The organism is Streptomyces sp. NPDC039465 (assembly GCF_055639315.1).
Map to the genome: position 1 here is coordinate 194,647 of NZ_JBVKAP010000001.1, position 113,602 is coordinate 308,248.

Annotated in this window: 100 protein-coding genes, 1 tRNA gene and 2 pseudogenes (2 of these 103 running past the window's edge); 43 read left to right on the top strand and 60 right to left on the bottom strand. The window is 71.9% G+C overall.

Features of this window, described 5'->3' with window-relative positions; genetic code table 11:
* From ACZ7LT_RS00940 to rpsA, 4 genes are all read right to left on the bottom strand, one after another.
* Positions 1–308: the 5' portion of a tetratricopeptide repeat protein gene (locus ACZ7LT_RS00940; RefSeq protein WP_471232585.1), read on the bottom strand. 61 nt of this gene lie to the left of the window's left edge; only the first 308 of its 369 coding nucleotides appear in the window; the start codon lies at positions 306–308; its stop codon lies beyond the left edge, outside the window.
* Positions 309–359: 51 nt separating this feature from the next.
* Positions 360–971, bottom strand: a complete 612-nt coding sequence (gene coaE / locus ACZ7LT_RS00945) for a dephospho-CoA kinase (RefSeq protein ID WP_471232587.1) — start codon at positions 969–971, stop codon at positions 360–362.
* Between the two features lie 135 nt (positions 972–1,106).
* Positions 1,107–2,048 carry a PAC2 family protein gene (locus tag ACZ7LT_RS00950; RefSeq protein ID WP_471232588.1) on the bottom strand — a complete coding sequence of 314 codons (942 nt, stop codon included), beginning with the start codon at positions 2,046–2,048 and terminating at the stop codon, positions 1,107–1,109.
* Positions 2,049–2,262: 214 nt separating this feature from the next.
* Positions 2,263–3,765: a 30S ribosomal protein S1 gene (gene rpsA / locus ACZ7LT_RS00955; protein WP_019885395.1), complete on the bottom strand. Its 1,503-nt coding sequence runs from the start codon at positions 3,763–3,765 to the stop codon at positions 2,263–2,265.
* A gap of 388 nt (positions 3,766–4,153) precedes the next feature.
* On the opposite strand from rpsA, the gene ACZ7LT_RS00960 reads away from it, so the two are divergent.
* Complete coding sequence (locus tag ACZ7LT_RS00960; protein WP_471232589.1) at positions 4,154–4,948, top strand: class I SAM-dependent methyltransferase; 795 nt, start codon at positions 4,154–4,156, stop codon at positions 4,946–4,948.
* A complete protein-coding gene (locus tag ACZ7LT_RS00965; RefSeq protein ID WP_471232591.1) occupies positions 4,945–7,584 on the top strand; it encodes an ATP-dependent RNA helicase in 2,640 nt (879 codons plus the stop codon). Before ACZ7LT_RS00960 ends, ACZ7LT_RS00965 begins: the two co-directional genes overlap by 4 nt.
* 198 nt (positions 7,585–7,782) lie before the next feature.
* Here ACZ7LT_RS00965 and pgfA read toward each other — a convergent pair whose 3' ends face one another.
* From pgfA to ACZ7LT_RS00980, 3 genes are all read right to left on the bottom strand, one after another.
* On the bottom strand, positions 7,783–8,772 hold the full coding sequence (gene pgfA / locus ACZ7LT_RS00970; RefSeq protein WP_471232593.1) for a cell envelope lipid trafficking protein PgfA: 990 nt from the start codon (positions 8,770–8,772) through the stop codon (positions 7,783–7,785).
* 32 nt (positions 8,773–8,804) lie between these two features.
* Positions 8,805–8,942: an SPW_0924 family protein gene (locus ACZ7LT_RS00975; protein ID WP_471232594.1), complete on the bottom strand. Its 138-nt coding sequence runs from the start codon at positions 8,940–8,942 to the stop codon at positions 8,805–8,807.
* 148 nt (positions 8,943–9,090) lie between these two features.
* Positions 9,091–10,854, bottom strand: a complete 1,764-nt coding sequence (locus ACZ7LT_RS00980) for a lytic transglycosylase domain-containing protein (protein WP_471232595.1) — start codon at positions 10,852–10,854, stop codon at positions 9,091–9,093.
* Between the two features lie 255 nt (positions 10,855–11,109).
* Here ACZ7LT_RS00980 and ACZ7LT_RS00985 point away from each other — a divergent pair, with 255 nt between their 5' ends.
* Positions 11,110–11,955: a DUF4184 family protein gene (locus ACZ7LT_RS00985; RefSeq protein WP_471232597.1), complete on the top strand. Its 846-nt coding sequence runs from the start codon at positions 11,110–11,112 to the stop codon at positions 11,953–11,955.
* Between the two features lie 27 nt (positions 11,956–11,982).
* Here ACZ7LT_RS00985 and polA read toward each other — a convergent pair whose 3' ends face one another.
* On the bottom strand, positions 11,983–14,637 hold the full coding sequence (gene polA / locus ACZ7LT_RS00990) for a DNA polymerase I (protein ID WP_471234749.1): 2,655 nt from the start codon (positions 14,635–14,637) through the stop codon (positions 11,983–11,985).
* Between the two features lie 181 nt (positions 14,638–14,818).
* On the opposite strand from polA, the gene ACZ7LT_RS00995 reads away from it, so the two are divergent.
* Complete coding sequence (locus ACZ7LT_RS00995) at positions 14,819–17,101, top strand: FdhF/YdeP family oxidoreductase (protein ID WP_471232598.1); 2,283 nt, start codon at positions 14,819–14,821, stop codon at positions 17,099–17,101.
* 79 nt (positions 17,102–17,180) lie between these two features.
* A complete protein-coding gene (locus ACZ7LT_RS01000; RefSeq protein ID WP_471232600.1) occupies positions 17,181–17,675 on the top strand; it encodes a PaaI family thioesterase in 495 nt (164 codons plus the stop codon).
* 23 nt (positions 17,676–17,698) lie between these two features.
* Here ACZ7LT_RS01000 and ACZ7LT_RS01005 read toward each other — a convergent pair whose 3' ends face one another.
* On the bottom strand, positions 17,699–19,660 hold the full coding sequence (locus ACZ7LT_RS01005) for a Xaa-Pro dipeptidyl-peptidase (protein ID WP_471232602.1): 1,962 nt from the start codon (positions 19,658–19,660) through the stop codon (positions 17,699–17,701).
* Between the two features lie 201 nt (positions 19,661–19,861).
* Between ACZ7LT_RS01005 and ACZ7LT_RS01010 the strand changes: the two genes are divergently transcribed.
* The 6 genes from ACZ7LT_RS01010 to ACZ7LT_RS01035 all read left to right on the top strand — a co-directional run bounded on the left by ACZ7LT_RS01010 (position 19,862) and on the right by ACZ7LT_RS01035 (position 26,644).
* Positions 19,862–20,281 carry a hypothetical protein gene (locus ACZ7LT_RS01010; protein ID WP_471232603.1) on the top strand — a complete coding sequence of 140 codons (420 nt, stop codon included), beginning with the start codon at positions 19,862–19,864 and terminating at the stop codon, positions 20,279–20,281.
* Between the two features lie 443 nt (positions 20,282–20,724).
* Complete coding sequence (locus ACZ7LT_RS01015) at positions 20,725–21,957, top strand: branched-chain amino acid ABC transporter substrate-binding protein (RefSeq protein ID WP_471232604.1); 1,233 nt, start codon at positions 20,725–20,727, stop codon at positions 21,955–21,957.
* A 100-nt stretch (positions 21,958–22,057) separates the two neighbouring features.
* Positions 22,058–22,990: a branched-chain amino acid ABC transporter permease gene (locus tag ACZ7LT_RS01020; RefSeq protein WP_471232605.1), complete on the top strand. Its 933-nt coding sequence runs from the start codon at positions 22,058–22,060 to the stop codon at positions 22,988–22,990.
* Positions 22,991–22,995: 5 nt separating this feature from the next.
* Complete coding sequence (locus ACZ7LT_RS01025; RefSeq protein ID WP_471234750.1) at positions 22,996–24,759, top strand: branched-chain amino acid ABC transporter permease; 1,764 nt, start codon at positions 22,996–22,998, stop codon at positions 24,757–24,759.
* A gap of 5 nt (positions 24,760–24,764) precedes the next feature.
* The gene (locus tag ACZ7LT_RS01030) at positions 24,765–25,931 is read left to right on the top strand and encodes an ABC transporter ATP-binding protein (protein WP_471234751.1); all 1,167 of its coding nucleotides are present in this window, start codon (positions 24,765–24,767) and stop codon (positions 25,929–25,931) included.
* Entirely contained in the window at positions 25,928–26,644 is a 717-nt protein-coding gene (locus ACZ7LT_RS01035; protein WP_471232607.1) for an ABC transporter ATP-binding protein, read from the top strand. The genes ACZ7LT_RS01030 and ACZ7LT_RS01035 overlap by 4 nt, the downstream gene beginning before the upstream one ends.
* A 73-nt stretch (positions 26,645–26,717) precedes the next feature.
* Here the strand turns inward: ACZ7LT_RS01035 and ACZ7LT_RS01040 are convergent, their stop codons facing one another.
* Positions 26,718–27,374 (bottom strand): ANTAR domain-containing response regulator, encoded by a 657-nt coding sequence (locus ACZ7LT_RS01040; RefSeq protein WP_471232609.1) that lies wholly within the window; start codon positions 27,372–27,374, stop codon positions 26,718–26,720.
* A gap of 93 nt (positions 27,375–27,467) precedes the next feature.
* On the opposite strand from ACZ7LT_RS01040, the gene ACZ7LT_RS01045 reads away from it, so the two are divergent.
* A tRNA-Leu gene (locus ACZ7LT_RS01045) sits at positions 27,468–27,552 on the top strand.
* A gap of 81 nt (positions 27,553–27,633) precedes the next feature.
* A complete protein-coding gene (locus tag ACZ7LT_RS01050) occupies positions 27,634–28,422 on the top strand; it encodes a helix-turn-helix domain-containing protein (RefSeq protein ID WP_471232611.1) in 789 nt (262 codons plus the stop codon).
* Positions 28,423–28,425: 3 nt separating this feature from the next.
* Here the strand turns inward: ACZ7LT_RS01050 and pyk are convergent, their stop codons facing one another.
* Together pyk and ACZ7LT_RS01060 are read right to left on the bottom strand one after the other, a co-directional pair.
* Positions 28,426–29,856: a pyruvate kinase gene (pyk, locus tag ACZ7LT_RS01055; protein WP_471232612.1), complete on the bottom strand. Its 1,431-nt coding sequence runs from the start codon at positions 29,854–29,856 to the stop codon at positions 28,426–28,428.
* A gap of 120 nt (positions 29,857–29,976) precedes the next feature.
* Positions 29,977–30,894, bottom strand: a pseudogene (locus ACZ7LT_RS01060) (RNA polymerase sigma factor); the annotation flags it as partial.
* 117 nt (positions 30,895–31,011) lie between these two features.
* Here ACZ7LT_RS01060 and ACZ7LT_RS01065 point away from each other — a divergent pair.
* Positions 31,012–31,620 (top strand): TetR/AcrR family transcriptional regulator, encoded by a 609-nt coding sequence (locus ACZ7LT_RS01065; RefSeq protein ID WP_471232613.1) that lies wholly within the window; start codon positions 31,012–31,014, stop codon positions 31,618–31,620.
* Between the two features lie 218 nt (positions 31,621–31,838).
* On the opposite strand, the gene ACZ7LT_RS01070 is transcribed toward ACZ7LT_RS01065, so the two are convergent.
* Positions 31,839–32,555: an SIMPL domain-containing protein gene (locus ACZ7LT_RS01070; protein ID WP_471232615.1), complete on the bottom strand. Its 717-nt coding sequence runs from the start codon at positions 32,553–32,555 to the stop codon at positions 31,839–31,841.
* Between the two features lie 131 nt (positions 32,556–32,686).
* On the opposite strand from ACZ7LT_RS01070, the gene ACZ7LT_RS01075 reads away from it, so the two are divergent.
* Positions 32,687–34,477: a bifunctional metallophosphatase/5'-nucleotidase gene (locus tag ACZ7LT_RS01075; RefSeq protein WP_471232617.1), complete on the top strand. Its 1,791-nt coding sequence runs from the start codon at positions 32,687–32,689 to the stop codon at positions 34,475–34,477.
* 37 nt (positions 34,478–34,514) lie between these two features.
* Here ACZ7LT_RS01075 and ACZ7LT_RS01080 read toward each other — a convergent pair whose 3' ends face one another.
* The 6 genes from ACZ7LT_RS01080 to ACZ7LT_RS01105 all read right to left on the bottom strand — a co-directional run bounded on the left by ACZ7LT_RS01080 (position 34,515) and on the right by ACZ7LT_RS01105 (position 42,341).
* Complete coding sequence (locus ACZ7LT_RS01080) at positions 34,515–35,957, bottom strand: lysine N(6)-hydroxylase/L-ornithine N(5)-oxygenase family protein (RefSeq protein WP_471232619.1); 1,443 nt, start codon at positions 35,955–35,957, stop codon at positions 34,515–34,517.
* Complete coding sequence (locus ACZ7LT_RS01085; protein WP_471232621.1) at positions 35,954–37,330, bottom strand: pyridoxal phosphate-dependent decarboxylase family protein; 1,377 nt, start codon at positions 37,328–37,330, stop codon at positions 35,954–35,956. The genes ACZ7LT_RS01080 and ACZ7LT_RS01085 overlap by 4 nt, the downstream gene beginning before the upstream one ends.
* Before the next feature lie 200 nt (positions 37,331–37,530).
* Entirely contained in the window at positions 37,531–40,035 is a 2,505-nt protein-coding gene (pepN, locus tag ACZ7LT_RS01090) for an aminopeptidase N (protein WP_471232622.1), read from the bottom strand.
* 103 nt (positions 40,036–40,138) lie between these two features.
* Positions 40,139–41,137 (bottom strand): asparaginase, encoded by a 999-nt coding sequence (locus tag ACZ7LT_RS01095; RefSeq protein WP_471232624.1) that lies wholly within the window; start codon positions 41,135–41,137, stop codon positions 40,139–40,141.
* On the bottom strand, positions 41,137–41,442 hold the full coding sequence (locus ACZ7LT_RS01100) for a chorismate mutase (protein ID WP_471234752.1): 306 nt from the start codon (positions 41,440–41,442) through the stop codon (positions 41,137–41,139). The genes ACZ7LT_RS01095 and ACZ7LT_RS01100 overlap by 1 nt, the downstream gene beginning before the upstream one ends.
* Positions 41,443–41,462: 20 nt before the next feature.
* Positions 41,463–42,341 (bottom strand): helix-turn-helix domain-containing protein, encoded by an 879-nt coding sequence (locus ACZ7LT_RS01105; protein WP_471232626.1) that lies wholly within the window; start codon positions 42,339–42,341, stop codon positions 41,463–41,465.
* A 136-nt stretch (positions 42,342–42,477) separates the two neighbouring features.
* Between ACZ7LT_RS01105 and ACZ7LT_RS01110 the strand changes: the two genes are divergently transcribed.
* Positions 42,478–44,250 carry a glycoside hydrolase family 35 protein gene (locus ACZ7LT_RS01110; RefSeq protein ID WP_471232628.1) on the top strand — a complete coding sequence of 591 codons (1,773 nt, stop codon included), beginning with the start codon at positions 42,478–42,480 and terminating at the stop codon, positions 44,248–44,250.
* A gap of 73 nt (positions 44,251–44,323) precedes the next feature.
* Here ACZ7LT_RS01110 and ACZ7LT_RS01115 read toward each other — a convergent pair whose 3' ends face one another.
* Positions 44,324–45,094: a S1 family peptidase gene (locus ACZ7LT_RS01115; protein WP_471232630.1), complete on the bottom strand. Its 771-nt coding sequence runs from the start codon at positions 45,092–45,094 to the stop codon at positions 44,324–44,326.
* A 207-nt stretch (positions 45,095–45,301) separates the two neighbouring features.
* On the opposite strand from ACZ7LT_RS01115, the gene ACZ7LT_RS01120 reads away from it, so the two are divergent.
* Positions 45,302–46,195, top strand: a complete 894-nt coding sequence (locus tag ACZ7LT_RS01120) for a hypothetical protein (RefSeq protein WP_471234753.1) — start codon at positions 45,302–45,304, stop codon at positions 46,193–46,195.
* 107 nt (positions 46,196–46,302) lie between these two features.
* The gene (locus tag ACZ7LT_RS01125; RefSeq protein ID WP_471232632.1) at positions 46,303–47,802 is read left to right on the top strand and encodes an ankyrin repeat domain-containing protein; all 1,500 of its coding nucleotides are present in this window, start codon (positions 46,303–46,305) and stop codon (positions 47,800–47,802) included.
* 458 nt (positions 47,803–48,260) lie between these two features.
* Here ACZ7LT_RS01125 and ACZ7LT_RS01130 read toward each other — a convergent pair whose 3' ends face one another.
* Together ACZ7LT_RS01130 and ACZ7LT_RS01135 are read right to left on the bottom strand one after the other, a co-directional pair.
* Positions 48,261–49,145 carry an SDR family oxidoreductase gene (locus ACZ7LT_RS01130; RefSeq protein WP_471232634.1) on the bottom strand — a complete coding sequence of 295 codons (885 nt, stop codon included), beginning with the start codon at positions 49,143–49,145 and terminating at the stop codon, positions 48,261–48,263.
* A 1-nt stretch (position 49,146) separates the two neighbouring features.
* Positions 49,147–49,911, bottom strand: a complete 765-nt coding sequence (locus ACZ7LT_RS01135) for an SDR family oxidoreductase (protein WP_471232636.1) — start codon at positions 49,909–49,911, stop codon at positions 49,147–49,149.
* A 68-nt stretch (positions 49,912–49,979) separates the two neighbouring features.
* On the opposite strand from ACZ7LT_RS01135, the gene ACZ7LT_RS01140 reads away from it, so the two are divergent.
* Genes ACZ7LT_RS01140 through ACZ7LT_RS01160 form a run of 5 tightly spaced genes read left to right on the top strand, consistent with a single transcriptional unit; the run spans position 49,980 to position 54,403 of the window.
* A complete protein-coding gene (locus tag ACZ7LT_RS01140) occupies positions 49,980–50,777 on the top strand; it encodes an enoyl-CoA hydratase family protein (RefSeq protein ID WP_471232637.1) in 798 nt (265 codons plus the stop codon).
* Positions 50,774–51,634, top strand: a complete 861-nt coding sequence (locus ACZ7LT_RS01145; protein ID WP_471232639.1) for a CoA transferase subunit A — start codon at positions 50,774–50,776, stop codon at positions 51,632–51,634. Before ACZ7LT_RS01140 ends, ACZ7LT_RS01145 begins: the two co-directional genes overlap by 4 nt.
* 11 nt (positions 51,635–51,645) lie before the next feature.
* Positions 51,646–52,410, top strand: coding sequence for a CoA-transferase subunit beta (locus ACZ7LT_RS01150; protein WP_471234754.1), 765 nt, complete (start codon positions 51,646–51,648; stop codon positions 52,408–52,410).
* The gene (locus ACZ7LT_RS01155) at positions 52,410–53,459 is read left to right on the top strand and encodes an NAD(P)H-dependent flavin oxidoreductase (protein ID WP_471232641.1); all 1,050 of its coding nucleotides are present in this window, start codon (positions 52,410–52,412) and stop codon (positions 53,457–53,459) included. The genes ACZ7LT_RS01150 and ACZ7LT_RS01155 overlap by 1 nt, the downstream gene beginning before the upstream one ends.
* A 29-nt stretch (positions 53,460–53,488) precedes the next feature.
* On the top strand, positions 53,489–54,403 hold the full coding sequence (locus ACZ7LT_RS01160) for a tyrosine-protein phosphatase (protein WP_471232643.1): 915 nt from the start codon (positions 53,489–53,491) through the stop codon (positions 54,401–54,403).
* 43 nt (positions 54,404–54,446) lie between these two features.
* Here the strand turns inward: ACZ7LT_RS01160 and ACZ7LT_RS01165 are convergent, their stop codons facing one another.
* The 4 genes from ACZ7LT_RS01165 to ACZ7LT_RS01180 all read right to left on the bottom strand — a co-directional run bounded on the left by ACZ7LT_RS01165 (position 54,447) and on the right by ACZ7LT_RS01180 (position 58,988).
* The gene (locus ACZ7LT_RS01165) at positions 54,447–56,072 is read right to left on the bottom strand and encodes a DEAD/DEAH box helicase (RefSeq protein ID WP_471232645.1); all 1,626 of its coding nucleotides are present in this window, start codon (positions 56,070–56,072) and stop codon (positions 54,447–54,449) included.
* Between the two features lie 281 nt (positions 56,073–56,353).
* Positions 56,354–57,511, bottom strand: a complete 1,158-nt coding sequence (locus tag ACZ7LT_RS01170) for an acetyl-CoA C-acetyltransferase (RefSeq protein ID WP_471232646.1) — start codon at positions 57,509–57,511, stop codon at positions 56,354–56,356.
* Positions 57,512–57,545: 34 nt separating this feature from the next.
* Positions 57,546–58,160: a TetR/AcrR family transcriptional regulator gene (locus ACZ7LT_RS01175; RefSeq protein ID WP_019885445.1), complete on the bottom strand. Its 615-nt coding sequence runs from the start codon at positions 58,158–58,160 to the stop codon at positions 57,546–57,548.
* A gap of 15 nt (positions 58,161–58,175) precedes the next feature.
* Positions 58,176–58,988, bottom strand: a complete 813-nt coding sequence (locus ACZ7LT_RS01180) for an SDR family oxidoreductase (RefSeq protein ID WP_471232648.1) — start codon at positions 58,986–58,988, stop codon at positions 58,176–58,178.
* 72 nt (positions 58,989–59,060) lie between these two features.
* Here ACZ7LT_RS01180 and ACZ7LT_RS01185 point away from each other — a divergent pair, with 72 nt between their 5' ends.
* Entirely contained in the window at positions 59,061–60,200 is a 1,140-nt protein-coding gene (locus ACZ7LT_RS01185; RefSeq protein ID WP_471232649.1) for an acyl-CoA dehydrogenase family protein, read from the top strand.
* Positions 60,200–61,279 (top strand): acyl-CoA dehydrogenase family protein, encoded by a 1,080-nt coding sequence (locus tag ACZ7LT_RS01190; protein WP_471232651.1) that lies wholly within the window; start codon positions 60,200–60,202, stop codon positions 61,277–61,279. The genes ACZ7LT_RS01185 and ACZ7LT_RS01190 overlap by 1 nt, the downstream gene beginning before the upstream one ends.
* Here the strand turns inward: ACZ7LT_RS01190 and ACZ7LT_RS01195 are convergent.
* The 3 genes and pseudogenes from ACZ7LT_RS01195 to ACZ7LT_RS01205 all read right to left on the bottom strand — a co-directional run bounded on the left by ACZ7LT_RS01195 (position 61,276) and on the right by ACZ7LT_RS01205 (position 63,069).
* Positions 61,276–61,803, bottom strand: coding sequence for a pyridoxamine 5'-phosphate oxidase family protein (locus tag ACZ7LT_RS01195; RefSeq protein ID WP_471232653.1), 528 nt, complete (start codon positions 61,801–61,803; stop codon positions 61,276–61,278). The two genes, ACZ7LT_RS01190 and ACZ7LT_RS01195, sit on opposite strands and share 4 nt — an antisense overlap.
* Before the next feature lie 99 nt (positions 61,804–61,902).
* Positions 61,903–62,268, bottom strand: a pseudogene (locus ACZ7LT_RS01200) (VOC family protein); the annotation flags it as partial.
* An 81-nt stretch (positions 62,269–62,349) separates the two neighbouring features.
* Positions 62,350–63,069, bottom strand: coding sequence for a vWA domain-containing protein (locus tag ACZ7LT_RS01205; protein ID WP_471232654.1), 720 nt, complete (start codon positions 63,067–63,069; stop codon positions 62,350–62,352).
* Between the two features lie 172 nt (positions 63,070–63,241).
* On the opposite strand from ACZ7LT_RS01205, the gene ACZ7LT_RS01210 reads away from it, so the two are divergent.
* Both ACZ7LT_RS01210 and ACZ7LT_RS01215 read left to right on the top strand, forming a co-directional pair.
* Positions 63,242–63,964, top strand: a complete 723-nt coding sequence (locus ACZ7LT_RS01210; protein ID WP_471234755.1) for a glucose 1-dehydrogenase — start codon at positions 63,242–63,244, stop codon at positions 63,962–63,964.
* On the top strand, positions 63,961–65,001 hold the full coding sequence (locus ACZ7LT_RS01215) for an alpha/beta hydrolase (RefSeq protein ID WP_471232656.1): 1,041 nt from the start codon (positions 63,961–63,963) through the stop codon (positions 64,999–65,001). Before ACZ7LT_RS01210 ends, ACZ7LT_RS01215 begins: the two co-directional genes overlap by 4 nt.
* Before the next feature lie 122 nt (positions 65,002–65,123).
* Here the strand turns inward: ACZ7LT_RS01215 and ACZ7LT_RS01220 are convergent, their stop codons facing one another.
* Entirely contained in the window at positions 65,124–65,450 is a 327-nt protein-coding gene (locus ACZ7LT_RS01220; protein WP_471234756.1) for a GYD domain-containing protein, read from the bottom strand.
* Between the two features lie 24 nt (positions 65,451–65,474).
* Between ACZ7LT_RS01220 and ACZ7LT_RS01225 the strand changes: the two genes are divergently transcribed.
* A complete protein-coding gene (locus ACZ7LT_RS01225) occupies positions 65,475–65,897 on the top strand; it encodes an MBL fold metallo-hydrolase (protein ID WP_471232658.1) in 423 nt (140 codons plus the stop codon).
* Positions 65,898–66,078: 181 nt separating this feature from the next.
* Here ACZ7LT_RS01225 and ACZ7LT_RS01230 read toward each other — a convergent pair whose 3' ends face one another.
* From ACZ7LT_RS01230 to ACZ7LT_RS01240, 3 genes are all read right to left on the bottom strand, one after another.
* Positions 66,079–67,539: a glutamate synthase subunit beta gene (locus ACZ7LT_RS01230; protein ID WP_471232660.1), complete on the bottom strand. Its 1,461-nt coding sequence runs from the start codon at positions 67,537–67,539 to the stop codon at positions 66,079–66,081.
* On the bottom strand, positions 67,532–72,091 hold the full coding sequence (gene gltB, locus ACZ7LT_RS01235) for a glutamate synthase large subunit (protein ID WP_471232662.1): 4,560 nt from the start codon (positions 72,089–72,091) through the stop codon (positions 67,532–67,534). Before gltB ends, ACZ7LT_RS01230 begins: the two co-directional genes overlap by 8 nt.
* Before the next feature lie 537 nt (positions 72,092–72,628).
* Positions 72,629–73,357 (bottom strand): VIT1/CCC1 transporter family protein, encoded by a 729-nt coding sequence (locus tag ACZ7LT_RS01240; RefSeq protein ID WP_471232664.1) that lies wholly within the window; start codon positions 73,355–73,357, stop codon positions 72,629–72,631.
* A gap of 299 nt (positions 73,358–73,656) precedes the next feature.
* On the opposite strand from ACZ7LT_RS01240, the gene ACZ7LT_RS01245 reads away from it, so the two are divergent.
* The 7 genes from ACZ7LT_RS01245 to ACZ7LT_RS01275 are packed head-to-tail and all read left to right on the top strand — an operon-like array spanning position 73,657 to position 81,707.
* Positions 73,657–74,676, top strand: coding sequence for an ADP-ribosylglycohydrolase family protein (locus ACZ7LT_RS01245; RefSeq protein WP_471232665.1), 1,020 nt, complete (start codon positions 73,657–73,659; stop codon positions 74,674–74,676).
* Entirely contained in the window at positions 74,673–76,220 is a 1,548-nt protein-coding gene (locus ACZ7LT_RS01250) for an ADP-ribosylglycohydrolase family protein (protein ID WP_471232667.1), read from the top strand. The genes ACZ7LT_RS01245 and ACZ7LT_RS01250 overlap by 4 nt, the downstream gene beginning before the upstream one ends.
* Entirely contained in the window at positions 76,141–77,424 is a 1,284-nt protein-coding gene (locus tag ACZ7LT_RS01255) for an ADP-ribosylglycohydrolase family protein (RefSeq protein ID WP_471232668.1), read from the top strand. The genes ACZ7LT_RS01250 and ACZ7LT_RS01255 overlap by 80 nt, the downstream gene beginning before the upstream one ends.
* Positions 77,421–78,794 carry an ADP-ribosylglycohydrolase family protein gene (locus tag ACZ7LT_RS01260; protein WP_471232670.1) on the top strand — a complete coding sequence of 458 codons (1,374 nt, stop codon included), beginning with the start codon at positions 77,421–77,423 and terminating at the stop codon, positions 78,792–78,794. The genes ACZ7LT_RS01255 and ACZ7LT_RS01260 overlap by 4 nt, the downstream gene beginning before the upstream one ends.
* The gene (gene rbsK, locus ACZ7LT_RS01265) at positions 78,791–79,699 is read left to right on the top strand and encodes a ribokinase (RefSeq protein WP_471232672.1); all 909 of its coding nucleotides are present in this window, start codon (positions 78,791–78,793) and stop codon (positions 79,697–79,699) included. The genes ACZ7LT_RS01260 and rbsK overlap by 4 nt, the downstream gene beginning before the upstream one ends.
* Positions 79,696–80,916: a CaiB/BaiF CoA transferase family protein gene (locus ACZ7LT_RS01270; RefSeq protein ID WP_471232673.1), complete on the top strand. Its 1,221-nt coding sequence runs from the start codon at positions 79,696–79,698 to the stop codon at positions 80,914–80,916. The genes rbsK and ACZ7LT_RS01270 overlap by 4 nt, the downstream gene beginning before the upstream one ends.
* Complete coding sequence (locus ACZ7LT_RS01275) at positions 80,913–81,707, top strand: HpcH/HpaI aldolase/citrate lyase family protein (protein ID WP_471232675.1); 795 nt, start codon at positions 80,913–80,915, stop codon at positions 81,705–81,707. Before ACZ7LT_RS01270 ends, ACZ7LT_RS01275 begins: the two co-directional genes overlap by 4 nt.
* 61 nt (positions 81,708–81,768) lie before the next feature.
* Here ACZ7LT_RS01275 and lgt read toward each other — a convergent pair whose 3' ends face one another.
* The 11 genes from lgt to hisI form a co-directional block, all read right to left on the bottom strand.
* Positions 81,769–82,740 (bottom strand): prolipoprotein diacylglyceryl transferase, encoded by a 972-nt coding sequence (gene lgt / locus ACZ7LT_RS01280; RefSeq protein WP_471232677.1) that lies wholly within the window; start codon positions 82,738–82,740, stop codon positions 81,769–81,771.
* A 70-nt stretch (positions 82,741–82,810) separates the two neighbouring features.
* Complete coding sequence (locus ACZ7LT_RS01285; protein ID WP_471232678.1) at positions 82,811–83,626, bottom strand: DsbA family protein; 816 nt, start codon at positions 83,624–83,626, stop codon at positions 82,811–82,813.
* A gap of 63 nt (positions 83,627–83,689) precedes the next feature.
* Entirely contained in the window at positions 83,690–84,505 is an 816-nt protein-coding gene (gene trpA / locus ACZ7LT_RS01290; RefSeq protein WP_471232680.1) for a tryptophan synthase subunit alpha, read from the bottom strand.
* Entirely contained in the window at positions 84,502–85,752 is a 1,251-nt protein-coding gene (gene trpB, locus ACZ7LT_RS01295; protein WP_471232682.1) for a tryptophan synthase subunit beta, read from the bottom strand. Before trpB ends, trpA begins: the two co-directional genes overlap by 4 nt.
* A 107-nt stretch (positions 85,753–85,859) precedes the next feature.
* Positions 85,860–86,018, bottom strand: coding sequence for a tryptophan biosynthesis modulator TrpM (gene trpM / locus ACZ7LT_RS01300; protein ID WP_471232683.1), 159 nt, complete (start codon positions 86,016–86,018; stop codon positions 85,860–85,862).
* Positions 86,019–86,025: 7 nt separating this feature from the next.
* Positions 86,026–86,835: an indole-3-glycerol phosphate synthase TrpC gene (gene trpC, locus ACZ7LT_RS01305; protein WP_471232685.1), complete on the bottom strand. Its 810-nt coding sequence runs from the start codon at positions 86,833–86,835 to the stop codon at positions 86,026–86,028.
* 136 nt (positions 86,836–86,971) lie between these two features.
* Positions 86,972–87,409, bottom strand: a complete 438-nt coding sequence (locus ACZ7LT_RS01310; protein ID WP_471232687.1) for a DUF2752 domain-containing protein — start codon at positions 87,407–87,409, stop codon at positions 86,972–86,974.
* A gap of 79 nt (positions 87,410–87,488) precedes the next feature.
* The gene (locus ACZ7LT_RS01315; RefSeq protein ID WP_471232689.1) at positions 87,489–87,737 is read right to left on the bottom strand and encodes an HGxxPAAW family protein; all 249 of its coding nucleotides are present in this window, start codon (positions 87,735–87,737) and stop codon (positions 87,489–87,491) included.
* Positions 87,738–87,848: 111 nt separating this feature from the next.
* Entirely contained in the window at positions 87,849–88,508 is a 660-nt protein-coding gene (locus tag ACZ7LT_RS01320; protein ID WP_471232691.1) for a TIGR02234 family membrane protein, read from the bottom strand.
* 14 nt (positions 88,509–88,522) lie between these two features.
* On the bottom strand, positions 88,523–90,013 hold the full coding sequence (locus ACZ7LT_RS01325) for an anthranilate synthase component I (protein ID WP_471232693.1): 1,491 nt from the start codon (positions 90,011–90,013) through the stop codon (positions 88,523–88,525).
* A gap of 5 nt (positions 90,014–90,018) precedes the next feature.
* On the bottom strand, positions 90,019–90,378 hold the full coding sequence (gene hisI / locus ACZ7LT_RS01330; protein WP_019885480.1) for a phosphoribosyl-AMP cyclohydrolase: 360 nt from the start codon (positions 90,376–90,378) through the stop codon (positions 90,019–90,021).
* 84 nt (positions 90,379–90,462) lie between these two features.
* Here hisI and ACZ7LT_RS01335 point away from each other — a divergent pair, with 84 nt between their 5' ends.
* Complete coding sequence (locus ACZ7LT_RS01335; RefSeq protein ID WP_471232694.1) at positions 90,463–91,098, top strand: TIGR03085 family metal-binding protein; 636 nt, start codon at positions 90,463–90,465, stop codon at positions 91,096–91,098.
* Between the two features lie 22 nt (positions 91,099–91,120).
* On the opposite strand, the gene ACZ7LT_RS01340 is transcribed toward ACZ7LT_RS01335, so the two are convergent.
* From ACZ7LT_RS01340 to hisD, 10 genes are all read right to left on the bottom strand, one after another.
* Positions 91,121–92,449, bottom strand: coding sequence for an MFS transporter (locus tag ACZ7LT_RS01340; protein ID WP_471232695.1), 1,329 nt, complete (start codon positions 92,447–92,449; stop codon positions 91,121–91,123).
* Complete coding sequence (locus ACZ7LT_RS01345) at positions 92,446–93,033, bottom strand: ArsR/SmtB family transcription factor (RefSeq protein ID WP_471232697.1); 588 nt, start codon at positions 93,031–93,033, stop codon at positions 92,446–92,448. Before ACZ7LT_RS01345 ends, ACZ7LT_RS01340 begins: the two co-directional genes overlap by 4 nt.
* A 110-nt stretch (positions 93,034–93,143) precedes the next feature.
* Positions 93,144–93,899: an imidazole glycerol phosphate synthase subunit HisF gene (gene hisF / locus ACZ7LT_RS01350; RefSeq protein WP_471232699.1), complete on the bottom strand. Its 756-nt coding sequence runs from the start codon at positions 93,897–93,899 to the stop codon at positions 93,144–93,146.
* A complete protein-coding gene (locus ACZ7LT_RS01355) occupies positions 93,896–94,291 on the bottom strand; it encodes a RidA family protein (RefSeq protein ID WP_471232701.1) in 396 nt (131 codons plus the stop codon). The genes hisF and ACZ7LT_RS01355 overlap by 4 nt, the downstream gene beginning before the upstream one ends.
* Positions 94,288–95,016, bottom strand: a complete 729-nt coding sequence (gene priA, locus ACZ7LT_RS01360; protein ID WP_471232703.1) for a bifunctional 1-(5-phosphoribosyl)-5-((5-phosphoribosylamino)methylideneamino)imidazole-4-carboxamide isomerase/phosphoribosylanthranilate isomerase PriA — start codon at positions 95,014–95,016, stop codon at positions 94,288–94,290. The genes ACZ7LT_RS01355 and priA overlap by 4 nt, the downstream gene beginning before the upstream one ends.
* The gene (gene hisH / locus ACZ7LT_RS01365) at positions 95,016–95,651 is read right to left on the bottom strand and encodes an imidazole glycerol phosphate synthase subunit HisH (protein ID WP_471232704.1); all 636 of its coding nucleotides are present in this window, start codon (positions 95,649–95,651) and stop codon (positions 95,016–95,018) included. The genes priA and hisH overlap by 1 nt, the downstream gene beginning before the upstream one ends.
* The gene (locus ACZ7LT_RS01370; RefSeq protein ID WP_471234804.1) at positions 95,648–95,821 is read right to left on the bottom strand and encodes a hypothetical protein; all 174 of its coding nucleotides are present in this window, start codon (positions 95,819–95,821) and stop codon (positions 95,648–95,650) included. Before ACZ7LT_RS01370 ends, hisH begins: the two co-directional genes overlap by 4 nt.
* A 109-nt stretch (positions 95,822–95,930) precedes the next feature.
* Positions 95,931–96,524 carry an imidazoleglycerol-phosphate dehydratase HisB gene (gene hisB / locus ACZ7LT_RS01375; protein WP_189200583.1) on the bottom strand — a complete coding sequence of 198 codons (594 nt, stop codon included), beginning with the start codon at positions 96,522–96,524 and terminating at the stop codon, positions 95,931–95,933.
* On the bottom strand, positions 96,521–97,657 hold the full coding sequence (locus ACZ7LT_RS01380) for a histidinol-phosphate transaminase (RefSeq protein ID WP_471232705.1): 1,137 nt from the start codon (positions 97,655–97,657) through the stop codon (positions 96,521–96,523). The genes hisB and ACZ7LT_RS01380 overlap by 4 nt, the downstream gene beginning before the upstream one ends.
* Positions 97,654–98,985 carry a histidinol dehydrogenase gene (gene hisD / locus ACZ7LT_RS01385; protein ID WP_471232706.1) on the bottom strand — a complete coding sequence of 444 codons (1,332 nt, stop codon included), beginning with the start codon at positions 98,983–98,985 and terminating at the stop codon, positions 97,654–97,656. Before hisD ends, ACZ7LT_RS01380 begins: the two co-directional genes overlap by 4 nt.
* 161 nt (positions 98,986–99,146) lie before the next feature.
* Between hisD and ACZ7LT_RS01390 the strand changes: the two genes are divergently transcribed.
* The 4 genes from ACZ7LT_RS01390 to ybaK all read left to right on the top strand — a co-directional run bounded on the left by ACZ7LT_RS01390 (position 99,147) and on the right by ybaK (position 103,276).
* Positions 99,147–100,751, top strand: a complete 1,605-nt coding sequence (locus ACZ7LT_RS01390) for an oxidoreductase (RefSeq protein ID WP_471232708.1) — start codon at positions 99,147–99,149, stop codon at positions 100,749–100,751.
* A 228-nt stretch (positions 100,752–100,979) separates the two neighbouring features.
* Positions 100,980–102,008, top strand: a complete 1,029-nt coding sequence (locus ACZ7LT_RS01395) for a hypothetical protein (protein WP_471232710.1) — start codon at positions 100,980–100,982, stop codon at positions 102,006–102,008.
* Positions 102,009–102,013: 5 nt separating this feature from the next.
* Complete coding sequence (locus ACZ7LT_RS01400; RefSeq protein ID WP_471232712.1) at positions 102,014–102,754, top strand: LON peptidase substrate-binding domain-containing protein; 741 nt, start codon at positions 102,014–102,016, stop codon at positions 102,752–102,754.
* Between the two features lie 21 nt (positions 102,755–102,775).
* On the top strand, positions 102,776–103,276 hold the full coding sequence (gene ybaK, locus ACZ7LT_RS01405) for a Cys-tRNA(Pro) deacylase (RefSeq protein ID WP_189200574.1): 501 nt from the start codon (positions 102,776–102,778) through the stop codon (positions 103,274–103,276).
* A gap of 429 nt (positions 103,277–103,705) precedes the next feature.
* Here ybaK and ACZ7LT_RS01410 read toward each other — a convergent pair whose 3' ends face one another.
* From ACZ7LT_RS01410 to ACZ7LT_RS01430, 5 genes are read right to left on the bottom strand one after another with little or no spacing between them, the layout of a single operon-like run.
* The gene (locus ACZ7LT_RS01410; protein ID WP_471232714.1) at positions 103,706–104,323 is read right to left on the bottom strand and encodes a DUF2567 domain-containing protein; all 618 of its coding nucleotides are present in this window, start codon (positions 104,321–104,323) and stop codon (positions 103,706–103,708) included.
* Positions 104,324–104,351: 28 nt separating this feature from the next.
* Entirely contained in the window at positions 104,352–105,185 is an 834-nt protein-coding gene (locus ACZ7LT_RS01415; RefSeq protein ID WP_471232716.1) for an ABC transporter permease, read from the bottom strand.
* Positions 105,182–105,370, bottom strand: a complete 189-nt coding sequence (locus ACZ7LT_RS01420) for a hypothetical protein (protein ID WP_471232717.1) — start codon at positions 105,368–105,370, stop codon at positions 105,182–105,184. Before ACZ7LT_RS01420 ends, ACZ7LT_RS01415 begins: the two co-directional genes overlap by 4 nt.
* The gene (locus ACZ7LT_RS01425) at positions 105,367–106,341 is read right to left on the bottom strand and encodes an ABC transporter ATP-binding protein (RefSeq protein ID WP_471234757.1); all 975 of its coding nucleotides are present in this window, start codon (positions 106,339–106,341) and stop codon (positions 105,367–105,369) included. The genes ACZ7LT_RS01420 and ACZ7LT_RS01425 overlap by 4 nt, the downstream gene beginning before the upstream one ends.
* 37 nt (positions 106,342–106,378) lie before the next feature.
* The gene (locus ACZ7LT_RS01430; protein WP_471232719.1) at positions 106,379–107,647 is read right to left on the bottom strand and encodes an NYN domain-containing protein; all 1,269 of its coding nucleotides are present in this window, start codon (positions 107,645–107,647) and stop codon (positions 106,379–106,381) included.
* Positions 107,648–107,890: 243 nt separating this feature from the next.
* On the opposite strand from ACZ7LT_RS01430, the gene ACZ7LT_RS01435 reads away from it, so the two are divergent.
* Positions 107,891–108,064 carry a hypothetical protein gene (locus ACZ7LT_RS01435; RefSeq protein WP_471232721.1) on the top strand — a complete coding sequence of 58 codons (174 nt, stop codon included), beginning with the start codon at positions 107,891–107,893 and terminating at the stop codon, positions 108,062–108,064.
* A gap of 78 nt (positions 108,065–108,142) precedes the next feature.
* On the opposite strand, the gene dnaE is transcribed toward ACZ7LT_RS01435, so the two are convergent.
* Positions 108,143–111,682 carry a DNA polymerase III subunit alpha gene (gene dnaE, locus ACZ7LT_RS01440; protein ID WP_471232723.1) on the bottom strand — a complete coding sequence of 1,180 codons (3,540 nt, stop codon included), beginning with the start codon at positions 111,680–111,682 and terminating at the stop codon, positions 108,143–108,145.
* A 166-nt stretch (positions 111,683–111,848) separates the two neighbouring features.
* Between dnaE and ACZ7LT_RS01445 the strand changes: the two genes are divergently transcribed.
* Both ACZ7LT_RS01445 and ACZ7LT_RS01450 read left to right on the top strand, forming a co-directional pair.
* A complete protein-coding gene (locus ACZ7LT_RS01445; protein WP_471232725.1) occupies positions 111,849–113,174 on the top strand; it encodes a DUF2252 domain-containing protein in 1,326 nt (441 codons plus the stop codon).
* A gap of 60 nt (positions 113,175–113,234) precedes the next feature.
* On the top strand, positions 113,235–113,602 hold the 5' portion of the coding sequence (locus ACZ7LT_RS01450) for a hypothetical protein (RefSeq protein WP_471232727.1). It continues 313 nt past the right edge of the window; the window shows 368 of its 681 coding nt (coding positions 1–368); its start codon is at positions 113,235–113,237; its stop codon lies off the right edge, out of view.

The following is a 113,602-nucleotide window of genomic DNA, read 5'->3' on the forward strand; positions in this document are numbered from 1 at the left end:
GCCAGCCTGAAGTGGCGCTTGGCCTGGTCGGGGCGGCCGGCCCGCTGGAAGGTGCGGGCCAGGGCGAAGTGGGCGAAGGCGTTGTCCGGTTCGTGGTCCACGATGTGCTGGAATTCGCGTTCCGCCGAGCGCAGTTGCGCGGAGGCGAAGTAGGCGCGGGCCCGCAGCAGCCGGGCCGCCCGGCTCTCGGGGTGGGCGGCGATGACGGAGTCGAGCAGCTTGATCGCGCCACGCGGATCCCGCGCGGCGAGCAGGTGCTCCGCCGCGCGGAAGTCGATGACGTGGGTCTCGGGGGTCCTCTCGGTCACAAGGCCCATCCTTCCCCTGGCTCGGGGCGTTCAACGTCCCGCGCGAAGACGCTATTCCTGCCGCGCGGCGGCCGCCCGGGCCTTCAGGTCCTCCCACACCTTGCGCACCTGCGGCTCCAGCGCCTCCAGCGGCCCGTCGTTGTCGATGAGGACGTCCGCGACGGCCCGCCGCTGCGCCCGGGTGGCCTGGGCGGCCATGCGGGAGCGCGCCTCGTCCTCGGTCATGCCGCGCAGCCGTACGAGCCGGTCGAGCTGGGTCTCGCAGGACGCGTCCACGACCACGACCAGGTCGTAGAGGGGTGCCAGGCCGTTCTCGGTGAGCAGCGGTACGTCGTGGATGACCACGTCGCCGGGGCCGGCGGCGCTCGCCAGTTCCGCCGAGCGGGCTCCGACGAGCGGGTGGACGATCGCGTTCAGGGCGGCCAGGCGTTCGGGGTCGGCGAAGACGATCGCGCCGAGCTTGGGGCGGTCCAGGGCGCCTTCGGCCGTGAGGATGTCCGGTCCGAAGGCTTCGACGACGGCCGCGAGCCCGGGGGTGCCGGGCTCGACGACCTCGCGGGCGATCCGGTCGGCGTCGATCAGCACGGCTCCGTACGAGACGAACAGCCGTGACACTTCGCTCTTGCCGGCACCGATTCCGCCGGTCAGACCTACGGACAGCAAGGCCGCGCCTCCACTCGCTCGGGCCCCCGCGTCGGCGGGGGGCGACGTGCCGACGCCGATTCCGCCGGTCAGGTCCACCGGACCGCCCCCGCATCGGCGGGTGGAGCGAGGCGCAGCGGCTCGCAGCCTAGCCGATCAGCCCGCCTCACCCTCCCGCTCGGCGAGGAAGCGTTCGAATTCACGGCCGAGTTCGTCCGCCGACGGCAGCTCGACCGGCTCGGCGACCAGGCTGCCGCGGGTCTCGACGCCGGCCATCGCGTCGTACTGGTGCTCAAGGCCCTGGACCAGGGAGACCAGTTCCTCGTCGCCCTCGCCGATCTGCCGCTCGATCTCGGTCTGGGTGCGCTGGGCCTCCGTGCGCAGCGCGTGCGCGACGCCGGGCAGGACCAGTCCGGTGGCGGCGGTGATCGCCTCAAGGGCGGTCAGGGCCGCGTCCGGGTACGGCGAGCGGGCCACGTAGTGCGGGACGTGCGCGGCGACGCCGAGGACGTCATGACCGGCCTCCATCAGCCGGAACTCGACCAACTGCTCGGCGCTTCCGGGAACTTGCGCCTCTTCGAAGGGGCTGCGGTGACCGGGCATCAGATCGGTGCGGTTGCCGTGCGGGGTGAGGCCGACGGGGCGGGTGTGGGGGACGCCCATCGGGATGCCGTGGAAGTTGACCGAAAGCCGTACGCCGAGGCGCTCGACGATCTGGCGGACGGCGGCCGAGAAACGCTCCCACTCCACGTCCGGTTCGGGACCGGAGAGCAGCAGGAAGGGGGCGCCGGTGGCGTCCTGGACGATGCGGACCTCGATGCTCGGGGTCTCGTATCCGGCCCAGCGGTCGCGCCGGAAGGTCAGCAGCGGCCGGCGGGCGCGGTAGTCCACGAGCCGGTCGTGGTCGAAGCGGGCCACCACCTGGTGGGGCAGGGTTCCCAGCAGGTTGTTGACGATCTGCTCGCCGGACTCGCCGGCGTCGATGTAGCCGTCGAAGTGGTACAGCATGACCAGGCCGGCCGACTCCTGGGCGAGTGCCAGGTCGACGACGGCCAGGCCCTTGGCGTCCCACGCGTACAAATCCTGGGGGTCAAGCACGATTACCGCTCCTCCTCGTGTTCGTAGGGAAGAACGCCGTCCCGGGCCACCAGCATTCCCCGGAGGCACCTTCCTTCCGCCCACTTCGCGGTAATCGGCGGGAGGTCGCCAGCCGCGGTTCCGCCCGCGGGTGCCGCAGACGCCACCGGGCCCGCTCCCCCGAAGGGGAACGGGCCCGGTGGACCGTCAGCCAGTCAGCTGGTGGTCAGAGCGTTCAGCTCTGGCCGCCGGCCAGCTTCTCGCGCAGCGCCGCGAGGGCCTCGTCCGACGCCAGGGCGCCGGAGTTGTCGTCCGACTCCGAGGAGTACGAACCACCGGAGACGCCCGCCGGGGCACCGGCCGGAGCGGCGGCGCCACCCTCGGCAGCGGCGGCCTCGTCGGCCTCGCGGGACTTGATGACCTGAGCCTGGTGCTGCTCGAAGCGCTGCTGCGCCTCGGCGTACTGGGTCTCCCAGGCCTCGCGCTGGGTCTCGTAGCCCTCGAGCCAGTCGTTGGTCTCGGGGTCGAAGCCCTCGGGGTAGATGTAGTTGCCCTGGTCGTCGTAGGACGCGGCCATGCCGTACAGGGTCGGGTCGAACTCGACCGAGGCCGGGTCGGCACCGAAGGACTCGTTGGCCTGCTTCAGCGAGAGGCTGATGCGACGACGCTCGAGGTCGATGTCGATGACCTTGACGAAGATCTCGTCGTTGACCTGGACGACCTGCTCCGGGATCTCCACGTGGCGCTCGGCCAGCTCGGAGATGTGGACCAGACCCTCGATGCCCTCGTCCACGCGGACGAACGCACCGAACGGAACCAGCTTGGTGACCTTACCCGGGACGACCTGACCGATCTGGTGCGTACGGGCGAACTGCTGCCACGGGTCCTCCTGGGTCGCCTTCAGCGACAGGGAGACACGCTCGCGGTCCATGTCGACGTCGAGAACCTCGACGGTGACCTCCTGGCCGACCTCGACAACCTCGGACGGGTGGTCGATGTGCTTCCAGGACAGCTCGGAGACGTGGACGAGACCGTCGACGCCACCCAGGTCCACGAAGGCACCGAAGTTGACGATCGAGGAGACGACGCCGGAGCGGACCTGACCCTTCTGCAGGGTCGTGAGGAAGGTCTGGCGCACCTCGGACTGGGTCTGCTCCAGCCAGGCGCGGCGGGACAGGACCACGTTGTTGCGGTTCTTGTCCAGCTCGATGATCTTGGCCTCGAGCTCCTTGCCCACGTAGGGCTGGAGGTCGCGGACACGACGCATCTCGACGAGGGACGCCGGCAGGAAGCCACGGAGGCCGATGTCGAGGATGAGACCACCCTTGACGACCTCGATGACGGTACCGGTGACGATGCCGTCCTCTTCCTTGATCTTCTCGATGGTGCCCCAGGCACGCTCGTACTGGGCGCGCTTCTTCGAGAGGATCAGGCGGCCTTCCTTGTCCTCCTTCTGAAGGACCAGGGCCTCGATCTCGTCGCCGACCTTGACGACCTCGTTCGGGTCGACGTCGTGCTTGATCGAGAGCTCGCGGCTCGGGATGACACCTTCGGTCTTGTAACCGATGTCGAGCAGGACCTCGTCCCGGTCGACCTTCACGATGACGCCGTCGACGATGTCGCCGTCGTTGAAGTACTTGATCGTCTCGTCGATCGCGGCGAGGAAGGCTTCCTCGTTACCGATGTCGTTGACCGCAACCTGCGGGGTGGTGGCGGTGGTCTCGGTGCTGCTCGTCATGTGGGAAAGGGCTCCGGTACGGACATTGAAGTCGTAGGTACTGCTACGCCGAGAGCCCGTGATCGCAGCTGAAGAAGCCGGACAGCCTAGGAAGCGCCTTTCCCTGAACGGGGGCGCCTCGACAACCGAGGGGACATACAACAGATGCGAGCGCAGCCTGCTACGTCTGAGGCGCGCAGGCCCGCAGCGCAACCTTTAGCATACGGGGGCGGCCGGACAGGGTCAATGCGCGAAGGCGCACACCCGGGGTGGTTCCTCACATACCCGGCACAATAATTGTTTCGCGAGGCCATGACGGCCGCGCGGAATCACGGCGAACCGCTCCCCTCGGGGCCCCTCGGGTCCCTTGAGGCGACGGCGCTGTGCGCAAACTACAACGGCGGGCGGGATGAACCAAGACTTCGAACCGGAAGCGACGCGGCGTGATGCGGGGGACGCGGAGAGCACCCGGGCGAGCCGCGGCTGGTGGGACCGGAACGCCGACGAGTACCAGAACGAGCACGGCGCCTTCCTCGGCGACGACCGCTTCGTCTGGGGCCCCGAGGGCCTCGACGAGGCGGAGGCGCGGCTGCTGGGCGAGGTGAAGGGGCTGGACGTCCTGGAGATCGGCGCGGGCGCGGCGCAGTGCTCGCGCTGGCTGGCCGCCCAGGGGGCCCGCCCGGTCGCGCTCGACCTCTCCCACCGGCAGTTGCAGCACGCGCTGCGGATCGGCGGGGACGTGCCGCTGGTGGAGGCGGACGCGGGGGCGCTGCCCTTCCGTACGGCCTCCTTCGACGTGGCCTGCTCGGCGTACGGCGCGGTGCCGTTCGTCGCCGACCCGGTGGCGGTCTTCCAGGAGGTCCGGCGGGTGCTGCGGCCAGGGGGCCGCTGGGTCTTCTCGGTCACCCATCCGATCCGCTGGGCGTTCCCCGACGAGCCTGGCCCGGAGGGCCTGTCCGTCGCCGCCTCCTATTTCGACCGCACCCCTTATGTGGAGCAGAACGGGCGGGGCGAGGCCGTCTACGTCGAGCACCACCGGACGATCGGGGACCGGGTACGCGACGTGGTCGCCGGCGGCTTCCGGCTGGTGGATCTGGTCGAGCCGGAGTGGCCGGCGTGGAACAGCCAGGAGTGGGGCGGCTGGTCCCCGCTGCGCGGGAACCTGATCCCGGGGACGGCGATCTTCGTCTGCGAGCGCGCGTGATCCGTCCGGAGGGGAGGGGCCTTCCGGTACGGACGGCCCTGCCCGCGCTGGAGCGGGCACTTGAGGAGCACGGGGCGGCAGTACTGTGCGCGCCGCCCGGCACGGGCAAGACGACGCTCGTTCCGCTGGCGCTCGCCGAGGGCGGGGCCAGGGTGGTGGTCGCCGAGCCGCGGCGGATCGCGGCGCGCGCGGCGGCCCGCCGGATGGCGTGGCTGCTCGGCGAGAAGGTGGGCGAGCGGGTCGGTCTGACCGTACGCGGCGAGCGGGTGGTGTCCGCGCGGACGGTCGTCGAGGTGGTCACCACCGGTGTGCTGCTCCAGCGGCTCCAGCGGGACCCGGAGCTCGCCGGGGCCGATGTGGTGATCCTCGACGAATGCCATGAGCGGCACCTGGACGCGGACACGGTCGCGGCGTTCGTCCTCGACGTACGGGAGAACCTGCGGCCGGAGCTGCGGCTGGTGGCGGCCTCGGCGACCACGGACGCGGCCGGCTGGGCCCGTGTCCTCGGGGACGCGCCGGTGGTGGAGGCCGAGGGGGTGGCGCATCCCGTGGAGGTGGTGTGGGCTCCCCCGGCGGCGCCCGTACGGCCGCCGCACGGGATGCGGGTGGATCCGGCGCTGCTGTCCCATGTGGCGTCGGTGGTGCGGCGGGCGCTGGCCGAGCGCGACGGCGACGTGCTGTGCTTCCTGCCCGGTGTAGGGGAGATCGCCCGGGTCGCGGGCGCGCTCGGCGCGGTGGACGCCGAGGTCCTCCAGGTGCACGGGCGGGCCCCGGCGGCGGTGCAGGACGCGGTCCTCGCACCGGGGACACGTCGGCGGGTGGTCCTTGCGACGTCGGTCGCGGAGTCGTCGCTGACCGTCCCCGGGGTGCGGGTCGTCGTGGACGCGGGCCTCGCCCGTGAGCCGCGGGTGGACCACGCGCGCGGGCTGAGCGCGCTGACGACCGTACGGGCGTCCCGCGCGGCCGCCCGGCAGCGGGCGGGCCGGGCCGGGCGTGAGGCGCCGGGTGTGGTGTACCGCTGCTGGTCCGAGGCGGAGGACGGGCGGCTGCCGCGGTTCCCGTCACCGGAGATCAAGGTCGCGGATCTGACCGCGTTCGCCCTGCAGGCGGCGGTCTGGGGCGACCCGGACGCGTCGGGCCTCGCCCTGCTCGACCCCCCACCGGCGGGGGCGATGGCGGCGGCCCGCGCGGTGCTGACGGCGATCGGCGCGGTGGACGCGTCGGGCCGGGTGACGGACCGGGGCGTCTCGATGTCCCGGCTCGGGGTCCATCCCCGGCTGGCCCGCGCGCTGGTGGACGGTGTCCCGCGGGTCGGGGCCCGGCGCGCGGCCGAGGTGGTGGCCCTGCTGAGCGAGGAGCCCCCGAGGGAGTACGGCGACGACCTGGCGACGGCGTGGCGCGCGGCCGGCAGGGGCGGCGACGCGTACGGCTCTCGCTGGCGGACGGAGGCGCTGCGGCTGGCCCGGGCGGTCGGGGAGGTGCCGGGCGGCTCCCGCGGCGGAGGCGGGCACGCGCGCGTGGGGGATGACGACCGGGGCGCTGCCCGGCTCGGCGGGGCGGGCGGCATCGCGGGCCCGGCTGGGGGCGGGCACGCGCGCGTGGGGGATGACGACCGGGGCGCTGTTCGGCTCGGCGGGGGCAATGTTCACGCGCGCGTGGAGGCGGACGACTGGGCCGCCGGGTTCGTGGCAGCCCTGGCGTTTCCTGAGCGGGTGGCGCGGGCGCGGGGCGAAGGGGCCTTCCTCATGGCCTCCGGGACCGGGGCCGAGCTGGTCGGCGGGTCGGGGCTGCGGCAGGCGCCGTGGCTTGCGGTCGCCGTGGCCGACCGGTCGGGGCAGGCGGCGTCCGCGCGGGTGCGGCTGGCCGCGGTGATCGACGAGGACATCGCGCGCGTGGCGGCCGCGCATCTACTGGCGGCCGGTGAGGAGGTGCACTGGGAGGCCGGCGACGTGGTCGCGCGGTCCGTGGAGCGGCTCGGGGCGGTGGAGCTGGCGGTACGCCCGCTGCGGGACGCCGCGCCCGCTCTCGTACGGGCGGCGCTCCTGGAGGGGCTCCGGCGCGAAGGGCTCGGGCTGCTGCGGTGGACGGACGGGGCCTCGGGTCTGCGGGACCGGCTGGCCTTCCTGCACCGGGAGTTGGGCGCGCCGTGGCCGGACATGGCCACGGACGCGCTGCTGGAGTGCGCCGACGCCTGGCTGGAGCCCGAGCTGTCGCGGGCCCGGCGGCGGGCGGCCCTGGGCCGGATCGACGCGGGCGCGGCGCTGACGCGGCTGCTGCCGTGGGCGACGGGCGAGGCGGCGCGGCTGGACGAGCTGGCGCCTGAGCGGATCGAGGTGCCCAGCGGGTCGCGGATCCGGGTCGACTACGAGGGTGAGCGGCCGGTGCTTGCGGTGAAGCTCCAGGAGATGTTCGGGCTGGCCGAGACGCCCCGGGTGGCGGGCGTACCGGTGCTGGTCCACCTGCTCTCCCCCGCGGGCCGCCCGGCGGCGGTGACCGCCGATCTGGCGTCGTTCTGGAAGGACGGCTACCGCGGGGTGCGGGCGGAGCTGCGCGGGCGCTACCCGAAGCACCCCTGGCCGGAAGACCCGGCGACGGCGGAACCGACCCGCCACACGAACGCGCGGCTTCGACGCTGAGGGGCCGGGCGGCGACCGGCTCGGGCGCCGCAGGGCAGGCGGCGACCCGGGCCAGGCGCCGCAGGGCTCGGACGCCAGCCGGCGCGGCCGCGGCCCGGATCGTACGCCGACAGGCACAGAGACCGACCAGCTCGAACGCCCACCGGATCGGGCGCCAGCCGGATCGGGCGGCCGTGACGAGCTCAGGCGTCGCAAGGCTCACACCGCGACCGGTTCCGCCGTCGGCATCTGGGCGGCGGCGCGCGGGGCGCGGGCGCGGGCCTCCAGCCAGAGGGAGAGGATGAGCAGCAGGGCACCCAGGACCAGGAAGCTCCAGGGCAGGTAGGAGACGAGCATCAGGACCATGAGGCGGTTCGCGGAGACCAGCTCGACCGTGTGGTCGATGTAGTCCGCGCGCATCTTCACGTGGCCGGCGAACGCCGTGACCGTGTCCTCGGACATGCCCATCTTCTTGGCGCCGCGCAGCTCCTCCTTGTGGATCTCCTCGCCGTTGACCGGCGCGCCGGTGACCGGTTCGACCCAGAACATGCGGGTGGTGCTGTACCAGCGGGTCATGCCCGACTGGGCGATGATCTCCGGGGTGATGCCCTCGATCGGCATCTTCTTCGGCATGGGGACCTTGGTCCAGGGGATGGTCTGCTCGAAGTAGTAGACCTCCAGGCCGCGGAAGGTCCGGGTGCCCTTGTAGTGGATGGGCGCGGACGTACGGGTCTGGGCGTCGAAGTACTCGTAGTCCCGTTTCTCGGTGAGGAAGGGCCACTTGAACTCGATGCCCTCGCGCCGGACCGGGTCGCCGTCGACCATCTCGCCGGTGGCGTGCACGGGTGCCTGGCTGTGGGCGTCGAAGATGTAGCGCTCGGGGATCTGGGAGACCATCTTGCCGTCGGGGCCGACGACGTGGGAGAGCGAGTCCCAGACGACTACGTCGCGTCCGGCGTCGCGCTCGATCTTCTCGGACTCCGCCACGTTGCCCTTGAGGGTCTGCACGATGGTGACCTTCTCGACCTGCTTGGCCTTGAGGGTCGTGTAGTCGAGGAGCGTGGCGGGCTTCGCCTCCAGGACCATTTCCTGGTACTGGCTGGGCGGGATCTTGGCCAGCCGGGGGAAGGCGTACCAGCGCAGCAGGGGTGCGAGGGCCGCGAAGAAGACGGCCAGGGCGAGGAGGACGAGGCTCGCGGTGCGGCGCATGGCGGCCGTCCCTTCTACTTCTTCGGTCCGGTCTACTTCTTGGGGCCGGGGACGGTGGTGAGCAGCGGCTTGGGCGAGGTCTCGCCGGGGGGCGCGCCGATCGCGGCGGCACCGGCGACGAGGGCGCAGGCGAGGGCCAGCCCGATGGCGGCGGCGACGAGGGCGCGCATGGTCGGCCTCCCGGTGCACGGATCTGATGCGGCGTCAGGGTTGGGGCACCGTAGCAACGCGGCCGTGAGATGAGAACACGTTGCACGACGGTACGACGACGCCCCCGCGCCGGGCTTCCGGTGCGGGGGCGGGCGTCACGTAGGGGGCTCAGGGGGCGGGGGTCACCTCGGGCGGAGGCGTGGCCTCCTGCGGGGCCTTGACCGTGAGCTCGACGGTCAAGGTGGCGCCGCCGGCCGCTTCGAGGCGCAGCAGGAAGGTGCCCGTGGTGTCGTCGGCGTGGAGCTTGGGGAGGGTCAGGATGCCGTCCTTGCCGGTGGTGAGACCGGTGAGGACGCGGACCGGCTTGCCCTGGGCGTCCTTGAAGTACGGGCCCTTGTCCAGCGGCTTCGCGTCGGCCTCGGGATCGGCAGGAGCTCCCGGCGCAAGCAGCGTGGCGGTGACGGCGACGCGCGGGGCGAGGACGCCCTTGTGGGTGGCCTTCACGCCGATGAGTTCGGCGAACTCGGTGCCGGGTGCGGCGGTCAGTTCTTTGTCGCCGACGCGGACGAGGGTGTCGGCCTGGCGCTCGGTGACCTTCGCGGTGAGGTCGACGGCGGTCGTCGGGCGCCCGGAGATCGTGGCCCGTACGGTGAACGCGCCGGTCTTCTCGCCGGCCTGGAGCGCTGGGGCGCTGACCGTGCCGTCGGCGCCGGTGACGCCCCGTGCGCTGGTGGCGCCGCCGGTGAAGCGGGCATCCGTGTCGCCGACGAGCTGGAACGTGACGGTGACCTTGGCGACCGGCTTGCCGGTGGCGTCGACGGCCACGATGCGGGCGCGCTCGGCGAAGGAGGTGCCGGCCGTCGCGGTCAGCGGGCCGCTGCCGCCGTCCTTGAGGCGGACCGCGACGGGGGTCGGGTTCGGCTTCGGCGGCGTGGTCGGCTTGGTGGGGACGCTGGGCTTGGTGGGCTTGGTGGGAGTCGTCGGCTTCGTCGGCTTCGTCGGGGTGACCGGCTTCGGCTTGGAGGTGGACGGCTTGCTCGGCGACGGGGTCGCGGGCGTGCCGGGGTCCTGGACCGGAAGGGTCACCCGGTTGTCGCTGCGGTTGTCGGGCAGGGTGCCGGTGCCGTCCGGGACCTGGTGCGAACCGTTGCGGTAGAAGTCGAACCACGACAGCACCGTGCGGAGGTACTCGGTCGAGCGGTTGTAGCTGAGGATCGCCCGGTCGAGGTCGCCCTTGACGGCCAGGTCACGGCCGCCCGCGCAGAGGTAGAGACCGGCGGAGCGGGCCGCGTCGTAGATGTTGTTGGGGTCCTTGCGGCCGTCGCCGTTGGCGTCGCGGCCCCAGGTCGCCCAGGTCGACGGGATGAACTGCATCGGTCCGACGGCCCGGTCGTGCGTGGTGTCGCCGTCGTACGCGCCGTTGTCGGTGTCGGAGATGTTGGCGAAGCCGACGCCGTTGAGGACCGGGCCGAGGATCGGGGAGAGCGTCGTGCCGTCGGCGGAGACCCGGCCGCCGCGGGCCTGGCCGGACTCCACCTTGCCGATACCGGCGAGGAGTTGCCAGGGGAGGTTGCAGCCGGGGTCGGTGGCGCGCAGGTGCTGTTCGGCCTGCTGGTACGCGGCGAGGACGGTCGCCGGGATGCCGGCCTCGGCGGGGCCGGTGATCACCGGCAGATCGTTCTCGGTACCGGGCTGGAGGGGAGCGGGGCTCTTCAGCGGGGGCAGATCGGTGTAGTACGGCGAGTCGCCGGTGGCCGAATCGCCGGGCGGGGTGCTCGCCTCGGCCGTCCGGTCGCCGCTGGGCGAGGCGTCGGTGGTGGGAGCGGAGGGCACGCCCGGGCCCTGCGAAGCGCTGAGCGCGGCGACCGCCGCGGCGGCTATCGCCGTGGTCGTCGCTCCCTTGCGCAGCCGGCGGCCGATGTGCGGTGCCATGCCCCTGGTCCCTCCCCGTCGCCTCTCGCGCTCCCCAGCGCGAACACTCAGGCGACCCTACGTCAACTCCGAGCCCTGGAACACCGGCACTTGACCGGTTTTCATGCTTTCGTCACCTCCCGTCACCTCTCTGCCGCCCGGAATCCGGACTAGGTGTTCACGCATACTGGGCGTCCCCGGCCGACCCGGACCCGGGTCGGGATCCTTCGGGACGTACGGGGACGAGAGGTTCGCAGTAGATCAAGGGGGGCGTCCATGCCGTTCACACTCAGTCATGCCGCGGCGGTGCTGCCGGGCATCCGCAGGGACGGCACCGCGCGCGGTCCGCTGCTCGCGTCGGCGCTCGTGTTGGGCTCGTTCGCACCGGACATGACGTACTTCGCGGCGACGGCCGTGCCCGAGGCGATGTTCTTCGGCGACGTCACGCACGCGCCGCTCGGGATCCTCACCGTCGATCCGCTCATCACCGCCGCACTGATGGCCCTGTGGCTGATGGTGCGTGAGCCGCTGCTCGCGCTGCTGCCGGTGCGGATACGGGGAAAAATGGCCGGGTTCGTACGGGGTGAGTCCTGGCGCGGGCGCCGTCCCGTCCCCCTGGCCCTGCTCTTCTACGGGTCGGCGGTGCTGGGCGCGACGACCCATGTGGTGTGGGACTCCTTCACCCATCTCGACCGCTGGGGCACCCGCGCCCTGCCCGTCCTGGGCGAGAGCCTGGCCGGCTTCCCCGTCTATCTGTATGCGCAGTACGGCGGTTCGGCGCTGGCCCTGCTGGTCATCGCCTGGTTCACGGTGACCGGGGTGCGGCGGATGCCGTACGCCGTGCCGGCCGAGGTGCCGGTGCTGACCCCGCGGGGCCGGGCGCTTGCCCTCGCGCTCCTCGCGGGGTGCGTCCTTGCGGGCACCGTGCACCGCTGTCTGCGCTGGTACGCCTACTGGGGCCGGATCGACACACCGCTGGACATCGTGCCGACGGCCTGCTTCGGCGCGGGCGCGGGGCTCGCGGCGGGCCTTGTGCTGTACGGGGCGGGGGCGCGGCTGCTGCTGCCCCGCCCCCGGTCCGGGGCGTCCCGGCAGGAGCCCCGGATCCGGCTGCGCGGCTGACGCGCCCACCCCCGGCCGTACGGCGTGCTAGTGCGCCGCGGATTCCCAGTCGGCGCCCACGCCCACCGAGACGTCCAGCGGGGCGCGCAGTTCCACGGCCGTGGACATCTCGCGGCGGACGATCTCCTCGACCTGGTCCCGCTCCCCCGGGGCCAGCTCCAGGACGATTTCGTCGTGGACCTGGAGCAGCATCCGGGAGGTCAGGCCCGCCTCGGTCAGCGCCCGGTCGACACCGAGCATGGCGACCTTGACGATGTCGGCGGCGGTGCCCTGGATCGGGGCGTTGAGCGCCATCCGCTCGGCGGCCTCGCGGCGCTGGCGGTTGTCGCTGTTGAGGTCGGGCAGATAGCGGCGGCGGCCCAGCATCGTCTCGGTGTAGCCCGTGGCGCGGGCCTCGTCGACGACCCGGCGCAGGTAGTCCCGCACCCCGCCGAACCGCTCGAAGTAGGTGTCCTTCAGGGCGCGTGCCTCGCCCGCCTCGATGTTCAGCTGCTGGGAGAGGCCGAAGGCGGACAGGCCGTACGCCAGGCCGTAGGACATGGCCTTGATCTTGCGCCGCATCTCGGCGTCGACCGCGGAGCGCTCGACGCCGAACACCTGGGAGGCGACGGTGGTGTGCAGGTCCTCGCCGGAGGTGAAGGCCTCGATCAGGCCCTCGTCCTCGGAGAGGTGGGCCATGACACGCAGCTCGATCTGGCTGTAGTCCGCGGTCATCAGGGCGTCGAAGCCCTCGCCGACGACGAAGCCGTGCCGGATCGCGCGGCCTTCGTCGGTGCGCACCGGAACGTTCTGCAGGTTCGGGTCGGTGGAGGAGAGCCGGCCGGTCGCCGCGACGGTCTGGCTGAAGGTGGTGTGCACCCGGCCGTCGGCGGCGATCGTCTTGATCAGGCCCTCGACGGTGGAGCGCAACCGCGCCTGCTCGCGGTGGCGCAGCATGATCACCGGCAGTTCGTGCTCGGTCTGCCCGGCCAGCCAGGCCAGCGCGTCCGCGTCCGTGGTGTAACCGGTCTTGGTCTTCTTGGTCTTGGGGAGGTTCAACTCGCCGAAGAAGACCTCCTGGAGCTGCTTGGGCGAGCCGAGGTTGAACTCATGGCCGACGGAGGCGTGCGCCTCCTTCACGGCCTGCTGCACGGCGCCGGCGAACTGCTGCTCCAGGACCTCCAGATGGGTCCGGTCGGCCGCGATGCCGTGCCGCTCCATCCGGGCGAGCAGCAGGGAGGTGGGCAGCTCCACGTCGTGCAGCAGCTCGGCCGCGCCGACCTCCTTCAGCTTGTCGCCGAACGCCGCCCCGAGGTCGAGGACGGCCCGGGCCTGCCCCATCAGGGCGTCCGCCTCCGCGTGCTCGTCCGTACCGAAGGCGAGCTGGCCGTCGGCGGCGGCCGGGGCGAGCTCGCGGTGCAGGTATTCGACCGACAGCGCGTCCAGGGCGAAGGAGCGACGGCCCGGCTTGACCAGATAGGCGGCGAGGGCGGTGTCCATCGTGATGCCCTCGATGTGCCAGCCGTGCTCGGGGAAGACCCGCAGGGCCTCCTTCGCGCTGTGCATGATCTTGGGCTTGGCCGGGTCGGCCAGCCAGGCGGCGAAGGCGCGGTCGTCGGCCTCGTCGAGCCGGGTCGTGTCGAACCACGCGGCCTTGCCGTCGGCGGCGGCCAGTGCGACCTCGCTGACGTTGCCGACGCCCAGCGCCCAGGTGGCGACCGTGGCCACGCCGAGCGGCTGCCCGCCGTGCGCGGCCAGCCAGGGGGCGAGCTCGCCCGCGCCGAGGGCCGTGCCGTCCAGCTCCACCCCGGCGTCCGGGACCGGGGCCTCTTCCTCCTCCGCGCCCGGGTCGACGGCGAGCAGCCGCTCCCGCAGGCTCGGGTTGCGGATCTCCAGGACCTCCAGGAAGCCCTTGAGGGCGGCCCTGTCGTACGGCGCGCGCTCCAGCTCCGCGACGGATTTCGGCAGCTCCACGTCCCGTACCAGCTCGGTGAGGTGGCGGTTGAGCTTGACCGACTCCAGGTGGTCCCGCAGGGCCTGGCCGACCTTGCCCTTGATCTCGTCGGCGCGCTCGACCAGCTCCGCGAACGAACCGAACTGGTTGATCCACTTCGTGGCGGTCTTCTCGCCGACACCGGGGATGCCGGGGAGGTTGTCGGACGGGTCGCCGCGCAGGGCCGCGAAGTCGGGGTACTGCGAGGGGGTCAGGCCGTACTTCTCCTGGACCTTCTCCGGGGTGAAGCGGGTCAGCTCGGAGACACCCTTGGTGGGGTAGAGCACCGTGATGTGGTCGGAGACCAGCTGGAAGGAGTCACGGTCGCCGGTGACGATCAGGACCTCGAAGCCGGCGGCCTCGGCCTGGGTGGCGAGGGTGGCGATGACGTCGTCGGCCTCGAAGCCGTCGACCGCGAAACGCTCCGCGTTCATCGTGTCGAGCAGCTCGCCGATCAGCTCGACCTGCCCCTTGAACTCGTCGGGGGTCTTCGAGCGGTTCGCCTTGTACTCGGGGAAGTCCGCCGAGCGCCAGGTCTTGCGGGACACGTCGAAGGCCACCGCGAAATGCGTGGGCGCCTCGTCGCGCAGCGTGTTCGCCAGCATCGACGCGAAGCCGTAGATGGCATTGGTCGTCTGGCCGCTCGCGGTCGTGAAATTCTCCGCGGGCAGCGCGAAGAACGCCCGGTACGCCAGAGAGTGCCCGTCCATGAGGAGCAGGCGCGGACGGTTGTCTTCGGTCTTCTTCGATGCTGTCTCAGCCACGTACCCGATCCTGCCACGGACCACTGACAATCCCGTCCACGGCCGTGGGAGGGGGGCGGCCGCTGTCGGTGGCGCATGACAGGATCGGAGACGTACGGCACAGGACGATCGCTCAAGGGAGAGCGCGATGGCCAGCAAGCCCCCCGCCGGTGACCCGGTCCAGGACGCGCCGCAGGTCGCGCCGCCGCAGCACGCCGCGGCCGGTCTGCCCGCCATCGGCCACACCCTGAAGATCGCCCAGGAGCAGATGGGGCTGCGGCGCACCGCGCGGACGCTGCTGAAGGTCAACCAGAAGGACGGGTTCGACTGCCCGGGCTGCGCGTGGCCCGAGGGTGACAAGCGCCATGTCGCGGAGTTCTGCGAGAACGGCGCGAAGGCGGTCGCCGAGGAGGCCACGCTGCGGCGGGTCACCCCCGACTTCTTCGCCGCGCATCCGCTCGCTGATCTCGCCTCCCGCAGCGGCTACTGGCTGGGCCAGCAGGGCCGGATCACCCAGCCCATGTATCTGCCCGAGGGCACCGACCGGTACGAGGCCGTGACCTGGGAGCGGGCGTTCGCGATCATCGCGGAGGAGCTGACCGCCCTCGACTCCCCCGACGAGGCCCTCTTCTACACCTCGGGCCGCACGAGCAACGAAGCCGCCTTCCTGCTCCAGCTCTTCGCCCGCGAGTTCGGCACGAACAATCTGCCGGACTGCTCCAACATGTGCCACGAGTCGTCGGGTTCGGCGCTCAACGAGACCATCGGCATCGGCAAGGGCAGCGTCTCCCTGGAGGATCTGCACCAGGCGGACCTGATCATCGTGGCCGGGCAGAACCCGGGCACCAACCATCCGCGGATGCTTTCCGCGCTGGAGAAGGCCAAGGCCTCCGGCGCGAAGATCATTTCGGTGAATCCGCTGCCCGAGGCCGGTCTGGAGCGATTCAAGAACCCGCAGACCCCGCAGGGGCTGCTCAAGGGCGCCTCGCTCACCGACCTGTTCCTGCAGATCCGCATCGGCGGCGACCAGGCGCTGTTCCGGCTCCTCAACAAGCTGGTCCTGGACACCCCGGGCGCCGTCGACGAGGAGTTCGTCGCGGCCCACACCCATGGGTACGAGGAGTTCGCGGCCGCCGCCCGCGCCGCCGACTGGGACGAGACGCTGGCCGCCACCGGCCTTGGCCGGGCGGAGATCGAGCGGGCGCTGGCGATGGTCCTCGCCTCCCGGCGGACCATCGTCTGCTGGGCGATGGGCCTGACCCAGCACAAGCACTCCGTGCCCACCATCCGCGAGGTGGTCAACTTCCTGCTCCTTCGCGGCAACATCGGACGCCCTGGCGCGGGCGTGTGCCCCGTGCGCGGGCACTCCAACGTGCAGGGCGACCGCACGATGGGGATCTTCGAGCGGCCGGCGCCGGCGTTCCTTGACGCCCTCGACAAGGAGTTCGGGATCACCTCGCCGCGCCACCACGGCTTCGACGTGGTCCGCTCCATCCAGGCGCTGCGCGACGGCGAGGCGAAGGTGTTCTTCGCGATGGGTGGCAACTTCGTCGGCGCCACCCCCGACACGGAGGTCACCGAGGCGGCCATGCGCCGGGCCCGGCTGACCGTGCACGTCTCGACGAAGCTGAACCGCTCGCACGCGGTCACCGGCACGCGCGCGCTGATCCTGCCGACGCTCGGCCGCACCGACAAGGACGTGCAGAGCAGCGGCAAGCAGTTCGTCACGGTCGAGGACTCGATGGGGCTTGTGCACGCCTCGCGGGGCAATCTGCCGCCGGCCGGCCCCCATCTGCTCTCCGAGCCCGCGATCGTGGCGCGGATGGCGCGGGCCGTCCTCGGCTCCGGCTCGGCCACCCCGTGGGAGGAGTTCGAGCGGGACTACGCCACCATCCGGGACCGCATCGCGCGCGTGGTGCCCGGCTTCGCGGACTTCAACGCCCGGATCGCCGCGAACCCGGGCGGCTTCGCGCTGCCGCACGCCCCGCGCGACGAGCGCCGCTTCCCCACGGCCACCGGCAAGGCCAACTTCACCGCCGCCCCCGTCGAGTACCCCAAGGTCCCCGAAGGACGGCTGCTGCTGCAGACCCTGCGCTCGCACGACCAGTACAACACCACCATCTACGGCCTCGACGACCGCTACCGCGGCATCAAGGGCGGCCGCCGAGTGGTCCTGGTGCACCCCGAGGACGCGCGGGCGCTGGGCCTGGCCGACGGGGCGTACACGGATCTGGTCAGCGAGTGGAAGGACGGCACCGAGCGCCGCGCGCCCGGGTTCCGGGTCGTCCACTACCCCACGGCCCGTGGCTGCGCGGCGGCGTACTACCCGGAGACCAACGTCCTGGTGCCGCTGGAGTCCACGGCGGACATCAGCAACACCCCCGCCAGCAAGTCCGTGATCGTGCGTCTGGAACAATCACCGACCGCCTAAGCGTTTGCTCAGGCGGCTGGACCAGTGAGACCAACCTGACGACGTACGACGACGTACGCACACGAACGGAGCCGGGCCCATGGGCGAGCAGACCACCGTGAAGTTCCCGCAAGAGGTCATCGACGAGTACGCGGCGCTCGGCGTCGACCTGCCCGCGCTGTTCTCCGCCGGTCACCTCGGCAACCGCATGGGCGTGCAGATCGTCGAAGCCTCCGCCGAGAAGGTCGTCGGCACGATGCCCGTGGAGGGCAACACCCAGCCGTACGGACTGCTGCACGGCGGCGCCTCCGCCGTGCTCGCCGAGACCCTTGGATCGATCGGCTCGATGCTGCACGGCGGAGTCTCCCGGATCGCCGTCGGCGTGGACCTGAACTGCACCCACCACCGCGGGATCCGCTCCGGCCTGGTCACCGGTGTGGCCACGCCCGTGCACCGGGGCCGCTCCACCGCCACGTACGAGATCGTGATCACGGACGAGGAGGACCGGCGGGTCTGCACGGCCCGCCTGACCTGCATGCTGCGCGAGGCGCGCGCCAAGGACGCCGAGAACGTTCCCGGTGCCCAGGGCGCCTGAGGCCGGCGGCCCGCGTCAGCTCCTCAGCGGGTCACCGGCAGCGTCACACTGCTGACCCCGGTCCGGACGGTCATGACCGTCCCGGCCGGGTACCGCAGGGTGTGGTCGTGGTCCGTGGAGATCAGGACCACGCCGAGCCGGTGCCCCTGCTTGAAGACGTAGTCCTGGGGCTGCATCTCCCACTCCAGGCGGTACTCCCGGCCCTCGGTGACCTCGCTCTGCCGGGCAGGGGTGTGCCGGTTGCGGATGTCCAGCCACCCCCGCGAGACGATCTTGAAGTCGGCGGTCTCGGTGCGGTGCCGGGTGCGGTACGCGCAGCCGGTGTCGCCCGGCACACCCTGGCCGTAGCAGATCAGCCGCGAGGTGTCGGCGGTGGTGGCGGCCGTCGCCCGGGTGTCGGTGCCGTAGTCGACGAGGAGCGCGGTCACATACGGTGAGCTGCCGTCGAGCGAGGCGCGGACGGAGAGTTCCGGGGTCCCGGCGAGCCGCAGGTCCCGGGCGAGCGGGCCGGTGGTGTAGGCGAGCCGGCCCGGGTGCGCCGCGTCCGGTCCGGCGACGAGGTCCTCGGCCCGTACGGTACGGCCGGCGTCGGTCAGGGACTGCACGCGCGGGCGGCCGGGCGTGGCCGAGAGACCGTTCCCGGTGAGGTGCAGGGTCAGCGGCCGGGTGCCGGGGGCGGGCCAGTCGGCCTGGGCGCGCCAGCTGAAGTCGGCCTGCTCGATCTCCGCCTTCGGACCGTCCAGGGCGCCGTTGTCCAGGCCGTACAGCCAGTGGTCGAACCACTGGTGCAGGCCGCTGAGCCACTCCTCCATCCGCAGCGGCATGGGGTTGCTGTGTCCGGCCTGGTGGAGCCAGAGCTTGCGGGGGACGCCGTGTGCCTTCAGCTCCTCCCAGAGCCGGCCGGCGTGCCGGGTCCGTACGTTCCAGTCGTTGAGGCCGTGCACGAGGAACACCCCGGCCTTGATCTTCCGTACGTCCTTCAGATAGTCGCGTTCCTGCCAGAAGCGGGTGAAGTCGCCGGTGTCGCGACCCTGTTCGGCGGTGAGCCGGTCCAGCAGGGGGGCGCAGACCTCCCGGTCGGCGCGGCTGTGGACGGCCTTGGCGAGGATGTCGGCGTCCTCGCCCTGGTAGCCACCGGGGGCGACGACCCCGCCGCCGGCGCGGTAGTAGTCGTACCAGGACGAGATCCCGGCGATCGGGACGATCGCCTTGAGTCCTTCCACGCCGGTGGCGGCGACGGCGGTGGGCAGGGTGCCGTTGTACGAGATGCCCATCATGGCCGAGTCGCCGGTGGACCAGTCGGCGGCGACCGGGCGGCCTTCGGGGTCCCAGGCCCTGGTGCGGCCGGCCAGCCAGTCGACGGCGGCCTTGGCGCCGAGGGTCTCCTCGTGGCTGCCGGAGGTGGGGCAGCCGGTGGAGCCGCCGGTGCCGATGCTGTCGAGCTGGGCGACGGCGTAGCCGCGGGGCAGGAAGTAGTTGTCGGTGTAGCCGGGGAAGACGACCGGGCCGCCGTCGGCGCTCGCGGTGGCTCGGGGCGCGGGGGCGACCAGTGCGGGCAGGCGTGCGCCGGGCGCCATGGACCGGCGGCCGGGCAGGCCGTCCTCGTCGAGGTCGACGGTGTGGAACGGCACGTCGTTCCCGCCGCCCCAGTAGGGGCTGGCCTCGATGATCGTGGGGACTTTCAGCCCCGTACCGGTCGCTTTCGGCCGCAGGATCCGCATCCGTACGGTGTCGAGGGCGCCGTCACGGTCACTGTCCGTCCCGGTCTCGATGTCGACCTGTTGGAAGATCGCGTCCGCGCGGGAGTGGACGGGCTGGGTCCGGCCGTCGGCGATCAGGGGCGCGGGGGCGTCCTCGGCCCGCGCGCCGGGCGCCGGCACCGCCGTGAGCAGCGACGCCGCGAGCGCCAGGACGACGGCGCGGACGCCGGGGCGGCGGTGGCCGCGTGGTGTCCGCGGTGTGCGTATACGGGTGGGTCTCGTCATCGTGCCTGCCTCCAGGGGCCGGGTGCTCGACGATCACGCGGGAGCGCGGGCCACATTCCACCGCTTTCCCACCCGGCGCACCAGAGGACCCCCTCCACATCGGCCACCACAACGTCCTTCTCCCATAGGCCACTTGGGCCACAGGGTGGATCCTGCCGTCCGGCTGTTGTGGAGTCACGGTGGACGAACTAGCGTTCCCTCATGGGGTTTTCGCCGTACGCCCCGGCGGGGGTCGCCGTCCGCGCGGCCGGGGCCGCTCTCGTCTGGGCGACCGTCGTGGGCTGTTCGGGCGACCCGCCCGCGCGGAGCCCCGCACCGACCACCCCCGCGGACATCTGCGCGAGCCTCGTCTCGTACTGGGTGAAAGAGGGGCTCAAAGGGAGCAAATGGGCCGGCATGGACTGGGAGCAGAAGGGGCTGTCCAACGAGCAGCTCGTCATCCACGACGACGTACTGGCGCAGGCCCGCACCGAGGAGCGCAGGGCTGGACGCGAGGCCGCGGAGCGGCTCGCCGACCGGCTCGCGGGGCGGCGGTGCGCGGCGGCGGACGGGGCCACGGGGAGCTCGGAGAACTGGCGGCCACCCCTGCCGACGAAGCCGACCCACCCACCTCCGCCGTAACGCTCCGTAACATCTGCGCGGTCGGGAAGCGGAAGGACGCGCTCATCCCTCCGTCCGCTGGGAATCGAGGGTCTGTCCGATATTCGGACACCCTCACAAAGCCCTCGTCAGGAGCAAGATCGGCTCAAGCCCCTGAGTGGAACTGGGCGTTCTCACTATGTGAACACCGCCCAGTGGGCCTATATGTCCCGAATTGCCCACCCCCTGGACACGGTCTCTCCCCGTCGCGATAACAAGACAGTCACATCCTGACCTCGCCGCTCCCGCACCTTCACCGGCTGCGCTTAGAGTCACGGCCAGTCACCGCGCCGCCGGGCGCGTCCACTGCACGGCCCTGTACCAAACCCCCCGTACGGCCCGGCGATCTCAAACGGCACCTCTAGCTACACAGCTACACGGCACCACCTCAGCTCGAGGGGGCCGCGCCAGGGAAAGGATTCATCGTGCGACACCGTTCCTTGCTCATCCTCACCACCGTGATCACCACGGGAGCACTTACTCTCACCGCCTGCGGTTCGCGCGACGACAAGGGCGGCAGCGACGACAGCAAGAAGGGCACCACCGTCGTCATCGGTGTCGACGCCCCGCTGACCGGCTCGCTGTCCGCACTCGGTCAGGGCATCAAGAACTCCGTGGACCTGGCGGTGCAGACCGCCAACAAGAACAACGAGGTCCCGGGCGTCACCTTCAAGATCGAAGCCCTCGACGACCAGGCCGTCCCCGCCACCGGCAAGGCCAACGCCACCAAGCTCGTCGGCAACAAAGACGTCCTCGGCGTCGTCGGCCCGCTGAACTCCGGCGTCGCCCAGTCGATGCAGGGTGACTTCGACAAGGCCAACCTGACCCAGGTCTCCCCGGCCAACACCAACCCCTCCCTCAGCCAGGGCGACAAGTGGGGCTCCGGCGACAAGAAGCGCGGCTTCAAGACGTACTTCCGCACCGCCACCACCGACGTCGTCCAGGGCAAGTTCGCCGCGAACTACCTCTTCACCGACGCCAAGAAGAAGAAGGTCTACGTCGTCAACGACAAGCAGACCTACGGCGCCGGCCTCGCCGCGATCTTCTCCGAGGAGTTCAAGCGTCTCGGCGGCACCATCGCCGGCACCGACAGCGTCACCGTGAAGGAGACCGACTTCTCCTCCACCGCCAACAAGATCAAGTCGTCCGGCGCCGACTCCGTCTACTTCGGCGGCCAGTACCCCGAGGGCGGCCTCCTCGCCGACCAGATCAAGAAGGCCGGGGCCAAGATCCCGACCATGGGCGGCGACGGCATCTACGACCCGCAGTTCATCAAGGCCTCCGCCGAGGCCAACGACGGCGACCTCGCCACCTCCGTCGGCTTCCCGGTCGAGAAGCTCCCGACAGCCAAGAAGTTCATCGCCGACTACAAGGCGGCCGGCTACAAGGACCCGTACGCGGCCTACGGCGGCTACTCCTACGACGCCGCCTGGTCCATCATCCAGGCCGTCAAGGCCGTCGTCGCCGACAACGGCGGCAAGCTGCCCGACGACGCCCGCGCCAAGGTCACCACCGCCATGTCCAAGGTCTCCTTCGACGGCGTGACCGGCAAGGTCTCCTTCGACGAGTTCGGTGACACCACGAACAAGCAGCTCACCGTCTACCAGGTCAAGAACGGCGCCTGGGTCGACGTCAAGTCCGCCACGTTCGAGGACTGACCCACCGCACTGCCCCGCACCACTTGAACCAAGCCGCGCGAGGGCGCAAACAGCGCCCTCGCGCGGTGTCATATCCGACACGCTCATCGGAGGCCCTGCGGTGAACGAACTGCCGCAACAGCTGGCCGACGGCCTTGCCCTCGGGGCCCTTTACGGCCTCATCGCCATCGGCTACACGATGGTCTACGGCATCGTCCAGCTCATCAACTTCGCCCATGGCGAGATCTTCATGATCGGTGGCTTCGGCGCCCTCTCGGCGTACACGATCCTGCCCGACGGCACCTCGCTCCTCGTGGCGATCCCCGTCATGCTCATAGGCGGCGCGGTCGTGTCCGTCGCCGTCGCCACCGCCGCCGAACGGTTCGCCTACCGGCCCCTGCGCGGAGCCCCACGCCTGGCACCGCTCATCACCGCGATCGGCCTCTCGATCGTGCTCCAGCAGCTCATCTGGGGCTTCTACCCCGGCGCCAAGAGCCCCGTGAGCTTCCCCGAGTTCACCGGCGACTCCTTCCAGATCCTCGGCAACCTCCACATCTCCCGCGCCGACGCGTTCGTCCTCGTCGCCGCGCCGCTGTGCATGCTCGCCCTCGGCTTCTTCGTCTCCAAGAGCCGCAGCGGCCGCGCCATGCAGGCAACCGCCCAGGACCCGGACACCGCCAAGCTCATGGGCATCAACACCGACCGCATCATCGTGATGGCCTTCGCCATCGGTGCGGCCTTCGCCGCCATCGCGGCCGTCGCCGAAGGCCTCGACAAGGGCCAGATCCGCTTCGAGATGGGCTTCCTGCTCGGCCTCAAGGCCTTCACGGCAGCCGTCCTCGGCGGCATCGGCAACATCTACGGCGCCATGATCGGCGGCGTCGTCCTCGGTGTCGCCGAAACCCTCTCCATCGCCTACGTCGAGCACATCCCCGGGATGGCACAGTTCGGCGGCGGCGCCTGGAAGGACATCTGGGTCTTCTCCCTCCTCATCCTCGTGCTCCTGTTCAGACCACAAGGTCTCATCGGGCAGCGCGTCGCGGACAGGGCGTGATCGCGATGACAACCGACCTCACCAAGACCCCCGAAGAGTCCGGGACCCCGGCCCCGGAGAAGACCGACGCCCAGAGCCCCGGCCTCCTCCACTGGATCGTCGCGGCCGGTGGCCTCGCCACCGTCGCCAGCACCTTCCTCGCGTGGACCTACACCACCGAGTTCCCGGGCAACCTCACCGTCACCGGCTACCCCGGCGGCCTCCAGGTCCTCACCCTCGTCGCCGGCCTCCTCCTGATGCTCTTCGCCCTCTCCGGGCTCGGCATCAAGGGCCTGCGCTGGCTCACCCCCGCCGGCTCGACGAAGGCTCTGCAGTTCCTCGCCCTCGGCACGCTCGGCACCACCTGGTACACCGTGATCGCCATCGCCGCGCAGCTGGGCGGACTGGCGCACCTGGAGCCCGGCGGCTTCGTCGCCGCCGTCGCCACCCTCATCCCGCTGGCCGCGTTCGCGCTCAAGGACGACTCCCGCAAGCCGACGAAGCCCATGGAGATCCCCTCCTGGGCCGAGATCCTGCTGATCGTCGTCGCCTTCGCCATCGGCATGTACGCCGTCACCTACGGCATCTCCACCGAGTACCCCGAGCTGTTCATCGGCTACCTGGTCCTCGCCGGCTTCGGCGCCGCCGCGCTCAACAAGTCCGGGCTGATGGGCCGCATCTCGGCCATCGCGTCGAAGAACAAGCAGGTCGCCGCCGTCGCGGCCTTCGCCGCCGCGGCCGTCTTCCCCTTCACCCAGACCACCGACACGTTCACCGTGATCGCCGTGCAGATCCTGATCTTCGCCACGGTCGCCCTCGGACTCAACATCGTCGTCGGCCTCGCCGGACTGCTCGACCTCGGATACGTCGCCTTCCTCGGCGTCGGCGCCTACACGGCCGCCCTCGTCTCCGGAACCACCGCCTCCGCGCTCGACATCCAGCTCCCGTTCTGGGTCGCCATGATCATCGGAGCCGTCGCCTCCCTGGTCTTCGGCGTCATCATCGGCGCCCCCACCCTCCGACTCCACGGCGACTACCTCGCCATCGTCACCCTCGGCTTCGGAGAGATCTTCCGCATCACCGTCAACAACATGGACGGCGACAACGGACCCCAGATCACCAACGGCCCCAACGGCATCCCCAACATCCCGGCGCTGAACATCTTCGGCTACGACTTCGGCGCCACCCACACCATCCTCGGCGTGGAACTCGGCAGTTACGCCAACTACTACCTGCTGATGCTGCTCGTCATGGTCCTCGTCGTCCTGGTCTTCAGCCGGGCACAGGACTCCCGCATCGGCCGCGCCTGGGTCGCCATCCGCGAGGACGAGACAGCCGCCACCGCCATGGGCGTCAACGGCTTCCGCGTCAAACTCATCGCCTTCGCCCTCGGCGCCACCCTCGCCGGCGTCGCCGGCACCGTCCAGGCCCACTTCCAGGGCACGGTCCTCCCCGAGATGTACGTGTTCGCCGGCCCCGTCGCCCCGAACTCCGCGTTCCTCCTCGCGGCCGTCATCCTCGGCGGCATGGGCACCATCCGCGGCCCGCTCCTCGGCGCGGCGCTGCTCTTCCTCATCCCCGAGAAGCTGGCCTTCCTCAAGGACTTCCAGCTCCTCGCGTTCGGCCTCGCGCTCATCCTGCTGATGCGCTTCCGCCCGGAGGGCCTCATCCCCAACCGGCGCGCCCAGCTCGAGTACCACGAGCACGACGAGAACGCTGACAAGCTCGACGTACCGGAACAGCGGCCCCCCGCCGACCCCATCGTCGGAACCTCGAAGGCGGGGGCGTGAACACCATGACGACCACCACCACGGAAACCACGGCCGCGGCCACCGCCGCCACCGTCCTCGACGCCAGCGGTGTCACCATGCGCTTCGGCGGACTCACCGCCGTACGCGGAGTCGACCTCACCGTCCGCGAAGGCGAGATCGTCGGACTCATCGGCCCCAACGGCGCCGGCAAGACCACGTTCTTCAACTGCCTCACCGGCCTGTACGTCCCCACCGAGGGACAGGTCAGCTACAAGGGCACGGTGCTCCCGCCCAAGCCGCACCTCGTCACCAAGGCCGGCATCGCCCGCACCTTCCAGAACATCCGCCTCTTCTCCAACATGACGGTCCTGGAGAACGTCCTCGTCGGACGCCACACCCGGACCAAGGAAGGCCTCTGGTCCGCGCTGCTGCGCGGCCCCGGCTTCAAGAAGGCGGAAGCCGCCTCACGCGAACGAGCCATGGAACTCCTCGAGTTCGTCGGCCTCGCCGCCAAGGCGGAACACCTGGCGCGGAACCTCCCGTACGGCGAGCAGCGCAAGTTGGAGATCGCCCGCGCCCTGGCCAGCGACCCCGGACTGCTCCTGCTCGACGAGCCCACCGCGGGCATGAACCAGGCCGAGACCCGGACCACCGAGGAACTGGTCTTCGCCATCCGGGACAAGGGCATCGCCGTGCTCGTCATCGAGCACGACATGAAGTTCATCTTCAAGCTCTGCGACCGGGTCGCCGTACTCGTCCAGGGCGAGAAGCTCATCGAGGGCACGTCGGACGTCGTCCAGGGTGACGAGCGCGTCGTCGCCGCGTACCTCGGCGAACCCTTCGAGGGGGCCCCGGGCGCGGCGGAGGTCGCCGAGGTCGAGGCGGCGGAGGCGGCGGCAGCGGAGTCCGCGGAGGCGGAGTCTCCGGCGGAGGCCGACGAGGCTCCGGCGGAGGCTGAGGCCGAGGCCGGTGAGGCCGAGACTCCGGCCGAGGCGGACGAGGCTCCGGCTGAGGCGGAGGCCGAGGCCGGTGAGGCCGAGACTCCGGCCGAGGCGGACGAGGCTCCGGCTGAGGCGGAGGCCGAGGCCGAGACCGGGGCCCAGGCCGCCGACGGCGACCGGGAGGGCGACGAGCCGTCCGACGACGCCCCGTCCGAGGCCCCCTCGGCCTCCGACGAGGCGCCCAGCACCACCGAAGGAGACTCCAAGTGACCGCACTCCTCGAGGTCGAGGACCTCAGGGTCGCCTACGGCAAGATCGAGGCCGTCAAAGGCATCTCCTTCAGCGTCGAGGCCGGCCAGGTCGTCTCACTGATCGGCACCAACGGCGCCGGCAAGACGACCACCCTGCGCACCCTCTCGGGCCTGCTCAAGCCGTCCAGCGGCAAGATCACCTTCGACGGCCAGGTGCTCAACGGCATCCCGGCCCACAAGGTCGTCTCCCTCGGCATGGCCCACTCCCCCGAGGGCCGGCACATCTTCCCCAAGCTCACCATCACCGAGAACCTCCAGCTCGGAGCCTTCCTCCGCAAGGACAAGGACGGCATCGAGAAGGACATCCAGCGCGCCTACGACCTCTTCCCCATCCTGGGCGAACGCCGAAAGCAGGCCGCCGGCACCCTCTCGGGCGGTGAGCAGCAGATGCTCGCCATGGGCCGGGCCCTGATGTCCCAGCCCAAGCTGCTCATGCTCGACGAGCCCTCCATGGGCCTCTCCCCGATCATGATGCAGAAGATCATGGAGACCATCGCCACGCTGAAGGCGGAGGGCATGACGATTCTGCTCATCGAGCAGAACGCGCAGGCCGCCCTCTCCCTCGCGGACCACGGCTACGTCCTGGAGGTCGGCAAGATCAAGCTCTCCGGCACGGGCCAGGACCTCCTGCACGACGACGAGGTCCGCAAGACGTACCTCGGCGAGGAGTAGGCCGTCCCCGAAGCAGAAGGCCCGCCCCACAAGGAAGTGGGGCGGGCCTTCTCTTTTCGTACGTGCTACGGGACTACTGCTGCCCCTTGGCCGCCTTCTTCTCCTCGGCGTCCTCGATGACCGCCTCGGCGACCTGCTGCATGGACATCCGCCGGTCCATCGACGTCTTCTGGATCCAGCGGAACGCGGCGGGCTCGGTCAGGCCGTACTGCGTCTGCAGGATGCTCTTGGCCCGGTCGACCAGCTTGCGCGTCTCCAGCCGCTGGGAGAGGTCGGCGACCTCCTTCTCCAGCGCCTTCAGCTCGGCGAACCGGGAGACGGCCATCTCGATGGCCGGCACGACGTCGCTCTTGCTGAACGGCTTCACGAGGTACGCCATGGCGCCGGCGTCCCGGGCCCGCTCGACGAGGTCGCGCTGCGAGAACGCGGTGAGCATGAGGACGGGCGCGATGGCCTCCTCGGCGATCTTCTCGGCGGCGGAGATCCCGTCGAGGACGGGCATCTTCACGTCCAGGATCACGAGGTCCGGCTTGTGCTCCCGCGCCAGCTCCACGGCCGCGGCGCCGTCACCGGCCTCGCCCACGACCGAGTAGCCCTCTTCTTCGAGCATCTCTTTGAGGTCGAGGCGGATGAGGGCCTCGTCCTCGGCGATGACGACGCGGGTCGTCAGCGGCGGGACGTGCGACTGGTCGTCGTCGGCGACGGGCTGGGGCGACTCGGGGGCGGTCACGGGGGCTCCTCGTTGCGGGGCGTGGTGCTGCACGAAGAAGCCTACCTAGCTGCTGGCCAGTCCGGTGACCGGGTACACTCCGACTGGCACCCAGCCGGGTTGGTGGAATCGGCATACACACGGTCCTCAAAAGACCGCGCCGAAAGGCTTGCGGGTTCGAATCCCGCACCCGGCACCATCCTTGAAGCGGACGTTCACCTTCGCGTGAATGTCCGCTTTTTGCTACGCGCAGCGAGGGCGCATTGCGCAGAGTGATCGCATGCACTTCCACAGCACAGAAGTACGACAGCATGCGCTGACCCTGCTGCGCGGCGGTGTCAAGAACGCGGACGTGGCCCGCAAGCTCAACGTCCCCGCAGGAACGATCAGCTACTGGAAACACGAAGACCGCGCGAAACGCGGCGAGTGTCCAGGCCGCCCCGAAACGAAGTGCCCGCGTTGCGACGGACGGGAGCTGGACGAGGCAGCGTACGCGTACCCCCTGGGGCTCTACCTGGGCGACGGGCACATCATCCAGAACCGGGCTATGAGAGTGCCCAGTCTCTCGGTTACGTGCGCGAACTCCTGGCCCGGGCTAATCGACGCCTGCGTGGAAGCCATGCATGCGGTGCTCCCCTGGAACACCGTCACCAAGGTGCAACGGCAAGGCTGCCAAGAGGTGAAGATCTACTCCCGGCACTTGTGGTGCCTCTTCCCGCAACACGGGCCCGGCAAGAAGCACGAGCGGCGCATCGTCCTCGAAGACTGGCAGCGAGCCATCGTCGAGGCGCACCCGTGGGCGTTCATCCGCGGACTCATCCACTCCGACGGCTGCCGGATCGTCAACTGGACGGAGAAGCTCATCGGTGGGCGCACGAAGCGCTATGAGTACGCGCGGTACTTCTTCACCAACTCGTCGCCCGACATCATCGGGCTCTTCACCGACGCCCTCGACCGCGTCGGCGTCGAGTGGAAGTCTGCCAACCAGTCGCGCACCGCGCAGAACATATCCGTCGCCCGCAAGGCGTCCGTCGCCCTCATGGACCTCCATGTTGGGCCCAAGTACTGACCCTCAGCCCGTCACCGGGTCTCCGATGTGGTGCACGCGGACCAGGTTCGTCGAACCCGCGACGCCGGGCGGGGAGCCCGCCGTGATGACGACCATGTCGCCCTTCGCGCAGCGGCCGATCCGCAGGAGGTGTTCGTCGACCTGGGCCACCATCGCGTCCGTGGACTCGACGTGGGGACCGAGGAAGGTTTCCACGCCCCAGGTGAGGCTGAGTTGGGCGTGGGTCGCCGGGTCGGGGGTGAAGGCGAGGAGCGGGATGGGTGAGCGGTAGCGGGAGAGGCGCTTGACCGTGTCGCCGGACTGGGTGAAGGCGACGAGGAAGGCCGCGCCGAGGAAGTCGCCCATTTCGGCGGCGGCGCGGGCGACGGCGCCGCCTTGGGTGCGGGGCTTGTTGCGTTCGGTCAGGGGCGGGAGGCCCTTGGCGAGGACGTCCTCTTCGGCGGCTTCGACGATGCGGCCCATGGTCCTGACCGTTTCGACGGGGTATTTGCCGACGCTGGTCTCGCCGGAGAGCATGACGGCGTCGGTGCCGTCGATGACGGCGTTGGCGACGTCGGAGGCTTCGGCGCGGGTGGGGCGGGAGTTGTCGATCATCGAGTCGAGCATCTGGGTGGCGACGATGACCGGCTTGGCGTTGCGCTTGGCGAGTTTGATGGCGCGCTTTTGGACGATGGGGACTTGTTCCAGGGGCATTTCGACGCCGAGGTCGCCGCGGGCGACCATGATGCCGTCGAAGGCGGCGACGATGTCGTCGATGTTCTCGACGGCCTGGGGCTTCTCGATCTTGGCGATGACGGGGAGGCGGCGGCCTTCCTCGTCCATGATGCGGTGGACGTCCTCGATGTCGCGTCCGCTGCGGACGAAGGAGAGGGCGATGATGTCGGCGCCGGTGCGCAGGGCCCAGCGGAGGTCTTCGACGTCCTTGTCGGAGAGGGCGGGGACGGAGACGGCGACGCCGGGGAGGTTGAGGCCCTTGTGGTCGGAGACCATGCCGCCTTCGACGACGGTGGTGTGGACGCGGGGTCCGTCGACCTCGGTGACTTCGAGGGTGACGCGGCCGTCGTCGACGAGGATGCATTCTCCGGGGGTGACGTCGGCGGCGAGGCCGGGGTAGGTGGTGCCGCAGGTGTGGCGGTCGCCTTCCATCGGTTCGACGGTGATGGTGAAGTCGTCGCCGCGTTCAAGCAGTACGGGTCCCTCACGGAAGCGGCCGAGGCGGATCTTCGGGCCTTGAAGGTCGGCGAGGACGCCGACGCTGCGGCCGGTTTCGTCGGAGGCTTTACGTACGTGCTGGTAGCGCTCCTCGTGCTCGGCGTAGGTGCCGTGGCTGAGGTTGAACCGGGCGACGTTCATTCCGGCTTCGACCAATGCCTTGATCTGGTCGTATGTGTCGGTGGCGGGGCCCAGGGTACAGACGATCTTTGCTCGGCGCATGGTTCGAGCCTATGGCTTACCGACGGGTAGAGAATTGGCCTCGCGTGACTACTCAACAACCTTTGCGTGAAGGGTTATTGACAAGTGTTGAAGTGCGCGGCGGCCCGCTCCGATGAGCGGTTACGAGAGGTAGCCGCTGAGGGCCCGCAGGCGTGAGGGGTGGCGGAGCTTCGACATGGTCTTGGCCTCTATCTGGCGGATGCGTTCGCGGGTGACGCCGTAGATCCTGCCGATCTCGTCGAGGGTGCGGGGGTCGTCGCCGTCGAGTCCGTACCGCAGGGAGATGACGCCTGCCTCGCGTTCGGTGAACGAGGCGAGGAGGGTGCGGAGCTGGGCCTTGAGGAGGTCGGCGCCGACGATGTCCTCGGCGGTGGGGGCGGCCCGGTCCTCGATGAGGTCGCCGAGTTCGCCGCCGTCGTCGCCGAGGGGGGTGTGCAGGGAGACGGGGGTGCGGTCGTAGCCCTGGATCTGGAGGACGCGGGCGACGGGGATGTCGAGGGCGGTGGCGAGTTCTTCGGGGGTGGGGTCGCGGTCCAGGGTGGCGGCGAGGTCGCGGCGGACGCGGGCGAGGCGGTTGATCTCCTCGGTCATGTGGACGGGGACGCGGATGGTGCGGCTCTGGTCGGCGAGGGCGCGGCCTATGGCCTGCTTGATCCACCAGGTGGCGTAGGTGGACAGCTTGAAGCCCTTGCTGGGGTCGAACTTCTCGATGGCGCGGAGCAGGCCGAGGTTGCCCTCCTGGACGAGGTCGAGGAAGAGCATGCCGCGGCCGGTGTAGCGCTTGGCGATGGAGACGACGAGGCGGAGGTTGGCCTCCATCATCTGGTCCTTGGCTCGGCGGCCGTCGCGGGAGAGGCGTTCCAGTTCGGGGGTGGGGGTGGCGGTGTCGGCGATCTCCTGTTCGGCACGCAGGCCGGCCTGGATGCGCTCGCCGAGGGTGACTTCCTGGTCGGCGGTGAGGAGGGGGATGCGGCCGATCTGGCGGAGGTAGTCGCGGATCTGGTCGGTGGGCTGGTGGGTGGTGGTGATGGTGGCGGCGGCGGGCATGCGTGGCCTTTCGGTGGGGGCACTTCCTTGTGTCGGACCCAAATTTAGGCTGGACCTAGAAACTATGTCAAGCATAAATTTAGGTCCGACCTATGAGAGGATGAAGTCATGAACGCACCGACCCTTCGGGAGCAGAAGAAGCGGCAGACCCGTCAGGTGATCTCCGACGCGGCGACCGGGCTGTTCCTGCGGCACGGCTTCGACCAGGTGACGATCGCGGAGGTGGCGGCGGAGGCCGGCGTCTCGAAGATGACGGTCACCAACTACTTCCCACGCAAGGAGGACCTGGTCCTCGACCTCGGCGAGGACTTCGTCTCGGGCCCGGCCCGGGCGGTGGCCGCGCGGGCGCCGGGGGTGTCGCCGGTGGAGGCGCTACGGGACGACTATCTGGCAGCCGTACGCCGCCAGGACCCGGTGATCGGCTTCGCGCCGGAGCCGTTCGTCAGGATGCTGACGGAGAGCCCGGTGCTGCTGGCGCGGCTGCGGGAGTTCCACGAGGTGAGGGAGGGGGCGGTGGCGGGGGTGCTGGCGGAGGAGGCGGGTGTGACGTCGTCGGCGGAGGACATCACGCCGTATGCGGTGGCGGCGCAGCTTGGGGGGGCGTTGCGGGTGCTGTTCGGGAGGTTGGTGGAGCGGGTGTTGGAGGGGGCGGACGTGGACGGGATTGCGGGGGCGCATGAGGTGGAGGCGGGGCGGGTGTTCGACCTCCTGCGTTGACGGTGCGCCTCGGGGGGGCGCGGTCCGAGGCACCGACGGGCGGTCGGGGTGGGCCGGGACCGAAAGGGGCGCCGCCGTCCGGGTGTTGTGCCCACCCGTTCCGCTCCAGCGGAACGTATGCCCACAACAGGTCGCCGCACCGCCCCCCGCCCCATGGGCGACTCCCCCGCCCCCGGCAGGGCTTCGGGAAGGGGCGGAGTGGGGGGCTCTCCCCGTAACTACAACCTCGGGGGGACCATCGTGAACCTCGCGTTGACCTGGGCGTAGACCGTCTGGCGTTCTGGTTCCAAGTCCAGTGGGGGCGCCGCCTCCGTCGTCTCTGCCGCGAAGGCCATGCGGAGGCCGCCGCCCGCCGGGGGCAGGGTGTCGTACGTGGGGGCGTTCTCCGCGCCGAGGTCGGCCAGTTCGACGAGGGAGGCGAGCGTGGTGCCGAGGGCCTCGGCGTATTCGCGGGCGCGTTGGACCGCTTCGTGGACGGCCTGGCGGCGGGCCTCGCCGTGGGCCGGGGAGTCGGGGCGTAGGGCCCACCAGGGGCCGTCGATGCGGGTGAGGTCGAGGTCGGCGAGGCGGGTGGTGAGTTCGCCGAGGGCGGTGAAGTCGGTGAGTTCGGCGGTGATGTGGACGCGTCCGTGGTAGGCGCGGATGCGTTCTCCCCGGCCGTGGCGGGTGAGCTCGGGTGAGATGGAGAATGCCCCGGTCTCGACCTTTTCGACGGACTCGCCGTAGGACTTGATGAGGTCGAGGACCTCGGTGTTGCGGCGGGTCAGGTCCTCCAGCGCGGAGCGCCGGTCGGTGCCGCGCGCGCTGACGGTGATGCCGATGCGCGCGATCTCGGGGTCGAACTCCAGCCTGGCCTCGCCGCGCACGGCGAGCCGGGGCGCCTCGGGGGTGCCGTACGGGACGGCGGTCGCGGGGGTGGGTTCTTCCGTGGTCACGGGCGCGCTCCTTCGTACGGCAACGGCGGTCTGTTCCACTCTCCCATCGGATTGCCCGTCAGGGGTGTTGCGCGGCGGGGCTCCTGGGCCAGAATCTACGCGCGTTGTGCACTGAGAACGAAGGAGATCACATGCCGCTGAACCGTAGGACGTTCCTGGAGGGGTCGGTTGCCGCCGGAGCGGGCGCAGCCGCCCTTGTCGCCGGGGCGGCCCCGGCGGCCCATGCCCATGGGCGGCCGCCGAAGCGGTACTCCTTCACCGTGATGGGCACCACCGACCTGCACGGTCATGTCCTCAACTGGGACTACTTCACCGACCGCGAGTTCGACGACAAGGCCCACAACGACGTCGGTCTCGCGAAGATATCGACGCTGGTGGAGCAGGTCCGCGAGGAGAAGGGGCGGCGCAACACGCTGCTGATCGACGCGGGTGACACGATCCAGGGCACCCAGCTGTCGTACTACTACGCCAAGGTCGACCCCATCACCGCGCGGCGCGGGCCGGTGCACCCGATGGCGCAGGCGATGAACGCCATCGGCTACGACGCCGCCGCGCTCGGCAACCATGAGTTCAACTACGGCATCCCGGTGCTGCGGAAGTTCGAGGAGCAGTGCGATTTCCCGCTGCTCGGTGCCAACGCGCTGGACGCGAAGACGCTCCGGCCGGCGTTCCGCCCGTACAGCATGCACCGGCTGCGTACCCCGTGCGGGCGGGATGTGCGGGTGGCGGTGCTCGGGCTGACCAATCCTGGGATCGCGCTGTGGGACAAGGCGAACGTCCAGGGGCGGATGGTGTTCCCCGGCCTGGAGGAGCAGGCCGCCAAGTGGGTGCCGAAGCTGCGGTCGATGGGCGCGGATGTGGTGATCGTGTCCGCGCACAGCGGTTCGAGCGGTACGTCGTCGTACGGGGATCAGCTGCCGTACGTCGAGAACGCCGCCGCGCTGGTCGCGGAGCAGGTGCCGGGGATCGACGCGATCCTGGTCGGGCACGCGCACACGGAGATCGCCGAGTACCGCGTGACGAACAAGGAGACCGGCAAGGATGTGGTGCTGTCCGAGCCGTTGAAGTGGGGGCAGCGGCTGACGCTGTTCGGGTTCGATCTGGTGTGGGAGAAGGGGCGCTGGGTCGTCGAGAAGGTGGGCGCGCAGGTGCTCAACTCGAACACGGTCGCGGAGGACGCGCGGATCACCCGTCTCCTCGCGGATGAGCACCGCAAGGTGGTCGCGTACGTCAATCAGGTGATCGGTACGTCGACGGTGGCGATGTCGACGGCCGAGGCGGCCTGGAAGGACGAGCCGATCATCGATCTGATCAATCACGTGCAGGTGGAGACGGTGAAGGCGGCCCTCGCCGGGGGTGAGCATGCGGCGCTGCCGGTGCTGTCGCAGGCGTCGTGTTTCTCCCGGACGGCGGGGATCCCGGCCGGTCAGGTGACGATCAAGGATGCGGCCGGGCTGTACCCGTTCGAGAACACCCTGGAGGCGAGGGTGCTCACGGGGGCGCAGCTGAAGGACTACCTGGAGTATTCGGCGAAGTATTACGTGCGGACGCCGGCGGGTGCGCCGGTGGATCCGGCGAAGCTGACCAACGCGGAGGGTACGCCGGACTACAACTACGACGCCGTGTACGGGCTGACGTACGAGATCGACATCGCGCGGGCCGTCGGTTCGCGGATCATGAACCTGTCCTTCGAGGGCAGGCCGCTGGATCCGGCGGCGCGGTTCGTGTTGGCCGTGAACAACTACCGGGCCAGTGGTGGCGGGGCGTTCCCGCACATCGCGGGGGCGCCTCAGGTGTGGGCGAACTCGGACGAGATCCGTAACACGATCATCCAGTGGGTGCGGGCGAAGGGGACGGTCGACCCGGGCCAGTTCGCGTCGGTGGGCTGGAAGCTGACCCGGGACGGGGTGCCGGTCTTCTGAGCACCGGTCTTCTGACCGCTGGTCTTCGGACCGCTGTCTAGCGGGTGTCCGTGAGAGGCGTCAGCGTTCCAGCCTGGGCCGGGACGTGTGGCGCCTCTTGCCGTTCCAGGCCGAAGCTGGTGAAGGCCGTGCGGCGGGGCAGGGGGTAGGGCTCTTTGCCGGTGAGGGAGTTGAGGATGGCGGCGCTGCGCCAGGCGGCGAGTCCGAGGTCGGGTGCGCCGACGCCATGGGTGTGCTTCTCGGCGTTCTGGACGTAGACCGAGCCGGTGATGGAGTCGTCGAGGACGAGCCGGAACTCGGTGTCGATACGGGGGCGGCCGGAGGAGTCCTGGCGGAGGTAGGGGTCGAGTCCGGCGAGGATCCGGTCGAGGGGGCGTTCGCGGTAGCCGGTGGCGAGGACGACGGCGTCGGTGGTGAGGCGGGAGCGGGTGGCCTGCTGGACGTGTTCGAGGTGGAGCTCGACCTTGGTGGTGGCGACGCGGCCGGCGGTGCGGACGCGGACGCCGGGGGTGAGGACGGCGTCGGGCCAGCCGCCGTGCAGGGTGCGGCGGTAGAGCTCGTCGTGGATGGCGGCGATGGTGTCGGCGTCGATGCCTTTGTGGAGCTGCCATTGGCGCGGAACGAGTCCGTCGCGTACGGCTTCGGGCAGGGCGTGGAAGTAGCGGGTGTAGTCGGGGGTGAAGTGTTCCAGGCCGAGTTTGGAGTACTCCATGGGCGCGAATGCCTCGGTCCGGGCCAGCCAGTGGATCTTCTCGGCGCCGGCGGGGCGGGCGCGGAGCAGGTCGAGGAAGATCTCGGCGCCGGACTGGCCGGAGCCGATGACGGTGATGTGTTCGGCGGCGAGCAGCTGGTCGCGGTGGGTGAGGTAGTCGGCGGAGTGGAAGACGGGGACGGTGGGGGCGTCGGCGAGGGGGCGCAGGGGCTCGGGTACGTACGGTTCGGTGCCGACGCCGAGGGCGATGTTGCGGGTGTAGGTGCGGCCGAGGGCCTCGGCTTCGCCGTCGGGGGCGAGCTGGGTGAAGTCGACTTCGAACAGCGAACGCTCGCGGTTCCAGCGGACGGAGTCGACCTGATGGCCGAAGTGGAGGCCGGGGAGCTGGTCGCTGACCCAGCGGCAGTAGGCGTCGTACTCGGCGCGCTGGATGTGGAACTTCTCGGCGAAGTAGAAGGGAAAGAGCCGGCCGCGGGAGCGGAGGTAGCTGAGGAACGACCAGGGGCTGGCGGGGTCGGCGAGGGTGACGAGGTCGGCGAGGAAGGGGACTTGGAGGGTGGCGCCTTCGATGAGGAGGCCGGGGTGCCAGTGGAAGGCGGGGCGCTGTTCGTAGAAGGCGGCGTCGAGGCCGCCGGGGACTCCGTGGGCGAGGGCGGCGAGGGAGAGATTGAAGGGGCCGATGCCGATGCCGACGAGGTCGCGGGGCGGGGTGTCCGCGCGGGCCCCTGGGGTGTGGGGGGCGGGGTCGCGGTGGGGTGTGCCGGTCATCGGTCGGTGCTGCCTTCCACGAGGTGGGTCACGAGCTTGAGCAGGTGGGCCAGGTCGCCGGGGGTGGCGTGGGGGTTGAGCAGGGTGGCTTTGAGCCAGAGGCGGCCGTCGGCGCGGGCGCGGCCGAGGACGGCGCGGCCTTCGGTGAGCAGGGTGCGTCGGATCCTGGCGACGGTGGCGTCGTCCGCGTCGGTGGGGCGGAAGAGGACGGTGCTGATGGTGGGCTGTTCGTACAGTTCGAGGCGGGGGTGGTGGGCGACGAGGGTGGCGAGGTCCTGGGCGAGGCCGAGGACGCGGTCGACGAGGGCTTCGAGGCCGGTGCGGCCGAGGGCGCGCAGGGTGACGGCGGTTTTGAGGATGTCGGGCCTGCGGGTGGTGCGCAGGGAGCGGCCGAGCAGGTCGGGCAGTCCGGCGTCGGTGTCGTCGGTGGCGTTGAGGTAGTCGGCGGTGTGGCCCAGTACGTCGAGGCTGCGGGTGTCGCGTACGGCGAGGAGTGAGGCGGCGGCGGGCTGCCAGCCGAGTTTGTGCAGGTCGAGGGTGACGGTGTGGGCGCGGTCGAGGCCGGTGAGGAGGGCGCGGTGGGCGGCGCTGAAGAGCAGCGGGCCGCCGTAGGCGGCGTCGATGTGGAGGGTGGCGCCGTGGCGCTCGCAGAGGTCGGCGATCTCGGGGAGCGGGTCGATGCGGCCGGTGTCGGTGGTGCCGGCGGTGGCGGCGACGAGGTGGGGTCCGGGCAGGTCGGTGAGGGCCTCGTCGAGCGCGGCGGGGTCGAGGGTGCCGCCCAGCGCGGGGACGGTGACCGGTTCGGGCAGGCCGAGGAGCCAGGCGCCGCGCCGCAGGGAGTGGTGGGCGCCGTCGCCGTGGAGGAGGCGTACGGGGCCGTGGTGCTCCCTGGCGAGGAGGAGGGCGAGCTGGTTGGACTCGGTGCCGCCGGTGGTGGCGAGGGCGTCGGGGTGGGCGGCGCGGGGGTAGATCTCAGCGGCGAGGGCCCGTACCACTTCGGCTTCGAGGGCGGAGGCGGCCGGTGCCTGGTCCCAGGAGTCCAGGGAGGGGTTGAGCGCGGAGGCGGCGAGGTCGGCGGCGGCGGCGAGGGCGAGCGGCGGGGTGTGCAGGTGGGCCGTGCACAGCGGGTCGGCGGGGTCGGCCGCGCCTTCGGTGAGGGCGGTGACGAGCGTACGGAGTGCTTCCTGGGCGCCGGTGCCGGTGTCGGGCAGGACGGGCGCGAGGGTGGTGTGCATCCGGTCGGCGACGGCTGCCGGTCCGCCGGCGGGGAGGGGTCCGCCGCGCCGCTGGGCTCCGGTGCGCAGGGCGTCGAGCACGGTGGCGAGCAGGGGGTGCAGGGCGTCGGGGCGGGCCAGGGGCGGCGGGGCGGGCATGGGGACCAGCTTGCCGGGGGTTCGCCGGGTTCGTCCGCCGAGCCGCTGAGCTCACCCGAACGGGGGACGGGGCCCCTGGTGTGGGGCCCCGTCCGGTCGGTCGTCGGCGCGCGGAGGGTGCGCGGGGGCGGTTCTCCGCGCCGCCGGGCCGTCAGCTGTCAGCTGTCAGCTGTCAGTCGTTATCTGTCAGCTGTCATCCGTCAGCCGTCGGCGCGAAGGGTGCGGACGCGCAGGGCCCGGCGCAGGTCGTCGAGCTGGTCGACGAGTTTGCGGTGCAGGGCCGGGATGAGGTCGCTGTCGGTGAGGTGCTGTTCGCCGGTGTGGAGGGAGTCGGCGTCGACGGCGTGGACGGGGAAGGCGTAGCGGCCGGCGGCTTCGGCGATCGCGGGGCCGCGGCGGGCGGCGAGTGCGATGGCGTCGGGGTAGAAGCGAGGCACGTACTCCCGTACCAGTTCGGCCTGTTCGGGCTGCCAGAAGCCTTGGGCGACGGCGGTGAAGAGGTAGTTCGACAGGTCGTCGGAGTCGAAGAGGCGGGACCAGGCGGCGGCCTTCGCCTCGGGGGTGGGCAGGGCGGCGCGGCAGCGGGCGGCGCCTTCCTGGCCGGTGGCGCTGGGGTCGCGGGCGAGTTCGGCGTCGATGGCGGCCTCGTCGGTGGCGCCGAGGACGGCGAGGCGGCCGAGGATGCGCCAGCGCAGTTCGTGGTCGAGTTCGGGGCCGCCGTGGACGGTGCCGTCGGCGAGCCAGCTCTGCAGGGTGCCGGGCTGGGTGGCGCTGTCGATGAGGGCGCGTACGGCGGTCAGGCGCAGGCCGGGGGCCTCGCCGTCCTCGGTGCGGCGGATGAGGGCCTTGGCGAGGGAGGTGAGGAGGGCGAGTGCGGCGGGGCGTTGTTCGGCGGGGAGGTAGCGGTCGGCGATCTGGGTGCGGGCGAAGCCGAGGACGCCTTGGACGATGGCGAGTTCGCTCTCCTCGGTGAGGTGGGTGTGGGCGGTCTGCAGGTAGGCGTCGGGTGCGAGTTCGCCGTCGCGGACCATGTCGCGCAGGGTGTTCCAGACGACGGCCCGGGTGAGCGGGTCGGGGATCTTGGAGAGGCAGCGCAGGACCGGTTCTTCGGAGTGGGTGTCGAGGCGGACCTTGGCGTAGGTGAGGTCGGCGTCGTTGAGGACGACGAGGGCGGGGCGGGGGCCGGAGAGGTGGGCGGGTTCGCTCTGCGGGACGTCGATTTCGCGGCGTTCGCGCAGGACGAGGTCGCCTGAGCCGTCGAGGGCGTGGTCGTAGATGCCGGCGGCGACGCGGTGGGGGCGGCTGCCGGTGCGGTCGACGGTGAGGTCCCAGCGGCTGCCTTCGCCGGTGAGCTTGGGGGTGAGGGTGTCGACGCCGGTGGTGCGCAGCCACTGTTCGGCCCAGCCGTGGACGTCGCGGTCGGTGACGGAGGCGAGGTTGTCGATGAAGTCGGCGAGGGTGGCGTTGCCGAATTTGTGGCGGCGGAAGTGGGCGTTGATGCCGGCGAGGAAGTCCTTCTCGCCCATCCAGGCGACGAGCTGGCGCAGGGCGGAGGCGCCCTTGGCGTAGGAGATGCCGTCGAAGTTGAGGAGGGCGGAGGCGGTGTCGGGGACGGCGTCGGGGTCGGGGGCGACGGGGTGGGTGGAGGGGCGCTGGTCGGCGTCGTAGCCCCAGGACTTGCGGACGATGCCGAAGTCGGTCCAGGTGTCGGGGTAGCGGGTGGTGGCTTCGTTGACGGTCTGGTAGCCCATGTACTCGGCGAAGGACTCGTTGAGCCAGATGTCGTCCCACCAGCGCAGGGTGACGAGGTCGCCGAACCACATGTGGGCCATCTCGTGGGCGATGACCATGGCGCGGGTCTGGCGTTCGGTGACGGTGACGGCGGAGCGGTAGACGAATTCGTCGCGGAAGGTGACGAGGCCGGGGTTCTCCATGGCGCCGGCGTTGAATTCGGGGACGAAGGCCTGGTCGTAGGAGTCGAAGGGGTACGGCTCCTCGAACTTCTCGTGGTAGCGGTCGTAGCACTGCCGTGTGACGTCGAGGATTTCGTCAGCGTCGGCGTCGAGGTAGGGGGCGAGGGAGCGGCGGCAGTGGATGCCGAAGGGGAGGCCGGCGTGTTCGGTGCGTACGGAGTGCCAGGGGCCGGCGGCGACGGCGGCGAGGTAGGTGGAGATGGGCGGGGTGGGGGCGGCCTGCCAGCGTCCGTCGGGCTGCTGGGTGGTGATGCCGTTGGCGAGGACGGTCCAGCCGTCGGGGGCGGTGACGGTGAGTTCGAAGACGGCTTTGAGGTCGGGCTGGTCGAAGGCGGCGAAGACGCGCTGGACGTCTTCCATGAAGAGCTGGGTGTAGACGTAGATCTCGCCGTCGGTGGGGTCGGTGAAGCGGTGCATGCCTTCGCCGGTGCGGGAGTAGCGCATGGCGGCGTCGACGCGGAGTTCGTGTTCGCCTTCGCTCAGGGCGGGGAGCGGGAGGCGGTTCTCGACGAGTTTCTCGGGGTCGAGGGGGTGTCCGTCGAGGGTGACGGAGCGCAGGGTGGCGGGCTTGAGCTCGACGAAGGTGTCCCCGGCGGTGCGGGTGGTGAACCGGATGACGGTGGTGGAGTCGAAGGTGTCGTCGCCGGTGGTCAGATCGAGGGTGATCGTGTAGCGGTGGACGTCGAGGAGCTGGGCACGGGTCTGCGCTTCGTCGCGCGTCAGTACGGGCATGGGGCCATGCTGCCCGATGGGGGTGGGGGCTGGGCAGGGGGTTTCGCCGATGGCTGGGAGCGGGCGCGGGGCGGGCCCGCGCGGGGGCCCGTGGGGTCAGGGGTCAGGCGAGGCCCGGGCCGGTGAGGTGGGCGAAGGCCGCGGTGATGCCGGGGCGGTCGTAGCCCGTGGGGCTCTTGGCGCCGGTGGAGAGGAGGGTGTGGAGGAGCAGGCGGGCTTTGGCGGGGTCGAGTGGGCCGGCAGGGATGAGGCCGCGGTGGAGCATGTCGTACTCGGAGCCGGGGCCGCGGTAGGTGCGGGAGAGGGTGGCGCCTGAGCCGGTGCGGGAGGCGAGGACGACGGGGATGCGGGTGGCGAGTCGTTCGAGGGGTTCGACGAGCCAGGTGGGGACGTGGCCGGCGCCGAAGGCGGCGACGACGAGGCCGTCGAAGCGGGAGTCGACGGCTTCGAGGAGTTCGCCGCGGTCGCCGAGGGAGAGGGTGATCAGGGCGACCCGTACGGCCGGGTCGAGGCGCAGTGGGTGGAGGGCGCTGGTGCCGGTGGGGCGGAGCAGGATGCGTGGCTCGCCTTCGACGACGGAGCCGAGGGGGCCGGCGCCGGGGGAGGTGAAGGTGGCGATGGAGGTGGTGTGGGTCTTGCGGACGTGGCGGGCGGCGTGGATCTCGTCGGCGAGGACGACGAGGACGCCGAGGTCACGGCAGTGGGGGTCGGCGGCGACGGTGATCGCGGCGGCGAGGTTGGCGGGGCCGTCGGCGCCGGGAAGGTCGGGGCGGCGCATGGCGCCGGTGACGACGACGGGTTCGGTGGTGACGCAGAGGAGGTCGAGGAGGAACGCGGTCTCTTCGAGGGTGTCGGTTCCTTGGACCACGACGACGCCGTGGCCGGCGGCGACGCTGTCGCGTACGTCGTGGGCGAGGGCGGCGAGGTCTTCGAGGGTGAGGGAGGAGCTGGGGAGGCGGCGGTAGTCGCGTAGCTCCAGGTCGATGTCGGGGGCGTCGGTGACGCCGAGCCCGGCGAGGACTTCGGCGCCGCTCATGCGGGTGGCGTCGCCGCCGCGGGCGGAGATGGTTCCGCCCAGGGTGAAGATCCGGACGCGGGGCATCAGTGTGCTCCGTCGGCGATCGTCTCGTGGTGGCGGATGACCTCGGCGATGATGAAGTTGAGGAGTTTTTCCGCGAATGCCGGGTCGAGTTTGGCGTTCTCGGCGAGCTCCCGCAGCCGGGTGATCTGGCGGGCTTCGCGGGCGGGGTCGGCGGGCGGCAGGTGGTGCTTGGCCTTGAGGACGCCGACCTGCTGGGTGCATTTGAAGCGTTCGGCGAGCATGTGGACGACCGCCGCGTCGATGTTGTCGATGCTCTCGCGCAGCCGGGTCAGTTCCGCTCGTACGGAGTCGTCGATCTCGCTCATGAGCAGCGAGCTTAGACGGGTCATGTGGTGATGGTCGGTGGGTGCCCGGGATCCGGGACGCGGTCGCTCCAGCCGCCGGGGACGGTGCGGCCCTGCTGTTCGCGGAAGCGGACGGGGGGTGTGCCGACGCGGCGGGTGAAGAGGCGGGAGAAGTAGGCGGGGTCGTCGTAGCCGACGCGGCGGGCGACGGCGGCGACGGGGAGTTCGGTGGCGGCGAGGAGTTCTTTGGCGCGGCCGAGGCGCAGGGAGAGGAGGTAGTCCTTGGGGCTGCAGCCGGCCGCGCGGCGGACGGCGGTGCGGAGCTCGGTGGCGGTCATGCCGTGGCGGGCGGCGTGTTCGGCGACGGAGAGCGGCTGGAAGGCGTCGCGGGCGAGGGCGGTGAGGACGGGGTCGCCGTCGGCGGTGGTGCCGGCGCGGGCGCGGCGTAGGGCGACGAGGAGTTCGTGGACGGCGGCGCCGGTCTCGACTTCGAGGAGGGGGTTGCCGCGGCGGGCGGCGCGGGCGATGCGGCCGACGGCGGCGCGGGCGGGGGCTGCGTCGGCGAGGGGGACTACGGGGCGGTCGGGTTCGATGTAGCCGAGTTCGGTGTAGGTGGTGGTGGCGGGGCCGGTGAAGTCGACGAAGCATTCGTCCCAGCCGGTGGTGGGGTCGGCGGCGTAGTGGTGGGGGATGCCGGGGGTGAGCCAGATGAGGGCGGGGGCGGTGATGGTGGTGCGGCGGCCGTCGGGGGCGCGGTACCAGCCGCCGCCGGCGCTGATGACGACGGCGACGTGGTGGTCGAGGGTGCGGGGGCCGACGGTGGGGAGGGTGCCGTGCTGGAGTCCGACGCCGAGGCAGACCAGTCCGAGGCGGAGGTGGATGGGGCTGGGTGTGAAGTAGCGCATCCAGGTGTGGTACATCCGCGGTCGCCCCTCCCGTACCGGTTGCTCGTCGTACGGTCGCTGGTTCCGTTCCCGTACGTCCGTGCGGCTGCGTCCAATCAGCGCCGATCTTTGTCCATGGACCGGTCCGCCGCCAGAGGGTGAGGGTGGGGTCATGAGCGTGTTCACGGTGGGGGACGAGGACTTTCTGCTGGACGGGCGGCCGGTGCGGCTGCTGTCGGGGGCGCTGCACTACTTCCGGGTACATGAGGAGCAGTGGGGGCATCGGGTCGCAATGTTGCGGGCGATGGGGCTCAACTGTGTGGAGACGTATGTGCCGTGGAATCTGCACGAGCCGGAGCTGGGGCGGTACCGGGACGTGGGGGCGCTGGGGCGGTTCCTGGATGTGGTGGCGGCGGCGGGGATGTGGGCGATCGTGCGGCCGGGGCCGTACATCTGTGCCGAGTGGGAGAACGGCGGGTTGCCGCAGTGGCTGACGGGGCGGCTGGGGCGGCGGGTGCGGACGGACGACGCGGAGTATCTGGTGCATGTGGACCGCTGGTTCCGGACGCTGCTGCCGCAGGTCGTGGCGCGGCAGATCGACCGGGGCGGGCCGGTGATCATGGTGCAGGCGGAGAACGAGTACGGGAGTTACGGCTCCGACCAGGGCTATCTGCGTCATGTGGCGGACCTGCTGCACGCGTGCGATGTGACCGTGCCGTTGTTCACGTCGGACGGGCCGGAGGACCACATGCTGACCGGCGGCAGCGTGCCGGGGATTTTGGCGACGGTGAATTTCGGGTCGGGGGCGCGGGAGGCGTTCGGGGTGCTGCGCCGGCATCAGCCGCGGGGGCCGCTGATGTGTATGGAGTTCTGGTGTGGCTGGTTCGCGCACTGGGGCGAGGAGGCGGTGGTACGGGATGCGGGGGACGCGGCGGGGGCGTTGCGGGAGATTCTGGAGTGTGGGGCGTCGGTCAATCTGTACATGGCGCACGGGGGGACGAACTTCGCGGGCTGGGCGGGGGCGAACCGGTCGGGTGCCGGGCATGACGGGCCTCTGGAGCCGACTGTGACGTCGTACGACTATGACGCGCCGGTGGACGAGGCCGGGCTGCCGACGGAGAAGTTCTGGCGGTTCAGGGAGGTGCTGTCGGCGTACGCGCCGGGGCCGCTGCCGGAGGTTCCGGCGCCGCCGGTGCGGCTGGCGGGGCCGGTGGCGGCCGCTCTTGAGGGGTGGGCGCCGCTCGGGGAGGTCCTGGAGGTGCTCAGCGACGAGGAGTGGGACACGCCGCTGCCGCCGTCGTTCGAGGAGCTGGGGGTGGATCGGGGGGTGGTGTGCTACCGGCTCGATGTGCCGGGGCCGCGGCGGCCGTATCCGCTGACGGTGGAGGGGCTGCGTGACCATGTGACGTTGTACGTGGACGGTCGGCGGGTGGAGCCGGGGGCGGCGGTGGCGGGGCCGGCGGCGGTGGAGCTGTGGGTGGAGTCCTGGGGGCGGGTGAACTACGGGCCGCGGCTGGGTGAGCCGAAGGGGATCACGGCCGGGGTGCGCCATGAGCGGCAGTATCTGCACGGGGTACGGGCGCGGGGGCTGCGGCTGGACGCGTTCGTGCCGGAGGCGGTGGCGAAGGTGCCGTTCCGGGAGGCCGGGGCGGGGGTTGGGGCGGGGGCCGGGGCCGGGGCGGACGGTGCGGGCGCCGGGGCCGGGGCGGTGGGGCTGTATCGGGGGGTATGCCATGTGACCGTACGCGGTGATGCCTGGCTGCGGCTGCCGGGCTGGGGGCGGGGCTTCGTCTGGGTGAACGGTTTCTGTCTGGGACGCTACTGGTCGGTGGGCCCGCAGGAGGCGCTGTTCGTACCGGGGCCGGTGCTGCGCGAGGGCGGCAACGAGGTGTGGGTCCTGGAGCTGGAGGGGGCCGGTGCGGACGCGACCGTACAGCTGTCCTGAGGACCGGTGGCGAAGGGGCGGGCCGTGTGGCGGCCCGCCCCCGGTTCACGCGCTGGTGCGGGTACGGGCAGAACTACATCCCCGCTGCCGCGGACTTGATCTGCGCGGCGAAGGTGGACACCTCGGTGTACACACCGGGGTAGTTGGGCCGGGCGCAGCCGATGCCCCAGCTCACGATGCCGACCTGGATCCAGGCGCCGGCGTTGTCGCGGCGGAACATCGGGCCGCCGGAGTCACCCTGGCAGGTGTCGATGCCGCCCTGCGGGAGGCCTGCGCAGATCTCCTCGCTGGGGACCAGGTCGCTGCCGTACGCCTGCTGGCAGGTGGCGTCGGAGACGAACGGCACCTGGGCCTTGTACAGGTAGCGCTGCTGGCCGCCGCCCTCGGTGCGGGCGCCCCAGCCGGCGACGGTGAAGGTGCCGTTGTTGTAGGCGGTGGTCTCGGCGATCTTCAGCGTGGGCAGGTTGATGGGCTGGGCGAGCTTGATCAGTGCCCAGTCCTTGCCCTTGCCGTTGTAGCCGGGGGCCTGGAGGACCTTCGTGGAGCGGACCTTGATGGCGCTGCTGCTCTGGAGGTCGACGACGCCGGCGGTGGCCGTGATGGAGGTGTTGTTGCCGGAGCCGCTGACGCAGTGGGCGGCGGTGAGCACGATCTGCTGGGTGAGCAGCGACCCGCCACAGCCCATGGAGAGCCGGACCATCCAGGGGAACTCACCCTGGGCGGCCCGGGTGCCGCCGACGACGGGCGCCTGGGCGGCGGAGGCGGTGGAGGGCTGGAGGCTGACCGCCGCGAGTATGACGGCGGCGGTGGCGACGCATCTCTTGAGCGTACGGACGAGGTTCAAGGCTTCGCCTTTCGTGGGGGGTTGAGAACCTCGGCGGGCGCAATGACATGAGCCCGTCAAGGCGTGGTCCGGATTATGAGGACGTCGTGGCCGTGGTCACAAGGAGGGGATTTCAGCCATCGCGCGGTCCGCCCCGGCAGGCCCGTACAGTGGAAGCGGACCGAGGGTCGGAGCTTTCGTACGTGGGCGCACGTGGGGGTGCGGATCGTGGTCAACGCCGGTGAGGTCGTACACGGTTATCCGCATCTGGACACGGCGCGGGCCGCGATCACCGCGCTCTACCGGCGGCTCTCACCGGACGGCATGACGCAGTACGCGACCAGCGTCCTGCCTGGGGATGTCACCTTCGGCGACCAGGACGATCTGCACCTCGGGGCGCAGCGGGTGGCCCATGCACTGGTGCAGCACCTACGGCTGCCCGAGGCGCGGATGATTGTCTCGTTCCGTGAGATGGACCATGCCGCGAGCGTCGAACTCACCGCCGGGCCGGAGTACTTCATCGAGCTCAACGACCGCTTCCGCAGCCACCGCAGGGACATCGGGGCGGCCCTCGCCCATGAGATCACGCATGTGCTGCTGCACCGGCTGGGCCTGGAGTTTCCCGGAGCCAGGGACAACGAGATCCTCACCGACACCGTGACCACGTACCTCGGCGCGGGCTGGCTGCTTCTCGACGCCTTCCGCGAGGACGAACTCACCAGCCAGAAGCTCGGCTATCTGACCCCGGAGGAGTTCGGCTACGTCCTCGCCAAGCGGGCGCTGGCCTTCGGCGAGGACCCCTCGCCGTGGTTCACCAGCCCGCAGGCCTACCGCGCGTACACCGCCGGGCGGGCCCGCGCGCTGCGCGACGGGCAGCAGCCGCCGCTGGTGGCCGCGGGCTGGTCGGGGCGCCACCGGTACGCGAAGGAGCGGCGGTACGCGCGGGAGAGCCGGGGCGCGCCCGCCGCCGGGGTGCCGTACGCCTTCGAGCGCGGCCGGGGCGACGACCTGCGGGTCTCCTTCCCGTGCCCCACCTGCCACCAGCGGGTGCGGGTGCCCGTGCGGGGGCGGGTGAGGGCGCGATGCGCGTTGTGCCGGACGATTCTCGAATGCGACACCTGATCCGGTTTCCGTAGGGTTGCCCTTATGACGTGCAGTGTGACGTGGCGCAGGGTGAGGCGGCGCGGTGTGACGTGGCGCGGTGTGACGTGGCACCCGAGGTGGGCGGGATGAGTACGGACGGGATGAGTACGGACGAGCTGTTCGAGGCGGTGCACACGGGCGACGCGGACGCCGTCGTCCGGCTGCTGCGGGCGGGCGTCCCCGCCGACGTGGCCGACCCGGAGGGGGAGACCCCGCTCTACCGCGCTTCCGTCAGCGACGAACCCATGATCGTCCGGCTGCTGCTCGCGGCCGGCGCCGATCCTGACAGGGTCAGCGGCGAGGACGGCGGCGAGCTGCCGCTGTGCGGCGCCGCGTGCGGGGGCCATACGGAGGTGGTGCGGGCGCTGCTCGCCGCCGGGGCGCGGGTCGATCTGCGCGAGTCGTACAACTGGAACGCGATGTCCTGGGCGGTTCAGCAGGGCCACGCGGACACCGTCGAGGCCCTCCTCGAACACGGCGCCGACCCGCTCCTGCCCGGCGCGAACGGACTGCCGCCGCTGGTCGCGGCGGCCCGCCGCGGCTCGGCGACGACGGTACGGGCGCTGCTGCGGCACGGCGCCGGGGCGACCCGGCCGGCCCTGACCGAGGCGCTGGCGGAGGCGCGGCGCTGGATCGGGGCGGATGTGGAGCAGGTGCTGCGGGACTCCCTGGTGGAGATGGAGGGCGGCGTCGAGGACGGCTCGTTCGAGGTGGTGTCGCGGCGGGTGCCGGAGGACGGCGGCATCACCGTCGTCGTCGAGATCGTGCGCGACGGCCGCCCGGCCTCGGGCCAGGAGCAGCAGACCGGGCACGCGGCGATCGCGACGATGCTGGAGGCGGCGCTCGGTATCCGTACCCCGCACGAGGAGCTGGCGGTACGCGCCCTGAGCTGCGGGGATCCGGAGCTGGACGACTGGATCGAGGTGGTGTCGACGCTGCGCGGCCGGGCCGACGAGGACACCTTCCAGACGGCGGCGGCGTGGTGCGCGAGCGACGACGTGCTGCGGCAGGCGCTCGGTGTGGACGTGCTGAGCGGGCTGGGTGCCGGGGCCCGGGCGGTGCCGCTGCTGCGGGAGCTGGCGCGGGAGGCGCAGGACGAGGAGCTGGTACGGGCGGTGATCGCCGGGCTCGGGCAGTACGGGGATCCGGCGGCGCTGCCGGAGGCGCTGGCGTACGCGGGTCACCCGGAGCCGGAGGTGCGGCGACGGGTGGCGGTGGCGCTGGTCGGCATGGTGCCCGCGGGCCACGCGGAGGCGGCCGCGGTCCTGGTGGGCCTGAGCCGGGACGCCGACGCGGGGGTACGCGACTGGGCGACGCTCGCCCTCGCGGAACTCCCCGACGACTCCCCCGCCCTGCGCTCGACCCTCGCCGACCGCCTCGACGACCCGGACCCGGACGTCGTCGCGGAGGCCGCCCGGGGCCTGGCGATCCGCCAGGACCCCCGCGCGATCGCCCCCTTGACCCGCCTCCTCGCCGACGAGGACCCGGACGGCAGCGCCCGCGACACGGCCCTCGACGCCCTGTCCCACATCCAGGACCCCCTGACGAGAACGCGCCTGGAGTGGACGACGCCGAGGTACCGCTGACGGGGGCGGGGCGGCGCGCTTGGCGCGCGGGGCGGTGGGCGTGCGGCCAAGCCACGGGGCCCGGCGCCCGCGCGGTGGGCTCTCCGCCTGCCGGGCCCGGCAGCAAGGTCAGCCTCCGCCCGGCCGGTGGCCGCAGGCCCCGCGGCACGCGGAAACGGACCGCCCGGCGGGGCGGGTGCCACAAGCCTCCGCCCGGCGGGCCGCAAGGCCACCGCGGCACGCGGAAGCAGACCGCCCACCGGGCCAGGTGGCCGCAGGCCCCGCGGCACGCGGAAACGGACCGCCCGGCGGGGCGGGTGCCACAAGACCCCTTGGGCGGGCGGCGGGGCCGGGCCGCGCAACGCGACCCAGCCCGTCCGCCCCCGGAGCGGCCCCGCCCGCACGGCCAGCCCCCCACCGCCGACCCGGTGGCCGCAAGGCCACCCCGGCGCGCGACGCGCAGGCCGTCCCGCGCCCCCTCAGCCCCCCTCCGCCCCGTACGGCGCCCCCGCCACCCGGGCCTCTCCCAGCAGCTTCAAGGTCGTCTCGCCCGCCTCCTTCGGGGTCCAGCGGGCGGCCTTGTCCGCCGTGGGGCCCGGGTGCCAGCCCTCCATCACTGTGATGCGGCCTGCTTCCGCCTCGAAGACGCGGCCCGAGACGCCCGCCGAGGAGGTCGAGCCCAGCCAGACGACGAGGGGGGACACGTCTTCCGGGACGCCCTGGAGGTCGGCGTAGGTCTGTTCGGTCATGCGGGTTCTGGCCGCTGGGGCGATGGCGTTGACCTGGACGCCGTAGCGGCGCAGTTCTTCGGCCGCGACGAGGGTCAGGGCGACGATGCCCGCCTTCGCCGCCGCGTAGTTGCCCTGGCCGACGCTGCCCAGGAGGCCCGCGCCGGACGTGGTGTTGACGACCCGGGCCGCCACCGGGTGGCCCGCCTTCGAGGCCGCGCGCCAGTGGGCCGCCGCGTGTTTGAGGGGCAGGAAGTGGCCCTTCAGGTGGACGCGCAGTACGGCGTCCCAGTCGTCCTCGTCGAGGTTGACCAGCATCCGGTCGCGCAGGAAGCCCGCGTTGTTGACGAGGGTGTCGAGGCGTCCGTACGTGTCGAGCGCGGCCGTCACCAGGGACGCCGCCCCCTCCCCCGTCGCGATGTCGCCGCCGTGGGCGAACGCCTCGCCGCCCGCGCGGCGGATCTCGTCCACCACCTGCTGCGCCGGGGAGGCGGAGGCGCCCGAGCCGTCCAGGCCGACGCCGAGGTCGTTGACGACGACCCGTGCCCCCTCCGCCGCGAAGGCGAGGGCGTGGGCCCGGCCCAGCCCCCGTCCCGCGCCCGTCACGATCACGACCCGGCCGTCGCAGATTCCCATCTCAGCTCTCCTTGTTGACCGTTGCGGCATCCAGGAACGCGGGGCGCTCGCCCCCGCCGTGCACCAGCAGCGACGCCCCCGAGACGTACGCGGCCCGGTCGGAGGCGAGGAAGACGGCCGCATCGCCGACGTCGGACGGTTCGGCGAGGCGGCCCAGCGGTACGGTCCGGCCAACGGCGGCGAGGCCGTCGTCGTCGCCGTAGTGCAGGTGGGACAGTTCGGTGCGGACCATGCCGAGGACGAGGGTGTTGACGCGGACGTCGGGCGCCCATTCCACGGCCATCGAGCGGGCGAGGTTCTCCAGGCCGGCCTTGGCGGCGCCGTAGGCGGCGGTGCCCGGGGAGGGGCGGGTGCCGCTGACGCTGCCAACCATCACGACCGAGCCGCGCGCGGCCCGCAGCGACCCGTAGGCGGCGAGCGAGGCGGTCAGTGGCGCGATCAGGTTGAGCCCGACGACCCGGGCGTGGTGGGCGGCGGCGCCCTCGCCGAGCAGCCGGTAGGGGGTTCCGCCGGCGTTGTTCACGAGCACGTCGAGCCGTCCCCGTGACCGCGCGACGCCGTCGAAGAACGCGGCGACCGCCGCCTCGTCCCGCAGGTCGAGCGGGTGGAACTCGGCGGTGCGGCCCGCCTCTTCGAGGGGCGCGTCCGGCGGTCTGCGGGCGCAGACCACCACGTGCGCGCCCGCCCGGAGAAAGGCCCGTGTGATGCCCGCGCCCACGCCCCGGGTGCCGCCGGTGACGACGGCAACCCTCCCGTCCAGCTTCATCGGCTGCTACCTTTCCTCACCAGGCAGTCACCTAACAAATGTTTGGTGGAAAGGTAGCTGATCCGCTCATGGGTGTCTCCACCGCACGCCCGGACAAGGGCATCGCCCTCGTCACCGTCGACTTCCCGCCCGTCAACGCCCTGCCCGTGCAGGGCTGGTACGAGCTCGCCGAGGCCCTGCGCGCGGCCGGTCGCGACCCGGAGAACCGCTGCGTGGTGCTCGCCGCCGAGGGCCGGGGCTTCAACGCGGGCGTGGACATCAAGGAGATGCAGCGCGACCGCGGCCACGCCGCCCTGATCGGCGCCAACCGCGGCTGCCACGAGGCGTTTTCGGCGGTGTACGACTGCGAGGTACCGGTTGTCGCCGCAGTCGGCGGCTTCTGCCTGGGCGGCGGCATCGGCCTGGTCGGCAACGCCGACGCGATCGTCGCCGCCGACGACGCCGTCTTCGGGCTGCCGGAGCTGGACCGGGGGGCGCTGGGCGCCGCGACCCATCTGGCCCGGCTGGTCCCGCAGCATCTGATGCGGGCGCTGTACTACACCTCCCGTACCGCGACCGCAGCCGAGCTCCATGCCCACGGTTCGGTCTGGAAGGTCGTCCCCCGCGCCGAACTCCTCGCCGCCGCACTGGAGTTGGCGGCCGAGATCGCTCGGAAGGACGGGCATCTGATCCGCCTCGCCAAGGCCGCCATCAACGGCATCGACCCCGTGGACGTACACCGCAGCTACCGCTTCGAGCAGGGCTTCACCTTCGAGGCCAATCTCAGCGGGGTCGCCGACCGCGTCCGCGACACCTTCGGCAAGGACCACGCCAAGGACCGGCCCGAGGACCACGGCAAGGACCAGGGCAAGGAGAGCTCCCGGTGACCGACAAGACCATGACCCCCGACGAGGTGGTGGCGCGGCTGCGCAGCGGCATGACCCTGGGCATCGGCGGCTGGGGCTCCCGGCGCAAGCCGATGGCGCTGGTGAGAGCACTGCTCCGGTCCGAGATCACCGATCTGACCGTGGTCTCCTACGGCGGCCCCGACATCGGCCTGCTCGCCGCGGCCGGCCGGATCCGCAAGCTGGTCACCGCCTTCGTCACCCTCGACTCCATCCCGCTCGAACCGCACTACCGCGCCGCCCGCGAACGCGGCGCCTTCGAGCTGATGGAGATCGACGAGGCGATGCTGATGTGGGGTCTGCACGCCGCCGCCAACCGGCTGCCTTTCCTGCCCGTGCGGGCCGGGATCGGCTCCGACGTGATGCGGGTCAACCCCCAGCTGTGTACGGTCACATCGCCCTACGAGGACGACTCGGCCGGCGAGGAGTTCGTGGCGATGCCCGCGCTGCGCATGGACGCCGCGCTCGTCCACGTCAACCGCGCCGACCGCTTCGGCAACGGCCAGTACCTCGGCCCCGACCCGTACTTCGACGATCTCTTCTGCGAGGCCGCCGACACCGCGTACCTCTCGTGCGAACGGCTCGTGGAGACGGCGGAGCTGACCAAGGCCGGTCCCCCGCAGTCGCTGCTGGTGAAACGGCACACCGTCACCGGCGTCGTCGAGACCCCGAACGGCGCCCACTTCACCTCCTGCGTCCCCGACCACGGCCGCGACGAGGCGTTCCAGAAGATGTACGCGACCACCCCCTGGCCCGCCTTCGCCGAGCGGTTCCTCTCCGGCGGGAGCGAGCACGCCTACCAGTCGGCCGTCCAGGCCTGGCACGAGGAGCAGCGGTGAGCGGTGACCAGATCAGCCGTGCCGAGGCCGGCCCTTCCAAGGCCCGCCGTTCCGAGATCAGCCGGGCCGAGTACTGCGTCGTCGCCTGCGCCGAGGCGTGGCGCGGCGGCGGCGAGGTGCTCGCCGCCACGATGGCGCCGGTGCCCTCCTTCGGCGCCCGGCTCGCCCGCCGCACCTTCGCCCCGGATCTGCTGCTCACCGACGGGGAGGCGATGCTCGTGGACCTCGACGGGACGGTCGAGGGCTGGCTGCCGTACCGGCAGCATCTGACCATGGTCACCGGCGGCCGGCGCCATGTGATGATGGGCGCCTCCCAGCTCGACCGGTACGGCAACCAGAACATCTCCTGCATCGGCGACTGGTCGCGGCCCGCCCGCCAGCTGCTCGGGGTGCGCGGCGCACCCGTCAACACCCTGAACAATCCGACCAGTTACTGGGTGCCGAAGCACTCCCGGCGGGTCTTCGTCGAGCGCGTGGACATGGTCAGCGGGGTCGGCCACGACCACGCGGCCGCCGCCGGGGCCACCCGCTTCCACCGCATCCCCCGGGTCGTCTCCGACCTCGGCGTCTTCGACTTCGAGACGCCCGACCGCTCGATGCGGCTCGCCTCGCTCCACCCGGGCGTCACCGTGGACCAGGTCAGGCAGGCCACCGGCTTCGAGCTGGTGATCGGCGACGACGTCCCGTACACCCGCGAGCCGACCACCGAGGAGCTGCGGCTGATCCGTGAGGTGATCGACCCCAAGGGGCTGCGGGACCGGGAGGTCCGGGTCTGATGGAGACGGCGCTCACCAAGCTCACCGGCGTCCGGTACCCGATCGTCCAGACCGGGATGGGCTGGGTCGCCGGGCCCCGGCTGGTCTCGGCCACGGCGAACGCCGGGGCGCTCGGCATCCTCGCCTCCGCCACGATGACCGTGGAGCAGCTGCGGACCGCCGTGCGGGAGGTGAAGTCCCGGACCGACGCGCCGTTCGGGGTGAACCTGCGAGCCGATGCCGCCGACGCCCGGGAAAGGGTGCGGATCATCGTCGAGGAGGGGGTACGGGTCGCCTCCTTCGCCCTCGCTCCCTCACGCGCGCTGATCGCCGAACTGAAGGACGCGGGCGTGGTCGTGATCCCGTCCGTCGGCGCCCGGCGGCACGCCGAGAAGGTCGCGGCGTGGGGCGCGGACGCGGTGATCGTGCAGGGCGGCGAGGGCGGCGGCCACACCGGCGAGGTGGCGACGACGGTCCTGCTGCCGCAGGTCGTCGACGCCGTCGAGCTGCCGGTGGTCGCGGCCGGCGGCTTCCACGACGGGCGGGGGCTGGTCGCCGCGCTGGCGTACGGGGCGGCGGGCATCGCGATGGGCACCCGTTTCCTGCTCACCTCCGACTCGACCGTGCCGGACGCGGTCAAGGCGCGCTATCTGGCGGCGTCCGTGAAGGACGTCACGCTCACCACCGCCGTCGACGGGCTGCCGCACCGCATGCTCCGTACGGAGATGGTCGCCGCCCTCGAACGGGCGGGCCGGGTACGGGCGTTGGCGCAGGCCGTGCGCCGCGCCGCCGGTTTCCGCAAGGTCTCCGGGCTGTCCTGGGCCGCAATGGTCCGGGACGGTCTGGCGATGCGGCACGGCAAGGATCTGACCTGGAGTCAGGTCCTGCTCGCCGCGAACACCCCGATGCTCCTCAAGGCATCCATGGTCGAGGGCCGCACCGACCTCGGCGTGATGGCGTCCGGGCAGGTCGCGGGGGTGATCGAGGACCTCCCGAGCTGCGAGGAACTCGTCCGCCGCGTCATGTCCGAAGCCTCGCACGTGCTCCGCGCCCTGCCGACAACAGGGTGACACCCCCTCCTCCCCACGGGAGTTCGGTCATGCCTCTCTCCAGACGCGCACTGCTGAGCACCGCCACCGCCGCCGCTCTCACGGCGGCCACCGCCACCGTCCCCGCCGTCGCGAGTGCCTCCGTACGCGGCCCGCGCTCGAGCGCGGCCACGGCCGTCCGGCACATCCCCCTGCAGGGCGCGGTCAACGTCCGTGACCTGGGCGGGTATCCGACCTACGGCGGCGACCGGGTCCGCCATGGCCTGGTCTACCGCGCCGACGGCCTGAACCGGCTCACCGACGCCGATGTGGCCACCCTGGCCGGGCTGCGGCTCGGGACGGTCGTCGACTTCCGTATCCCCGTCGAGGTGCAATATGACGGTCCGGACCGGCTCCCGGCGGGCGTCGCCCTGGTGGCCCGTCCGGTCACCGACAACGGTCTGTACACACAGCTGAGGACCGTGATCGGCTCCCGCGACCCGGTGCGGCAGGAGGAGATGCTCGGCAACGGCAAGGCCGCGGCGTTCATGCGGGAGGTCTACCGCTCGTTCGTGACCAGCCCCGGCAACCGGGCCCAGTTCGGCGCCACGCTACGTGACATCGCACGCCCGGGTGCGGCGCCGCTGATGTACCACTGCACCGCGGGCAAGGACCGTACGGGCTGGACGAGCTATCTGCTGCTCACCGTCCTCGGCGTGCCGGAGCGGGAGGCGGTCGCCGACTTCCTGGCGTCGAACACGTTCCGTGCGGCGTACGACGCGAAGCTGCGGGAGAGCCTCAAGCAGGGCGGGCTGATGCAGAACCCGGATCTGCTCATCCCGCTCCAGGAGGTCCGTACGGAGTATCTGGAGACCGCCCTTGCCGGGGTGGAGGCGGCGTACGGCGGTCTCCACCGCTATCTGACGGCCGGCCTGGGCCTGGATCTGCGCATACTCGCGTCACTCCAGGCCCGGCTGGTCGACTGACCCCAGGCTGCTGAGGCGGTTCGGGCGCCTGACCGGAGGCGGCTCAGGCGGCGCCTCGGCGGCCGCCGCCGCCCTGGCCACCGCGTCCGGTCCGACCGGATCCGGCGCCCGCGCCGCGGGTGCGGGCGCCGCCGCCGGTGGGGCGGGCCCCTCCGGTACGCCCGGCGCCGGAGCGCGTCCCGCCGCCGGCGCCCGCCGCCGTACGGGCCGTGGCGCCGGTGGCAGCGGCGCCGCCGCTGCCACGGGAGCGGCCGGAGCCGCCCCGGCGGGTCCGCTTGGGCGCGGCCGCCGGCTGCGCGGGCTGCGGCACCTCGATGGTGACCGGCACCCCGGACGGCTCGCGCGCGCCGGTCAGGTCACTGAGCGTCTCGTCGCTGGACTTGATCTGCGCGGTGCGCGGGCTGATCCCGGCGTGCGCCATCAGACGGCCCATGTCGCGCTTCTGCTCGGGCAGGACCAGGGTGACGACGCTGCCGGACTCGCCGGCGCGGGCGGTGCGGCCGCCGCGGTGGAGGTAGTCCTTGTGGTCGACCGGCGGGTCGACGTTCACGACCAGGTCGAGGTCGTCGACGTGGATGCCACGGGCCGCCACATTGGTCGCGACCAGCGCCGTGACCTGCCCGTTCTTGAACTGGTCAAGGGTGCGGTTGCGCTGCGGCTGGGAGCGGCCGCCGTGCAGGCCGGCCGCCCGTACGCCGCTGGCGAGGAGCTTCTTGACGAGCCGGTCCACGGACCGCTTGGTGTCCAGGAAGAGGATCACGCGTCCGTCGCGGGCGGCGATCCGTACGGTCACGGCCTTCTTGTCGGTCTCGTCGGCGACGTACAGGAGGTGGTGCTCCATGGTGGTCACGGCGCCCGCGGACGGGTCGACCGAGTGGACCACCGGGTCGGTCAGGAACATCCGCACCAGACGGTCGATGTTCTGGTCCAGGGTCGCCGAGAAGAGCATCCGCTGGCCGTCCGGCTCGACCTGCTTGAGCAGGGCGGTGACCTGCGGCATGAAGCCCATGTCGGCCATCTGGTCGGCCTCGTCGAGGACGGTGACGGCGACCTGGTCGAGCCGGCAGTCGCCGCGCTCGATGAGGTCCTTGAGGCGGCCGGGGGTGGCGACCAGGACCTCGGCGCCGCGCCGCAGCGTGGCGGCCTGCTTGGTGATCGACATACCGCCGACGACGGTGGCGAGCCGCAGCTGCACGGAGGTGGCGTACGGGGCGAGGGCGTCGGTGACCTGCTGGGCCAGCTCGCGCGTGGGTACGAGGACCATGGCCAGCGGGGCCTTGGGCTCGGCGCGGCGGCCGGCGGTGCGGGCGAGCAGGGCCAGGCCGAAGGCAAGGGTCTTTCCGGAGCCGGTGCGGCCGCGGCCGAGTATGTCGCGGCCCGCGAGGGAGTTCGGCAGCGTGGCGGCCTGGATCGGGAACGGCTCGGTCACGCCCTGCGCGGCGAGGGTCTTCACCAGCGCCGCGGGCATGTCCAGCGCGTCGAAGGACTCGACGGCGGGCAGCGCGGGGGTGAGGGTCTGCGGTGGAGTGAACTCACGCGGCGGCGGGGGCGCGGCCGGCCCGCGGCCCCGGCCGGACTTCCGGGCCGGCGCCTTCGCGGACGCCTTCGCCTGGCCGGGGGCCGCCAGAGCGGGGCGCCGCCGGGTGGTGGGGCGTTCGGAGCGGGTCATGAGGAGATGCCTTCCTGGCCTGGGCACAGCACAAGCCGGGACACGCACCTTCGTCGGTGCGGGTCCCGGCTACGAGCGACGCGTCCGGAGAGGTTCCGGGGAAATCCGGCCTAGCCGGAAACAACAATGCGCCTGAGGGCCATTCCCGTCAGGCGCGCATGAAGTCCATGGGTACCGAAACCACAACCCGCTGACTCTAGCACGAGGGGCCGCCGCGACCGGCGATTTCGGTCATGGACATCTCAGGACGGCGGTCCCGCACCCCAGGGGCCCGCCGTCGCTCAGAGGCGTTCGATGATCGTCACGTTGGCCTGGCCGCCGCCCTCGCACATCGTCTGGAGGCCGAAACGGCCGCCGGTGTGCTCCAGTTCGTGCAGGAGCGTCGTCATCAGCTTGACGCCGGTGGCGCCCAGCGGGTGGCCGAGGGCGATGGCGCCGCCGTTGACGTTGACCCGTTCGGGGTCCGCGCCGGTCTCCTTCAGCCAGGCGAGGACGACGGGCGCAAAGGCCTCGTTGATCTCGACGAGGTCGATGTCGTCGATGGTCAGGCCGCTCTTCTTCAGTGCGTGGGCGGTCGCGGGGATGGGCGCTGACAGCATTCGGATGGGGTCCTCGCCGCGTACGGAGAGGTGGTGGATGCGGGCGCGCGGGGTGAGCCCGTGGTCCCGTACGGCCTGTTCGCTCGCGAGGAGCATCGCGGCGGCGCCGTCGGAGACCTGGGACGAGCAGGCGGCGGTGATCGTGCCGCCGTCGACGACGGGTTTCAGGCCGGCCATCTTCTCCAGGGTGGTGTCCCGGCGCGGGCCTTCGTCGTGTGTGACATTGCCGTACGACACCGTCTCGCGGTCGAAGCGTCCCTCGTCGATCGCCCGGATCGCCCGCTCGTGGGAGCGCAGGGCGAATTCTTCCTGGTCGCGGCGGGTGATGTCCCATTTCCGCGCGATCAGCTCGGCGCCGTGGAACTGGTTGACCGGGGCGTCGCCGTAGCGGGCGCGCCAGCCCTGGCTGCCCGCGTAGGGGCCTTCGGTGAGTCCCAGCGGTTCGGCCGCCTGCCGGGAGGCGAAGGCGATGGGGATCATCGACATGTTCTGGGTACCGCCCGCGACGACCAGGTCCTGGGTGCCGGAGAGTACGCCCTGGGCAGCGAAGTGGACGGCCTGCTGGGAGGAGCCGCACTGCCGGTCGACGGTGACGCCGGGGACCTCCTCGGGGAGGCCGGCGGCCAACCAGGCCGTACGGGCGATGTCACCGGCCTGCGGACCGACGGTGTCCAGGCAGCCGAGGACGACGTCGTCGACGGCGGCCGGGTCGATGCCTGCCCGGGCGACGAGGGCCTTGAGGACGTGGGCGCCGAGGTCCGCCGGGTGGACGGCGGCGAGCCCTCCCTTGCGGCGCCCGACGGGGGTGCGTACCGCTTCGACGATGTAGGCCTCGGCCATGACTGTTCCCCAATCGGTGGTCAGGTGCGTAGGGCTAGGTACGTACGGCGATTCCGTCCAGGACCATGGAGAGGTACTGGCGGGCGATCTCGTCCGGGCTGTGCTGGCCGCCGGGCCGGTACCAGGAAGCGGCGACCCAGACGGTGTCGCGGACGAACCGGTAGGTGAGCCGGACGTCGAGGTCGGCGCGGAAAACCCGGGCGGCGACTCCGCGCTCCAGCGTGCCGAGCCAGGCCTTCTCGAACTTCACCTGCGACTCGCTGAGGTAGTGGAAGCGGGGCTGGGCGGAGAGGTGCCGGGCCTCCTTCTGGTAGATGGCGACGGCGGCGCGGTGCCGGTCGATCTCGCGGAAGGATTCGGTGACGAGGGCCTCGATGGTCTCCCGTGGGCCGAGTCCGGCGGCCAGCACGGTGTCGTAGCCCTGCCAGAGTTCGTCGAGGAAGGTGGAGAGGATCTCGTCGAGCATCGATTCCTTGGAATCGAAGTGGTAGTAGAGGCTGCCGGCGAGCATGCCGGCGGCGTCGGCGATCTTGCGGACGGTGGTGGCGTTGTACCCCTGGGCGGCGAACACCTCGGCGGCCGTGTCGAGGAGTTCACGGCGCCGCTCGGGCGCGGCGGTCACCTGGGGCTTCTTCTCGGTCGTTGACACACGTCCATTCTGGTCCTACGCGTGCTGGCTGCTGACGGAGACCGTCTCGCCGGTCATGTACGAGGAGTAGCCGCTGGCCAGGAAGACGATGACGTTGGCGACCTCCCAGGGCTCGGCGTACCGCCCGAAGGCTTCCTTCTCGGTGAGTTCGGCGAGCAGGTCGGCCGAGGTGACCTTCGCCAGGTGCGGATGCATGGCGAGGCTGGGTGAGACGGCGTTGACCCGGACCCCGTACGCCGCGGCCTCGATCGCGGCGCAGCGGGTGAGCGCCATGACGCCGGCCTTGGCGGCGGCGTAGTGGGCCTGGCCCGCCTGGGCGCGCCAGCCGACGACGGAGGCGTTGTTGACGATCGCGCCGCCGCGGCCGGTGGCGCGGTAGGAGCGCAGGGCGGCCCGGGTACAGCGGAAGGTGCCGTGCAGTGTGACATCGAGGACGCGGTGCCACTGGTCGTCGGTCATGTCGACGAGTTCGGCGGTGCCGCCCAGTCCGGCGTTGTTGACGACGACGTCGAGGCCGCCGTGGAGCCGTACCGCTGTGTCGAACAGGGCCTGGACCTGGGCCTCGTCGGTGACGTCGCACACGAGGGAGTCGACGGCCGCCGGGCCGAACTCGGCCGCGAGCGTCTCCTCGGTCTCCTTGAGGCGGCGGGCGTGGGTGTCGCTGAGGAGGACCCGCGCGCCCTCTTCGAGGAAGCGGCGGGCGGTGGCTCCGCCGATGCCCGCTCCGGCGGCGGCGGTGATCACGGCGGTGCGGCCGTCCAGCAGCGCGTGACCTGTCACATACGGCGGACGCGTCTGTCCCTGTCCCTGCGCCTTGTTGTCCGTCACAGCGGCACGTTAACCTACCAAACACTTGTTAGGGAAGCTGTTCCCGGACGCCCGAAGGGGAGACGGCACCGCATGGATCTGACGCACACGGCGGACGAGGAGGCGTTCCGGGCCGAGGCCCGCGACTGGCTGCGCGCCCATGTGCCCGCCCGGCCGCTGCCCTCGCTGGAGACCGAGGAGGGCTTCGCCGCCCACCGCGCCTGGGAGGCCGAGCTCGCCGCCGGCCGCTGGTCGGTGGTGTCCTGGCCGGAGCGGTACGGCGGCCGGAACGCCGGGATCTTCCGCTGGCTGGCCTTCGAGGAGGAGTACTACGCGGCCGGGGCGCCCGGCCGGGTCTCGCAGAACGGGATCAGCCTGCTCGCCCCCACCCTCTTCGACCACGGCACGGAGGAACAGCGGGCCCTGGTGCTGCCGTCGATGGCGAGCGGCGAGGTCGTCTGGGCCCAGGCCTGGTCCGAGCCGGAGGCCGGCTCGGACCTCGCGGCCCTCCGCTCGCGGGCCGTACGCACCGAAGGCGGCTGGCTGCTGTCCGGCCACAAGACGTGGTCGTCGCGCGCGGCCTTCGCCGACCGGTCCTTCGGGATCTTCCGTACGGACCCGGAGGCGGCGAAGCCGCACCACGGGCTCACCTATCTGATGTTCGACCTGCGGGCGCCGGGGGTGACGGTCCGGCCGATCGGCCGGCTGGACGGCCGGCCCGCGTTCGCCGAGCTCTTCCTCGACGAGGTCTTCGTCCCCGACGAGGACGTGATCGGCGAGCCGGGGCAGGGCTGGCGGATCGCGATGGCGACGACGGGCAACGAACGGGGGCTGACCTTGCGCTCCCCCGGCCGGTTCCTGGCCGCCGCCGACCGGCTCGTACGGCTGTGGCGCGAGCGCGGCGAGGATCCCGGGGTCCGGGACCGGGTCGCGGACGCGGTGATCGGCGCCCGGGCCTACCAGCTGTTCACGGCGGCGGGCGCGTCCCGTTTCGCGGCCGGGGGCACGATCGGCGCGGAGTCGAGCCTGAACAAGCTCTTCTGGTCCGAGTACGACATCACACTGCACGAGACCGCCCTCGATCTGCTGGGGCCGGAGGGCGAGCGGGCGGACCACGAGTGGGCGGAGGGATACGTCTTCTCGCTCGCGGGTCCCATCTACGCCGGGACGAACGAGATCCAGCGCGACATCGTCGCCGAGCGTCTGCTCGGCCTTCCGAAGGGCCGGCGCTGATGAGATTCCTGCTGACCGACGAACAACAGGCCTTCGGCCGCTCTCTGGACGCCATGCTCGGCGCGGCCGGCACTCCGGCGGCGGTACGGGCCTGGGGCGCCGGAGGCCACGCGCCGGGGCGCGCGGTGTGGACGCGGCTCGCCGAGGCGGGGGTGTGGGCGCTGGCGGTCCCGGAGGCGTACGAGGGGGTGGGCCCGCTGCCGGTCGAAACGGTCGTCGCCTTCGTGGAGCTGGGCCGGCACGCGGTCCCCGGCCCGCTGGCGGAGACCGTCGCGGCGGGCGCCCTGCTGTCCCGGCTGGCCGACCTCGGCCAGGACGCTCCGGCGAAACGGCTGCTGCCGGGCATCGCGTCGGGCGGGAGGGTGGCCACGCTCGCCATATCGGCGCCGGAGGGCCGTCCGCAGGCCGCGGGGACGGCACTGGACGCGGACTCGGCGCCGGAGGGCGCGCCTCAGGCCGCGGGTACGGCACTGGACGCGGACGCGGCCGACGCCGTTCTCGTCGTCCGGGGTGACGAGCTGCGGCTGGCGGCCGGTCATGGGCCGGTGCTGCGGTCCCTCGACCCGGCGCGGCGGCTCGCGCGCCCGGACGCGGGCGGGGAGCCGCTGGCCGCCGGGCCCGCCGTCGCCGAGGCCGCGGCCCACGCGGCCCGCTGGGCGGCCCTCGCCACCGCCGCCCAGTCACTCGGCGTCGGGCTGGCGCTCCTGGAGCGCACCGTGTCGTATGTGAAACAACGCAGCCAGTTCGGCACGCCGATCGGCTCGTTCCAGGCGGTCAAACACCGGCTGGCGGACACGCTCCTGGCCCTGGAGTTCGCCCGGCCGCTGCTGTACGGGGCGGCGCTCACGCTCCGTACGTCCGACATCGCCGCCGCCAAGGCCGCGGCGGGCGAGGCCGGATACACGGCCGCCCGCGCCGCGCTCCAGCTGCACGGCGCGGTCGGCTACACCGAGGAGCTCGACCTCTCCCTCTGGCTGCGCAAGGCCCGCCCGCTGCGCGACGCATGGGGCACGCCCGCGCGCTGCCGGGCCCTGGTCCTCGACGGCCTCGACGGCTCCGACGGGGGCCTCGCCGGCTAGGGCGCGTCCTGGCGCGGCGCGCTGTCGTCGGTGCCGCGCCGGATGCGGCGCAGCGGGCGGCCCGGCGCCCAGGACAGCACGACCAGCTCCTCGCCCTCGACCGCGGTCCGTACGACCTCGGTCAGTTCGACGCGGAAGAGATGGAACGGCAACGGCGGGCCGACCTCCTTCACGTACCGGTCGACCGTCTCCGGGTCGGTGACCTCGATCGCCCGTCCGCCGACGCGGACGTCGCCGCCGCCCATGTCCGTACCGCTGCCCGGATTGGCCAGCACGTTGAACCGGGGATCGCGCTGCAGGTCCTGCGCCTTGCGCGAGTGGGGCATCATGCCGAGCCACAGCTCGCCGAAGCGGAAGTCGACCTCCAGGCCGCTGAGTCGGGGGGATCCGTCCTTGCGCAGGGTCGCGAGGACATGGTGGGTGTACGCCTCGAAGCGCTGTCGCACCACGGCGGCGAAGTCCGGCTCGGCCGCCGCGAAACCGGCCCAGCCGGTCCCCGCGTTGTTCGTCACGCTGTTCTCCATGCGTCCAGGAAAGCCGGGATACCCGACATCTTCTGTCGGGATTAGGAAAGCGATCGGGCTTCTTCGCGGCGGCGAGCCGGTCGGGCTGAGGGATCAGCCTCGTTCGGCGGTGCTGCGCTCGACGCAGAACTCGTTGCCCTCGGGGTCGGCGAGGGTCACCCAGCCCCGGCCGTCCTGCGCGCGGTGGTCGCCGACGAGGGTCGCGCCGAGCTTCAGGATGCGCTCGACCTCCTCGTCGCGGGTGCGGTCCTGCGGCTGGATGTCGAAGTGCACGCGGTTCTTGACGGTCTTGGGCTCGGGGACGGTCACGAAAAGCACCCCCGCGCCGGGGGTCTCGACCAGCGCCTCCGGGTCGCCCGGCTGGTCCTCGTCCGAGACCGGGGCGTCGAGGACCGCGCCCCAGAAGGTCGCCAGGGCGTAGGCGTCGGCGCAGTCGAATGTCACATGTCTTACGAGAGATGCCATGCCCGCCACTATCGCGGGCGACCCCCGCCCGCGGCGAGCCGATTAATCGGCCTGTTCGCCGGGGTCGCCGCCTCCCCTTTGTCAGGTGCGGACGATGCCCTGGGCGCGGGCGGACGCCAGCCAGGCCGGGAAGTCGGCGACCAGCCGGTCGTACAGCTCGTCGTCCGTGACCCGGCGTGGGTCCTGCCCGGCGTGGAAGAAGCCGGCGTTGTCGACGGGCCGCCGGCCCGGGACGGACAACTCGTCCAGTTTGCGCAGGAATTCGAACTGCCTGCTGCCGGGGTCACCGAAGCCGACGAACTGCCAGAAGAGCGGGAGCCGCGCCGCCTTGCAGACGTACCGTTCGGCGGCGAGCTTGTTGATGGGGCCGCCGTCGGTCTGGAAGACGACCAGTGCGGGCGCGGTGGAACCGCTGTCGAGGTAGTGGTCGATGACGGCGTCCATGGCGAGGTGGTAACTGGTCTTGCCCATGTGCCCGAGCCCGGCGACGATCCGGTCGATGCGGCCCTCGTGGTCGGCGAGCGAGATGTCCGTCTCGGCGTCCACGTCCGTGGAGAAGAAGACCACCGGCACCCGGCCGTCGTCGTCGAGCTGCGCGGACAGCCCGAGCACCCGGTCGGCGAGGGCCTGGACACTGCCGTCCTTGTAGTACGGCTTCATCGAACCGGAGTAGTCGATCACGAGGTAGACGGCGACGCGCTGCCCCTCCAGGCCGTGCTTGCGCAGGGAGACACCCGCGCTCTTGTACAGGCTGACGAGCGCGGGCGCGGTCTCCTCGACCTTGCGCAGGCTGATGGCCATGGGCGGTAAGTCCCTTCTGCGTACGGGGACTTCGAGCCTACGTGATCGGCGGCGAGCTGCCGCCGCCACTGCCCTTCCCGGGTCTCGATATGACTGCTAGAAGTATTCCTGTTCGTCATGTCGAACGGGAAGTCATACGGGAAGGGGTGCGCGTGTGCCATGTGACGGCGCGATATCACTGACCGGGAAGGTGGTCCTGGTGACGGGCGCGGCCCGGGGCCAGGGCGCGGCGGAGGCCAGGCTCTGTGCGGCGGCCGGGGCGCGGGTGGTGGTCACGGACGTACGGGAGGAGGAGGGCCGGGAGGTCGCCGACTCCCTCGGCGGACAGGGGCTGTTCGTCCGGCACGACGTCTCGGACGCGGCGGAGTGGACGCGGGCGGTGGTCGCCGCGGTACGGGCCTTCGGCCGGCTCGACGCGCTCGTCAACAACGCGGCCCTGTGGCGTACGGCCTCCGTCGAGGAGGAGACGTACGAGAACTTCGAGGCGCTGCTCCGGCTCAATCTGCTGGGGCCCTTCCTCGGCATCCAGGCGGCCCTGCCCGCGCTGAAGGAGGCGGGCGGCGGCTCGATCGTGAACGTGTCGTCGACGGCGGGCCTGGTCGGCATCCCGGGCCACGCGGCGTACGGCTCGACGAAGTTCGCCCTGCGCGGCCTGACCCGGTCCTCGGCGCTGGACCTGGCGCCGTACGGGGTCCGCGTCAACTCGGTCCACCCGGGCGCGATCGACACGCCGATGACGGCGGCGGTCGCGGCGAGGGACTGGTCGCACGTGCCGCTGGGGCGGATGGGCCGGCCGGAGGAGGTCGGCGAGCTGATCGTGTTCCTGGTGTCGGACGCGTCCTCGTACGTCACGGGCGCGGAGTTCGCGGTGGACGGAGGACTGACGACAGGATGACGGACTCACTGACGGATCCACTGACCCCGGCGGCACGGGCGGTCTGCGACGCCCTGACAGCGGGCTTCCCGCCCCCGGGCGACCCTGCGGCCCTCCGCGCGGCGGCCCGGTCCCGTCTGGGCAAACTGCCCGCGGCGCGCGAGGAGTTGGCAGACGGGGTCCGGGTGCGGATCTACGAGCCGCCGAACGCCGCGGGCGGCTCCGCGGCGGACCCGGGCGGAGGATCGGGGCGGGACCTCGGGCAAGCGAGCGCTTCAGGCGCGGGCGCGCGGGGCCCCGGGGCCGCGGGCGCCTCCGGCACCGGCACCGGCATCGGCGCGAAGGCCCCGGGCGCGGGCTCGGGCGCTCCTGTCGTCGTCTTCAGTCATGGCGGCGGATGGGTCCTGTGCGATCTCGACACCCATGACCGGCTCTGCCGGGCGCTGGCGGCCCGGACCGGGGCCACCGTCGTGTCCGTCGACTACCGGCGCGCCCCCGAGCACCGCCACCCCGCCGCCGAGGACGACGCGTGCACGGTCACATGGTGGGCCGCCGCGCGGTATCCCGGGCGGCCTCTGGTCGTGGCGGGCGACTCCAGCGGGGGGAACCTCGCCGCGGCGACCGCGCTGCGGGCCCGGGACCGGGGAGGACCGGAGATCGCCGCGCAGCTGCTGATCTATCCGGCGCTCGACCACCGTCTGGACGGCGTGTCGGCGGAGGCGTACGCGGAGGGGTTCTTCCACACCACCGCCCACATGCGCTGGTACTGGCAGCAGTATCTGGGGCCGCACGGAGACCCGGTGGCCGCGTCCCCCGGGCTGACGGCCGACCTCGCCGGACTACCCCCGGCCCTGGTCGTCGTCGCGGACTGCGATCCGCTGCGCGACGAGGGCGTGGCGTACGCCCGGCGGCTCTCGGCGGCCGGTGGACGCGCCGCGGTGCATGTGCACACCGGCATGTTCCATGGCTTCCTGGGCGCGACGGGCGTCCTGCCGGAGGCCGACGCCGCGTTGGACTCGGCCGCCGCATGGCTGGCCGGTGTGGCGACGACTTACTGATCGTGCACACATGGCCGCTTGCACGGCACTGCCCCTCGCCGCCGACGACGCTTCCCTGACACTGCTTACGGCGGTTTCGCTCGTGTCGGCTGGACCAGACCGTCCCTATTGAGTGCGGGCCGCTACGCGCCAGGGGGTCGGTACTGGATCCCTTCGGCCTTGCGCAGGGCGTCCATCGTTTCGGCAACGGTCAGGAGGACTGTTGTTTCAAACGAGCTCAGCGCGCCGCCTCCCGTAATCGCCAGCGCAACCGCGGCCATGGAAACGTTGTCGGGAGCTTCCCACAGCGTGTAGCCGTCGTGTCTGCCGAAGGCGTACCAGAACCCATGGAGCTTCCCCCCGACCGACTCGACATACGCTTGAGCGGCCTTTGTGCGGTCTTCTGGGCTGCCGATCAGCCTGGCCCAGGTCTCTGGCGTGTAGCTGAATCTCGTCAGATAGAGCGGCATCATCTGTCCCATTCGCCGGTTACGGTGCGAGTTTCGCGTTTTGCGGCGAACTGTAACGGCGGAAAGCGGATTGAGGCGGGCGGCAACGCTTCTGCGTGTCAGGCAACTCTCCACAACGGCGGCCGCGCCCTGCGCGTCGAGGCCGCAGGCCGGTCGCTGGTGTACTCCGGGGATACGGCACCCTGCCCCAACCTGACGAGCCTGGCTCGGGGGTGCGATGTGCTGCTGTGCGAGGCCGAGAGCGCCCAGGCGCCGGGCATGGGGGAACAGGTCCACCACACGCCGGAGGACGCCGGTGATACCGCCCGCTCGGCCCGGCCAGGACGGCTGATCGTCACGCACGTCGGGCGTTTCCTCACCCCGCAGCAGGCAGTGGCCCGCGCCTCCACCCGGTTCGACGGACCCATCGACTACGCCACACCCGGTGTCACCTTCCCGGTCGGATGAGCCGCCGCCTCCCCCGGGTGGCTCGACCATCCGGGGACGCTCGCGTCTGAAACGATCAGTCAATGCTTCGTAGAAAGGACGCGTGGCGCCTGCCGTGGTCCGGTCGGGGACTTGGCAGGCGCCACGCTCAGTTCCGTACGCCGTTGTACGGGACGCTTGATGAGGATCGTCAGGCTGTCCGTCAGACGGTCAGCGCGCGGTCCGTCGGGCGGATCGGGGCCGGCAGGGCGCTCGTGCCCGTGAGGTAGCGGTCCACGCCGCGGGCGGCCGAGCGGCCCTCGGCGATCGCCCACACGATCAGGGACTGGCCGCGGCCCGCGTCACCGGCGACGAAGACACCGTCGACGTTGGTGGCGAAGTCCGCGTCGCGGGCGATGTTGCCACGCGCGTCAAGCTCCAGGCCGAACTGCGACACCAGGCCGTTGGACTGGTCCGTGCCGGTGAAGCCCATCGCCAGGGTGACCAGCTGCGCCGGGATGCGGCGCTCGGTGCCCGGCTTCTGCTCCAGCTTGCCGTCCTTGAACTCCACCTCCACGAGGTGCAGCGCCTGGACGTTGCCGTCCTCGTCGCCCTCGAAGTGGGTGGTGGAGACGGAGTAGACCCGCTCGCCGCCCTCCTCGTGGGCCGATGTCACCTTGTACAGCATGGGGAAGGTGGGCCAGGGCTGGTTGGCGCTGCGCTCCTCGCCCGGCCTCGGCATGATCTCCAGCTGGGTGACGGACGCCGCGCCCTGGCGGTGGGCGGTGCCCACGCAGTCCGCGCCGGTGTCGCCGCCGCCGATGACGACGACGTGCTTGCCCGCGGCCGTGATGGGCGGGGCCACGAAGTCGCCTTCCTGGACCTTGTTGGCGAGCGGCAGGTACTCCATCGCGAAGTGGATGCCGTTCAGCTCGCGGCCCGGCACGGGCAGGTCGCGGGAGACGGTCGCCCCGGCCGCGACGACGACCGCGTCGTAGCGCCGGCGCAGCTGCGCCGCGTCGACGTCGACGCCGATCTCCACCTCGGTACGGAACTTGGTGCCCTCCGCGCGCATCTGCTCGATGCGCCGGTTGATGTGCACCTTCTCCATCTTGAACTCGGGGATGCCGTAGCGCAGCAGGCCGCCGATGCGGTCGGCGCGCTCGTACACGGCGACGGTGTGACCGGCCCGGGTCAGCTGCTGCGCGGCGGCCAGGCCCGCCGGGCCCGAGCCGATGACCGCGACGGTCTTGCCGGACAGGCGCTCCGGCGGCTGCGGGGTGACGTCGCCGGAGTCCCACGCCTTGTCGATGATGGAGACTTCGACGTTCTTGATGGTGACGGCGGGCTGGTTGATGCCGAGGACGCACGCCGACTCGCAGGGAGCCGGGCACAGACGGCCGGTGAACTCCGGGAAGTTGTTGGTGGCGTGCAGCCGCTCGGAGGCCTGCGCCCAGTCCTCGCGGTAGGCGTAGTCGTTCCACTCGGGGATCAGGTTCCCCAGCGGACAGCCGTTGTGGCAGAACGGGATGCCGCAGTCCATGCAGCGGCCGGCCTGCTTGCTGATGATCGGCAGCAGGGAGCCGGGGACGTAGACCTCGTTCCAGTCCTTGAGTCGCTCGGCCACCGGGCGGGTCTTGGCGACCTCGCGGCCGGTGGTCAGGAAGCCCTTGGGGTCAGCCATTGGTCGCCGCCTCCATCATCTTCTCGGTGGTCTCGGCCTCGGAGAGACCGGCGAGCTCAGCGGCGTCCTTGGCGGCGAGCACTGCCTTGTACGTGGTCGGGATGATCTTGCTGAAGCGGTCCACGTTCACGGACCAGTCGGCGAGGAGCTTCTCGGCGACGGTGGAGCCCGTCTCCTCGTGGTGGCGGCGCACGACGTCGTGCAGCCACGCCTTGTCGGTGTCCGACAGGCCCTCGATCGCCGCCAGGTTGCCGGCGTTGACGTTGTCGCGGTCGAGGTCGACGACGTACGCGATGCCGCCCGACATACCGGCCGCGAAGTTGCGGCCCGTCTCACCGAGGACGACGGCCTGGCCGCCGGTCATGTACTCGCAGCCGTGGTCGCCCACGCCCTCGGAGACCACCAGCGCGCCGGAGTTGCGGACGCAGAAGCGCTCGCCCGTACGGCCGCGCAGGAACAGCTCGCCGCCGGTGGCGCCGTAGCCGATCGTGTTGCCCGCGATCGTCGAGTACTCGGCGAGGTGGTCGGCGCCCCGGTCGGGGCGGACGACGATCCGGCCGCCGGAGAGGCCCTTGCCGACGTAGTCGTTGGCGTCGCCTTCCAGGCGCAGTGTCACACCGCGCGGCAGGAACGCGCCGAAGGACTGGCCGGCGGAGCCGGTGAAGGTGATGTCGATGGTGTCGTCGGGCAGACCCGCGCCACCGAACTTCTTGGTGACGTGGTGGCCGAGCATCGTGCCGACGGTGCGGTTGATGTTGCGGATCGGCACCTGCGCGCGGACCGGCTGTGCCTCCTCCGCGGAGGGCGCGTTCAGCGCCTCGGCGGCGAGCTCGACGAGCTCGTTGTCGAGGGCCTTCTCCAGACCGTGGTCCTGCTCGACCAGGGCGTGGCGGACGGCGCCTTCGGCCAGCTCGGGCACGTAGAAGAGCGGGGCCAGGTCGAGGCCCTGCGCCTTCCAGTGCGAGACGGCGCGGGTGGTGTCGAGGAGCTCGGCGTGGCCGACGGCCTCCTCCAGCGTGCGGAAGCCCAGCTCGGCGAGGAGCTCGCGGACCTCCTCGGCGATGAACTGGAAGAAGTTGACGACGAACTCGGCCTTGCCGGAGAAGCGTTCCCGCAGGACCGGGTTCTGGGTGGCGATGCCGACCGGGCAGGTGTCCAGGTGGCAGACGCGCATCATGACGCAGCCGGAGACGACGAGCGGCGCGGTGGCGAAGCCGAACTCCTCGGCGCCGAGCAGCGCGGCGATGACGACGTCGCGGCCGGTCTTGAGCTGGCCGTCGGTCTGGACGACGATCCGGTCGCGCAGGCCGTTGAGCAGCAGGGTCTGCTGGGTCTCGGCGAGGCCGAGTTCCCAGGGGCCGCCCGCGTGCTTCAGCGAGGTGAGCGGGGACGCGCCCGTGCCGCCGTCGTGGCCGGAGATGAGGACGACGTCCGCGTGGGCCTTGGAGACACCGGCGGCGACCGTGCCGACGCCGACCTCGGACACCAGCTTCACATGGATGCGGGCGTCGGGGTTGGCGTTCTTGAGGTCGTGGATCAGCTGAGCCAGGTCCTCGATGGAGTAGATGTCGTGGTGCGGCGGCGGGGAGATCAGGCCGACGCCGGGCGTGGAGTGCCGGGTCTTGGCGACCCAGGGGTAGACCTTGTGGCCGGGCAGCTGGCCGCCCTCGCCGGGCTTGGCGCCCTGGGCCATCTTGATCTGGATGTCGTCGGCGTTGACGAGGTACTCGCTCGTGACGCCGAAGCGGCCGGAGGCGACCTGCTTGATCGACGAGCGCCGCGCCGGGTCGTACAGCCGCTCGGGGTCCTCGCCGCCCTCACCGGTGTTGGACTTGCCGCCCAGCTGGTTCATGGCGATGGCGAGGGTCTCGTGCGCCTCCTTGGAGATGGAGCCGTACGACATGGCGCCGGTGGAGAAGCGCTTGACGATCTCGGAGACCGGCTCGACCTCGTCGAGGGGGATCGAGGGGCGGTCGGAGCTGAAGCCGAAGAGGCCGCGCAGCGTCATGAGCCGCTCGGACTGCTCGTTCACCCGCTCGGTGTACTGCTTGAAGATGTCGTACCGCTTGGAGCGCGTGGCGTGCTGCAGCCGGAAGACGGTCTCCGGGTCGAAGAGGTGCGGCTCGCCCTCGCGGCGCCACTGGTACTCGCCACCGATGTCCAGCGCGCGGTGCGCGGAGGGGATGCCGGAGGCGGGGTACGCCTTGGTGTGCCGGGCGGCGACCTCCTGGGCGACGACGTCGAGGCCGGCGCCGCCGATCTTGGTGGCGGTGCCGTCGAAGTACTTCTCGACGAAAGCCTGGTCGAGGCCGACGGCCTCGAAGACCTGGGCGCCGCGGTAGGAGGCGACGGTCGAGATGCCCATCTTGGACATGACCTTCAGGACGCCCTTGCCCAGCGCGTAGATCAGGTTGCGGATGGCCTGCTCGGGCTCCAGGCCCTCGATGAAGGTGCCGGCGCGGACGAGGTCCTCGACCGACTCCATCGCGAGGTACGGGTTGACGGCGGCGGCGCCGTAGCCGATGAGCAGCGCGACGTGGTGGACCTCGCGGACGTCGCCGGCCTCGACCAGCAGGCCCACCTGGGTGCGCTGCTTGGTGCGGATGAGGTGGTGGTGGACCGCGGCGGTGAGCAGCAGCGAGGGGATCGGCGCGTGCTCGGCGTCGGAGTGGCGGTCGGAGAGCACGATCAGCCGGGCGCCGGCCTCTATGGCGGCGTCGGCCTCGGCGCAGATCTCCTCGATCCGGGCGGCGAGCGCGTCGCCGCCGCCGGAGACGCGGTAGAGACCGGAGAGCGTGGCGGCCTTCATGCCGGGCATGTCGCCGTCGGCGTTGATGTGGATGAGCTTGGCCAGCTCGTCGTTGTCGATCACCGGGAAGGGCAGGGTGACACTGCGGCAGGAGGCCGCGGTGGGCTCCAGGAGGTTGCCCTGCGGGCCGAGCGAGGAGCGCAGCGAGGTGACGAGCTCCTCGCGGATGGCGTCCAGCGGCGGGTTGGTGACCTGCGCGAAGAGCTGGGTGAAGTAGTCGAAGAGCAGCCGGGGCCGCTCGGAGAGGGCCGCGATCGGGGAGTCGGTGCCCATGGAGCCGATCGGCTCGGCGCCGGTGCGGGCCATCGGGGCGAGGATGACGCGGAGCTCTTCCTCGGTGTAGCCGAAGGTCTGCTGGCGGCGGGTGACCGAGGCGTGGGTGTGGACGATGTGCTCGCGCTCGGGGAGGTCCTCGAGCTCGATCTCGCCGGTCTCCAGCCACTCCTGGTACGGGTGCTCGGCGGCGAGGCCGGCCTTGATCTCGTCGTCCTCGATGATGCGGTGCTCGGCGGTGTCGACGAGGAACATCTTGCCAGGCTGGAGTCGGCCCTTGCGGACGACCTTGGCGGGGTCGATGTCGAGGACGCCGACCTCGGAGGAGAGGACGACGAGGCCCTCGTCGGTGACCCAGTAGCGGCCGGGGCGCAGACCGTTGCGGTCGAGGACCGCGCCGACCTGGACGCCGTCGGTGAAGGTGACGCAGGCCGGGCCGTCCCAGGGCTCCATCATCGTGGAGTGGTACTGGTAGAAGGCGCGCCGGGCCGGGTCCATGGAGTCGTGGTTCTCCCACGCCTCGGGGACCATCATCAGGACGCTGTGGGGCAGCGAGCGGCCACCGAGGTGGAGCAGCTCCAGGACCTCGTCGAAGGAGGCGGAGTCGGAGGCGTCCGGCGTACAGACCGGGAAGATCCGCTCCAGCTCGGCCTGGCCGAAGAGGTCGGAGGCGAGCTGGGACTCGCGGGCCCGCATCCAGTTGCGGTTGCCCTTGACCGTGTTGATCTCGCCGTTGTGCGCGACGAAGCGGTACGGGTGGGCGAGCGGCCAGCTCGGGAAGGTGTTCGTGGAGAAACGGGAGTGGACCAGGGCCACGGCGGTGGCGCAGCGCCGGTCGGAGAGGTCCGGGAAGAAGGGCTCCAGCTGGCCGGTGGTCAGCATGCCCTTGTAGACGATCGTGCGGGCGGAGAGCGAGGGGAAGTACGTCCCGGCCTCGCGCTCGGCGCGCTTGCGCAGCACGAACGCCTTGCGGTCCAGCGCGATGCCGGTGTGCTCGCCGTCGGCCACGAAGAGCTGCTGGAAGACCGGCATGGTGGAGCGGGCGGAGGCGCCGAGCAGCTCGGGGGCGACGGGGACCTCACGCCAGCCGAGGACGGTCAGGCCTTCTTCTGACGCGATCGTCTCGATCCGCGAGACAGCCTGTGCGGAGCCGTCGGCGGGAAGGAAGGCGATACCGACGGCGTACGCGCCGGGCTCGGGCAGGTCGAAGTCGGTGACCTCGCGCAGGAACGCGTCGGGGACCTGGAGGAGGATGCCGGCGCCGTCTCCGGAGTCGGGCTCGGAGCCGGTGGCGCCGCGGTGCTCGAGATTGCGCAGTACGGTCAGCGCCTGCTCGACCAGTGCGTGGCTGGCAACACCGGTGAGGGTGGCCACGAACCCGACACCACAGGCGTCGTGTTCGTTACGGGGGTCGTACATCCCCTGCGGTGCAGGGCGACCGTCCATGGGCGACCAGGCGTCGGAACGCATCGGCACTCCCGTCGTCGTCGTGGCATATGAAGCAGCCGAGGGACGACGTTGGCCCTCCGCGAAATTTCGTGCAGGTTACATGATGGAGTGCTTCTCGGAAAGTGGATAGCTCATTCCAGCATGCGGACACCGCGGGGTGGCGGTGGAGTGCTCACACGTGGCCACCGGGGGCGGTCACGGACGTGGTCACAGGGGTGTGATCACACGTGTGTGTCACAGGGGGACGGGGTCGGGATCCGGGGGTCGCCGGCGACCCGTCGCAGGAGCAGGCGTCATTGCCCGCGGCGCCTTCGGCTCATGCCCGATGATGAGGGATTCGAAACCGACAGGTAATGGCTACATATTCGGCGCTGCGCATAGTGTCTCACCGACAGGCCGGATCCGCCCAGGGAGATTCGTCACAGCGCCCCGGAATGCGGGAAGCCCCCGCCGGGGCGGGGGCTAGGCCGTACGGGCGACGGCGACGGTTCGGGCGGCCGCCGCCACGAACGTCCGACTCCGCACGACTCTGTACGGCTCTGCACGGCTCCGTGCGGCTCAGAGTGCCGCGCCGAAGAGCATGCCGAGGGCGTACGTGACGGCCGCCGCGGCGCCGCCCAGGGCGAGCTGGCGCAGGCCGCTGAACCACCACGTGCGGGCGGTGACCCGGGCCACCAGCGCGCCGCAGGCGAACAGGCCGAGCAGCGCGAGCAGCACCGCGGGCCACAGCGCGGTCGCGCCGAGGAGGTACGGCAGGACCGGCAGCAGGGCGCCGAGCGCGAACGAACCGAACGACGACACCGCGGCGACCATCGGCGACGGCAGGTCGTCCGGGTCGATGCCGAGCTCCTCGCGGGCGTGGATCTCCAGCGCCTGCTCGGGGTCGCGGGAGAGCTGCATCGCGACCTCGCGGGCGAGCGCGGGCTCGACGCCGCGGGCCACGTACAGCGCGGCCAGTTCCTCCATCTCGTCGATGGGGTGCTTGCGCAACTGGTGCCGCTCGACGTCCAGTTCGGCCTGGACGAGCTCGCGCTGCGAGGCGACGGAGGTGTACTCCCCCGCGGCCATGGAGAAGGCGCCTGCCGCGAGGCCGGCGAGGCCGGTGATGACGATGGCCTGCTGGGAGACGGCGCCTCCGGCGACGCCGGTCATCAGGGCGAGGTTGGAGACGAGTCCGTCCATCGCACCGAAAACCGCCGGACGCAGCCAACCGCCGTTCACATCGCGGTGCGTGTGATTGTCGCGGTGCGCCTCGTGAAGCGTCGCCTCGGTCTCGATGATGGACACAGCTCTCCCCTTATGTTTCTCGCGGACCGGCTCCCCGATGGGTCCGCTCCCCCGCCAACTACCCTCGAAAATACGCGCGATGTAAGGGGTCCGCCAGCAAGTAAGGCCTTACTTACGAAGGGCTGCCTCAGGTAGGTGAACCTCAGAAAGGGCAGCCTGACCAGGGGGTCGGCCCGAGTGTCAGCCGGGTGACTCCGGCGCCTCGCCCGACTCCCCGCGCCCGCCGCGTGGCACGGATCCAGGAAGGGACTCGGTACGTCGGTACGTCGGTCCGTCGGTGCGCAGGAAGGGGCCACGCGTTGGAGGCGATTGCATGCGATCCGGCCCGCGGTGAGGCCGAGACGCTACGGGACCGGGCGCAGGGCGCGCTGCTGGGTCTGGCGGTGGGCGACGCGCTCGGCGCCCCGGCCGAGAACATGCGGCCCTCCGAGATCCGGCGCCGATGGGGCCGGATCGAGGGGTTCGTGACGGACAGCCCGGCCGGTACGGACGACACCGAGTACGCGATCTTCTCCGGGCTGCTGCTGGCCCGGCACGGTTCGGCGCTTACCGTCGCCCATGTCGAGAAGGCCTGGCACCACTGGATCGCCGATCTGGACGAGGGCCCGTTCCGCGGGGCGGGCTTCAGCGAACGCGGCACGCTGGAGAACCTGCGGCGCGGACTGGCCGCCCCGATCTCCGCGCAGCACCGGCACGCCTGGAGCGACGGACTGGCCATGCGGGCGGCGCCGTTCGGCGTGTTCGCCGCCGGCCGCCCGGCCGAGGCGGCCCGCCTGGTCGCCATCGACGGATGCGTCAGCCACGACGGCGAGGGCATCTACGGCGGCCAGGCGGTGGCGGCGGGCGTCGCGGCGGCGATGTCCGGGGCGGGGGTGACCACGGTCATCGCGGCGGCGCTCTCGGTGGTCCCGATGGATTCGTGGACGGCGCGCTCGATACGGCGCGCGGTGGTGGCGGCGCAGCGCATGGAGCGGGACCCGCTGATCCGCGAACGTACGGTCCGCTCGGCCGTGGTCATCGGCGGCTACCCCTGGACGGACCTGGCCCCGGAGGCCGTCGCCCTGGCCTTCGGCGCGTTCGCGGCGGCGCGCGGCGACTTCCGTACGGCGGTACTCACGGCGGTGAACATGGGCCGGGACGCCGACACGACGGCGGCGGTGGCGGGCGCGCTGTCCGGCGCGCTGTCCGGCGCGAGCGCGATCCCCGAGGAATGGTCCTCGGCGATCGGCCCGGTCCGCGGCAGCTGCCTGCCCTCGATGCGGGGCTACCACGTGCTGGACATCGCGGAGCTGCTGACACCGGACGAGGAGCCGAAATGACGCCCTCGGGCGCGGAAACACCGGACGGCCGCAGCCGGGACCCGTTGGGCCCGCGGGGCCCGGGCGGCCTCCGCCCCGACCCCGCCCAGGCGTCCGGCACCGGGCCTGGGGCGCTGGGCCCCAGCCCCGCCGGGGGACCGGGCGCCGGCCCTGGCGCCGGAGGGGCGTCCGGCGTCCGGCCTGGAGGGTCGCACCCCACGCCCGCCGGGGCACCGGGCACCAGCCCGGGGGCGCTGCACCCCGGGACTCCTGGCCGCCTCGCGCCCGCCCCGGGCCCGGGCGGCCGCCCGGAGAGCCTCGCTGCTGCCCCGGCGTCGGGCGGACCGCGGTTCCAGGCCGTACCCCCACCCCGCCGCGTCGAGGGGCTGCTGCTCGGGCTGGCCGCGGGGGATGCCGCCGGGTGGCCGGCCGCGCGGCATCGGGCCGCGCGGATGCCGGAGTGGACGCGGCGGCTCACGCGGGAGCTCGATACGTTCGCCGAGCAGAACGCGACCACCACCCTGCCCGTGCCCATCGCCCTCAACCAGCCCCCCGAGCCCCTGCGCCTCGGGCCCTCCGACGACGCCGAGTGGGCCGCGTTCACCGCAGAGGCCGTGCTCGCCGCCTCCGGGGAGCTCTTCCGGGGGCTCGCGCCCGCCCTGCGGCTGCGCGCCGCCGTCGATCTCGCCTGGAACTCCCTCGCCGGCCAGATCGCCGCCGCCGCCGACCGCGCCCCCGAGGTCGAGTCCGCCGTCCTGCCCCTGCGCGCCCGGATCTCCGTACGCGCCGGTCTCGGCAACCTCGCCACCGGCCTGCGCCCGCCCGCCACCGGCCACGACAACCCGCACTACTTCGACGACGCCGCCTGCGTCCGCGCCGCCATCCTCGCCGTCGTCCATCCGGGCGATCCCCAATCCGCCGCAGAACTCGCCGAGTTCGACGCCCGGTACACCCAGGACGGGGACGGCGTGCACGGCGCCCGCGCCATGGCCGCGGCCGTCGCGGCGGCGCTCGGCGGGGCGGGCGTCGACGACGCCGTGGAGGCCGCGCTCGCCCAGCTCCCGCCCGCCACCGAGATCGGCCGCAACGCCCAGCACGCCGTCAAGACCGCCCGCACCGCGAGCAGCGCCTTCGAGCTCGTCCCGCTGCTGGAGCACGAGATCGTCGACCACGTCTACAGCTACGGCATCGCCGCCGCCGAGACCGTCCCCGTGGCCCTCGCCCTGGCCACCGCGGCCCAGGGCCAGGTCGCCGCGGCCGTCCCCGCCGCCGCCTGCCTCTCCCGGGTCGCCGATTCGGCCCCCGCCCTCGTCGGGGCCCTGACCGGCGCACTCGGCGGCGCGGACGCGATCCCCGCGACCTGGCGCGAGGCGTGCCGCACCCTCGCGGGCTGCGCCCTGCCGCGCCTCGCGGGCACCGATCTCGTCGAACTCGCCGAGCGCCTCGCACCCACGGAACTGACCATCCAAGGTGGACAATTCCGGCATGACGACCACAGTGGCCGGGAGGGTCACCACACTCGAGGACAGGATCACGGGCAGTCTCGTCGGAGCGGCCGTCGGTGACGCGCTCGGCGGTCCGGTCGAGGGGTACAGCCCCGACCAGATCGTCCAGCGCCACGGCGGCCGGGTCACCGGCATCGTCGGCCCCTGGAACGGCGCCCGCTGGCGCACCGCGCGCCCCCTCGCCCCGTACCACAAGGGCAACGGACACGTCACCGACGACACCCTGATGACCCACGCGCTGATCCGCGTGTACGACACGGTCCGCGACCACCTCGACGCGTACGCGACGGCCGATCACCTCGTCCCCCAGCTCATCGGGAACCCGGTCTGGATCCCCGAGCTCGAGACCGAGGCGCTCCCCCTCCAGCGGATCTTCCTCGCCGAGAAGTGGCTCGTCGCCCGGCTGCACTACGGGCACGTGGATCCGCGCGAGGCGGGCAACGGAAACATCGTCAACTGCGGTGCGGCGATGTACATGGCGCCCGTCGGGCTGGTCAACGCCGCCCATCCGCGGGCCGCGTACGCCGAGGCCCTGGATCTCGCCGGGGCGCACCAGTCGTCGTACGGGCGAGAGGCGGCGGGGGTCTTCGCGGCGGCGGTCGCGGCGGCCTGCGCACCGGGGGCGACCCCGGAGTCGGTGGTCGAGACGGCGGTGTCGCTGGCCAAGGACGGCACCCAGGCGGCGATCGAGGCCGTGGCCGAAGTCGCGCCCCGCCACGCCGACTTCGAGTCGGCGCTCGTCCCGCTACGGGAGGCGGTCGCGCCGTTCGACACCGTCGGCCCGGACTACCGCTCGCCGTCCCTCGGCGCCCGGCGCCCCTCCCGGCTGCACTCGATCGAGGAGCTGCCCATCGCGCTGGGGATGCTGCTGATCGGGGGCGGCGACTACCGGCGTACGGTCCTGGGCGCCGTCAACTACGGCCGTGACTGCGACTCGATCGCCACGATGGCCGGCGCGATCGTGGGCGCGCTGCACGGCGAGGCGGCGGTCCCGGCCGAATGGGCGACGGCGGTCGCCGAGGCGAGCCGACTGGACCTGCGGGCCCCCGCGACGGTCCTGGCCGAGGTCACCCGGGAGATCTTCGCCCGGGACGTGGCCCGCCGCCGCGCCCACGAATCGGCGTTCGCCGCCCTGACGGAGCCGGCCGGCCCGGCGGACGTGATGGAGGTGAAGGACGTGATGGAGGTGAAGGACGTGCCGCCGGCCACCCCGGTCACCCGAGCCCACCCCGCAACCCCCACCACCCTCACGGACCCCACATGACCCTCCGCCTCACCTGGGTCCAGCCCGAGGACCTCGTCGCCCATGAGCTGCGCCAAGCCCACGAGGACGGCCGCGCCCCACACACCCTCGAGTTCCAGTGGCTCTCCCACGGCGGCCACCCCGCTCCACCCGCCTCCGGCGCCTCCCCCACCCCCGCTCCCCATCTGCGTCCCCTGGCCGAGCGGCTCCTCTCCGACCTGGCCGCCCTCCCCAGCCCGCTCGCGGCCCGGGAGCCCAGCGGCCTCGACGCGATCGTCGCCGCCTGCCCGGAGTGGCCCCACACGCCACCGGCCGGCCCCTGTCCCGCGGACGACCGGCTGCGCAGCGCCCTGCACGCCGCCTGGCTCGGCCGGGCCGCGGGGTGTCTGCTGGGGAAGCCGGTCGAGAAGCTGCCGCTGGCCGGCATCCGGGCCCTCGCGCGGGCCGCCGGCAACTGGCCCCTGGTCGGCTGGTTCACCGCGCGCGGCGTGCCCGCCGAGCTCACCGCCGCGTACCCCTGGAACAGACGCTCCGCGCCGACCTCGCTCGCCGAGAACATCGACGGGATGCCCGAGGACGACGACCTCAACTACCCCCTGCTCAATCTGCTGCTCCTGCGGCGGTACGGCGCGGACTTCACCACCGCCGACGTCGCCCGGCTCTGGCTCGACGAGCTGCCCGCCGGGCGGACGTTCACCGCCGAGCGGGTCGCGTACCGCAATCTCCTCGACGGCGTCGAGCCCCCGCTGACGGCCGTCGTCCGCAACCCCTTCCGTGAGTGGATCGGCGCCCAGATCCGCGCCGACGTGCACGGCTGGACGCACCCCGGCGACCCCGGGGCCGCCGCCGCACAGGCCTACCGTGACGCCTCCCTCACCCACACGGCCAACGGCCTGTACGGGGCGCTGTTCGCCGCCGCCGTGATCGCCACCGCCGCGACCGGCACGGCCGATGTCCATCAGTGCCTCGCCGCCGGCCTCACCGTCGTCCCGCCCGGCTCGCGCCTCGCCCACGCCGTCCGTCTCGGCATCGACACCGCGCGGCGCCACCAGGACTTCGACACCGTCGCCGACCGCCTCCACGACGCCCTCGGCGCGTACCACTGGGTGCACGCCGTCCCGAACGCCGCTCTGGTCGCCGCCGCCCTCACCCACGCCGACGGCGACTTCTCCCGCTCCATCTGCGCCGCGGTCTCCGGCGGCTGGGACACCGACTCCAACGGCGCCACCGCCGGGTCGGTCGCCGGGCTGCTCGCCGGCCACCCGGACCGGATCCCCGCCCGCTGGACGGACCCGCTCAAGAACCGGCTCGCCACCTCCGTCGGCGGCTTCGACGGCATCGGCTTCGACACGCTCGCCGCACTCACCCTCCGGGAGGTACACCCCGTATGACCAGCATCGTCGTGCTCGGCAGCACCAACATGGACCTGGTCGCCTATGTGGCCAGGGCCCCGGCCCGGGGCGAGACCGTCACCGGCCGGGAGTTCCGTACGGTCCCCGGCGGCAAGGGCGCCAACCAGGCCGTCGCCGCCGCCCGGGCCGGAGCCGAGGTGGCGATGGTCGGCGCGGTCGGCACGGACGACTTCGGGGTACGGCTCCGGGCCGCGCTCGACGGCGCCGGCGTCGACACCGACCTGCTGCGCACCGCCGAGGGCCCCTCCGGCACCGCCCATATCGTCGTCGACGACGAAGGGGGCAACGCCATCGTCGTCATCCCCGGCGCCAACGCCAGCGTCACCTCCCTCTCCCACGGCGACGAGGCCCTGATCGGCAACGCCGACGCGCTGCTCCTCCAGCTCGAACTGCCCATGTCGGTGGTGACGGAGGGCGCCCTGACCGCCCGCCGCCTCGGGGTACGGACGATCCTCACCCCCGCGCCCGCCCGGCCGCTGCCGCCCGAACTCCTCGCCGCCACCGACCTGCTGGTTCCCAACGAACACGAGGCCGCCGCCCTCACCGGGGTCTCCGACCCGTACGCGGCGGCCGAGGCGCTGCTGCGGGACGTGCCCGAGGTGGTGATCACGCTCGGGGCGCGCGGCAGTCTGTACGCCTCCCGCGAGGCGCAGCCGGTCGCCGTCCCCGCGCCGCGGGTGACGGCCGTGGACACGACCGCCGCCGGGGACACCTTCGTCGGCGCCCTGGCCGTCGCCCTCGGCGAGGGCCGGCCGGTGCCCGGCGCCCTGGCCTGGGCGTCGGTCGCGGCCGCGATGTCGGTCCAGCGGCCGGGGGCCTCGTCCTCGATGCCGTACCGCTCCGAGATCGACATGGAGACCAACTCGCGAATGGATGCCCTGTGACCCAGCCACGGCACCAGCCCCCGCAGCCCCCGCCCCAACCCCTGCACGGACTCCGCGTCCTCGATCTCGCCACCCTCTTCGCGGGGCCCATCGCCGCCACCATGCTCGGCGACTTCGGTGCCGACGTCATCAAGATCGAGCATCCCCGCAGGCCCGACCCGTCCCGGGGCCACGGCCCCGCCAAGGACGGCGTCGGGCTGTGGTGGAAGGTCCTGGGCCGCAACAAGCGCACGGTCACCCTCGACCTCTCCACCCCCGGCGGCCGCGACACCCTGCTGCGGCTCGCCGCCACCGCCGATGTCATCGTGGAGAACTTCCGCCCCGGCACCCTGGAGAAATGGGGCCTGGGCTGGGAAGAGCTCTCCACCGTCAACCCCCGGCTGGTCCTCACCCGGGTCACCGGCTTCGGCCAGTTCGGTCCGTACGCGCACCGGCCCGGCTTCGGCACGCTCGCCGAGGCGATGAGCGGCTTCGCCGCCATCACCGGCGAGCCGGACGGTCCGCCCACCCTGCCGCCGTTCGGCCTCGCCGACTCGATCACCGCCCTGGCCACCGCGTACGCCGTGATGACCGCGCTCAGCGCGCGCGAGCGCACCGGGCGCGGCCAGGTCGTCGACATGGCGATCATCGAGCCGATCCTCTCCGTCCTCGGCCCGCACGCCCTCTGGTACGACCAGCTCGGCTACGTCCAGCCCCGCACCGGCAACCGCACCCGCAACAACGCCCCCCGCAACACCTATCGCACCGCCGACGGCTCCTGGGTCGCCGTCTCCACCTCCGCCCAGTCGATCGCCGAACGGCTGATGCATCTGGTCGGCCGGCCCGAGCTGATCGACGAGGAGTGGTTCGCCACCGCCGCGGGGCGGGTCGCGCACGCGGACGTCCTGGACGAGGCCGTCGGCTCCTGGATCGCCCGGCACACCCGCGACGAGGCGCTGGCCGCGTTCGAGAAGGCCGAGGCGGCGATCGCGCCGGTCTACGACATCCGGGACGTGCTGGCCGATCCGCAGTTCCAGGCCCTGGACACCATCACCGAACTCCCCGATCCCGAGCTGGGCACGATCCGGATGCAGAACGTCCTCTTCCGGCTCTCCGAGACCCCCGGGGCCATCCGCTGGCCGGGCCGCCCGCACGGCGCCGACACCGCCGACGTCCTCGCCGAGCTGGGCCTGTCCCCCGCCGAGATCACCGCCCTGGCCACCGAAGGCGCGCTATGACGACCCCGCTGACCTGGCTGTACGTCCCCGGCGACCGGCCCGAGACGGTCCGCAAGGCGCTCGCCTGCGGCGCGGACGTGGTCATCGTCGACCTGGAGGACGCGGTGGCCCCCGAGCGCAAGGCGTACGCCCTTGCCGCCACGGCCGAGCTGCTCACCACCCGCCACGACGTCCCGGTCCACGTCCGGGTCCACGCCGAGCCGGACATCGAGGCCCTGTGTGCCCTGCCCGGTCTGGCCGCCCTGCGGCTGCCGAAGACCGCCACCCCGTCCCAGGTCCACCGCGCGGCCGCCCTCGCCCCGGGCGTCGCGCTCCACCCCCTGCTGGAGTCCGCGCTCGCCGTGGAACACGCCTATGCCATCGCCACCGCCCACCCTTCCGTGGCGGGCATCGCCCTCGGCGAGGCGGATCTGCGCGCCGATCTGGGCGTACGGGACGAGGCCGGGCTGCTGTGGCCGCGCAGCCGGGTCGTGGTCGCCGCCCGGGCGGCCCGGCTGCCGCCCCCCGCCCAGTCGGTGCACCCCGACATCCGGGACCTGGAGGGGCTCGCCGCGAGCTGCGCGCAGGGCAGGGCGCTGGGCTTCATGGGCCGGGCGGCGATCCACCCGTGCCAGCTGCCGGTCATCGAACGGGCCTATCTGCCGACCGCCGAGGAGGTCGCATCGGCGCGGGAGATCGTGCACGCCGCGGCGGACCGGGAGGGCGCCCAGGCACTGGCGGACGGCCGTTTCGTCGACCCGGCGCTGGTGGCCTGCGCGCACCGGACCCTGACCCTGGCCCACCGCCTGTGACACGCGACGGGGCCGCCGGACCTGTGCGGTCCGACGGCCCCGTACGACGGCCATGCCCTGCTCAGCCCTTGGCGGTCGACCCCGATCCGGAGTTCTCGGCCTGCTCCGGCGAACTCTTCGGCTCCTCGGCGGAGCCGGAGTCACCGGAGGCGGCGTCCCCCACCCCGTCCTCGGCCGGAGCGTCGTCCTCGTCCTTGCCGGCGTCGACGGCGGCCGCGTCCTTCGACGGCTCCACGACCGCCTCCCGGCCGGGCCGCACCCGGGCGGAGATCACGATGTACGCCACGGCCAGCACGAAGACGACGATCGCGGTCCAGACATTGAGCCGCAGACCCAGCACATGGTGCGCCTCGTCGACCCGCATGTACTCGATCCAGCCGCGGCCGGCGCAGTAGGCGGCGACGTACAGCGCGAACGCCCGGCCGTGGCCCAGCTTGAAGCGGCGGTCCGCCCAGATCACAAGAAGCGCGACGCCGATGCACCACAGCGACTCGTAGAGGAAGGTCGGGTGGTAGATCCCGGCCTCCCGGTTCGCGCCCGCGGTGATCTTCAGGCCCCAGGGCAGATCGGTCGGCTTGCCGTACAGCTCCTGGTTGAACCAGTTGCCCCAGCGGCCGATGGCCTGGGCGAAGGCGATGCCGGGCGCGAGGGCGTCGGCGTACGCGGGCAGCGGGATGCCCCGGCGGCGGCAGCCGATCCAGGCGCCGACCGCGCCGAGCGCGATGGCGCCCCAGATGCCGAGGCCGCCCTCCCAGATCTTGAAGGCGTCGACCCAGTTCTCACCCTCGCTGAAGTACAGCTGGTAGTCGGTGATCACGTGGTAGAGGCGGCCGCCGACGAGGCCGAAGGGCACGGCCCAGACGGCGATGTCAGCCACGGTGCCGGCTTTGCCGCCGCGGGCGACCCAGCGCTTGTTGCCGTACCAGACGGCGACGAAGACACCGATGATGATGCAGAACGCGTAGCCGCGCAGCGGGAGGGGTCCGAGATGGATCACTCCGGTCGACGGGCTGGGAATGTAGGCAAGGTCCATGGCAGACCCGACGCTACCGTGCCGGGTGGGCGAAGCGGCAACCCCACCCGGCTACGTATGAGTAACGGGGTCAGCCGGCCGTGGGGGAATTCGGCTTCCGGGTCTTGTTGGCCTCGTCGACCCACTTCTTCAGGTTCTCCGGGGAAATCTGCTCGTTCCCCTTCGACGGGAAGATCGATTCTCCGTTGAGCAGCAGGGTCGGGGTGCCCTGGAAGTTGCCCTTCCGGAAGGCCTCGTCCGACTTCTCCACCCAGCTGTCGTGCGTGCCCTCCTGCACACAGCTGCGGAAGGCGGGGGTGTCGAGCCCCTTCACCTTCCCGGCCAGCTCGATCAGCCGGTCGTTCTTGCCGAAGGCGTCGTCGGGCTCTGGCGGCTGGTTGATGTACAGCTCGTCGTGGTACGGCGTGAACTTTCCGGCATCCTGCGCGCAGGCGGCGGCGTTGGCGGCGCGCAGGGAGCCACTGCCGCCCATGTTCCGGTCGATGAGCGTGACCAGGCGGTATTCGACCTTGAGCTTCTTGGCCGCCTCCAGCTCGTGGATGGTGTCCCGGAACGCGTTCTCGACGGAGGCGCACGCGGGGCAGCGGAAGTCCTCCCAGATCGTGAGCGTGGACGGGGCGTCGGGCGAGCCGGTCGGGATCGCCAGCTGTTCGTCGCCGTTGGCGCCGGTGGGGGCGACGACGGGGCCGGTGGCGGTGTCACCGTCGCCCTTGCCGCCGGTGTTGGCGGCGATCACGCCGACGACCGTGGCCAGGGCCAGCACACCCACCACAGCGGCCGACACGAGCAGCAGGCGCCGTCGCTTCTCGCGTGCCTTCTGCCGCTCGCGCTCCTCCTGGAGCCGCTCCCGGGCGCTTCGCTTTGCATCACGGTTCTTCTCGCTCACGCCTCGCAAACGAACCGGGGAGGCACGTGCGTGCCTCCCCGGTCCCACTTCCACCCGTTCGGACTACGAATCGCGGCGGACGCCCTCGGCGAGTTCGGCCGCCAGTTCGCGTACGGCGGCCACGCCGGACGCGTGGTCGTCGGCGTCCAGCATCCGCTTGACGAAGGCGGAGCCGACGATGACGCCGTCGGCGAAGCCCGCGACCTCCTTCGCCTGGGTGGCGTTGGAGACTCCGAGGCCGACGCAGACGGGCAGCTCGCTCGTGGCCCGGGTGCGCCGGACCAGGTCGGCAGCCTGCTCGCCGACGGACTCGCGGGTGCCGGTGACGCCCATCAGCGAGGCGGCGTAGACGAAACCGGAGCCGGCCGAGGTGATGGTGGCGAGGCGTTCGTCCTTGCTGCTGGGGGCGACGACGAAGACGGTGGCGAGGCCGTGCTTGTCGGCGTGCTCGCGCCACAGCGCGGACTCCTGCACCGGCAGGTCGGGCAGGATGCAGCCGGCGCCGCCGGCCTCGGCGAGCTCGGCGGTGAAGCGTTCGACGCCGTAGCGGTCGATGGGATTCCAGTACGTCATGACCAGCACCGGCTTGCCGCTGGCCGCGAAGGCCTCCTTGACCGTGCGCATCACGTCCGCGATCTTGACGCCGCCGCGCAGGGCGATGTCGTCGGCGGTCTGGATGACCGGGCCGTCGAGGACGGGGTCGCTGTGCGGAAGGCCGACCTCGACGATGTCGGCGCCGCCGTCGAAGACGGCCTTGACGGCGTCGATGCCGTCGTCGACGGTCGGGAAACCGGCCGGCAGGTAGGCGATGAGCGCGGCCCGGTTCTCGGACTTCGCCTTGGCCAGCGTGTCGCTGAGCAGCTGGATGGTCCCGCTCACTTGGAGTCCCCCTCGGTCTCGGAGCCGTCGTACAGCCCGAAGTAGCGGGCGGCGGTGTCCATGTCCTTGTCGCCGCGGCCGGACAGGTTGACCACGATCAGCCCGTCCTTGCCGAGCTCCCGGCCGACCTCCAGCGCGCCGGCGAGGGCGTGCGCGGACTCGATGGCCGGGATGATGCCCTCCGTGCGGGAGAGCAGCCGCAGGGCCTGCATGGCGGCGTCGTCGGTGACAGCGCGGTACTCGCCGCGGCCGGTGTCCTTGAGGTAGGAGTGCTCCGGGCCGATGCCGGGGTAGTCCAGACCGGCCGAGATCGAGTACGGCTCGGTGATCTGGCCCTCGTCGTCCTGGAGGACGTACGACCGGGAACCGTGCAGGATGCCCGGCTCGCCGGCGGTGAGGGTGGCGGCGTGTTCGCCGGTCTCGACGCCGTGCCCGGCGGGCTCGCAGCCGATCAGGCGGACCCCGGCGTCCGGGATGAAGGCGTGGAAGAGGCCGATGGCGTTGGAGCCGCCGCCGACGCAGGCGACGGCCGCGTCGGGCAGCCGGCCGGCCCGCTCCAGGATCTGGCGGCGGGCCTCGACGCCGATGACGCGGTGGAAGTCGCGGACCATCGCCGGGAAGGGGTGGGGGCCGGCGACCGTGCCGAAGAGGTAGTGGGTGCGGTCCACGTTGGCGACCCAGTCGCGGAACGCTTCGTTGATGGCGTCCTTGAGGGTGCGGCTGCCGGAGGTGACGGGGACGACCTCGGCGCCGAGCATCCGCATCCGGGCGACGTTGAGCGCCTGGCGCTGGGTGTCGATCTCGCCCATGTAGATGGTGCAGTCGAGGCCGAAGAGCGCGCAGGCGGTGGCGGTGGCGACGCCGTGCTGGCCGGCGCCGGTCTCGGCGATGACGCGGGTCTTGCCCATGCGCTTGGTGAGCAGGGCCTGCCCGAGCACGTTGTTGATCTTGTGTGAGCCGGTGTGGTTGAGGTCCTCCCGCTTGAGGAAGACCCGGGCGCCGCCGGCGTGCTCGGCGAACCGGGGCACCTCGGTCAGCGCGCTGGGCCGGCCGGTGTAGTGGACCATCAGGTCGTTCAGCTCGGCCGCGAAGGCGGGATCGGCCTTGGCCTTCTCGTACTCGACGGCGACCTCGTCCACCGCGGCGACGAGCGCCTCGGGGATGAACTTGCCGCCGTAGGCGCCGAAGTACCCCTCCGCGTCGGGGACGTGCCCCTGGGGGTCCGGAATGAAGAACTCGCTGGACATGCGACTGCTCCTCGCGGGGCGGGTGCCCCGTGTGACGTGCGGTTCGATGGCGACGTTATGCGCGCGATCGGCCGCCGTCCCGGGTGGGCAATCGTCCTCCGGACGGGTCAGATCGCGCGCGTGAGGCGCGGGCGCCATCGCATGCCGTTGACTTGGCCCGGCTCGTCGCCGATCACGTACCGCACGCGACGCCCGTGCACACGCCGCGCGGGCGCGCGGCAGCCGCGGGGGCGGCAGCCGGGGGCGAGGCGGGCGGCGATGGGCATGGCGGGGTCAGCTCCGGCCGTGGCGCAGGGCCGGATGGGCGCCGGCGGCGACCAGATCGGCGACGGCGGCCTTCGGGTCGCGGCCGGTGACCAAGGACTCGCCGACCAGGACCGCGTCGGCGCCGGCGTTGGCGTAGGCGATCAGGTCGTGCGGGCCGCGGATGCCGGACTCGGCGATCTTGACGATGCCGGCCGGGATCTCGGGTACGACGCGCTCGAAGGTGGAGCGGTCGACCTTGAGGGTCTTCAGGTCGCGCGCGTTGACGCCGATGATGCGGGCGCCCGCGTCGACGGCCCGCTCGACCTCCTCCTCGTCGTGGACCTCGACCAGCGGCGTGAGGCCGATGGACTCGGCCCGCTCGATCAGGGAGACCAGGGCCTCCTGCTCGAGCGCGGCGACGATGAGCAGCGCCAGGTCGGCGCCGTACGCCCGCGCCTCCCAGAGCTGGTACGCGGTGACGATGAAGTCCTTGCGCAGGACGGGGATGTCGACCCGGCCGCGGACGGCCTCCAGGTCGGCGAGGGAGCCGCCGAAGCGGCGCTGTTCGGTGAGGACGGAGATGACGGCCGCGCCGCCCGCCTCGTAGTCCGCGGCGAGACCCGCGGGGTCGGCGATCGCGGCAAGAGCGCCCTTCGACGGGCTGGAGCGCTTGACCTCGCAGATGACCTGGACGCCGTCGCCGCGCAGGGCGGCGACTCCATCCCTGGCCTGCGGTGCCTTCGCGGCGCGCTCCTTGAGCTCGTCGAGGGAGACCCGCGCCTGCCGCTCTGCGAGGTCGGCGCGCACGCCTTCGATGATCTCGTCGAGCACACTCACGCGAGAGGCCCCCTTCCGGGACGGTGATGTAGATCGATGTGGGCCAGGATCAGCCATCTCGATGGTATCCGCAGGACGGCGAAGCGCCCGCATCCGGTTGACGACCATCCCACTACCTGGGACTTCTCCGACGGGCTCAGGGGGCGAGGGCGGCCCCGAAGGGAAGGTTCCGTACGACTGTGAAGGCCACCAGAACGGCTCCCAGGGCCCACCACCAGACGGGGCCCAGGGTGATCCGGACGGGGAGCCCGCGGGCGGCGCGAACCAGCCAGAGGGTCATCAGGACGGCGAAGATGCCGTAGCCGGCGACGGCGAGCGCGTTGGCGCCGAGGGCGGTGGCGATGTCGCCGTGGACGACGGCGTGGGCGCTGCGCAGGCCGCCGCAGCCGGGGCAGAGGATGCCGGTGAAGCGCAGCATCGGGCAGACGGGGTAGTGGCCCGGTTCGTTCGGGTCGACCAGGCCAACGTACGTCCAGGCGGCGGCGACGGCGGTGAGGGTGCCGAGGGGGGCGGCGAGCCGCCGGGCGATCGGCGGGGCGGGCGGCGGGGCTACGGGCTGAGGCTGGGCGTCCACGCGGTGATTGTCCCCGTCGACGCGCGAAGGCGCAGCCCGGCCTCGCCGGACTGCGCCTTCGGACAAGGCCGCGGGGGCCTCAGGACGCGCTCTGCGCCGCGGCGGCGGCGCGGGCCTGGACCTGGGCCTCCGACTCCTTGGGCATGCCGAGGCCGGCCATCTTCATCGCGAGGCCGACGACACCGCCGAGCAGGACGACGGCCATGCCGGCCCAGAAGCCGAGCGGGTTGGCCGCGACCATGAAGACTCCGGCGATGCAGAAGCCGATGAAGGAGATGGTGACACCGGTCCAGGCGGCCGGGGTGTGTCCGTGGGCGCTGCCCGCCATGAGTTTGCTCCTCGTTGCTGGTGCTGGGTGAGGTCCCGCCGAATGCGGACACTCGCCGCCCATTGTCCCGTACGGGGGGCCATGGGCGTGATCTGGGGGTGGGGGCGGGGCTCAGGCCTCGCGGGTGGGGTCCTCGCCGCGGTCGAGCGCCTTCCAGAGGTCCTCGGGGCGGTCGGGGTCGACGGCCGCCTGGGCCTTGCGGGGGCGGGGGGCGCCGTCGCGTTCGTACCGGCCGCCCATCGAGGGCCACGCCTTGCCGTAGCGCAGCGCGAGCAGTCCGGCGAGCAGGATGAGCGCTCCGGCGCCGACGGTGACGTAGGGCCAGGCCGTGTGGGTGAGCGCGGTGACGGTGGCGGCGGTGTCGCCGGTGGTCCGGGCCGCCTTCTCGTCGAGGGCGGCGCTGTCGGAGGCGCCGAGCAGGGCGGCGGCGGCCGCGCCGGCGCCGCTCAGCGCGAGCAGTCCGGAGACGAGCAGCCGGCCGCCGCTGCGGACGGCGAAGACGGCGACCAGGGCGGCGAGGCCGACGACGGCGAGCGCGGAGGGGACGCCGGTGACGTCGCCGCCGGAGGCTTCCAGCGGGACGGTGCCGCCGCCGACCGCTGTCGTGCCCTGGGCCCAGATCTGGCCCGAGGAGAGCAGCGCGACGGTGGCTCCGGCACCGCCCAGGACGAGGGCCGCGGCGAGGCTGCGCCGGCCGCCGGTGGCGGCGCGGGCGGCTCCGGCGCGCGCGGCGCGGGGCTGGGGTACGGGTACGGCACTCACGTACCCCACTATCCCTTACGCCGTCAGGCGCCGTTCATCCGGTTGGCGGTGTGGACGGCGCGGAGCACCGCGGCTGCTTTGTTGCGGCATTCGTTGTCCTCGGCGACCGGGTCGGAGTCGGCGACGACACCGGCTCCGGCCTGCACGTACGCGGTGCCGTCGCGCAGCAGGGCGGTGCGGATGGCGATGGCGGTGTCGGAGTCGCCGGCGAAGTCGAGATATCCGACACATCCGCCGTACAGGCCGCGCCGGGACGGCTCGAGCTCCTCGATGATCTGCATGGCGCGGGGCTTGGGGGCGCCGGAAAGGGTGCCGGCGGGGAAGCAGGCGGTGAGCACGTCGAAGGCGGTGCGGCCTTCGGCGACCCGGCCGGTGACGGTCGAGACGATGTGCATGACGTGTGAGTACCGCTCGATCGACATGAAGTCGACGACCTCGACGGAGCCGGGCTCGCAGACCCGGCCCAGGTCGTTGCGGCCGAGGTCGACGAGCATCAGGTGCTCGGCGCGCTCCTTGGGGTCGGCGAGGAGCTCCTCGGCGAGGTCGTGGTCCTCCTGCGGGGTGGCGCCGCGGTGCCGGGTGCCGGCGATGGGGTGGAGCATGGCCTGCCCGTCCTCGACCTTGACCAGGGCCTCGGGGCTGGAGCCGACGACGTCGAAGCCGTTCTGGAACCGGAAGAGGTACATGTACGGCGACGGGTTGGTGGCCCGCAGGACGCGGTAGACGTCGAGCGCGGAGGCGGTGCAGGGGGTCTCGAACCGCTGTGAGGGGACCACCTGGAAGGCCTCGCCCGCGCGGATGCGCTCCTTGATGTCCTCGACGGCTTCCTGGTACGCGGGGCCGCCCCACAGGGCGGTGTACTCGGGCAGCGCGGAGTCGGGCAGCGCGGCCGGGGTCGTGGCGACGGCCCCGGAGAGGTCGGCCTCCATGGCGTCGAGGCGGGCGACGGCGTCCGCGTAGGCCTCGTCGACGCCGGTGTCGAGGTCGTTGTGGTTGATCGCGTTGGCGATGAGCAGGACCGTGCCGTCCCAGTGGTCGAGGACGGCGAGGTCGCTGGTGAGGAGCATGGTCAGCTCGGGGAGCTTCAGGTCGTCCTGGGTGCTCTCGCCGATGCGTTCCAGGCGGCGCACGATGTCGTAGCCGAGGTAGCCGACCATGCCGCCGGTGAAGGGAGGCATGCCCGCCACGAGATCGCGCGGGGTGTGCAGGGTCTCGACGGTGGCGCGCAGGGCTTTGAGCGGGTCGCCGTCGAGGGGGACGCCGACCGGCGGGGTGCCGAGCCAGTGCGCCTCGCCGTCCTGGACGGTGAGGGTGGCGTCGCTGCGGACGCCGATGAAGGAGTACCGCGACCAGGAGCGGCCGTTCTCGGCGGATTCCAGCAGGAACGTGCCGGGGCGCTCGGCGGCGAGCTTGCGGTAGAGCCCGACCGGGGTGTCGCCGTCCGCGAGGAGCCTGCGGCTGACCGGGATGACGCGGCGGTCGGCCGCCAGCTTGCGGAAGGTGTCGAGATCCATGGCGGCTACTTTCCCAGCGGGAGGACGTCGGCGTCGAAGCAGGTGCGGGCGCCGGTGTGGCAGGCGGCCCCCACCTGGTCGACCTTGACCAGGACGGTGTCGGCGTCGCAGTCGAGGGCGACGGACTTGACGTGCTGGACGTGGCCGGAGGTGTCGCCCTTGACCCAGTACTCCCCGCGGCTGCGGGACCAGTAGGTGCAGCGGCCGGTGGTGAGGGTGCGGTGCAGGGCCTCGTCGTCCATCCAGCCCAGCATCAGCACCTCGCCGGTGTCGTACTGCTGCGCGATGGCGGGCACGAGACCGTCGGGGCTCCGCTTGAGGCGGGCGGCGATGGCCGGGTCCAGATTGCTGGGCGTGCTGGTCATGACGCCATTGTGCCGTGGGCCACGGACAACGACGGCGGAGCGTCCACTGGGCGGACCGGCCCCGGCGGTCGTACGCTGGCGGGCATGTCGACCCATGCCAAGCGTGAACGACTTCTGCTCGCCGATCTGTTGGAGGCGGCCGGCCCTGATGCCCTGACGCTGTGCGACGGCTGGCAGACCCAGGACCTCGCCGCCCATGTGGTGGTGCGCGAGCGACGGCCCGACGCGGCCGCCGGGGTGCTGCTTCCGTTGCTCAAGGACCGGCTGGAGCGGGTGCAGGCCGAATTCGCCTCGAAGCCGTACGAGGAGCTGATCCAGCTCATCCGTACGGGTCCTCCGCGGATGTCCCCGTTCACGATCAAACAGGTCGACGAGGGCGCGAACACGGTCGAGTTCTATGTGCACGCGGAGGACGTCCGGCGGGCGCAGCAGGACTGGACGGCGCGTGAGCTGGATCCGGTCTTCGCGGACGCGCTGTGGGCGCGGCTGGAGCGGACGGCGAAGGTGCTGTGCCGCAGGGCGCCGGTGGGTCTGGTGCTGCGCCGGCCGAACGGGCAGACAGTGGTGGCGCACCGCGGCACGCCGGTGGTGACGGTGTCCGGTGAGCCGGGTGAGCTGGTCATGTTCGCGTTCGGCCGGCAGGACGCGGCGCGGGTGGACATCGAGGGCGACAAGGACGCGATCGACCGGCTGCACGAGACGAAGCAGCTGGGGATCTGATCCGACGGGGTCTGGCGGCGGTCTAGCGGGGCAGTTCGGCCCGGCGCAGGGCCCGTACGGACAGGGCGTACACGCCGCCCAGCGCGCAGATCGCCGCGCTGGCGGTGAAGACCGGGCCCAGGCCCCACAGGCCCACCGCCGCGCCGGTGAGGGGGAAGCTCAGCGGGGCGACGCCGAGGCTGAAGAAGTGGGACACGGAGGTGACCCGGCCCAGGTAGGCGGGGTCGCACTCGGTCTGCGTGAGCGCGCCGCACAGGGCGCCGCTGAGTCCGGCGAGCAGGCCGACGGAGAGGGCGACGACGACGGCGACCGGGAGCAGGGGAACGTACGCGAGGGCGGCGATCGAGCCCGCTCCGAGCGTGATGGTCCACGCCATGACGGCCCCCGCGCGCGGTATCCGGCCCTTGACGGTCAGCAGCAGGGAGGCCGCACCGGCTCCGGTGCCGAAGCCCGCGAGGACCCAGCCGATGCCGGCGGCGCCCCAGCCGCGCGCGTCGGCCAGGAGCGCGAGACCGACGTTGAGCGGGCCGACGAAGCCGAGGTCGCTCAGCGCGATGACGATCATCAGCGGGCCGAGGACCTGGTGGCGCCGGATGTAGCGCAGGCCGTCGGCGAGGTCGCGCAGGGCGGTGCCGTCGGCGCCCACGGCGCGGCCCCCGGGCAGGGGTGCCACGCGCAGGGCGAGGAGCAGGGGCAGGGAGAACGCGAAGAGGAGTGCGGCGGTCCCGAACGCCGCGGCGGCCCCGCCGAGGGCGACGGCGAGTCCGCCGAGCGGTGCGCCGAGGACGAGACCGGCACGGTAGGCGAGGCCGCGCATGCCCTGGACGCGGGCGAGCTGGTCGCGCGGGGCGATCCGGGGCGGCAGGGCGCCGACGGCGGGCATGAAGAGGGCGTCCACGCAGCCGAAGACGAGGGCGACGGCGGCGAGGACCCACAGGCCGGGCGAGGAGAGGAACAGCGCGGCGGCGACCCCGAGGACCACCAGGCAGCGGACGGTGTCGGAGACGACGACGACCCGGCGCGGCCCGAAGCGGTCGGCGATCACACCCCCGCCGAGCATGAGCAGGGCGCGCGGGACGGCGCTGACGGCGAGGACGAGCCCGGCCTCGGCGGGTGTGCCGCCGCGTACGGCGGCCCAGGACAGGGCGAGGTGGTAGACGCTGTCGCCGAGGGTGGAGGCGGTGTACGCGCCCACCCAGCGCAGGACGTTGGGGTCGCGGTGGGCGGGACGGGCCGCGGGCGCGGGGCCGGAACCGGTGCCCGGGGCTGTTGCGGCGTCGGGACCGGTGCCGGGAGCGGTGCCGGGGCCGGTGTCGGTGCCCATGCCGGTCCCGGTATCGGTGGCGCTCATGAGCGGTACGGGAAGCCGTGGAGGTGGACGGCGACGTTCTCGCGGCCCTCGGTGTCGCCGGCGGCTTCGGCGGCCCGGGCTGCCTGGTCGTACTTCCGCACGACCGCGTCCAGTTCCTCGCCGAGCGCGGCGAGTTCGGCCGCGGTCAGCCGGGGCAGCCACTCGGAGCCCATGGCGGCCGCGCGCCACTCCTGCGACCAGGTGAGGCGCTCGTCGAGGAACCGGCGGTACATGTCGTTGCGCTGTTCGGTGAGCGTGCGGCTGAGGGCCGCTCCGGCGGCGACCTTCTCGGGGGCGTCGCGCAGGTCCTCCTCCCGCACGCTGAACCCGTACGAACTGGGCTGCCACCAGCGCTCGCGTCCGTCGGTCGACTGGACCTCGGCCTCCTCGATGAGGCCGTGGTCGGCGAGCTTGCGCAGGTGGTAGCTGACGAGCGAGACGGCCTCGTCGACCTGGTCGGCGAGCTGGGATGCGGTGGCGGTGCGGGCCACGAACAGGGCCCGGTAGAGCCGCATGCGCAGCGGGTGCGCGATGGCCTTCAGGGTGCCGAGGTCGGTGATCCGGCGCGATTCGGGTGAGGTCACGTCATCGACGGTAGACAGGAAAGAAATCTTGCGCAACCAAATTTGCACAAAAAATCCTGCGCATCTCGCGGAAGAAGAAGGGCCCCCGCCGGGGCCCTTCCGTGCGGCGTTCAGCGGACCGGGTGGCCCGCCTCCCGCAGCGCGCCCTTGACCTCGGAGATCCGCAGATCGCCGAAGTGGAAGACGGAGGCCGCAAGCACCGCGTCCGCGCCCGCCGCGATGGCCGGCGGGAAGTCGGCGAGCCGGCCGGCGCCACCGGAGGCGATCACCGGGACCGTGACGTGCTTGCGCACGGCCGCGATCATCTCGGTGTCATAGCCGTCCTTGGTGCCGTCCGCGTCCATGGAGTTGAGCAGGATCTCGCCCGCGCCCAGCTCGGCGGCGCGGTGCGCCCACTCGACGGCGTCGATGCCCGTGCCGCGACGGCCGCCGTGCGTGGTGACCTCGAAGGAGCCGCCGGCCGTGCGCCGGGCGTCCACCGAGAGGACCAGGACCTGGCGGCCGAACCGCTCCGCGATCTCCTGGATCAGCTCGGGCCGGGCGATCGCCGCCGTGTTCACACCGACCTTGTCCGCGCCCGCCCGCAGCAGCTTGTCGACGTCCTCGGCCGAGCGGACCCCGCCGCCGACGGTGAGCGGGATGAAGACCTGCTCGGCGGTGCGGCGCACCACGTCGTAGGTGGTCTCCCGGTTGCCCGAGGAGGCGGTGATGTCGAGGAAGGTCAGCTCGTCGGCGCCCTCGGCGTCGTACAGCTTGGCCATCTCGACCGGGTCGCCCGCGTCGCGCAGGTTCTGGAAGTTGACGCCCTTGACGACGCGGCCGTTGTCCACGTCCAGGCAGGGAATGACCCGTACGGCGAGTGTCATCGGACCTCCCCTCGGTAGGCCTCGACCTCGACCTCGACCAGGATGCGCGGGTCGACGAAGCCGTCGACCACCATCAGGGTCGTGACGGGACGGACGGAATCGAAGAGCTCCTGGTGGGCCCGGCCCACCGCGTCGACGTCCCGTACGTGCGTCAGGAACATACGCGTGCGGATGACCGCGTCCGAGGTGAGCCCGAACTCGGCGATGGCCTCCAGCGCGGAGGTGAAGGCCACCTTCGCCTGCTCGTAGGGGTCCCCCTCGCCGTACAGGACCGTGCCCTTGAAGGACGTCGTGCCGCCGACGAGCACCCGGTCCCCCGCGGCGACCGCGCGCGCGAAGCCGAACGCGTCCTCCCAGGGGCTGCCGCTCTGGAAGCGCCGCACCTCGCTCATGACGCCACCGCCGCGAGCGCCTCTTCCAGGGTGAACGCCTTGGCGTACAGCGCCTTGCCGACGATCGCGCCCTCGACGCCCTGCGGGACCAGCGCGGACAGGGCCCGCAGGTCGTCCAGCGAGGAGACGCCGCCGGAGGCGACGACGGGCTTGTCGGTGGCGGCGCAGACGTTCTTCAACAGCTCCAGGTTGGGGCCCTGGAGGGTGCCGTCCTTGGCGATGTCGGTGACGACGTAGCGGGCGCAGCCCTCGGAGTCCAGGCGGGCCAGCGTCTCGTACAGGTCGCCGCCGTCCCGGGTCCAGCCGCGGCCGCGCAGGGTGGTGCCGCGTACGTCCAGACCGACCGCGATCTTGTCGCCGTGCTCGGCGATGACCTTGGCGACCCACTCGGGGGTCTCCAGGGCGGCGGTGCCGAGGTTGACCCGGGTGCAGCCGGTGGCGAGGGCCGCGGCGAGCGTGGCGTCGTCGCGGATGCCGCCGGAGAGCTCGACCTTGATGTCCATCGCGCCGGTCACCTCGGCGACCAGGGCGCGGTTGTCGCCGGTGCCGAACGCGGCGTCCAGGTCGACCAGGTGCAGCCACTCGGCGCCCGCGCGCTGCCAGGCGAGGGCGGCCTCCAGCGGGGAGCCGTACGAGGTCTCCGTACCGGACTCGCCGTGCACGAGCCGGACGGCCTGGCCGTCGCGGACGTCGACGGCGGGAAGCAGTTCAAGCGTGCGGGACATCAGAGCGTTCCGATCCAGTTGGTGAGGAGCTGGGCGCCGGCGTCGCCGGACTTCTCGGGGTGGAACTGCGTCGCCCACAGAGCCCCGTTCTCGACGGCCGCGACGAACGGCTCGCCGTGCGTCGCCCAGGTGACCTGGGGCGCGCGCATCGCCGGGTTGGTGACCTCGAGGCCCCACTCGCGTACGGCGTAGGAGTGCACGAAGTAGTAGCGGGTCTCGGCGTCGAGGCCGGCGAAGAGCTCACTGCCCTCGGGGGCGTCGACGGTGTTCCAGCCCATGTGCGGGACGACCGGGGCGCGCAGCGGCTCGACCGTGCCGGGCCACTCGTCGAGGCCCTCGGTCTCCACGCCGTGCTCGATCCCGCGCGCGAAGAGGATCTGCATCCCGACGCAGATGCCCATGACCGGGCGGCCGCCGGAGAGTCTGCGGCCCACGATCCAGTCGCCGCGGGCGTCCCTGAGCCCCCGCATGCAGGCGGAGAAGGCGCCGACGCCGGGGACGAGGAGCCCGTCGGCGTTCATCGCCTTGTCGTAGTCACGGGTGATCTCGACGTCGGCGCCGACGTGGGCGAGGGCCCGCTCGGCGGAGCGGACGTTGCCGAAACCGTAGTCGAACACCACGACACGCTTGGTCATGACCACACATCCAGTCGCAGCGCGCCGGCCGCCAGACACATCGCGGCGCCGATGGAGACGAGCACGATCAGGCCCTTGGGCATCTGCTGCTTGACGAAGGAGTACACGCCACCGAGGAGGAACAGCCCGACGACGATCAGGACAGTGGAAAGGCCGTTCACAGCATCCATCCGTTCTCCCCCGGAGCTGACGCCCGGGAGGTGCCCCCATCTCCGCCCGCGCGGCGCAGAGGCGCGGCTTTCGCGTTCGTCTGCGGCCCGGCGGCCGCGCGTGCGTCGCTCACAGCGCACCCTTCGTGGAGGGCAGGATGCCGGCCGCGCGCGGGTCGCGCTCGGAGGCGTAGCGCAGGGCGCGGGCGAGGGCCTTGAACTGGCACTCCACGATGTGGTGGGCGTTGCGCCCGTACGGGACGTGGATGTGCAGCGCGATCTGGGCCTGGGCGACGAAGGACTCGAAGATGTGCCGGGTCATCGTCGTGTCGTAGCTGCCGATCATCGGCGCCATGTTCTCCGGCTCGGTGTGCACCAGGTAGGGGCGGCCGGAGAGGTCGACGGTGACCTGGGCAAGGGACTCGTCCAGCGGGACCGTGCAGTTGCCGAAGCGGTAGATGCCGACCTTGTCGCCGAGCGCCTGCCGGAAGGCGGCGCCGAGTGCGAGGGCGGTGTCCTCGATGGTGTGGTGCGTGTCGATGTGCAGATCGCCGTCGGTCTTGACCGTGAGGTCGAACAGGCCGTGGCGGCCGAGCTGGTCGAGCATGTGGTCGTAGAAGCCGACGCCTGTCGACACATCGACCTTTCCGGTGCCGTCGAGGTCTATCTCGACGACGACGGAGGTCTCCTTGGTGGTCCTCTCGACCCGTCCTACGCGGCTCATGCGCTCTGCTCCTTCGGGGGTGTGGGGGTGTCCCCCACAGAACTCAGTAGTGCGCGAACCGCATCGAGGAACGCGTCGTTCTCTTCGGGGGTGCCGGCGGTGACCCGCAGCCATCCCGGTACGTCGTTGTCCCGGACCAGGACGCCCTGGTCGAGGATCCGCTGCCAGGCGGCGTGGGAGTTCTCGAACTTCCCGAACTGGACGAAGTTCGCGTCGGACGGCGTGACTTCGTAGCCGATCGCCCGCAGCTCGCTGACCAGCCGGTCCCGTTCGGTCTTCAGCTGCTCCACGTAGCCGAGGAGGGTGTCGGTGTGCTCCAGGGCGGCCAGCGCCGTGGCCTGGGTGACGGCCGACAGGTGGTACGGCAGCCGTACGAGCTGTACGGCGTCGACCACGGCCGGGTGCGCGGCGAGATAGCCCAGGCGCAGCCCCGCGGCGCCGAACGCCTTGGACATCGTGCGGGAGATCACCAGGTGCGGGCGGCCCTCGATGAGCGGCAGCAGCGAGTCGCGGTGGCTGAACTCCACATAGGCCTCGTCCACGACCACCAGGGACGGCTTGGCGGCCTGGGCGGCCTCGTACAGCGCGAGGACCGTCTCGGCCTCGACCGCGGTGCCGGTGGGGTTGTTGGGCGAGGTGATGAAGACGACGTCCGGCCGGTTCTCGGCGATCGCCTTCTCGGCGGCGGCGAGGTCGATCGTGAAGTCGTCGTTACGGGGGCCGGAGATCCAGCCGGTGCCGGTGCCGCGCGCGATCAGCGCGTGCATCGAGTACGACGGCTCGAAACCGATGGCGGTGCGGCCGGGTCCGCCGAAGGTCTGCAGCAGCTGCTGGAGGACTTCGTTGGAGCCGTTGGCGGCCCAGACATTCCGGGCGGAGACCGGGTGCTTGCCCGTCCGGGTGAGGTAGGCGGCGAGCGCGGTGCGCAGCTCCATCGCGTCCCGGTCGGGGTAGCGGTTGAGGCCGCGGGCGGCCTCGGCGACCCGCTCGGCGATCCTCGCGACGAGCGGCTCGGGCAGCGGGTAGGGGTTCTCGTTGGTGTTCAGCTGGACGGGGACGTCGAGCTGCGGGGCGCCGTACGGGGACTTGCCGCGCAGTTCGTCCCGGATGGGAAGGTCGTCGATACCGGTCATGCCTTCGGCACCTTCCACCCGAAGCGGGCCTTGAGCGCCGCTCCGTGCGCGGGCAGGTCCTCGGCCTCCGCCAGCGTCACCACGTGGTGGGTGACCTCGGCGAGGGCGTCGCGCGTGTAGTCGACGATGTGGATGCCGCGCAGGAACGACTGCACGGACAGACCCGAGGAGTGGCAGGCGCAGCCGCCGGTGGGCAGGACGTGGTTGGAGCCGGCGCAGTAGTCCCCGAGGGAGACCGGGGCCCAGGGGCCGACGAAGATCGCGCCGGCGTTGCGGACCCGCTGGGCGCGGGCTGCGGCGTCGGCGGTCTGGATCTCCAGGTGCTCGGCGGCGTACGCGTCGACGACCTTGAGGCCGTCCTCCAGGTCGTTGACGAGCACGATCGCGGACTGCCGGCCCGCGAGGGCGGGGACGATCCGGTCCTCGACGTGCTTGGTCGCGGCCACCTGGGTCTTGAGCTCCCGCTCGGTGGCGGCGGCGAGCTCCTCGGAGTCGGTGACCAGGACGGCCGCGGCCATCGGGTCGTGCTCGGCCTGGCTGATCAGGTCGGCAGCGACGTGGGCCGGGTCGGCCGTGTCGTCGGCGAGGATCGCGATCTCGGTCGGGCCGGCCTCGGCGTCGATGCCGATGCGGCCCTTGAGGAGGCGCTTGGCGGCGGCGACGTAGATGTTGCCGGGGCCGGTGACCAGATTGACCGGGGCGCAGCCGTCGGGGCCCTCGGTGCCGTACGCGAACATGGCAATGGCCTGGGCGCCGCCGGCGGCGTACACCTCGTCGACGCCGAGCAGCGCGCACGCGGCCAGGATGGTCGGGTGCGGCAGGCCGCCGAAGTCCCGCTGCGGGGGCGAGGCGATGGCGACGCCCTCGACGCCGGCCTCCTGGGCCGGGACGACGTTCATGACGACGGAGGACGGGTAGACGGACCGGCCGCCGGGCACGTAGAGGCCCACGCGCTCGACCGGGACCCACTTCTCGGTGACCGTGCCGCCGGGCACGACCTGGGTGGTGTGGGTGGTGCGGCGCTGCTCGCGGTGGACCATGCGGGCGCGGCGGATGGACTCCTCCAGCGCGGCGCGGACGGCCGGATCCAGCTGTGCGAGGGCGTCGGTGAGCGCCTCGGCGGGCACCCGGACCGACGTAAGGCGCACCCCGTCGAGTTTCTCCCCCCACTCGATCACCGCCGCCGAGCCACGATGGCGTACGTCCTCGCAGATGGGCCGCACCTTCTCCAGGGCGGCTTCCACGTCGAACTCGGCACGGGGCAGCAGGTCGCGCAGCGCGCCACCCTCGGGGAGGGCGTCGCCGCGCAGATCGATTCGAGAGATCACGGGATCAATTCTCGCAGACCGTCCCACCACGCCGGTCGCCTGTATCACTGGCTGATACACGCCACAAGACGTACTCGTTGTCACAGCTGACCGTTAGCGTTCAGGTCGTCACACAGCGGGAAGAACGGCTGTACGAAAACAGGGGAAGCGAGGGGGCGGCAGTGACCGAGCCGCACGACGACGGCATGCCGGGCGATCTGACCCGCGCGGAACAGACCATGTGGCAAGCCTTCCGGATCGGCGCGACCTGCAACATGAGCACGGGCAACCCGGTGCTCGACGATCCGTTCGCCGCGCGGCCATGGCCCTCGGACCGCAGTGTGCGGGCCGATGTGATGGCGCTGCTGCTGCTCGACGGCCCGCCCGCGCGGGCCGGGCGGGTGGCGGCGCTGAAGCTGCGCGGGGTGCGGATCACCGGCACGCTCAATCTCGCCGGCGGCACGATAGCGCCGTACGTGGAGCTGAACAGCTGCCGGTTCGACAACGAGGTGGTGCTGCCGGAGTCGCGTTTCACCACGCTGCGGATGGTCGCCTGCGCCCTGCCGCGGCTGGAGGCGGCGCGGCTGCACACCGAGGGCGATCTGCATCTGCCGCGCTGCCGGGTGGAGCGCGGGATCCGGCTGACGGACGCCCAGATCGGCACGGACCTGCTGATCAACCAGATCCACGTCCGGCCGGACCGGCGCGGCCGGGCGATCACCGCCGACGGCATGTCGGTGGCGCAGGACCTCCAGGCGGAACTGATCGAGACCCATGGCGAGGTGAGTCTGCGGGGGGCGAAGGTCGGCGTGTCGCTGAGCCTGCGGGGCAGCCGGCTGCGCGGCGCCCAGGAGCGGCGGGCGCTGAACGCTCCCCAGCTGACGGTGGAGCGTTCGCTGTATCTGACCCACGCGTGGGTGGACGACGCGACGGGGAACGCCGGGACGACTCCGCCGTTCGGGATCTCGAGCACGGGCCCTGGGCGCGGGCAGCGGCGCCAGCCCTTCGAGTGCGTCGGCGGGATCCGGCTCGACGACGGGCGGTTCGGGGATGCGGTGGATCTGCACCACGCGCGGTTCGTGCTGTCGACGGCCCGCCGCGAGGAGCTGTCGCTGCGCCGGATCGTCACCCCGGAGCTGCGTTTCAACGCCGAGCGGCCGGAAGAGGGCCGGGTGGTCCTCAACGGCGCGAAGATCGTCACGCTGATCGACCTGGCGTCGAGCTGGCCGGGTCCCGGTGGGCTGAAGATGAACGGTTTCGTCTACGAGAACCTCGTCCCGTACGGCCACTTCCCGCTCTCGCGCCGCCTGGAGTGGGTGGAGGCGGCGACTCCGGAGTACGCCCCGGAGCCGTACGAACGCCTGGCGGCCGTGCTGCGCAACAGCGGTGAGGACGCCGACGCGCGCGAGGTGCTGCTGGCCAAGCAGCGGCGGCGGCGCGAGACGCTGCCGCTGGCGGGGAAGCTGTGGGGCTACCTCCAGGACTGGACAGTGGCGTACGGCTACCGTCCGGGCCGGGCGGCACTGTGGATGGCGGTGCTCTGGGCGGCCGGGGCGATGGCGTTCGGGCAGTACGACCCCGTACCGATCAAGAAGGACGAGGCACCGAAGTGGAGCCCGTCGCTGTACTCGCTGGATCTGCTGCTGCCGGTGATCAATCTGGGGCAGGACGGGTACTGGCGGCTGGAGGGCGGCTGGCAATGGGCCGCGGCGGTGCTGATCCTGCTGGGCTGGGTCCTGGCGACGACGGTGGCGGCGGGAGCGTCGAGGCTGCTGCGGCGCGGGTGACATCCGGTCCGTACGGCCACTGAGGGACGGGCGGGGCGGACGGCCACTGAGGGACGGGCGGGGCGGACGGCCACTGAGGGACGGGCGGGGCGAGGGTGGCGAGGGGAACGATTGAGCCACCTCGCCCCCGCTTTCTTTGCGGTCTCTTGACTTCCGTCAGGACAACCATTCCGCCGCTACCAACTCTTCACAGCCGCCCTCTGGCGCCGCTCCCACCTGCGGTTTTCAATGGTCCGCACCATGTCATTGCTGCGCGCCCTGATCAGCACCGCACGCATGGTCCGGCACACCCCGCTGCTCGCCGACGGGCTGGTGCCGGACAATGCCGTGCTGCTCGACGCGCCGGACGAGCGGCTCGGTCCGGCGCTGGTCGCCGCTGCCCTCGGCGACCACGAACCGGCCGCCAAGCTGCTCGCCACCACCCGGGGCGCCGCCGAGTGGGAGCACCGCGACCGGTACGCCGTACGGCTCGCCTCCTTCGCGCTGAGCCGGGACGCATGGCTCGCCGACTGGCTGGCCGAGGCGCCGTACGACCCGGACGCGCTACTGATCAGGGCCGAACTGGCGGTCCGTAAGGCCTGGCAGTCCCCGGCCCGCGCGGAGCGGCTGCAGGAGACCGGCGCGCTGGTCGCCGCGGCGGCCGAGGCCGCGCCCGACGACCCGGTGCCCTGGCGGATCGCCCTGGACCACGCCCGCGGCACCCAGGCCACCCACACCGCCTTCGAGTCGCTGTGGGAGCAGGCCGTGCGCCGCTCCGCACGCCACTACGGCTGCCATGTCTCCGCCCTCACCTATCTCTCCGCGCACTGGTACGGCTCCCACCGCGAGTGCTTCGACTTCGCCGAACAGGCCGCCGAGGACGCGCCGATGGGCTCGGCCGCGCAGGCGCTGCCGCTCACGGCCGCCTTCGCGTATCTGCTGAGCGGGGACACCTCGTGCGTGCGCCCGGACCGGATCGACGAGGCGGCCGACCGGGCGATCGCGCTCTCCGCGGCCTGCCCGGCCGCCGATCCCTGGCCGGCGGAGATAAGGAACCTGCTGGTCTACGTGCTGGTGGCGCGGGGGCGGTGGACCGAGGCGCTGGCCGAGTTCCGCCGGATCGGCCCGTACGCCACCTCCTTCCCGTGGGCGTCGGTGAGCGACGATCCGCTGGGCCGGTTCCTGGACGCGCGCGACGGCGTACGGCTCGAGGTGGCCGCGACGATCCCGTTGCGCGGACGGGCCGGACACCGCGCCTCGTACGGCCATTACGCTTGACCGCTGTGACCACCGCTCGCCTGCCACTCTTCCCGCTGAACTCGGTGCTGTTCCCGGGCCTCGTGCTGCCCCTGAACGTCTTCGAGGAGCGTTATCGCGCCATGATGCGGGAGCTGCTCACGACGGACGAGTCCGAACCGCGCCGGTTCGCCGTCGTCGCCATCCGCGACGGCCGCGAGGTCGCGCCGACCGCGCCCGGGATGCCGGACCCCACCGCCCTGCCGGAGAAGGGGCCCGCCGCGGGCTTCGGCCCGGACCCGATCCAGGCGTTCCACCGGGTCGGCTGCGTCGCCGACGCGGCGAGCATCCGGGAGCGGGCCGACGGCAGCTTCGAGGTGATGGCGACCGGAACGCGGCGGGTGAAGCTGCTGTCGGTCGACGCGAAGGGCCCGTTCCTCACGGCCGAGCTGGAGTACGTGGAGGAGCAGCCGGGCGAGGGCTCGGGCGCGCTCTCCGAGGGCGTGCTGCGGGCGTTCCGGGCGTACCAGAAGCGGCTGGCCGGGGCGCGGGAGCGGTCGCTGACCACCGGCGCGGACCTGCCGGACGACCCGACGGTGGTGTCGTACCTGGTGGCGGCCGCCGCCATCCTGGACACCCCGGCCAAGCAGCGGCTGCTCCAGGCGCCGGACACGGCGACCCGGCTGCGGGAGGAGCTCAAGCTGCTGCGCTCGGAGACGGCGGTGCTGCGCCACCTCCCGTCGCTGCCGGCGACGGACCTGACCCGGGCGCCGACGAGCCCGAACTGACGCGAGGAAGCCGAGTAGCGAGTGGCGAAGAAGCAGAAGAAGCAGCAGGCGGGCGGGACCCCGGCGACGGTGGCGCTGGCGGCGGCGGGGGTCGGCTTCACGGTCCACGCCTACGAGCACGACCCGGCGTCCCCGTCGTACGGCGAGGAGGCGGCCGAGGCGCTGGGCGTCTCGCCGGACCGGGTCTTCAAGACCCTCGTGGCGGACGTGGACGGCGAGCTGACCGTCGCGGTCGTCCCGGTCGCGGGCCAGCTGGACCTGAAGGCGCTGGCGTCGGCGGTGGGCGGCAAGCGGGCGGCGATGGCGGACCCGGCCGCCGCGGAACGCACGACGGGCTACGTCCGGGGCGGCATCTCCCCGCTGGGCCAGCGCAAGCGGCTGCGTACGGTCCTGGACGCGTCGGCCTCCGGCCACGAGACGATCTGCGTCTCGGCGGGCCGCCGCGGCCTGGAGGTCGAGCTCACGCCTGCGGACCTGGCGGCCCTGACGTCGGCCGTACTGGCCCCGATCGGCCGCGGATAGCCGGACCCGGGCGCGCGCGGACTCTCGACGGGAGCGGCTTCCTCGGCTACGCCTGAAGGACTGCCGTCGGCGTCAGGAGGCCGCGATGTCCAAGCGAACCCGGAAGCGGAAGTGGCGCGTGCGCAAGCACCGCGCGAACCACGGGCGCAAGCCGGCGTAAGGAGCGGCGGGCGGGGGCGCTTGCCGGCGGCGTGCGGGGATCAGCCGCCGTGGGCGGCGTCGCGGGGCGTTCCCGGCGGCGTGCTGGTTCCAGGCGCTGTGGGCGGGGTCGCGGGGCGCTTGCCCGGCGGTGTGCGGGGTTCAGGCGCCGGGGGGCGTTTGCCGCAGGCGTGCGGCGGTCAGGCGTCGCCGGGCGCTTGCCGCAGGCGTGAGGGGTTCAAGGGCGCCCTGGGCGGCGTCGCCGGGCGCTTGCCCGGCGACGAGTGCCGGTCAGACGCCGTGGGAGGCGTCCCAGTCCACTTCCGGGTCCCGGGGGCCGAACAGTGCCGTCAGCGCCAGGTGGACGACCATCGCCGCGACCGGCCAGGCGAGGAGCGCGCCCCAGGTGTTGAGCTCCAGCGGCGCGTCGAAGACGACTCCCTTGCCGACCTCGCGGGCGTGCGCGACCACGTCGTGGGTGGGGCCGAGGAACGTGCCGGTGCCCCAGGCGAGCAGCGAACCGAGCACCCCGCCCACCGCCAGCGCCACCACGAGGATCACGCCGCCGCTGCGGTACAGCAAGAACACCAGCGCCGCGGCGAGCGCGCCGAAGGCCAGCGCCAGCAGGACAAACGTTCCGTCGGCGCCGATCGCCGACTCCCCCTCGCTCTCCTTGAGGAAGACCGCCTTGCCGTCGGAGATCAGCGGCACCCGCGGCGCCAGCCACAGCCACAGCAGCCCCAGCAGCACACCGGCGACCACGGAGACACCCGTCACCACGGCGGAGTGCTTCAGCTCGGTCAGCAGATCCGGCCCGCCGTCCTCCCCGGCCGACGGCGGGTACGGCGACGGCCAGGGGTTCTGCGGGGGCGGCTGGTGAGGCGGCGTCAGAGGTGCGGTCACCTGCACATCGTGCCAAACGTCCCGGGCGGCCGCCTCATCGGACCGCGGCCCGCCGGTAGGCCCAGGTGGCGACGGCCAGCGAGACGACCCCGACGCCCGCGCAGACCGTGAGGTCCAGGGCCACCGCCGGCCAGTCCGGGTGCGCGTCGAAGGTACGGGCCAGCGCCTCCACGCCGTACGTCGAGGGCAGCAGCTCGCGGGCGTAGGCGATCGGTCCGGGCAGCCGGTCCGGCGGCAGCACGCCCAGCAGCAGCGCCGCGGACATGCCGAGCTGGCCGAGGAGGGTGGCCAGCTCCGGACGGGGCGCCAGCAGGCCGAGCGCCGCGCCGAGCCCGGCGAGCGCGGCCCCGGACAGCGGGACGACGGCGGCCAGGATCCACAGATGGGTCAGCGGCAGCTGGAAAAGCAGCGACCCGGCGACCGCGGTCACGACCGTGCCGGGCACGGTGAAGGAGGCGTACGCCCCGGCCGCGCCGAGCACGACCGCGGCGGGCGGCACGGGCAGGGTGGCGTAGTGGTCGAGGCCGCCGCCGGCCCGCAGCTGCCCGAAGTACTGGGCGAGCAGGTTGAGCGCGACGAAGGCGACGACGAGCACGGCGGACCCGGCGACGACGGCGCGGGCCTCGGAGCCGCCGTCGACGACCCCACGCATCAGGACCATGATCCCGACGGACTGGAAGGTCGCCACGAACAGCAGCGGGATACGGGAGACCCGGGCCCGTGACAGCTGTGCGCGGTACACGGCGTCGAGCGCGGGCAGCAGCCGCGCCCGGGGCGCGAGCGGCGCCGCGCCGCCGCCCTGCTCCACCCGGTCCGCGGGCGCCACCGGCACGCCGCGGGACACCGCCTGCGCGGGCACGATGCTCACTGGGCACTGCTCCTGTTCACTACGGTCACGTCGGTCGCGGTGGTCACGGTGGACGCGTCGGTCACGGCGGGCAGGTCGCCTGCGGTCGCCACGACGGTCACGGCAGTCACGTCAGCCACCACTGTCATGGCGGTCACATCGGGGAGGGGCTGCGCCCCCGGGCGGGCAGCCACGTCGGCGTTCACGCCTTCACCAGTCCCTTCGTCGCGCCGCCACCGAGCGCCAGGTAGACGTCCTCCAGGCTCGGCGTCGCCAGGGTGAAGTCGTCCAGGGCCGCGAACGCGGCGCCGCCCGTCACCGCCGCGACCGCCGCCCGTGCCTCGTCGGGGGCGAGCCGTAGCACCCAGCGGCGGCCGGACTCCTGGGCGCTCGCGCGCAGCGCGGCGACCTCGGGGACGTCCAGGGGCGCCCGTTCGCGCCAGACCAGTTCGACCCGGACCTCTCCGGCGACGCGCTCCTTGAGTCCGGCCGGGGTGTCGCAGGCGATGACCCGGCCCTGTTCGAGGACGGCGACCCGGTCGAGGACGGTCTCGGCCTCGATGACGTTGTGGGTGACCAGCAGGACGGTCGTGCCGTGCTGGGCGCGCCGCCGGTCCACGGCCGCCCAGACGGACCGGCGGGCGACCGGGTCCATGCCGGTGGTGGGCTCGTCCAGGACGAGGACGGGGCGTTCGCCGACGAGGGTGGCGGCGAAGCAGGCGAGGCGCCGCTGGCCGCCGGAGAGCTTCTTCAGGGGCCGCCCGGCCAGGCCGGTGAGGCCCAGCTCCTCAAGCACGGCGTCCCGCTCGGCGCGCGCGTCCCGTATGGACAGTCCGCGCAGCCGGCCGGTGGTCTCGGCGGCGAGCGCGACGGTCAGCTCGTCGAGCGCGGTCGACTCCTGGCCGAGGTAGCCGATGAGGCGCGCGGCGCGCTCCGGGTGGCGTACGAGATCGTGGCCGAGCACGTCCACGGTGCCGGAGTCGGGGCGCATCAGGCCGGTGAGCTGGCGTACGAGCGTGGACTTGCCCGCGCCGTTGGGGCCGAGCAGACCGAAGATCTCGCCGCCGTTGACCTGCAGGCCGATCCCGTCGGTGGCCCGCACCTCGGGGGTCGCGGGCGCCCCGCGCCTGCCGCGCGTGGCGGGGTACGTCTTGACCAGATCCCGCACCACGCACACCGTACTCACGAGGGATGAGCCTACGGGGTCCCCGTGACTACTCCCCCGCGGGGGCGTGTTCCGCGGCGGCCCGTACGTCGATCTCACGCCAGAAGCCCGCCCGGATCGCGTACCGGTCGTGCTCGTCGATCTGGTCGTCCTTGTGCGCGAGCAGCCCGAACCGTGCCGCGTACCGCAGCAGTTCGCCGTCGATGCGGTGCGGGATCCGCGGGTACATGGTGGACAGCTTCTGTACGTGGGTCTGCTCGGGCAGCCGCTCCATCCAGCGGCGGGCGAAGACCTGGCCCACCTCGAAGGGGTCGCCGCCGACGGTGGTGATGTCCTCCTCGCGGTCGGCCCAGCGCTGCTCGGCGCTGGTGAGCTGGGCGAGGGTGGGCAGGGAGGCGGTCTCCGGCGGCTCGCCGATCGAGCCGTTGCCGGGGCGTTCGATCCAGCCCTTGTCGGAGGACCAGCGCAGGGTGGCGCCGGTGGGCTGCGGGGCATGGGCGGGCGCGGCCGGGCCGCGCAGTCCGGCGAGGTCCTTGGGGGTGGGGACGCCCTTGGCGGGGGTGGCGGTCCCGGCGGAGGCGGAGCCGTTGACCGCGGTGGTGGGTTCGGGTGAGCCGTTGGAGTTCCTCGCGGCGGCCTGGGCCGCCTGCGCGGCGGCCTCGGCGGCCCGTTCCGCGGAGGCGGCGAGCGCGGACTCGGGCAGCGGGGCGGAGAGGATCGCGGCGATCTCGGGGCGGGGCGCGGGGGCGGGGGCGCAGACACCGGTGAGGTCCTTGGCGCGGACGGCGCGGGTGATCCATGCCCGGTCGAGGACGCGGCGCTCGTCGGCCTCGGCGACGAGGTCCTCGGACTGGTTGTAGTCGCCGTCGGCGGCCTGGACCGCCCAGAGGTGCACGGCCACTCCGTGTTCCTTGGCGGACATCAGCCCGGGCAGGAGATCCCCGTCGCCGGTAACGAGGACGACATCGGAGCAGGCGCGGTTTCTGGCCAGCTCGGTGAGTTCGGCGTGCATGGCCGCGTCGACGCCCTTCTGCGCCCAGCGCCCGTCGCTGCGGGTCAGTGCGCCCAGCCGGACGGTCACCCGCGGCATCACCCGCAGCCGGCGGTGCTCGGGCTGCGGTACCCGGTCGGGTGCGCCGTCGAACCAGTAGATACGGAGCAGGGGCTGTTCCGTGTCGGCCTCGGCGCGCTCGCGCAGTCCCTGGATCAGGGCGGCGTGGTCGACGGTGATGCGGGAGCGGGCCGGTTCCCCGGCGAGAAGGCTGGCGGCGGCGCCCAGCAGATAGCCGGCGTCCACCAGAACGACGCAGCGGTCCACGTGTTCCACCCTCTTTCGGGAACCTCGGGATCGGGAGTGCTTCGGGTTTCCTTCGAGTCTGCCCGACGGCTGGAGGGTTGACGGCCGGAACTCGATCATCGGCGTGGCGGATCGTACGCGGAACGGCGTGGGATGCCCAGAGGTTGCGCGGTCACGCCCGGTAATGATCCAAAATGCGGGGTTTCGGGGGGTGTGTGAGGCTGACAGCGGCCCTGGCCCCTACATCCCCCAGGAGGCGACCCCATGGCCAAGAACAAGAAGCAGGATCGAAGTCAGCAGAAGGCGTCCCAGGCGGAGCGCGGCGCCGAGGAGGCGCGGCAGTCCTCCATGGAGACGCAGGCTCAGCAGCGTGCCCAGTCGGTGACGCCGGCGGACATCGCCCACAAGGGCCGACAGAAGCGCTTCGGTCACAACTGATCCGGTTGACCGAAAGGGGCGTGCCCGTGACGACGGGCACGCCCCTTCTGCTGTCTTCGGCGCTCAGTCGGCGGGGTCTCAGCCGGCCAGGCAGGAGGGGCCGAGGAGGACCTTCAGGTCGCCGAAGAGCGCGGGGTCGGGCTGGACGCGGTGGCGGTCGAGGCGGAGCACGGTGGTGGACCGGGGGCCCTGGAGCTTGATCCGTACCTCGGTGTTGCCCTTGTGGTGGCTGAGGATCTCGCCGAGGCGGCTGACCATCGGCGGGGTGACCTTGACCGTCGGGATGGTGAGGACCACGGGCGCGTTGGTCCCGGCGGACGACAGGTCAGGGACCATCAGCTCCATGGCGACCAGCCGGGGCACGTCCTCGCGCTTGTCGAGGCGTCCCTTGACGAAGACGACCGTGTCCTCGACGAGCTGGGTGGAGACCAGCTGGTACGTGGCGGGGAAGAACATGCACTCGATGGAGCCGGCCAGGTCCTCGACGGTGGCGATGGCCCAGGCGTTGCCCTGCTTGGTCATCTTGCGCTGGAGCCCGGAGATGATGCCGCCGATGGTGACGACCGCGCCGTCCGCGTGCTCACCTCCGGTGAGCTGGGAGATGCCCGCGTCGGTCTTGTCGCTGAGGACGTGCTCCAGGCCGAAGAGCGGGTGGTCGGAGACGTAGAGGCCGAGCATCTCGCGCTCCTGCGCGAGGAGGTAGGACTTCTCCCATTCGACGTCGGAGAACTCGACGTCGAGGCCGAAGCCGGGCTCGCTGCTCTCCTCGTCGCCCATGCCGCCGAAGAGGTCGAACTGTCCCTCGGCCTCCTTGCGCTTGACCGCCACCACGTTGTCGATCATCGGTTCGTGGTGGGCGACCAGGCCCTTGCGGGTGTGGCCCATCTCGTCGAAGGCGCCGGCCTTGATCAGCGACTCGACCGTGCGCTTGTTGCAGACGACCGCCTCGACCTTGTCGAGGAAGTCGGGGAAGGAGGCGTACTTCCCCTTGGCCTTGCGGCACTTGATGATCGACTCGACGACGTTCGTACCGACGTTGCGGACGGCGGTGAGGCCGAAGAGGATCACGTCGTCGCCCTGCGCGGCGAAGTTCGCCTCGGACTCGTTCACATTGGGCGGGAGCACCTTGATGCCCATGCGCCGGCACTCGTTCAGGTAGACGGCCGACTTGTCCTTGTCGTCCTTGACCGAGGTGAGCAGGGCTGCCATGTACTCGGCGGGGTGGTTCGCCTTGAGGTAGGCGGTCCAGTACGAGACGAGTCCGTACGCGGCGGAGTGGGCCTTGTTGAAGGCGTAGCCGGCGAAGGGGACCAGCACGTCCCACAGGGCCTGGATGGCCTCGTCGCTGTAGCCGTTCTTGCGGGCACCGGCCTGGAAGATGGTGAAGTTCTTCGCCAGCTCCTCGGGCTTCTTCTTGCCCATGACGCGGCGCAGGATGTCGGCCTCGCCGAGGGAGTACCCGGCGATGATCTGGGCGGCCTTCTGCACCTGCTCCTGGTAGACGATCAGGCCGTAGGTGACCGCGAGCACCTCTTCGAGCGGCTTCTCCAGCTCGGGGTGGATCGGGGTGATCTCCTGCTGGCCGTTCTTGCGCAGGGCGTAGTTGGTGTGCGAGTTCATGCCCATCGGGCCCGGGCGGTAGAGCGCGGACACGGCGGAGATGTCTTCGAAGTTGTCCGGCTTCATCAGCCGCAGCAGGGACCGCATCGGGCCGCCGTCGAACTGGAAGACGCCGAGCGTGTCGCCGCGCTGGAGCAGTTCGAAGGTCGTGGGGTCGTCGAGCGGGAGGGCCAGGAGATCGATGTCGATCCCCTTGTTGGACTTCACCATCTTGACGGCGTCGTCCATGATCGTCAGGTTGCGCAGGCCGAGGAAGTCCATCTTCAGCAGGCCGAGCGACTCGCAGCTCGGGTAGTCCCACTGGGTGATGGTGACGCCGTCGGTGTGCCTGACCCAGACGGGGACGTGCTCGGTGATGGTCTCGCTGGACATGATCACGCCGGCGGCGTGCACACCCATCTGCCGGACCAGGCCTTCGACGCCCTTGGCGGTGTCGATGACCTTCTTGACATCCGGTTCGTTCTCGTACATCCCCCGGATCTCGCCCGCCTCGCTGTAGCGGGGGTGGGAGGGGTTGGTGATGCCGTCGAGGTCGATGCCCTTGCCGAGGACGTCGGCGGGCATGGCCTTGGTGAGCCGGTCGCCCATGGCGTACGGGTAGCCGAGGACGCGCGCGGAGTCCTTGATGGCGTTCTTCGCCTTGATCTTGCCGTACGTGCCGATCATGGCGACCTTGTCGGCGCCGTACTTCTCGGTCACGTACCTGATCACCTCGACGCGCCGACGCTCGTCGAAGTCGATGTCGACATCGGGCATGGAGACGCGCTCGGGGTTGAGGAACCGCTCGAAGATCAGGCCGTGCGGGATCGGGTCGAGGTCGGTGATGCCCATGGCGTACGCGACGATCGAGCCGGCCGCGGAGCCTCGGCCGGGGCCGACCGCGATGCCCTGCTTCTTGGCCCACATGATGAAGTCGGCGACGACGAGGAAGTAGCCGGGGAAGCCCATCGAGATGATCGTGTCCATCTCGTACTCCGCCTGCTTGAGGCGGTCCTCGGGGATGCCGTCGGGGAAGCGGCGGTGCATGCCCCGCATGGTCTCCTCGCGGAACCAGGTGACCTCGGTGTAGCCCTCGGGGATGTCGAACTTCGGCATGAGGTTCTTCGCCTCGAACATGCCGTCGGTGTTGATCTGCTCGGCGACCAGGAGGGTGTTGCGGCAGCCCTCCTGCCAGGCGTCCGAGGAGTCGATGGCGTACATCTCGTCCGTGGACTTGAGGTAGTAGCCCGTGCCGTCGAACTTGAACCGGTCCGGGTCGGAGAGGTTCTTGCCGGTCTGGATGCACAGCAGGGCGTCGTGGGCCGTGGCCTCGTGCGCGTAGGTGTAGTGCGAGTCGTTGGTGACCAGCGGCGGGATGCCGAGCTTCTTGCCGATCTCAAGCAGGCCGTCGCGGACCCGGCGCTCGATCTCGATGCCGTGGTCCATCAGCTCCAGGAAGTACCGGTCCTTGCCGAAGATGTCCTGGTACTCGGAGGCGGACTTCAGAGCCTCGTCGAACTGGCCGAGGCGCAGCCGGGTCTGGAGCTCTCCCGAGGGGCAGCCGGTGGAGGCGATCAGGCCCTCCGACCACTGCGAGATGGTCTCCTTGTCCATCCGGGGCCACTTCTGCAGCCAGCCCTCGGCGTAGGCGTCGGAGGAGAGCCGGAAGAGGTTGTGCAGGCCGGTGACGTCGGCTGCCCAGATCGTCTTGTGGGTGTAACCACCCGAACCGGAGACGTCGTCCTTCTTCTGGTGCGGCTGGCCCCACTGGATCTTGCGCTTGTTCCGCCGGGACTCGGGGGCGACGTACGCCTCGATGCCGATGATCGGCGTCACACCGGCCTTCTTCGCCGAGTGGAAGAAGTCGTACGCCCCGTGCAGGTTGCCGTGGTCGGACATGGCGATATGGGTCATGCCCATCTCGTTGCACGCGTTGAACATGTCCTTGAGCCGCGCGGCACCGTCCAGCAGCGAGTACTGGGTGTGTACGTGAAGGTGCGTGAAGGGCGGCTTGGTCACGGCGGAAGGCCTCCGGAGAACGAGCGATGACAGTCTGGGGGGTCAGCGTGGAAGTCTACGTCTCCGCACTGACAACCCGAGGGCACTCGGGAGTACGGTCGCCCGTTGAGAGACAGGAACACCTGTCCTTTTTGTCATGAACCGTTTTGCACCAGGAGGCACCTCGATGTCGGTCCCGCAGCCCACCGCCGCCGAGCGCGGTGAGCAGATACTCGCCGTCTTCGACACCGCCTTCGGCGAGCTCCTGGCCGCCGACCCGGCCGCGTTCCGGGTCAAGTTCCGGAAGATGGCCGGCTCCGCCTTCGCGTTCTACCGGGGCACGGCGTGCCTGTTCTACAACGACCTGGAGGCGGAGCGGCACGGCGGGCCGTACCTGGACGAGCGGACCGGCCGGGTCTGGATCCACGGCGATCTGCACGCCGAGAACTTCGGCACGTACATGGACGCCAACGGCCGGCTGATCTTCAACGTCAACGACTTCGACGAGGCGTACGTCGGGCCCTTCACCTGGGACCTCAAGCGCCTGGCGGCCTCGCTGGCGCTGATCGGCTACACCAAGGCGCTCGGCGACGAGCAGATCACCGATCTGGTACGGATCTACGCCGCCGCCTACCGCGAGCGCATCCACGCCCTGGCGACCGGCGCCAAGAACGACGAGCTGCCGCCGTTCACGCTGGACACGGCCGAGGGGCCGCTGCTGGACGCGCTGCGGGTGGCCCGCTCGCTGACCCGGTTCGGGCTGCTGGACTCCATGACCGAGATCCGCGACTTCGAGCGCCGGTTCTCCGGCGGCGGCGGCTCCATCGAGCTGGACGCGGCGACCCGCTACAAGGTCCTGGCCGCGTTCGACGGCTACCTGGAGACCCTGCCGGAGTCCTCGCTCGCCCGCCCCGACTCGTACCGCGTCAAGGACGTGGTGGGGCGGCGCGGCATCGGCATCGGATCGGCCGGGCTCCCGTCGTACAACATCCTCCTGGAGGGCAACAGCGACGCCCTGGAGAACGACGTCGTCATCTACATGAAGCAGGCGCAGACCCCGGCGGTCTCCCGGCATGTGACGGACGCGGCCGTGCGGGAGTACTTCCAGCACGAGGGCCACCGCACGGTCATCTCGCAGCGGGCGCTGCAGGCGCACGCCGACCCGTGGCTGGGCTGGACGGAGCTGGATGGGTCCGGGCAGCTGGTGGCGGAGGTTTCGCCGTACGCCGTGGACCTGGACTGGTCGGACATCGACGATCCGGCGGAGATCGCGGCGACCGTGGCGGACCTGGGGCGGGCGACGGCGACCATGCACGCGTCGGCGGACGACGAGAGCGGCCACTCGCTGGTGCCGTTCTCCACCGAGCGGGCCATCGACGCGGCGATCGCCGCCGACGAGGAGGGCTTCGCCGGGCTGCTGGTCGACTTCGCGCACAGCTACGGCGCACGCGCGCGTGCCGATCACCAGATCTTCGTGGACCTCTTCCGCAACGGCCGGATTCCGGGCCTGTAGCCGCCGCGGGGCGCTCCTTTAGGCGCACCTCACAGGCCGGCATGGCACACTCGGCTCGCGATGGACATATCAGGGACGCGGCTCAGGGGGCTGCGGGCGGCACTCTTCACGGCACTGGTCGTGACGCTGTCCGTGGCCTCGCATGTGCTGCTCTCCGGCGTGCCGCTGCCTCTGCTGACCGTGGCGCTGGTCACGGCCGGTGTCTTCGCGGTGGCGTACGCCCTGGCCGGCCGGGAGCGTGGCTTCTGGCCCATCGCCGGGCTGCTCGTCCCGCTGGAGCTGGCCGCCGACACCGTCTTCACCACCGGCCAGCACGTCTGTTACGGGGCCGCCGGCGGCCCGGTGGCCGGCTCGCTGCGCTCGGTCGGGGTGGACGTGCTGTGCGGGGGCGGGGTCGGCACCCCGCTGCCCGGGGTGGCCGTCACCGA

Bases quoted from the DNA above. Each gene is read 5' to 3' on its own strand.
- rpsA (WP_019885395.1), bottom strand. From the start codon at position 3,765: ATGACGAGCAGCACCGAGACCACCGCCACCACCCCGCAGGTTGCGGTC.
- ACZ7LT_RS00960 (WP_471232589.1), top strand. From the start codon at position 4,154: ATGAACCAAGACTTCGAACCGGAAGCGACGCGGCGTGATGCGGGGGAC.
- pgfA (WP_471232593.1), bottom strand. From the start codon at position 8,772: ATGCGCCGCACCGCGAGCCTCGTCCTCCTCGCCCTGGCCGTCTTCTTC.
- ACZ7LT_RS00975 (WP_471232594.1), bottom strand. From the start codon at position 8,942: ATGCGCGCCCTCGTCGCCGCCGCCATCGGGCTGGCCCTCGCCTGCGCC.
- ACZ7LT_RS00980 (WP_471232595.1), bottom strand. From the start codon at position 10,854: ATGGCACCGCACATCGGCCGCCGGCTGCGCAAGGGAGCGACGACCACG.
- ACZ7LT_RS00985 (WP_471232597.1), top strand. From the start codon at position 11,110: ATGCCGTTCACACTCAGTCATGCCGCGGCGGTGCTGCCGGGCATCCGC.
- polA (WP_471234749.1), bottom strand. From the start codon at position 14,637: ATGGACGGGCACTCTCTGGCGTACCGGGCGTTCTTCGCGCTGCCCGCG.
- ACZ7LT_RS00995 (WP_471232598.1), top strand. From the start codon at position 14,819: ATGGCCAGCAAGCCCCCCGCCGGTGACCCGGTCCAGGACGCGCCGCAG.
- ACZ7LT_RS01000 (WP_471232600.1), top strand. From the start codon at position 17,181: ATGGGCGAGCAGACCACCGTGAAGTTCCCGCAAGAGGTCATCGACGAG.
- ACZ7LT_RS01005 (WP_471232602.1), bottom strand. From the start codon at position 19,660: ATGACGAGACCCACCCGTATACGCACACCGCGGACACCACGCGGCCAC.
- ACZ7LT_RS01010 (WP_471232603.1), top strand. From the start codon at position 19,862: ATGGGGTTTTCGCCGTACGCCCCGGCGGGGGTCGCCGTCCGCGCGGCC.
- ACZ7LT_RS01025 (WP_471234750.1), top strand. From the start codon at position 22,996: ATGACAACCGACCTCACCAAGACCCCCGAAGAGTCCGGGACCCCGGCC.
- ACZ7LT_RS01030 (WP_471234751.1), top strand. From the start codon at position 24,765: ATGACGACCACCACCACGGAAACCACGGCCGCGGCCACCGCCGCCACC.
- ACZ7LT_RS01050 (WP_471232611.1), top strand. From the start codon at position 27,634: ATGCACTTCCACAGCACAGAAGTACGACAGCATGCGCTGACCCTGCTG.
- pyk (WP_471232612.1), bottom strand. From the start codon at position 29,856: ATGCGCCGAGCAAAGATCGTCTGTACCCTGGGCCCCGCCACCGACACA.
- ACZ7LT_RS01065 (WP_471232613.1), top strand. From the start codon at position 31,012: ATGAACGCACCGACCCTTCGGGAGCAGAAGAAGCGGCAGACCCGTCAG.
- ACZ7LT_RS01075 (WP_471232617.1), top strand. From the start codon at position 32,687: ATGCCGCTGAACCGTAGGACGTTCCTGGAGGGGTCGGTTGCCGCCGGA.
- ACZ7LT_RS01080 (WP_471232619.1), bottom strand. From the start codon at position 35,957: ATGACCGGCACACCCCACCGCGACCCCGCCCCCCACACCCCAGGGGCC.
- ACZ7LT_RS01085 (WP_471232621.1), bottom strand. From the start codon at position 37,330: ATGCCCGCCCCGCCGCCCCTGGCCCGCCCCGACGCCCTGCACCCCCTG.
- pepN (WP_471232622.1), bottom strand. From the start codon at position 40,035: ATGCCCGTACTGACGCGCGACGAAGCGCAGACCCGTGCCCAGCTCCTC.
- ACZ7LT_RS01095 (WP_471232624.1), bottom strand. From the start codon at position 41,137: ATGCCCCGCGTCCGGATCTTCACCCTGGGCGGAACCATCTCCGCCCGC.
- ACZ7LT_RS01100 (WP_471234752.1), bottom strand. From the start codon at position 41,442: ATGAGCGAGATCGACGACTCCGTACGAGCGGAACTGACCCGGCTGCGC.
- ACZ7LT_RS01105 (WP_471232626.1), bottom strand. From the start codon at position 42,341: ATGTACCACACCTGGATGCGCTACTTCACACCCAGCCCCATCCACCTC.
- ACZ7LT_RS01110 (WP_471232628.1), top strand. From the start codon at position 42,478: ATGAGCGTGTTCACGGTGGGGGACGAGGACTTTCTGCTGGACGGGCGG.
- ACZ7LT_RS01125 (WP_471232632.1), top strand. From the start codon at position 46,303: ATGAGTACGGACGGGATGAGTACGGACGAGCTGTTCGAGGCGGTGCAC.
- ACZ7LT_RS01130 (WP_471232634.1), bottom strand. From the start codon at position 49,145: ATGGGAATCTGCGACGGCCGGGTCGTGATCGTGACGGGCGCGGGACGG.
- ACZ7LT_RS01135 (WP_471232636.1), bottom strand. From the start codon at position 49,911: ATGAAGCTGGACGGGAGGGTTGCCGTCGTCACCGGCGGCACCCGGGGC.
- ACZ7LT_RS01140 (WP_471232637.1), top strand. From the start codon at position 49,980: ATGGGTGTCTCCACCGCACGCCCGGACAAGGGCATCGCCCTCGTCACC.
- ACZ7LT_RS01155 (WP_471232641.1), top strand. From the start codon at position 52,410: ATGGAGACGGCGCTCACCAAGCTCACCGGCGTCCGGTACCCGATCGTC.
- ACZ7LT_RS01160 (WP_471232643.1), top strand. From the start codon at position 53,489: ATGCCTCTCTCCAGACGCGCACTGCTGAGCACCGCCACCGCCGCCGCT.
- ACZ7LT_RS01165 (WP_471232645.1), bottom strand. From the start codon at position 56,072: ATGACCCGCTCCGAACGCCCCACCACCCGGCGGCGCCCCGCTCTGGCG.
- ACZ7LT_RS01170 (WP_471232646.1), bottom strand. From the start codon at position 57,511: ATGGCCGAGGCCTACATCGTCGAAGCGGTACGCACCCCCGTCGGGCGC.
- ACZ7LT_RS01185 (WP_471232649.1), top strand. From the start codon at position 59,061: ATGGATCTGACGCACACGGCGGACGAGGAGGCGTTCCGGGCCGAGGCC.
- ACZ7LT_RS01190 (WP_471232651.1), top strand. From the start codon at position 60,200: ATGAGATTCCTGCTGACCGACGAACAACAGGCCTTCGGCCGCTCTCTG.
- ACZ7LT_RS01195 (WP_471232653.1), bottom strand. From the start codon at position 61,803: ATGGAGAACAGCGTGACGAACAACGCGGGGACCGGCTGGGCCGGTTTC.
- ACZ7LT_RS01205 (WP_471232654.1), bottom strand. From the start codon at position 63,069: ATGGCCATCAGCCTGCGCAAGGTCGAGGAGACCGCGCCCGCGCTCGTC.
- ACZ7LT_RS01215 (WP_471232656.1), top strand. From the start codon at position 63,961: ATGACGGACTCACTGACGGATCCACTGACCCCGGCGGCACGGGCGGTC.
- ACZ7LT_RS01220 (WP_471234756.1), bottom strand. From the start codon at position 65,450: ATGCCGCTCTATCTGACGAGATTCAGCTACACGCCAGAGACCTGGGCC.
- ACZ7LT_RS01230 (WP_471232660.1), bottom strand. From the start codon at position 67,539: ATGGCTGACCCCAAGGGCTTCCTGACCACCGGCCGCGAGGTCGCCAAG.
- gltB (WP_471232662.1), bottom strand. From the start codon at position 72,091: ATGCGTTCCGACGCCTGGTCGCCCATGGACGGTCGCCCTGCACCGCAG.
- ACZ7LT_RS01250 (WP_471232667.1), top strand. From the start codon at position 74,673: ATGACGCCCTCGGGCGCGGAAACACCGGACGGCCGCAGCCGGGACCCG.
- ACZ7LT_RS01255 (WP_471232668.1), top strand. From the start codon at position 76,141: ATGACGACCACAGTGGCCGGGAGGGTCACCACACTCGAGGACAGGATC.
- ACZ7LT_RS01260 (WP_471232670.1), top strand. From the start codon at position 77,421: ATGACCCTCCGCCTCACCTGGGTCCAGCCCGAGGACCTCGTCGCCCAT.
- rbsK (WP_471232672.1), top strand. From the start codon at position 78,791: ATGACCAGCATCGTCGTGCTCGGCAGCACCAACATGGACCTGGTCGCC.
- ACZ7LT_RS01275 (WP_471232675.1), top strand. From the start codon at position 80,913: ATGACGACCCCGCTGACCTGGCTGTACGTCCCCGGCGACCGGCCCGAG.
- lgt (WP_471232677.1), bottom strand. From the start codon at position 82,740: ATGGACCTTGCCTACATTCCCAGCCCGTCGACCGGAGTGATCCATCTC.
- trpB (WP_471232682.1), bottom strand. From the start codon at position 85,752: ATGTCCAGCGAGTTCTTCATTCCGGACCCCCAGGGGCACGTCCCCGAC.
- trpM (WP_471232683.1), bottom strand. From the start codon at position 86,018: ATGCCCATCGCCGCCCGCCTCGCCCCCGGCTGCCGCCCCCGCGGCTGC.
- ACZ7LT_RS01315 (WP_471232689.1), bottom strand. From the start codon at position 87,737: ATGGCGGGCAGCGCCCACGGACACACCCCGGCCGCCTGGACCGGTGTC.
- ACZ7LT_RS01325 (WP_471232693.1), bottom strand. From the start codon at position 90,013: ATGGATCTCGACACCTTCCGCAAGCTGGCGGCCGACCGCCGCGTCATC.
- hisI (WP_019885480.1), bottom strand. From the start codon at position 90,378: ATGACCAGCACGCCCAGCAATCTGGACCCGGCCATCGCCGCCCGCCTC.
- ACZ7LT_RS01335 (WP_471232694.1), top strand. From the start codon at position 90,463: ATGTCGACCCATGCCAAGCGTGAACGACTTCTGCTCGCCGATCTGTTG.
- ACZ7LT_RS01340 (WP_471232695.1), bottom strand. From the start codon at position 92,449: ATGAGCGCCACCGATACCGGGACCGGCATGGGCACCGACACCGGCCCC.
- hisF (WP_471232699.1), bottom strand. From the start codon at position 93,899: ATGACACTCGCCGTACGGGTCATTCCCTGCCTGGACGTGGACAACGGC.
- ACZ7LT_RS01355 (WP_471232701.1), bottom strand. From the start codon at position 94,291: ATGAGCGAGGTGCGGCGCTTCCAGAGCGGCAGCCCCTGGGAGGACGCG.
- priA (WP_471232703.1), bottom strand. From the start codon at position 95,016: ATGTCCCGCACGCTTGAACTGCTTCCCGCCGTCGACGTCCGCGACGGC.
- hisH (WP_471232704.1), bottom strand. From the start codon at position 95,651: ATGACCAAGCGTGTCGTGGTGTTCGACTACGGTTTCGGCAACGTCCGC.
- ACZ7LT_RS01370 (WP_471234804.1), bottom strand. From the start codon at position 95,821: ATGGATGCTGTGAACGGCCTTTCCACTGTCCTGATCGTCGTCGGGCTG.
- hisB (WP_189200583.1), bottom strand. From the start codon at position 96,524: ATGAGCCGCGTAGGACGGGTCGAGAGGACCACCAAGGAGACCTCCGTC.
- ACZ7LT_RS01380 (WP_471232705.1), bottom strand. From the start codon at position 97,657: ATGACCGGTATCGACGACCTTCCCATCCGGGACGAACTGCGCGGCAAG.
- ACZ7LT_RS01395 (WP_471232710.1), top strand. From the start codon at position 100,980: ATGGTCCGCACCATGTCATTGCTGCGCGCCCTGATCAGCACCGCACGC.
- ACZ7LT_RS01435 (WP_471232721.1), top strand. From the start codon at position 107,891: ATGGCCAAGAACAAGAAGCAGGATCGAAGTCAGCAGAAGGCGTCCCAG.
- ACZ7LT_RS01445 (WP_471232725.1), top strand. From the start codon at position 111,849: ATGTCGGTCCCGCAGCCCACCGCCGCCGAGCGCGGTGAGCAGATACTC.